The sequence below is a fragment of the Pseudomonas sp. Irchel s3a10 genome, from assembly GCF_900187525.1.
Classification (GTDB): domain Bacteria; phylum Pseudomonadota; class Gammaproteobacteria; order Pseudomonadales; family Pseudomonadaceae; genus Aquipseudomonas; species Aquipseudomonas koreensis_G.
The window spans coordinates 342,152-457,494 of sequence record NZ_FYDR01000002.1; the positions used below are offsets into that span (position 1 = coordinate 342,152).

At 60.1% G+C, this 115,343-nt stretch carries 90 protein-coding genes, 1 tRNA gene and 1 pseudogene (2 of these 92 running past the window's edge); 46 read left to right on the forward strand and 46 right to left on the reverse strand.

From position 1 onward, the window contains the following. A protein-coding gene (locus CKW11_RS07125) for a LysR family transcriptional regulator (protein ID WP_218235247.1) crosses the window boundary here: on the reverse strand, nt 1–828 show its 5' portion. The gene continues 78 nt to the left of window position 1, outside the view; 828 of the gene's 906 nt are visible here — the first part of the coding sequence; it begins with the start codon at nt 826–828; its stop codon lies beyond the left edge, outside the window. Nucleotides 829–942: 114 nt separating this feature from the next. Here CKW11_RS07125 and CKW11_RS07130 point away from each other — a divergent pair, with 114 nt between their 5' ends. Together CKW11_RS07130 and CKW11_RS07135 are read left to right on the forward strand one after the other, a co-directional pair. Beyond that, nucleotides 943–1,821, forward strand: a complete 879-nt coding sequence (locus CKW11_RS07130) for an MBL fold metallo-hydrolase (protein WP_095136987.1) — start codon at nt 943–945, stop codon at nt 1,819–1,821. Between the two features lie 222 nt (nt 1,822–2,043). Continuing rightward, complete coding sequence (locus tag CKW11_RS07135) at nt 2,044–2,658, forward strand: NAD(P)-dependent oxidoreductase (protein ID WP_095136988.1); 615 nt, start codon at nt 2,044–2,046, stop codon at nt 2,656–2,658. A gap of 124 nt (nt 2,659–2,782) precedes the next feature. Here the strand turns inward: CKW11_RS07135 and CKW11_RS07140 are convergent, their stop codons facing one another. Beyond that, nucleotides 2,783–3,664 (reverse strand): LysR substrate-binding domain-containing protein, encoded by an 882-nt coding sequence (locus tag CKW11_RS07140; RefSeq protein ID WP_095136989.1) that lies wholly within the window; start codon nt 3,662–3,664, stop codon nt 2,783–2,785. A gap of 229 nt (nt 3,665–3,893) precedes the next feature. On the opposite strand from CKW11_RS07140, the gene CKW11_RS07145 reads away from it, so the two are divergent. Together CKW11_RS07145 and CKW11_RS07150 are read left to right on the forward strand one after the other, a co-directional pair. After that, nucleotides 3,894–5,531: a 5-guanidino-2-oxopentanoate decarboxylase gene (locus CKW11_RS07145; protein ID WP_095136990.1), complete on the forward strand. Its 1,638-nt coding sequence runs from the start codon at nt 3,894–3,896 to the stop codon at nt 5,529–5,531. Continuing rightward, the gene (locus tag CKW11_RS07150) at nt 5,528–6,979 is read left to right on the forward strand and encodes an aldehyde dehydrogenase family protein (RefSeq protein ID WP_095136991.1); all 1,452 of its coding nucleotides are present in this window, start codon (nt 5,528–5,530) and stop codon (nt 6,977–6,979) included. Before CKW11_RS07145 ends, CKW11_RS07150 begins: the two co-directional genes overlap by 4 nt. A gap of 163 nt (nt 6,980–7,142) precedes the next feature. Here the strand turns inward: CKW11_RS07150 and CKW11_RS07155 are convergent, their stop codons facing one another. Next, on the reverse strand, nt 7,143–8,072 hold the full coding sequence (locus CKW11_RS07155; protein ID WP_095136992.1) for an AraC family transcriptional regulator: 930 nt from the start codon (nt 8,070–8,072) through the stop codon (nt 7,143–7,145). Nucleotides 8,073–8,501: 429 nt separating this feature from the next. Between CKW11_RS07155 and CKW11_RS07160 the strand changes: the two genes are divergently transcribed. Together CKW11_RS07160 and CKW11_RS07165 are read left to right on the forward strand one after the other, a co-directional pair. Further along, entirely contained in the window at nt 8,502–8,855 is a 354-nt protein-coding gene (locus CKW11_RS07160; RefSeq protein WP_095136993.1) for an antibiotic biosynthesis monooxygenase family protein, read from the forward strand. Nucleotides 8,856–8,898: 43 nt separating this feature from the next. Further along, a complete protein-coding gene (locus CKW11_RS07165) occupies nt 8,899–9,141 on the forward strand; it encodes a hypothetical protein (RefSeq protein ID WP_047296118.1) in 243 nt (80 codons plus the stop codon). A gap of 6 nt (nt 9,142–9,147) precedes the next feature. On the opposite strand, the gene CKW11_RS07170 is transcribed toward CKW11_RS07165, so the two are convergent. The 9 genes from CKW11_RS07170 to CKW11_RS07210 form a co-directional block, all read right to left on the reverse strand. Next, nucleotides 9,148–9,777 carry a flavin reductase family protein gene (locus tag CKW11_RS07170; protein ID WP_095136994.1) on the reverse strand — a complete coding sequence of 210 codons (630 nt, stop codon included), beginning with the start codon at nt 9,775–9,777 and terminating at the stop codon, nt 9,148–9,150. Between the two features lie 253 nt (nt 9,778–10,030). Continuing rightward, on the reverse strand, nt 10,031–10,306 hold the full coding sequence (locus CKW11_RS07175; protein WP_095136995.1) for a hypothetical protein: 276 nt from the start codon (nt 10,304–10,306) through the stop codon (nt 10,031–10,033). A 416-nt stretch (nt 10,307–10,722) separates the two neighbouring features. Beyond that, nucleotides 10,723–12,042, reverse strand: a complete 1,320-nt coding sequence (locus CKW11_RS07180; protein WP_007965880.1) for an MFS transporter — start codon at nt 12,040–12,042, stop codon at nt 10,723–10,725. Between the two features lie 321 nt (nt 12,043–12,363). Further along, a complete protein-coding gene (locus tag CKW11_RS07185; RefSeq protein ID WP_095136996.1) occupies nt 12,364–13,695 on the reverse strand; it encodes a sigma-54 dependent transcriptional regulator in 1,332 nt (443 codons plus the stop codon). Beyond that, nucleotides 13,695–15,455, reverse strand: a complete 1,761-nt coding sequence (locus CKW11_RS07190) for an ATP-binding protein (RefSeq protein WP_095136997.1) — start codon at nt 15,453–15,455, stop codon at nt 13,695–13,697. Before CKW11_RS07190 ends, CKW11_RS07185 begins: the two co-directional genes overlap by 1 nt. Nucleotides 15,456–15,538: 83 nt before the next feature. Next, entirely contained in the window at nt 15,539–18,208 is a 2,670-nt protein-coding gene (locus CKW11_RS07195) for an RHS repeat-associated core domain-containing protein (RefSeq protein ID WP_095136998.1), read from the reverse strand. Between the two features lie 26 nt (nt 18,209–18,234). After that, the gene (locus CKW11_RS07200; RefSeq protein WP_095136999.1) at nt 18,235–21,012 is read right to left on the reverse strand and encodes an RHS repeat domain-containing protein; all 2,778 of its coding nucleotides are present in this window, start codon (nt 21,010–21,012) and stop codon (nt 18,235–18,237) included. Then, nucleotides 21,012–25,553, reverse strand: coding sequence for a SpvB/TcaC N-terminal domain-containing protein (locus CKW11_RS07205; RefSeq protein ID WP_095137000.1), 4,542 nt, complete (start codon nt 25,551–25,553; stop codon nt 21,012–21,014). The genes CKW11_RS07200 and CKW11_RS07205 overlap by 1 nt, the downstream gene beginning before the upstream one ends. A gap of 206 nt (nt 25,554–25,759) precedes the next feature. Beyond that, nucleotides 25,760–27,283: a fumarate hydratase gene (locus CKW11_RS07210; RefSeq protein ID WP_027612504.1), complete on the reverse strand. Its 1,524-nt coding sequence runs from the start codon at nt 27,281–27,283 to the stop codon at nt 25,760–25,762. Nucleotides 27,284–27,768: 485 nt separating this feature from the next. Between CKW11_RS07210 and CKW11_RS07220 the strand changes: the two genes are divergently transcribed. The 3 genes from CKW11_RS07220 to CKW11_RS07230 all read left to right on the forward strand — a co-directional run bounded on the left by CKW11_RS07220 (nt 27,769) and on the right by CKW11_RS07230 (nt 30,730). Further along, complete coding sequence (locus CKW11_RS07220; protein WP_095137001.1) at nt 27,769–28,875, forward strand: diguanylate cyclase; 1,107 nt, start codon at nt 27,769–27,771, stop codon at nt 28,873–28,875. Beyond that, a complete protein-coding gene (locus CKW11_RS07225) occupies nt 28,868–29,803 on the forward strand; it encodes an iron-sulfur-binding ferredoxin reductase (RefSeq protein WP_095137002.1) in 936 nt (311 codons plus the stop codon). Before CKW11_RS07220 ends, CKW11_RS07225 begins: the two co-directional genes overlap by 8 nt. A gap of 177 nt (nt 29,804–29,980) precedes the next feature. Then, entirely contained in the window at nt 29,981–30,730 is a 750-nt protein-coding gene (locus tag CKW11_RS07230) for an enoyl-CoA hydratase-related protein (RefSeq protein WP_095137003.1), read from the forward strand. Between the two features lie 191 nt (nt 30,731–30,921). Here the strand turns inward: CKW11_RS07230 and CKW11_RS07235 are convergent, their stop codons facing one another. The 3 genes from CKW11_RS07235 to pyk all read right to left on the reverse strand — a co-directional run bounded on the left by CKW11_RS07235 (nt 30,922) and on the right by pyk (nt 35,298). Beyond that, on the reverse strand, nt 30,922–32,292 hold the full coding sequence (locus CKW11_RS07235) for a delta-60 repeat domain-containing protein (protein WP_159974164.1): 1,371 nt from the start codon (nt 32,290–32,292) through the stop codon (nt 30,922–30,924). 60 nt (nt 32,293–32,352) lie between these two features. After that, nucleotides 32,353–33,618: a hypothetical protein gene (locus CKW11_RS07240; RefSeq protein WP_095137005.1), complete on the reverse strand. Its 1,266-nt coding sequence runs from the start codon at nt 33,616–33,618 to the stop codon at nt 32,353–32,355. Between the two features lie 228 nt (nt 33,619–33,846). Continuing rightward, nucleotides 33,847–35,298 carry a pyruvate kinase gene (pyk, locus tag CKW11_RS07245; RefSeq protein ID WP_003227610.1) on the reverse strand — a complete coding sequence of 484 codons (1,452 nt, stop codon included), beginning with the start codon at nt 35,296–35,298 and terminating at the stop codon, nt 33,847–33,849. A gap of 233 nt (nt 35,299–35,531) precedes the next feature. On the opposite strand from pyk, the gene CKW11_RS27710 reads away from it, so the two are divergent. The 3 genes from CKW11_RS27710 to CKW11_RS07255 all read left to right on the forward strand — a co-directional run bounded on the left by CKW11_RS27710 (nt 35,532) and on the right by CKW11_RS07255 (nt 36,933). Further along, nucleotides 35,532–35,882, forward strand: coding sequence for a hypothetical protein (locus CKW11_RS27710; RefSeq protein ID WP_143499949.1), 351 nt, complete (start codon nt 35,532–35,534; stop codon nt 35,880–35,882). Nucleotides 35,883–35,958: 76 nt separating this feature from the next. After that, nucleotides 35,959–36,345 carry a tol-pal system YbgF family protein gene (locus tag CKW11_RS07250; protein WP_095137006.1) on the forward strand — a complete coding sequence of 129 codons (387 nt, stop codon included), beginning with the start codon at nt 35,959–35,961 and terminating at the stop codon, nt 36,343–36,345. Between the two features lie 228 nt (nt 36,346–36,573). Further along, the gene (locus tag CKW11_RS07255) at nt 36,574–36,933 is read left to right on the forward strand and encodes a PilZ domain-containing protein (RefSeq protein ID WP_095137007.1); all 360 of its coding nucleotides are present in this window, start codon (nt 36,574–36,576) and stop codon (nt 36,931–36,933) included. 147 nt (nt 36,934–37,080) lie between these two features. Here CKW11_RS07255 and CKW11_RS07260 read toward each other — a convergent pair whose 3' ends face one another. Further along, nucleotides 37,081–37,455, reverse strand: a complete 375-nt coding sequence (locus tag CKW11_RS07260; protein WP_095137008.1) for a DUF6124 family protein — start codon at nt 37,453–37,455, stop codon at nt 37,081–37,083. 491 nt (nt 37,456–37,946) lie between these two features. Between CKW11_RS07260 and CKW11_RS07265 the strand changes: the two genes are divergently transcribed. Genes CKW11_RS07265 through CKW11_RS07280 form a run of 4 tightly spaced genes read left to right on the forward strand, consistent with a single transcriptional unit; the run spans nt 37,947 to nt 53,547 of the window. Continuing rightward, nucleotides 37,947–41,471: a carboxypeptidase-like regulatory domain-containing protein gene (locus CKW11_RS07265; protein ID WP_143499951.1), complete on the forward strand. Its 3,525-nt coding sequence runs from the start codon at nt 37,947–37,949 to the stop codon at nt 41,469–41,471. Further along, nucleotides 41,468–45,094, forward strand: a complete 3,627-nt coding sequence (locus CKW11_RS07270) for a Tc toxin subunit A (RefSeq protein ID WP_095137010.1) — start codon at nt 41,468–41,470, stop codon at nt 45,092–45,094. The genes CKW11_RS07265 and CKW11_RS07270 overlap by 4 nt, the downstream gene beginning before the upstream one ends. Nucleotides 45,095–45,140: 46 nt before the next feature. Beyond that, complete coding sequence (locus CKW11_RS07275) at nt 45,141–49,217, forward strand: neuraminidase-like domain-containing protein (protein WP_095137387.1); 4,077 nt, start codon at nt 45,141–45,143, stop codon at nt 49,215–49,217. Continuing rightward, nucleotides 49,210–53,547, forward strand: a complete 4,338-nt coding sequence (locus CKW11_RS07280) for a hypothetical protein (RefSeq protein ID WP_143499953.1) — start codon at nt 49,210–49,212, stop codon at nt 53,545–53,547. The genes CKW11_RS07275 and CKW11_RS07280 overlap by 8 nt, the downstream gene beginning before the upstream one ends. Here the strand turns inward: CKW11_RS07280 and CKW11_RS07285 are convergent. From CKW11_RS07285 to CKW11_RS07310, 6 genes are all read right to left on the reverse strand, one after another. Further along, the gene (locus CKW11_RS07285) at nt 53,544–54,875 is read right to left on the reverse strand and encodes a DUF58 domain-containing protein (RefSeq protein WP_095137012.1); all 1,332 of its coding nucleotides are present in this window, start codon (nt 54,873–54,875) and stop codon (nt 53,544–53,546) included. The genes CKW11_RS07280 and CKW11_RS07285 overlap by 4 nt on opposite strands. A 115-nt stretch (nt 54,876–54,990) precedes the next feature. Next, nucleotides 54,991–55,992, reverse strand: a complete 1,002-nt coding sequence (locus CKW11_RS07290) for a MoxR family ATPase (protein WP_095137013.1) — start codon at nt 55,990–55,992, stop codon at nt 54,991–54,993. Then, nucleotides 55,989–57,152 carry a DUF4350 domain-containing protein gene (locus CKW11_RS07295; RefSeq protein WP_095137014.1) on the reverse strand — a complete coding sequence of 388 codons (1,164 nt, stop codon included), beginning with the start codon at nt 57,150–57,152 and terminating at the stop codon, nt 55,989–55,991. Before CKW11_RS07295 ends, CKW11_RS07290 begins: the two co-directional genes overlap by 4 nt. Beyond that, nucleotides 57,149–58,693 carry a DUF4129 domain-containing protein gene (locus CKW11_RS07300; RefSeq protein WP_095137015.1) on the reverse strand — a complete coding sequence of 515 codons (1,545 nt, stop codon included), beginning with the start codon at nt 58,691–58,693 and terminating at the stop codon, nt 57,149–57,151. The genes CKW11_RS07295 and CKW11_RS07300 overlap by 4 nt, the downstream gene beginning before the upstream one ends. Next, nucleotides 58,680–59,657, reverse strand: coding sequence for a stage II sporulation protein M (locus tag CKW11_RS07305; RefSeq protein ID WP_095137016.1), 978 nt, complete (start codon nt 59,655–59,657; stop codon nt 58,680–58,682). The genes CKW11_RS07300 and CKW11_RS07305 overlap by 14 nt, the downstream gene beginning before the upstream one ends. Further along, nucleotides 59,654–60,379 (reverse strand): RDD family protein, encoded by a 726-nt coding sequence (locus CKW11_RS07310; RefSeq protein WP_095137017.1) that lies wholly within the window; start codon nt 60,377–60,379, stop codon nt 59,654–59,656. Before CKW11_RS07310 ends, CKW11_RS07305 begins: the two co-directional genes overlap by 4 nt. 181 nt (nt 60,380–60,560) lie before the next feature. On the opposite strand from CKW11_RS07310, the gene sbcB reads away from it, so the two are divergent. Continuing rightward, the gene (sbcB, locus tag CKW11_RS07315) at nt 60,561–61,991 is read left to right on the forward strand and encodes an exodeoxyribonuclease I (RefSeq protein WP_095137018.1); all 1,431 of its coding nucleotides are present in this window, start codon (nt 60,561–60,563) and stop codon (nt 61,989–61,991) included. Between the two features lie 103 nt (nt 61,992–62,094). Here sbcB and mvaT read toward each other — a convergent pair whose 3' ends face one another. Further along, complete coding sequence (gene mvaT, locus CKW11_RS07320; protein ID WP_003227581.1) at nt 62,095–62,472, reverse strand: histone-like nucleoid-structuring protein MvaT; 378 nt, start codon at nt 62,470–62,472, stop codon at nt 62,095–62,097. Between the two features lie 338 nt (nt 62,473–62,810). Between mvaT and purU the strand changes: the two genes are divergently transcribed. Continuing rightward, the gene (purU, locus tag CKW11_RS07330) at nt 62,811–63,659 is read left to right on the forward strand and encodes a formyltetrahydrofolate deformylase (protein WP_003227580.1); all 849 of its coding nucleotides are present in this window, start codon (nt 62,811–62,813) and stop codon (nt 63,657–63,659) included. Nucleotides 63,660–63,987: 328 nt separating this feature from the next. Here purU and CKW11_RS07335 read toward each other — a convergent pair whose 3' ends face one another. The 5 genes and pseudogenes from CKW11_RS07335 to CKW11_RS29050 all read right to left on the reverse strand — a co-directional run. Beyond that, entirely contained in the window at nt 63,988–64,983 is a 996-nt protein-coding gene (locus CKW11_RS07335) for a lysylphosphatidylglycerol synthase transmembrane domain-containing protein (protein ID WP_095137020.1), read from the reverse strand. Beyond that, a complete protein-coding gene (locus tag CKW11_RS07340) occupies nt 64,980–65,756 on the reverse strand; it encodes a DUF2334 domain-containing protein (RefSeq protein ID WP_095137021.1) in 777 nt (258 codons plus the stop codon). The genes CKW11_RS07335 and CKW11_RS07340 overlap by 4 nt, the downstream gene beginning before the upstream one ends. Continuing rightward, nucleotides 65,749–66,861 carry a glycosyltransferase family 1 protein gene (locus tag CKW11_RS07345; RefSeq protein WP_095137388.1) on the reverse strand — a complete coding sequence of 371 codons (1,113 nt, stop codon included), beginning with the start codon at nt 66,859–66,861 and terminating at the stop codon, nt 65,749–65,751. The genes CKW11_RS07340 and CKW11_RS07345 overlap by 8 nt, the downstream gene beginning before the upstream one ends. A gap of 388 nt (nt 66,862–67,249) precedes the next feature. After that, nucleotides 67,250–68,014, reverse strand: a complete 765-nt coding sequence (locus tag CKW11_RS29045; RefSeq protein WP_371917866.1) for a methyl-accepting chemotaxis protein — start codon at nt 68,012–68,014, stop codon at nt 67,250–67,252. A 93-nt stretch (nt 68,015–68,107) separates the two neighbouring features. Next, nucleotides 68,108–69,139, reverse strand: a pseudogene (locus CKW11_RS29050) (cache domain-containing protein); the annotation flags it as partial. A gap of 186 nt (nt 69,140–69,325) precedes the next feature. On the opposite strand from CKW11_RS29050, the gene CKW11_RS07355 reads away from it, so the two are divergent. Further along, nucleotides 69,326–70,813 carry a helicase HerA-like domain-containing protein gene (locus tag CKW11_RS07355; RefSeq protein WP_095137023.1) on the forward strand — a complete coding sequence of 496 codons (1,488 nt, stop codon included), beginning with the start codon at nt 69,326–69,328 and terminating at the stop codon, nt 70,811–70,813. 127 nt (nt 70,814–70,940) lie between these two features. On the opposite strand, the gene CKW11_RS07360 is transcribed toward CKW11_RS07355, so the two are convergent. Continuing rightward, nucleotides 70,941–71,396 (reverse strand): DUF721 domain-containing protein, encoded by a 456-nt coding sequence (locus tag CKW11_RS07360; RefSeq protein WP_095137024.1) that lies wholly within the window; start codon nt 71,394–71,396, stop codon nt 70,941–70,943. A 307-nt stretch (nt 71,397–71,703) separates the two neighbouring features. Here CKW11_RS07360 and secA point away from each other — a divergent pair, with 307 nt between their 5' ends. The 4 genes from secA (at nt 71,704) to CKW11_RS07380 (ending at nt 77,513) form a co-directional block, all read left to right on the forward strand. Continuing rightward, entirely contained in the window at nt 71,704–74,439 is a 2,736-nt protein-coding gene (gene secA / locus CKW11_RS07365) for a preprotein translocase subunit SecA (protein WP_095137025.1), read from the forward strand. A 122-nt stretch (nt 74,440–74,561) separates the two neighbouring features. After that, nucleotides 74,562–75,779, forward strand: a complete 1,218-nt coding sequence (gene argJ / locus CKW11_RS07370; RefSeq protein WP_095137026.1) for a bifunctional glutamate N-acetyltransferase/amino-acid acetyltransferase ArgJ — start codon at nt 74,562–74,564, stop codon at nt 75,777–75,779. Nucleotides 75,780–75,939: 160 nt separating this feature from the next. Next, nucleotides 75,940–76,572, forward strand: coding sequence for a glutathione S-transferase family protein (locus CKW11_RS07375; RefSeq protein WP_095137027.1), 633 nt, complete (start codon nt 75,940–75,942; stop codon nt 76,570–76,572). Beyond that, entirely contained in the window at nt 76,569–77,513 is a 945-nt protein-coding gene (locus CKW11_RS07380; RefSeq protein WP_095137028.1) for a Nudix family hydrolase, read from the forward strand. The genes CKW11_RS07375 and CKW11_RS07380 overlap by 4 nt, the downstream gene beginning before the upstream one ends. Before the next feature lie 123 nt (nt 77,514–77,636). On the opposite strand, the gene CKW11_RS07385 is transcribed toward CKW11_RS07380, so the two are convergent. The 3 genes from CKW11_RS07385 to CKW11_RS07395 are packed head-to-tail and all read right to left on the reverse strand — an operon-like array spanning nt 77,637 to nt 81,224. Next, nucleotides 77,637–78,221, reverse strand: coding sequence for a cob(I)yrinic acid a,c-diamide adenosyltransferase (locus CKW11_RS07385; protein WP_027612526.1), 585 nt, complete (start codon nt 78,219–78,221; stop codon nt 77,637–77,639). Between the two features lie 3 nt (nt 78,222–78,224). Next, complete coding sequence (locus CKW11_RS07390; RefSeq protein WP_095137029.1) at nt 78,225–80,261, reverse strand: HAMP domain-containing sensor histidine kinase; 2,037 nt, start codon at nt 80,259–80,261, stop codon at nt 78,225–78,227. A gap of 45 nt (nt 80,262–80,306) precedes the next feature. Continuing rightward, nucleotides 80,307–81,224, reverse strand: a complete 918-nt coding sequence (locus CKW11_RS07395) for a putative 2-dehydropantoate 2-reductase (RefSeq protein ID WP_095137030.1) — start codon at nt 81,222–81,224, stop codon at nt 80,307–80,309. A gap of 140 nt (nt 81,225–81,364) precedes the next feature. Here CKW11_RS07395 and CKW11_RS07400 point away from each other — a divergent pair, with 140 nt between their 5' ends. After that, entirely contained in the window at nt 81,365–81,850 is a 486-nt protein-coding gene (locus tag CKW11_RS07400) for a YajQ family cyclic di-GMP-binding protein (RefSeq protein WP_003227548.1), read from the forward strand. A gap of 150 nt (nt 81,851–82,000) precedes the next feature. Beyond that, nucleotides 82,001–82,843, forward strand: coding sequence for a mechanosensitive ion channel family protein (locus CKW11_RS07405; protein ID WP_041068538.1), 843 nt, complete (start codon nt 82,001–82,003; stop codon nt 82,841–82,843). A gap of 119 nt (nt 82,844–82,962) precedes the next feature. Here the strand turns inward: CKW11_RS07405 and CKW11_RS07410 are convergent, their stop codons facing one another. Next, nucleotides 82,963–84,312, reverse strand: a complete 1,350-nt coding sequence (locus CKW11_RS07410) for an OprD family porin (RefSeq protein ID WP_095137031.1) — start codon at nt 84,310–84,312, stop codon at nt 82,963–82,965. Nucleotides 84,313–85,205: 893 nt separating this feature from the next. Here CKW11_RS07410 and CKW11_RS07415 point away from each other — a divergent pair. Both CKW11_RS07415 and CKW11_RS07420 read left to right on the forward strand, forming a co-directional pair. Next, nucleotides 85,206–85,631 (forward strand): HIT domain-containing protein, encoded by a 426-nt coding sequence (locus CKW11_RS07415; RefSeq protein ID WP_095137032.1) that lies wholly within the window; start codon nt 85,206–85,208, stop codon nt 85,629–85,631. A 3-nt stretch (nt 85,632–85,634) separates the two neighbouring features. Continuing rightward, on the forward strand, nt 85,635–85,841 hold the full coding sequence (locus tag CKW11_RS07420) for a SlyX family protein (RefSeq protein WP_007962092.1): 207 nt from the start codon (nt 85,635–85,637) through the stop codon (nt 85,839–85,841). Nucleotides 85,842–85,913: 72 nt separating this feature from the next. On the opposite strand, the gene CKW11_RS28980 is transcribed toward CKW11_RS07420, so the two are convergent. Then, nucleotides 85,914–86,516 carry a cold-shock protein gene (locus CKW11_RS28980; RefSeq protein WP_027612531.1) on the reverse strand — a complete coding sequence of 201 codons (603 nt, stop codon included), beginning with the start codon at nt 86,514–86,516 and terminating at the stop codon, nt 85,914–85,916. 311 nt (nt 86,517–86,827) lie between these two features. On the opposite strand from CKW11_RS28980, the gene CKW11_RS07430 reads away from it, so the two are divergent. The 19 genes from CKW11_RS07430 (at nt 86,828) to nadA (ending at nt 101,893) form a co-directional block, all read left to right on the forward strand. Next, nucleotides 86,828–87,298 (forward strand): Dps family protein, encoded by a 471-nt coding sequence (locus tag CKW11_RS07430; RefSeq protein ID WP_007912745.1) that lies wholly within the window; start codon nt 86,828–86,830, stop codon nt 87,296–87,298. Nucleotides 87,299–87,484: 186 nt separating this feature from the next. After that, entirely contained in the window at nt 87,485–87,820 is a 336-nt protein-coding gene (locus tag CKW11_RS07435; RefSeq protein WP_095137033.1) for a ribbon-helix-helix domain-containing protein, read from the forward strand. Between the two features lie 133 nt (nt 87,821–87,953). Further along, the gene (locus CKW11_RS07440) at nt 87,954–88,175 is read left to right on the forward strand and encodes an FmdB family zinc ribbon protein (RefSeq protein ID WP_003227532.1); all 222 of its coding nucleotides are present in this window, start codon (nt 87,954–87,956) and stop codon (nt 88,173–88,175) included. Nucleotides 88,176–88,275: 100 nt separating this feature from the next. Beyond that, nucleotides 88,276–90,051, forward strand: coding sequence for an aspartate--tRNA ligase (gene aspS / locus CKW11_RS07445; RefSeq protein ID WP_003227530.1), 1,776 nt, complete (start codon nt 88,276–88,278; stop codon nt 90,049–90,051). 129 nt (nt 90,052–90,180) lie between these two features. Continuing rightward, on the forward strand, nt 90,181–90,927 hold the full coding sequence (locus CKW11_RS07450; RefSeq protein WP_003227527.1) for a YebC/PmpR family DNA-binding transcriptional regulator: 747 nt from the start codon (nt 90,181–90,183) through the stop codon (nt 90,925–90,927). A gap of 158 nt (nt 90,928–91,085) precedes the next feature. Beyond that, on the forward strand, nt 91,086–91,613 hold the full coding sequence (gene ruvC / locus CKW11_RS07455; RefSeq protein WP_007951206.1) for a crossover junction endodeoxyribonuclease RuvC: 528 nt from the start codon (nt 91,086–91,088) through the stop codon (nt 91,611–91,613). 114 nt (nt 91,614–91,727) lie between these two features. Continuing rightward, entirely contained in the window at nt 91,728–92,336 is a 609-nt protein-coding gene (gene ruvA / locus CKW11_RS07460) for a Holliday junction branch migration protein RuvA (protein WP_003227522.1), read from the forward strand. Continuing rightward, nucleotides 92,337–93,398 (forward strand): Holliday junction branch migration DNA helicase RuvB, encoded by a 1,062-nt coding sequence (gene ruvB, locus CKW11_RS07465; protein WP_007962024.1) that lies wholly within the window; start codon nt 92,337–92,339, stop codon nt 93,396–93,398. It abuts the gene before it with no gap. A gap of 127 nt (nt 93,399–93,525) precedes the next feature. Further along, entirely contained in the window at nt 93,526–93,993 is a 468-nt protein-coding gene (gene ybgC, locus CKW11_RS07470) for a tol-pal system-associated acyl-CoA thioesterase (protein ID WP_095137034.1), read from the forward strand. Next, the gene (tolQ, locus tag CKW11_RS07475) at nt 93,983–94,678 is read left to right on the forward strand and encodes a protein TolQ (protein WP_007912733.1); all 696 of its coding nucleotides are present in this window, start codon (nt 93,983–93,985) and stop codon (nt 94,676–94,678) included. The genes ybgC and tolQ overlap by 11 nt, the downstream gene beginning before the upstream one ends. Before the next feature lie 23 nt (nt 94,679–94,701). Beyond that, entirely contained in the window at nt 94,702–95,154 is a 453-nt protein-coding gene (gene tolR / locus CKW11_RS07480; RefSeq protein ID WP_161794900.1) for a protein TolR, read from the forward strand. Next, on the forward strand, nt 95,154–96,230 hold the full coding sequence (gene tolA, locus CKW11_RS07485; RefSeq protein WP_041068568.1) for a cell envelope integrity protein TolA: 1,077 nt from the start codon (nt 95,154–95,156) through the stop codon (nt 96,228–96,230). The genes tolR and tolA overlap by 1 nt, the downstream gene beginning before the upstream one ends. Nucleotides 96,231–96,247: 17 nt before the next feature. Then, on the forward strand, nt 96,248–97,528 hold the full coding sequence (gene tolB / locus CKW11_RS07490) for a Tol-Pal system beta propeller repeat protein TolB (protein ID WP_164747834.1): 1,281 nt from the start codon (nt 96,248–96,250) through the stop codon (nt 97,526–97,528). Between the two features lie 52 nt (nt 97,529–97,580). After that, the gene (gene pal, locus CKW11_RS07495; RefSeq protein ID WP_003178634.1) at nt 97,581–98,078 is read left to right on the forward strand and encodes a peptidoglycan-associated lipoprotein Pal; all 498 of its coding nucleotides are present in this window, start codon (nt 97,581–97,583) and stop codon (nt 98,076–98,078) included. A 6-nt stretch (nt 98,079–98,084) separates the two neighbouring features. Further along, nucleotides 98,085–98,918, forward strand: a complete 834-nt coding sequence (gene ybgF, locus CKW11_RS07500; protein WP_095137035.1) for a tol-pal system protein YbgF — start codon at nt 98,085–98,087, stop codon at nt 98,916–98,918. Nucleotides 98,919–99,084: 166 nt separating this feature from the next. Continuing rightward, a complete protein-coding gene (gene queE / locus CKW11_RS07505) occupies nt 99,085–99,732 on the forward strand; it encodes a 7-carboxy-7-deazaguanine synthase QueE (RefSeq protein WP_003227504.1) in 648 nt (215 codons plus the stop codon). A 1-nt stretch (nt 99,733) separates the two neighbouring features. Then, a complete protein-coding gene (gene queC / locus CKW11_RS07510; protein WP_095137036.1) occupies nt 99,734–100,426 on the forward strand; it encodes a 7-cyano-7-deazaguanine synthase QueC in 693 nt (230 codons plus the stop codon). A gap of 62 nt (nt 100,427–100,488) precedes the next feature. Beyond that, a tRNA-Lys gene (locus tag CKW11_RS07515) sits at nt 100,489–100,564 on the forward strand. A 270-nt stretch (nt 100,565–100,834) separates the two neighbouring features. Continuing rightward, entirely contained in the window at nt 100,835–101,893 is a 1,059-nt protein-coding gene (gene nadA / locus CKW11_RS07520) for a quinolinate synthase NadA (protein ID WP_003227499.1), read from the forward strand. A gap of 134 nt (nt 101,894–102,027) precedes the next feature. Here the strand turns inward: nadA and CKW11_RS07525 are convergent, their stop codons facing one another. From CKW11_RS07525 to arcD, 12 genes are all read right to left on the reverse strand, one after another. Beyond that, nucleotides 102,028–102,516, reverse strand: a complete 489-nt coding sequence (locus tag CKW11_RS07525) for an RDD family protein (protein WP_095137037.1) — start codon at nt 102,514–102,516, stop codon at nt 102,028–102,030. A gap of 97 nt (nt 102,517–102,613) precedes the next feature. Beyond that, on the reverse strand, nt 102,614–102,826 hold the full coding sequence (locus CKW11_RS07530; protein WP_003175786.1) for a cold-shock protein: 213 nt from the start codon (nt 102,824–102,826) through the stop codon (nt 102,614–102,616). A 403-nt stretch (nt 102,827–103,229) separates the two neighbouring features. Next, a complete protein-coding gene (gene gcvT, locus CKW11_RS07535) occupies nt 103,230–104,354 on the reverse strand; it encodes a glycine cleavage system aminomethyltransferase GcvT (protein WP_095137038.1) in 1,125 nt (374 codons plus the stop codon). Nucleotides 104,355–104,405: 51 nt separating this feature from the next. Then, nucleotides 104,406–105,782 carry an L-serine ammonia-lyase gene (locus tag CKW11_RS07540; RefSeq protein WP_095137039.1) on the reverse strand — a complete coding sequence of 459 codons (1,377 nt, stop codon included), beginning with the start codon at nt 105,780–105,782 and terminating at the stop codon, nt 104,406–104,408. Nucleotides 105,783–105,981: 199 nt separating this feature from the next. Next, on the reverse strand, nt 105,982–108,834 hold the full coding sequence (gene gcvP, locus CKW11_RS07545) for an aminomethyl-transferring glycine dehydrogenase (protein ID WP_095137040.1): 2,853 nt from the start codon (nt 108,832–108,834) through the stop codon (nt 105,982–105,984). A gap of 11 nt (nt 108,835–108,845) precedes the next feature. Beyond that, nucleotides 108,846–109,229: a glycine cleavage system protein GcvH gene (gcvH, locus tag CKW11_RS07550; RefSeq protein WP_095137041.1), complete on the reverse strand. Its 384-nt coding sequence runs from the start codon at nt 109,227–109,229 to the stop codon at nt 108,846–108,848. Between the two features lie 437 nt (nt 109,230–109,666). After that, nucleotides 109,667–111,175, reverse strand: coding sequence for a sigma-54-dependent transcriptional regulator (locus tag CKW11_RS07555; protein ID WP_095137042.1), 1,509 nt, complete (start codon nt 111,173–111,175; stop codon nt 109,667–109,669). A 210-nt stretch (nt 111,176–111,385) separates the two neighbouring features. Continuing rightward, nucleotides 111,386–111,748, reverse strand: coding sequence for a DUF5064 family protein (locus CKW11_RS07560; protein ID WP_095137043.1), 363 nt, complete (start codon nt 111,746–111,748; stop codon nt 111,386–111,388). Nucleotides 111,749–111,810: 62 nt separating this feature from the next. After that, nucleotides 111,811–112,740 (reverse strand): carbamate kinase, encoded by a 930-nt coding sequence (arcC, locus tag CKW11_RS07565; RefSeq protein ID WP_095137044.1) that lies wholly within the window; start codon nt 112,738–112,740, stop codon nt 111,811–111,813. A gap of 192 nt (nt 112,741–112,932) precedes the next feature. Further along, nucleotides 112,933–113,943 (reverse strand): ornithine carbamoyltransferase, encoded by a 1,011-nt coding sequence (locus CKW11_RS07570; RefSeq protein WP_047296014.1) that lies wholly within the window; start codon nt 113,941–113,943, stop codon nt 112,933–112,935. A gap of 69 nt (nt 113,944–114,012) precedes the next feature. Then, nucleotides 114,013–115,269, reverse strand: a complete 1,257-nt coding sequence (gene arcA, locus CKW11_RS07575; protein ID WP_095137045.1) for an arginine deiminase — start codon at nt 115,267–115,269, stop codon at nt 114,013–114,015. A 31-nt stretch (nt 115,270–115,300) separates the two neighbouring features. After that, a protein-coding gene (gene arcD, locus CKW11_RS07580) for an arginine-ornithine antiporter (protein WP_095137046.1) crosses the window boundary here: on the reverse strand, nt 115,301–115,343 show its end. The gene runs 1,385 nt beyond the window's last position; only the last 43 of its 1,428 coding nucleotides appear in the window; its start codon lies off the right edge, out of view; the stop codon is at nt 115,301–115,303.

Genomic DNA, 115,343 nt, shown 5'->3' on the forward strand with positions numbered 1-115,343 from the left:
CATGTGCTTGCGCGAGGCATACACCGCGTAGATGTTCATCTGTCGTGGCTCGGCATCCGGCAGCAGGCGCACCAGCTCACCGGTATGCACATGCACCCCGGCCTGATAAGTCGGCAGCATCGCCACGCCGGCACCGGCCAGGGTGGCGCGCAACAATGTGCTGGCCTCGTTGGCGCTGATGTTGCCCTGTACCGGCACTGACACCGGTTCGCCATCCTCTTCGAAATGCCACAGGCTCTTGCCGAAATACGAATGCGTCAGGCAGTTGTGCTGGCTCAGGTCTTCGACCCGCTGCGGCGGCGGGTTGTCGCGCAGATAGGCCGGTGCGGCGCAAATCAGCGAGCGGCAGACGGTCAGGCGCCGGGCGATCAGGTTCGGGTCCAGGTCATTGCTGGTGCGGATCGCCAGGTCGATGCGCTCATCCACCAGATTCACCGTGCGGTCGAGCATCTGCATGTCGACGCTGACTCCGGGGTAGCGCTTGACGTACGCCGCCATCGCATCGGCCAGTTGCGCCTGACCGAACGAGGTACTGACGCTGATGCGCAGCAGTCCGCGCGGTGCCTCGTCGGGTTCGCTGACGGCAGCCTGCATGTCGGTCGAGAGTTCGAGCATCTGCCGGCAGCGCGGCAGAATTTCGCTGCCAGCGGCAGTCAGGCTCAACTTGCGCGTGGTGCGGTGCATCAGGCGCGCGCCGACCCAGTCTTCCAGCTCCGCCAGATAACGCGACACCACTGGCCGTGACAGATCCAGATGATCGGCCGCCGCCGACTGGCTGCCCAGATCCACCACGGTGACAAACACCCGCATTGCTTGAAGACGATCCATGATTTGCCCGCTTTCAGAAACAAACTATGTCCAAGCATCGCATTTTTTGTACCGAGTCAGGCAACTAAGCTCTGTCCCATCGCCAAACACGGCATTCGGACCACGGAGCAACAGATGATCGGCTTCACTACCCTCAAGCGCGTTTTGCTGGCCACCGCCACCCTCGGTTTCGCGGCCCACGCCGCTGCCACCAACCTGACACTGGACGTTTACAACCCGGGCACCAACGCGATCTTCCCGGTGACCTCGGTGCTGGTCAGCGGCGAGAAAGACGCGATCCTGGTCGATGCACAATTCGGCAAGTCCCAGGCCGAGCAGGTGGTGGAAAAGATCCGCGCCAGCGGCAAGCACCTGACCACCATTTACATCAGCCACGGTGACCCGGATTACTACTTCGGCCTCGACACCCTGACCCAGGCTTTCCCCGACGCGAAGGTGCTGGCCTCGCAGCCGACCGTGGATCACATCAACAAAACCGTCGCCGGCAAACTCGCCTTCTGGGGCCCGAAAATGGGCGCCGACGTACCGGCCAAAACCATCGTGCCGGGCGTGCTCAAGGGCGATAGCCTGATGCTCGAAGGGCAGAAATTGCAGGTGGTCGGTCTGGACGGCAAACAACCGGATCGCAGCTTCGTGTGGATTCCGTCGCTCAAGGCCGTGGTCGGTGGCGTGGTGGTCGCCGAGAACATTCATGTGTGGATGGCCGATACCCAGACCGCGCAATCCCACGCCGACTGGTTGCAAACCCTGCATTCGATCGAAACCCTGAAGCCGAAAACCGTGGTGCCCGGTCACTATCTGGGCGAGAGCAGCCGTTCGTTGGCCAGCGTGAAATTCACTGCCGATTACATTAAGGCTTTCGACGAAGAAACCGCCAAGGCCAAGGATTCCGCTGCACTGATCGCGGCGATGAAAAAGCGCTACCCGACACTCGGCGAAGAAAGCTCGCTGGAGCTGAGCGCCAAAGTCGCCAAGGGCGAGATGAAGTGGTAACCCGATTTATCTGAAACAGAGGTCGAGACACTTTTGTGGCGAGGGAGCTTGCTCCCGCCCGCTCGCCTGCGCAGCAGGCGTAAAACCTGCAAATGCGTTGTATCTGAAACAGGCGGGGAGTGCTTCGCCCTCCAGCGGGAGCAACTCCCTCGCCACAGGGAATACCGCTTCAAGATTAGATTTATGCCGTCGTTGAAACTCTCAAGCCAACTGGAGAATGTCATGAGCAAGATCGCAATCATTGGTGCCACCGGCCGTGCCGGTAGCCAACTGCTGGAAGAAGCCCTGCGTCGCGGCCATAGCGTCACTGCCATCGCCCGCGATACCTCGAAGATCGGCGCGCGTGCCGGTGTGGTCAGCAAGAATGTCGATGTGCTGAATTCGGCGGCGCTGCAAGCGGCAGTGGCCGGTCACGACGTGGTGATCAGCGCCGCGCACTTCGCCACGGTACCGGCCAGTGCCGTGGTCGGCCCGGTGAAGCAGGCGGGTGTGAAGCGTCTGCTGGTGGTCGGCGGTGCCGGTTCGCTGTTGCTACCGGACGACAGCCGAGTGATCGACAGTGCGGGTTTCCCCGCCGAGTACAAAACCGAGGCCAGTGCTGGCGCGGCGTTTCTCGATGCCTTGCGTTCGGAGCAGGAACTGGACTGGACCTTCCTCTCGCCATCGGCAGAGTTTGTCGAAGGTGAGCGCACCGGCACCTTCCGCGTTGGCAAGGATCATTTGCTGTTCAGTGCTGAAGGTCGCAGCTGGATCACCTTCGCCGATTACGCGATTGCGTTGATCGACGAAGTGGAAACGCCGAAGCATTCGCGCCAGCGGTTTACCGTCGGGTATTAAGCAACGACGCAGACCAAATGTGGGAGCGGGCTTGCTCGCGAAGGCGGTGTGTCAGCGACATTTGAAGTGATGGACACACTGCATTCGCGAGCAAGCCCGCTCCCACAGGAGGGATCTGTGTACTTCAGCGGGTATGCGCCTGCTCCACCAGCCAGATCATCAACTCCTCCAACTGCGGCGACGCTTCCCCGCCCTGCGGCATCACCACGTAATACCCCAGCCCCGTTTTCACCTTCAGATCAAACGGCATCACCAGCCGCCCCGCGCGCAGGTCATCGCCGATCAGTGACCAGTCGCCAATCGCCACCCCCGTCCCATGCGACGCCATCGACATCGCCTGATCCAGCGTCTCGAAATGCTGCCCCATGTTGACGTTGTTCAACTGCAATTCGGCGGCGGTCAGCCACACGGTCCAGTCCTGGGTGTCGCGGGTCGGATGCAGCAGCAGATGCTGTTGCAGGTCGGCCGGTTCGCTCAGCGCCGGTGGGCCTTTCAATAATGCTGGCGAGCAGACCGGTGTCAGTTGCTCATCGAACAGATGCAGGGCAGTCGAGGAGTTGTCCGGCGGATTGCCGTAGATCACCGCCGCATCGAATTGCTCGCGCTGAAAGTCGACGCCATGGGCCAGTGTAGTGGTCAGTTTGACCGGCACGTCCGGGCGTTCCTTTTGCCACTGCAGCAGGCGCGGCACCAGCCAGCGCATCACGCAGCTCGGCGCCTTGAGTTGCAGGGTTTGCCGCTTGAGACCGATCTGCTCGGTCGCTTCGCTGATCAGGCCAAAGATCTTCTCCACCCGTGGCAGCCACTCACGTCCTTCAGCGGTCAGCTCAAGGCCCCGGGCCAGACGAATGAACAACTCATAACCGAGATGATCCTCCAGCCCGGCGATCTGCCGGCTCACTGCGCCCTGGGTGATGTGCAACTGCTCGGCCGCCCGGGTGAAGTTGCAGCACTGCGCAGTGATCAGAAACGTGTGCAGGGCGGGCAGGGGAGGCAGTCGTTTCATGGGGAACCAAGCTATGACGTGAGGACATGGCTAGTATGACTTTTAATCGATTGTTGCCGCTACCTGCCGCCCGTTCAATGAGCCCATTCAAGGGCTCTTTGTAGGAGTGAGCCTGCTCGCGATTGCGATGTGTCAGTCACTGCGATGTTGAATGCACCGAAGTCATCGCGAGCAGGCTCACTCCTACACAAAGGCCTTGTGTCTCAAACGAACAAGAAGGGCAATCGACATGGCGACGTGTGGCGAAGTACTGGTCAAGTTACTTGAGAATTACGGGGTCGGGCAGGTGTTCGGCATTCCCGGGGTGCACACCGTGGAGCTGTATCGCGGGCTGGCCCGTTCGAGCATCAACCACGTCACTCCACGGCATGAACAGGGCGCCGGTTTCATGGCTGACGGCTATGCGCGCACCAGCGGCAAACCGGGGGTGTGCTTCATCATTACCGGCCCGGGCATGACCAACATCACCACCGCGATGGGCCAGGCCTACGCCGACTCGATCCCGATGCTGGTGATCTCCAGCGTGCAGACCCGCAGCCAGTTGGGCGGCGGTCGCGGCAAGCTCCACGAGTTGCCGAATCAGAGTGCGCTGGTCGGTGGCGTCGCGGCGTTCTCCCACACCCTGATGTCGGCGGCGGAATTGCCGGGCGTGCTGGCCCGTGCCTTTGCGCTGTTTCAGGCCGGGCGCCCGCGTCCGGTGCACATCGAGATTCCGCTGGACGTGCTGGTGGAAGAGGCCGATGAACTGCTCGCCAGCATTCCGGTGCATATCGACCGCGCCGGGGCTGCACCGGCTGCCGTACGGCGCATGACTGAGTTGCTGGCCGGCGCTCAGCGTCCGCTGATTCTCGCCGGTGGCGGCGCCATCGATGCCGCTGCCGAACTCACCGAACTGGCCGAGCTGCTCGACGCCCCGATGGCGCTGACCATTAACGCCAAAGGCATGCTGCCCTCCAGCCATCCGCTGCTGATCGGCTCGACACACAGCCTGGTTGCCACTCGCGCACTGGTGGCCGATGCCGACGTGGTGCTGGCGATCGGTACCGAACTGGCGGAGACCGATTACGACGTGACCTTCGCCGGTGGTTTCGAGATCCCCGGCAAGTTGCTGCGTATCGACATCGACGCCGATCAGACCGTGCGCAACTATCCGCCGCACGTGGCGTTGGTTGCCGACTCGCGCAACGCCGCGCAAGCGCTGCTCAGCGCGTTGTCGCAGCAGCCGTTGGCTGAGCGTTGCAACGATTGGGGCCAGGTGCGGGCCGCACGTCTGCGTGATGAGCTGGCCGCGACCTGGGATGCGCCAACCCTGGCCCAGACGCGCTTCCTCGAAATCGTGCTGCACGAGTTGCCGGACGCAGTATTCGTCGGCGACTCCACACAACCGGTGTACACCGGCAACCTCACGTTCAACCCGGAACGACCACGACGCTGGTTCAACTCGTCCACCGGTTACGGCACCCTCGGTTACGCCTTGCCGGCAGCCATTGGCGCGTGGCTGGGCGGTAGCGTCGAGGGCGGTGCTCGTCCGCCGGTGGTGTGCCTGATCGGCGACGGTGGCTTGCAGTTCACCCTGCCGGAACTGGCCAGCGCGGTTGAAGCGCGCACGCCGGTGATCATCCTGCTGTGGAATAACCAGGGCTACGAAGAGATCAAGAAGTACATGGTTAACCGCGCCATCGAACCGGTCGGCGTCGACATCTATACCCCGGATTTCATCGGCGTGGCCAAGGCCCTGGGCTGCGCCGCCGAAGCGATCAGCTCGGTCGAACAATTGCGTGGCGCGCTGCGCGCCGCCACCGATCGTCAGGGCCCGACCCTGATCGAAATCGACCAGACCCAATGGACGCAGGCGGTGGCCCAATGATCAATTCCCCCACCACACTCGATGGCCTGTACATCAACGGTCAATGGTCGGCCGGGCGTGAACACCTGCGGGTGATCAACCCGGCCACCGAAGCGCTGCTGACCACGGTCAATGGCGGCGACGAAAGCGCGGTCGATCTGGCCGTCAGCGCCGCCACTGAAGCATTCAAGCGCTGGTCGAAAACCAGCGGTGCCGAACGCGCTGCGATTCTGCGCAACATCGCCAACGGCGTGCGCGACGGTCGCGATCATCTGATGAAGTTGCAGTCGAGCAACAACGGCAAACCGCAATTCGAAGCGGCGATCGACGTCGATGATGTGATCGCCACGTTCGAGTACTACGCCGAATTGGCCGAAGGTCTCGACGCACAACTCGACAGCAACGTGGCGCTGCCCAGTGACGACTTCAGCGCACGTCTGCGCCGAGAGCCGTGCGGCGTGGTCGGGCTGATCGTGCCGTGGAATTTCCCGATGGTCACCACCGCGTGGAAACTCGCGCCGGCGCTGGCCGCCGGTTGCTGCGTGGTGCTCAAACCGTCGGAAGTCACGCCGCTGCCGGAGCTGGAACTGGCGGCGATCATCGCTGAGTCCGGTCTGCCCAATGGCGTATTCAACCTGGTGTGCGGCACGGGTCTGGCGGTCGGTGCGCCGCTGTCGGCGGATCCGCGCATTGCGAAGATTTCCTTCACTGGCAGCAACGCCGTCGGCGTGCAGGTGATGCAGCGCGCTGCGGAAACGGTGAAGGGCGTGAGCCTGGAACTCGGTGGCAAATCCTCATTGCTGGTGTTCGAGGATGCCGATCTGGAACTGGCGGTGGAACTGGCTTGCGGCGGCGGTTTCTTCAATGCCGGGCAGATGTGCTCGGCCACCAGTCGCGTGCTGGTGGCCGATGAGCTGGCCGACGAGTTTCTTGAGCGTCTGCAAAAGCGCGCGCAAGCGATTCGCGTGGCTGACCCGTTCGACCCGGACGTGGAGATGGGCGCGCTGGTCAATCAGACGCAATACCAGCGCGTGCTCGGTCACATCGACCGTGGTCTGAGCGCTGGCGCCAAGCTGGTGTACGGCGGCAATCGTCCGGCGGATCTGCCGCGCGGCTATTTTTTGCAGCCGACGGTGTTCACCGACGTGCCCCTCGACAGTGCGCTGTGGTGTGAAGAAATTTTTGGCCCGGTGCTCTGCGTGCGCAGCTTCAGCAGCGAAGCCGAGGCGATTGCCTTGGCCAACGACAGCCAGTTCGGGCTGGTCGCCAGTGTGGTGACGCGTAACGCCGAGACTGCCGACCGCGTCGCCAACGCCCTGCAGGCGGGGCTGGTCTGGCTCAACGCGCCGCAAGTGATCTTCCCGCAGACGGCGTGGGGCGGCTACAAGCAGAGCAGCATCGGCCGCGAATTGGGGCCGTGGGGCCTGGCCGCGTTTCAGGAAATCAAGCACGTGATCCGGGCGCTCTGAACGGCATGTCGGCTGTTGCCGATCTGGTCCGGATTTTTTGCTGAGCATTCCGGCCTCTTCGCGAGCAAGCTCGCTCCCACATTGGATGTGTGATCAACACTAATCCCCTGTGGGGGGCGGGCTTGCTCGCGAAAGCGTCAGTCGATACAGCGCAATAGGCGGATCAGACCGACTGCCGCAACCGCGCCAGATCCCTTAACGGCGGCGCCCCAAACAAGCGGCTGTACTCGCGGCTGAACTGCGAAGGGCTTTCGTAACCCACGCGATAGCCCGCCGCCGACGCCTCCAGCCCTTCGGCGAGCATCAGGCGTCGCGCCTCTTGCAGGCGCAATTGCTTCTGATACTGCAGCGGACTCATCGCGGTCATCGCCTTGAAGCGGTGATGCAAGGTCGAGACGCTGAGGTTCACTTCTTTCGCCAGATCATCGATGCGCAGCGGCTGTTCGAAGTTGCCGTTGAGCCATTTGATCGCCTGGCTGATGCGATGGCTCTGGCTGTTGGCAATCGCGATCTCATACAAACGGTGACCCTGCGGACTGCGCAGCAGGCGATAGAGAATCTCCCGGCGAATCAGCGGCGCGAGCATGGCGATGTCTTTCGGCGCGTCCAGCAGTCGCGCCAGACGCAACACCGCGTCGAGCATCGCGCTGTCGATCTTTTCCACATACAGGCCACGCCCGGTCGGCCGGGTCGGCACGCCCATCGGCCCCGCGTCGGCGATCAGTGCGGTGATTTCAGCCGGGTCGATGTCCAGGCGCACGGCGAGAATCGGATTCTCGGGCGAGACATTCACCACCCGCCCGCTGAGCGGCATCGAGACTGAGACCACCAGGTAATTCAGCGGGTCGTAATTGAAGAACTCATCCGCCAGTCGTACCTCTTTGCGGCCCTGGGCCATGATGCACAGCGCCGGTTGCGCGAGTACCGGGGCGAAGTCGTGGGATTGGGTATGGCGCGACATGAACAGCGAGCCGATGGCGGTCTGGTAACTGCCGTCGTCCGTGGTGTTGCGGCGGATGATCGCCGCGAGTTCTGCGCGCTGTTTTTCCATGTCGGCATCGGGCGGAGACTGGAAACGATCGAATGACGTCATGCACGGCATCCTCGGCAAGGAATCTGGAATGGAGCAGAGCATATGTTTGTGCAAGCGCCAGCGGTAGACACATCCTGTCAAATGCTTGCCTGATTCTGCATGGGCTGCTTTTGCGTGCCGGCCATCAGCCCGCGACCGCCACCTTACCCTTTGGGTCGAAGACCCCTGTAGGAGCTGCCGAAGGCTGCGATCTTTTGATTTTAAAAACAAAAGTCAAAGGATCGCAGCCTTCGGCAGCTCCTACACAAAAGCGTTGTGACAGCGGTGTTACAGGTTTCAACTCACCGACGCCGGGCGTTTGTGCAGTCTCGCAGGATTGTGCAACGCAGCGGCAGGAATCGACTAACGGCATCTTGCGCCCGGCCCTTAACCTTTGATCCTGTCGCAGCCCGTCCCCGGCTGCCACGCGACTCCCTGGGAGGGTTGAACATGTCCAAGCAGATTCCCGTCAGTCATATGGCCTTCGTTCGAGCGCGCGCCGGACGCTCCGCCGAACTGGGTGTACGCCTCAGTGCCTTGATCGAACCGTCACGCAACGCCCCCGGTTGCCTGAACTTTGCCCTGCAGCATTCGCAATGCGATCCGGACCTGTGGCTGGTCTCCGGTTTCTGGAGCCATCAACAGGCGATGACCGCGTATTTCAACAGCCCGTCGATGCAGATCTTTGCCGAATTGGTTCAGGATCTGGTGGTCAACAGCCTGGATTTCCACACCTTCAAGGAGGTGTCGGCGGCGCAGGCGCTCGGACAATGCCCGGCACCGATACACAAACTTGCCGGTTGAGGGTTTAATGTCCGGCTTATTCATCTGAGCCAGGATGTGTGCCATGGCACGTAAAGAGTTCGAACACTTCGAAGCAGTCTCCGCAGTCGTCCCCGTCGAGTTGGGCGGCAACAAGGGTTACCACGCGGCAATCGCGGTCAAGGCCCTGGTCGATGGCGGTGCGCCACGCTTCCACAAACTGCTGGGTGATCAGGTGTTCCCCGGCGCCATCGCGGCCGATGACGCGGCGACCCAGGAGCTGGAACGTCTGCAGGGCGTCACTGATGACGCCGAGCTGATCTGGTAACTGTGCTTACTTGCCCGCACCCGGGCGCCACATCTTGAACAAGGCCTCTGGCCCCAACTGGAAATAATCCGCCGGCCCGCCGCCGCGCAGAATCGGTTCTGCCGCGGCGGTGTCGTAGATCCCGTCCTTCAACAGCCACTTGGCGATATGCACAGCGACCACTTCGCCGAGAATCAGCCAGCTCGGCACGGTTTCGCCATCGGCGCGCTGCAACTGAATGATCTGCGTGACCTTGCATTCGAAGGACACCGGGCTTTCGGCCACCCGTGGCACCGCAATCACCTTCGACGCCACGGGCGTCAGCCCCGCCAGTTCAAACTCGTTGACCTCAGGCGCGACCATCGCGCAGCTCTGGTTCATCTGCTCGGCCAGCGGCCGGGTGGCGAGGTTCCAGACGAACTCGCCGGTCTGCTCGATGTTGTTCAGGCTGTCTTTGCGCCCGACGCTGGAAAAACCAATGATCGGCGGAATGTAGTTGAACGCGTTGAAGAAGCTGTAAGGCGCAAGGTTCAGCCGGCCGTGGGCATCCTGCGAAGAAATCCAGCCGATGGGGCGCGGGCCGACGATGGCGTTGAACGGATCGTGGGGCAGGCCGTGGCCGTTGGCGGGTTCGTAGAAGTGGATGTCATCGGACATGGTGAATGAATTCCTGAGGCTGCGTTTCGGATGCAGCCATAGTGCAAGGACGCTCCGCGTATTTCCAGTCACACGCTGATCCCCCTGTAGGAGCTGCCGCAGGCTGCGATCTTTTGATCTGATCTTAAAAACAAAATCAAAAGATCGCAGCCTGCGGCAGCTCCTACAGGGGATTTGGGTGGATTTGAGAATTGTCATGCCCCAGAAATGACTAAGCCCGGCCGAAGCCGGGCTGTGGGGAGACTGCCGATGATCAGCTGATGGCGGCAGCGGTACCGGTTTTATCGAAGCCGTCAGCGGCGATGGCATTGGCAGTACCGGTCTTGTCGAAGCCATCGGCGGCGACGGTTTTGCCGAGGTTGGTTTTATCGAAACCGTCAGCGGCGTAAGTACCCGAGTGGCTGGTTTCGATGGCAGCGCTGGCGCCGTTGATGAAGTCGGCGGATTTGGTTCTGTCCGAGCCATCGGCAGCGAAGGTGTTGGCGGCCAGTACGGACAGGGTCAGGGCGAGGATCAGTTTGGTTTTCATGTTCTTTACTCCAGATTCGTGGGTGGGTGTGTCTTGCATGGGTTTGATGCTACGCCAAATAAATCGATTAAAAAGCGCAAATAAATGCTAAAAGCAATCGATTAAATTGATATTAAGGGCGGCGCGTTGAAATCGCTTTCGTCGTCGGAGCGAGCGTCGCGCAGGTCATCGATCAGGTGATTGCAGAATGAGGGGGCAGCATTAATCAGCGATTAATCGTTGTTACCCGAAGGTGAGGGATTTTTCATACTTGCGGTTGGCAAGTGGGGCTGCCGAGTTGTCCTGATTGATCTGGAACCAGGGTGCGCCCCTCGCGAGCAAGCCCGCTCCCACAGAGGAGTGCATTCCAGTGTGGGAGCGGGCTTGCTCGCGAAGGGGCCCCTACAGCCACCGTTGCAGTGGCTGTGGAAATCCGATCAGTCAGTCACGATCCGCGAGTGTTTCTGCGTGTCTTTCATGGTGATGTACACCAGCAGCGACACCGCGATGCACGCGGTCACGTACCAGTAGTAACCGGTTTCCATGCCGATGCTCTTGAACCACAGCGCGATGTATTCGGCCGTGCCGCCGAAGATCGACACGGTCAGTGCGTACGGCAAGCCGACGCCCAGCGCGCGGATTTCGGTGGGGAACAGCTCGGCTTTCACCACGGCGTTGATCGAGGTGTAGCCGCTGACGATGATCAGTGCCGCCATGATCAGAAAGAACGCGCCCCACCAGGTCTGGATGGTGTGCAGGGTCATCAGGATCGGCACGGTGAAGATCGTCCCGAGCACACCGAAGGCGATCAGGATCGGACGACGACCGATCTTGTCCGACAGACCCCCGATGATCGGTTGCAGGCACATGAACAGGAACAGCGTGGCGGCCGAAATGGTGGTCGAGTCGGAGATGCTCATGCCGACGGTGTTCACCAGGTATTTCTGCATGTAAGTGGTGTAGGTGTAGAACGCCAGCGTACCGCCCATGGTCAGGCCGACCACGGTAAGCAGTTCTTTCGGGTGGCGCATCAAGGTGCGCATCGCGCTTTCCTTGGACTTCTCTTTCTTGGTGAACGACTCGGTTTCTTCCATGCCGCGACGCAGGTACAGCGCAACGATCGCGCACAGTGCGCCGATGGCGAACGGAATACGCCAGCCCCACGCGTACAGCTGTTCAGTGGTCAGCATGTTCTGCAGCACGATCAGCACGCCCAGCGCGATGAGCTGGCCGGAGATCAGGGTCACGTACTGGAAGCTGGAGAAGAAACCGCGACGCTCCCTGGTCGCCATCTCCGACAGGTAGGTGGCCGAGGTGCCGTACTCGCCGCCGACCGACAGGCCTTGCAGCAAGCGGGCGAAGACCAGCAGGATCGGCGCGCCGATGCCGATGGTTTCGTAGTTGGGGCTGAGGGCGATCAGCAAGGAGCCGAAGCACATCAGGTAGACCGAGGCCATCAAGGCTTTCTTGCGACCGACCTTGTCGGCGTAGAGACCCATCAGCCAGCCACCGATCGGACGCATCAGGAAGCCCACGGCGAAGATCGCGGCGGTGTTCATCAGTTGTGCGGTGGTGGAACCGGCGGGGAAGAAGGTCTTGGCGAAGTACAGCGAGAAAGCGGCGTAGACGTACCAGTCGTACCACTCGACCATGTTGCCGACCGAGCCGCTGAAGATCGATTTGATCCGGCTGGCGGTGGTTCTTTCTTTGGCGGGCGCGGCAGCCGACCCAAGGGGCAGGGCGTTGGAGTTATCCATTGAAGGATCCTTCGTTTAATTGTTTTTGTGGAGCGCGTTGGAACGCAGCCTGCCTGGGCTATAGCAGGAGCTGTGCCAACGGGGGGAGGGCCGGTTTAGAGGGGGGCTTAAGATTTAATGAGCGGAAATCCGCTTATGGCTGGATTGTGGTGAGCGGAAAATTGCTCATTCGGGCTGATGGATAAATGCTGCCTGTGCGGGCCTCTTCGCGGGCAAGCCCGCTCCCACAGGGTTTCGTGCTGAACACAGAATGTGTGAACACCACCGACCACTGTGGGAGCGGGCTTGCCCGCGAAGAGGCCCGATCAAACACTGCAAAATTCAGCTGCCCGGAACAAACATCTCCCGGCTCAACCCATGCCGCTGCAGCTTTTCATTGAAGGTTCGGCGCGGCAGTTGCAACTCTTCCAGCACCGCTTTCACATCGCCCTTGTGCCGGGTCAGCGCCGCGCGCAGGCATTGCGCTTCAAAGGCTTCCTGCTGCGCGGCGAGCGATTGGCCCGGATCGATGCCCTGCACCGGTTCATCCAGCCCCAGTACCTGGCGCTCGGCGACGTTCGCCAGTTCGCGCACGTTGCCCGGCCAGTCGTGGCTGAGCAGGTGGCTCAATTGCGCACCGCTCAACGGTGGAAAGGTGCGGCCGAGGCGCTGGGCGGCGCTGAAGGCGAACGATTCGAACAGCAGTGGAATGTCTTCGCGGCGATCGCGCAGCGGCGGCAGGCGCAGTTCGGCGACGTTCAGGCGATACGCCAGGTCTTCGCGAAAACGTCCGGCCCGGGCCTCATCCAGCAGATCAGGTTTGGTCGCGGCAACGATCCGCAGATCGACGCGAATGCTCTGGTTCGAACCCAGCCGTTCCAGCTTCTGTTCCTGCAACACCCGCAGCAGTTTCACTTGCTGGGCCAGCGGCATGCTTTCGATTTCATCGAGAAACAGCGTGCCGCCGTCGGCATATTCCAGCTTGCCGATGCGCTTGCCAGAAGCGCCGGTGAAGGCGCCACTTTCATGACCGAACAACTCGGCTTCGAACAACTGCTCGGGAATCGCCGCACAGTTCAGCGCCACGAAAGGCTTGTCGGCGCGCGGACCGAAATCATGCAGACAGCGCGCGATTAGTTCCTTGCCGCTGCCGGTTTCGCCACGGATCAACACGTTGACCGGTAGCGCCGCCAGATCCAGCACCTGCCGACGCAAAGTCTGCATGCCACGGGACACGCCGAGCAGCGTGGCATCGAGTCTGGCGCGGTGGTCGGCTTGCTCGTGCAAGGCGCGGTTTTCCAATACCAGGCGACGCTTGTCGAGCGCGCGGCGCAGGCTGCCGAGCAGGGTTTCCGGGCTGAACGGTTTTTCCAGAAAATCGTAGGCGCCGTCACGCATGGCTTCGACCGCCATCGGCACATCGCCGTGACCGGTCAGCAGTATCACCGGCAAATCGCTGTCACGGCGCTGCACTTCGGCCAACAACTGCAGACCACTGAGCCCGGGCATGCGCACATCGCTGAGGATCACCCCGGGGAAGTGTGCGGGCAGTGCCGCCAGGCAATCTTCGGCGCGGCTGAACAACTGCACCTCGAACCCCGACAGGCTCAGCCATTGCTCGACAGCGCTGCGAATGCTGCTTTCGTCATCGACCACCATCACCGAGTTGAGCATCAGATGTGTGCCTCCAGATCGATCGGCAGGGTCATGCTGAACACCGCGCCCGCCTCGCCATTTTCCACGCTCAGGCGCCCGCCGGATTCATGCACGATGGCAAAGGATACCGCCAGCCCGAGGCCAAGTCCGTCACCCACCGGTTTGGTGGTGAAGAACGGGTCGAACACCTGATTCAAGTGCTGTTCGGCAATCCCGCCGCCATTGTCGATCACGCTCAGGCGCCACAGTTGTTCGTCCACCTCCAGGCGAATTTCCAGGCGCTTGCACGATTTGCCCTGCATCGCATCGAGGGCGTTGCGCAGCAGGTTGATCAGCACCTGTTCGAGACGGATCGCATCGCCTCGCACCCAGGCCGGACGCGTCAGGTGCAGCACCAGACTGACCTGTTCGTCGCGCAGGCGCGCATCGAGCAGTTGCAGCGACTGATCGACCACGGTCGCCAGATCCAGTCGTTCGCGCAAGCCGCTGGGGCTCTTGCGGGCGAAGGTTTTCAGATGGCCGGTGAGCGAAGCCATGCGCGTGAGCATGTCGTCCACCGGTTTGAGCGCCTTGTACGCATCATCGACGCGGCCATGTTCGAGCAGCAGGCGCAGCGTCGCCAACTGCATGCGTTGCGCGGTCAGCGGTTGATTGATCTCGTGGGCCAGTGCGGCGGACATCTGCCCCAGCGCCGCGAGCTTGGCCGATTGCACCAGACCGTCCTGCGCGGTGCGCAGATCGCGGGTGCGTTCTTCGACCAGTTGTTCGAGTTCTTCGCGGTTGCGCTGACGGACTTTCGACAGGCGCCAGCGCTGATTGAGGAACAGCAGCAAAAACACCAGCGCCAGCCATACACCTGCGGCGGCCAGCCCGGCGTTGCGTAAGTCTTCGAAAGCCACTTGCGGGCGGCGCAACAGGTGCAGGGTCCAGCCTTCGGTGGCCAGCGGCAGCGATTCCCACAAGTAGTCCGCCGTTCCGTCCGGGCCTTCGACCCGGCGCAGGTCGCTGTTGTCGTCGAAGTGACGCAGCGACAAATGCGTCAGCGGGATCAGCGATTGTTTGTCGTACTGGCGCGTGCGCTTGATCTCGTCCATGTCGCGGCTGTCCAGCGGCCGCAACGAGCGATAGCGCCAGCCGGGCTGGTTGGCGATGAAGATGATCCCGCGTGCATCGCTGACCAGCAGCGTGTCGCTGCCCTGGCTCCATTCGCGCTCAAGCTCGGGGAACTCCAGTTTGACTACCATCGCGCCAAGGAACTCGGCGTTGTCGCCGAGCACCGCGCTGGACAGAAAATAGCCGGGGATGCCGCTGGTCACCCCCACCGCATAAAAGCGCCCGCTGCCCTGAGTGCGGGTCTGGCTGAAGTACGGACGAAAACCGTAGTTGTGGCCGACGTAACTGCTCGGCAGGCGCCAGTTGCTGGCGGCCACCGCGAGGCCGCTGTGATCGAGCAGTTCGAGGGTCGAGGACTGCGCCGCGCCGTTGATCTGCTCCAGCTTCAGATTCAGCGCGTTTTGTTGTTCAGCACCCACCGGCCCGGCCAGCGCGCTGCGCAATTGCGGGTCCAGCGCCAGCACGGCGGGCAGGGCGCGATAGCGGTCGATCAGGGTGTGCAGCGAGTTGGCATACAGCGCCAATTGCTGGCTGGCGCGGGTGGCGTCTTCCTCCAGCGCCTGACGTTCGGCGTGGCGGATGGCAAGGGTCGCAGCGATGGCCGCGCCGGCAATGATCAGCAGGGTGTACAACGACAAACGCAGGGTACGGGAAGTCGGCAGCATGCTGGGCTAATGGATAGAGGGACGGGCGGGCACGATAGCATGCGCCGAAGTGGCTCGGCGCACTGTTCGGACGGCCTTTGACGTCACACGTACGTTTCGCCGGCAGAGACCCGCTGAATGTATTTCGTCCGGGGCTTGGGGATGGGTTTAAGCCTTGAATTCTCAGTGACTTTGCTCTGCAGTTGTTGCAGGCGATTGTTCACGTCTGCGCCGATGTCGGGGGCGTCATCCATGACCGCTTGTGCCGTCTCCAGCACCTTGCTGATGGCGTCGAACGGGTCGAGTCCGCTTCTTATGAGTTTGATGACCTCGCGTTGTTTGTCAAGGGCAAGGGTCTCCAACTGGTTGTGGAACAGCGCCAGTGTCCGCTTGTGATATGCGTTGAGGATATTGGTCATGTTTTTGATGCTTTCCACCACCTCCGTGCCGCCATTGAGCAGATCAGTGGTGCTATCAACCACGCGGGTGACGGTATCACCGAGGGTTTGCAGGCCATTCTTGAGTTCCTGGGTGCGCAGCGTTTGCGCGAGTTTCAAGCCTTTCTTGAAAAAGTAATAGCGCAGCAACGGGAAAACGACCATGCCCGCCAGCGTCCCCACACCACTGCCGATGGCATTGCCAACTCCTGGTAGCGCCGTGCCTATAAGTCCACCGATGGCGAGCCCTTTCCCCGCACCGTAAAGAGCCGATTTGATGCCCTGGCGGGACTTGAGAAATTTGCCGAACGTCATGGTTTTGCGCAGGTCTTCGATGTCTGCGCCTTCGGGGATCAAATCGTCGAACTCGCGACTCAGGTTGTGTAATTGATCGGCCGCTGTTTCGGCTTTGTCGAGCAGGCCGACCGCTCGTTTGGCCAGATCGAAAATAACCTTGTAGGTGCCCGTCCGGTCGACATGGATCGCCGGGTTGTTGCCGACAAAAGCGTACAGGTTCAGTCCGTCCACGTCCCGGGCCGGATCAGCACTGATCCAGCGTTGCAGCCATGGCGCGTAATACCGCGCGCCGTAGTAGTACAAACCGCTGGCATCCATTTCCTTGCCCGAGTAACGGATCGTTTTGTAATCCGCTTCCACGGCTGAGCGGGCTGCCCACCAGGCCGTGCCGCCGAAGGCGTAATAATGCTCCAGGCTGATCACGCCGGCGTGGCGGTCCAGTTCCAGCGAGCAGGATCCGAGGTGATCGTCGAGGCTGAAGCGCAGTTGATCGGCTTCGATATCCGCCGGTTGACCGCTGAGCCAATGCAGGCAACGGGCGCCGGGCAGCACGATGACATGCAGTTGCTGGCCGTCGCTGCGGCTGTGGATTTCCAGACCTGGCAGGTAACGTACCTCGCGGCGATCGGTGATCGACGGCGTATGCCTCCGCGTGCATTTGTAAACGCGCTGACCCTGGCTGTAGCGATAGATTTCATCGTCGTCGGGCAGGCCGTTGCTGTGTTGCAGCAGGGTGACGCGGGCCAGTTGATCGTAGCTGTCCCACTCCAGTGGCAGGCCGCCGTGCTGCAGTTTCAGCTGGTTGCCGTGGCGGTCAAAGTAGTCGCCGAACACCGGTTCGGGGTCAGCGGGTTGGCAGCGCAGCCCCCGATTGCTGTCAGGGGCGATTTTCATCTGTTGCGTGAAGTTGTGGCCTTTGCGCACATGCACCAGTTCAACGAGGTTATTTCCCGCGTCGTAGTGATACTGCTCGCTGTAGTTGAAGCGCCGCCCTGGGTCGATGGGTTCGATCGGTTGCGGCAAACCTGGCGACTGTTGCGGGATCTGGCCTTCGAAGCCGCGACTTTCGCTCAGCCGATAGAGCGAGTCGTAGACAAAATGACGATCACCATCGACGCGTTGATTGGCGAAATACACCGTGGCCAGGGTGCGATCCTCGATACGCACGACATTGCCGACCGGGTCATAGGTGTAGTGCAAGTCCTGCAGCGGTTTTTCCTGATCCTTGCAGGCCAGCTGATTCAGCAGGCGACCGTCAGCGGGATCGTACACGCGGCGACTGCGCACACCATTGCCGGCCCGTTGTTCGAGCAGTTGGCCGGAGGCGTTGTACGTGGCAGCGTCGACCACCGGTTGTGCCGCGTCAGCCCCGGCTATCCACAGCGATACCTGACGTAACTGGCCGGCGACATCGTAGCTCGAGCGTTGCCGGTGACCACCGGAGTCGGTGACTTGCACCACATTACCGTGCGCGTCGAAATCCGTACGAGTGATGAAAGCCGCCGTCTCGCCAGACAGCTTACGGGTTTCACTCACTGCCTTGCCCTGCAGGCTGTAGCCGCCGACCACCACTGTGGCGCCCGGGTCGGCGCTTTCGCTCAGTTCACCGCGCAGGTTATGCCCGGGGTCGGCATTGTGGTCGGTATAGGTGTAGCGCTCGACATCGACTTGCGCGTTTTCATCGACGGCAATCAACCGCATCATCGGGTCGTAGCGATAGCGCCATTGCGTGCCGCGCTGGTCGTGGCGTTGCAACACCTCACCGGCCAGACCGGGCAGGTTTACGCGCCAGCCGGAATCGACGCTGTCGATTTTCAGTGGTTTGCCGTCCAGGCGATAGGTCGTGGTCAGACAAGGCACGGGGAGGCGCGGGTCCCATTGTTCGATCAGGCGGCCGTTGGAATCGTGGCGTTGACGGTTGATCTGGCATTCGACTTCGGCGCCCGCCACCGCTCGCAGGTAAGCAACGTTTCTGACCGGCAGCCCTCTGGGATCGTGAGCCGACAGAGCAGGAGTACGCCAATGCACTGAAGGATTCATGCCCGCACCTCCGTGAAACGGATCATTCAGGCTGCCTTTTTCCGGGTTCGGCGCTGCGCCAGCAAGAACTGATTGTCGGTAGTTCCCATCTCTTTGTAGGACGTCATCATGTCTTGAGAGCGCTTGATGTTGGAAAGAGTAAAATTGGTCAACCGGCGCAAGTCTGAGCGAGAGATGGGGGCCAGGGTCTCTGCCGATGTCATATGGTTGATATTCGGCAGTGAGTCGGCCGGGTAGACGATGTCCGTGCCCAGTGCATCGAATGCGTTTTCAGCCCAACCGGCACGTTGTTCTACCGCCGATTTCCAGTCCTCGAGCATTTTGTCTATTTTCCGGATCTTTACCGGGTCAAGGCGGTTTTTGATGTCTTCTGCCTCTATTGCCCGGGCAAACATATTCAGTGCTGCGGGAATGATCGATATCCACGACGCCATGAGCCGGCCCATCATGAAGGAGGGGTTGAGTACCGCATCAAGGCCCGGATGAATCAGCTCATCCTTCACGTCTCGCCAGGAGCTGATTTCCTTGACGGCATCTCTGATGCCCAGCCCATGATCAATCGCTTTGACCGAGATCTGCGAGGTCTGCGGAATCAGTGGACCCATTCCGATGCCAGCGCTGTTGGCTATCGGATCTATCATGGCCGTGGCGGAGTCGCCGCCAATATTGCCGCCGATCACCCCTCCGGTCGTGGTGTAGGGTGTGGTGTCAGGCATATTGGGAATGACCAGGTCAACCAGATTGCCGCCTGCGGCACCGCCCTCATAGCCGACGACCCCTCTCACGACTTCGCCTACCATGTTCAGTGCCAGATTCATTGCCACACCTTCCTCATGGAGAATGTTGTGAATTTGCCCCACAACCTGCGTGGAGTGGCCCTGGACGCTCGAAAGAAATGCTGAATACAGCATGATCACACTTTCCGCTCTGTTGTTTCCGTCAGGATCCACATAGCGCAGCGGATTGTTGCCGACATACGCATACCGGTTCAGCCCATCGACATCTCCCGCCGGATCCGCACTGACCCAGCGTTGCAACCATGGCGCGTAATACCGCGCACCGTAGTAATACAAACCGCTGACATCCATTTCCTTGCCTGAATAACGCAGTGTCTTGTAGTCAACCTCGACCGCCGAGTCGGCGCTCATCCACGCGGTCGCGCCGAACGGGTAATAGCCTTCGTGACTGATCAGGCGTGCCTGCTGATCCAGTTCCATCACGCATGAACCCAGGTGATCATCGAGGGTGTAACGCAACTGGTTGTCGGCAATGCCCGGCGGTTTGCCGCTCAGCCAATGCAGGCAACTGACATGGCCTGCGCCGGCGGCGAGGCTGATGACGTGCAGCTCCTCTCCGTTGTCCTTGCTGCGGATCTCCAATCCCGGCAGGTAGCGCACCTCATGAAAATGCCGGGTAGAACCGCTGTAGGTGTCATGGCGTTTGTACACGCGCGCGCCCTGGCTGTAGTGATAGAACTCGGCGTCATCCAGGCCGTTTTCGCGTTGGACCAGGGTCACCGAGGCCAGTTGATCGCGGGCGTCCCAGCGCAGTGCCTGTCCCGGTTGCAGAGCCATCAAGTTGCCGTGGCGGTCGAATAGCTGATCGAAATCCGGTGCTGGATCACCCTCATTCCAGCGCACACCACGATTGCTTGCAGGGTCGATACGCATCTGGCGGGTCTGACAGGCGCCGTCGCGCACATGGCACAGTTGCGTCAGGTTGCCGCCGTTATCGTAGCGGTAGGTCTGCTGGTAATTGCGCCGGTCGTTGGGGTCGCTCGGCTGCGGTCGGCCGGGGAGGTCGCTGGGGGGCGCGTCGTCGTAACCGCTGGCGCTGATCAGCCGATACAGCGAGTCGTAACGGAACGCACGTGCGCCGTCGACCCGCTGGTTGGCGAAGTGGCTGGGCGTGAACATGTGGTCGAAGATGCGTGTCGGGTTGCCGACCGGATCGTACTCATAGCTGATGTCCTGCAGGGGCGGCTGCACACCCTTTTGCGCCCATTGCCGCTGCAGGCGCCCAGTGGTTGGTTCGTAGTCCCAGTAGCTGGCAATGCCATTGCCGGTTTGTTGTTCGATGATTTGTCCGACGGCGTTGAAGTGCGTGTCGAACAACACGTCTTGCCAGTCGTGGTCGCCGGCCAGCAGCAGTTGCAACTGCTTGAGCTGACCGGCGACGTCGTAGCGCGATTGCTGGCGGTGGCCGCCGGCGTCGGTCTGCTCCAGCATCGCGCCCAACGGGCTGAAAATGCGCTGACTGACAAATACCCGGGCGTCGGCAAAGGTGCGGCTTTCGCGCAGTGGCTGCCCGGCCAGACTGTAGCTGTCCAGGTGCAGGCTGCCGGACGGGTCGACCTGTTCCAGTAATTGACCGCGCTGGTTGTGATCGGGCGGGGCACTGGCATCGGCATAGGTGAAGGTGTCGCTGAGCGGGTCGACGCTGTTGCTGATCGCCACCAGGCGCAGCAGCTCATCGTAGCGGCTGCTCCAGTGCACGCCGCGCGCGTCCCAGCGCTGCAAGGTTTGCCCGGCCAGCCCCGGCAGGCTCAGGCGCCAGCCGGCATCGACGCTGCTGACCTTGAGTGGCTGGCCGTTGAGGTCATGAATGCTGATAACGCTCGGAGCGCTCAGGCGCGGATCGAACTGCGCCACCAGACGCCCGGCAATGTCGTGCTGTTGGCGAGTCACCAAGGCCTCGGCAGCCTCATTGGCCAGCACGCGCAGATAGGCGACCTGACGCAGCGTCAGGCCGCGACTGTCGGTCACGACGAGCGACGGTGTGCGCCGATGAAGATTGGCGCTCATCAGTGCAGCGTCCGTGGTGATGTCGATTCCGGCTCAGCGGATTCATCGGTGTCGTTGAAGTCTTCGCTGGCCTGATACCACGGATGATAGGTCTCGCGGGAAAAATAGCCCTTGGCGTTGATCAGCTTGACCGGACGCCCGAGCGGGTCATAGAACAGTTGATCGAAATAGCCGTACCGCCGCAGGGATTGATCATTGACGTAGCCATGGGTGTCGGCAAAAAACGGCCGGAACTGCCGCACCGCGAGCCCTTTGTTGTTGTACTCGACCCGCGCGCTGACCCGCCAGCGCGGATTGGCATGTTCCTCACGCAGCTGTCCGCGATCGACGATCAGCGCGCCGTCATCACCCACCGCATAGGCGATGCCGGGTTCGACCAATTGCTGCGTTTGCAGCGTGCGGCCAAAACCGTCGACGCAGGTTTTGCTGATATGTATCTGCGCTGCAATCTTGTCGCCGGGGTAGCGGTCAGCGCTGAGGACAACGCTGTGCGGTGGCTCTCTCGGGACACTGGCAATCACTTCGCTCAGGGCTTGATCCGCAGCAGTCAGCGCCCCTCGTTGCCGCAGCCGTTGACGGGCACTGGCGCAGATGTGGCCGCTGGGCAGTACATCGCCGCTGGCAATCCAGGTGGCGAGCAATTCGGCGCTGATGTCCGCAGGTAACGACCCCATCCAGCTGAACAGATCCTTGCGCAGGGTGCTGGCGGCACCTTGCACAGCCCCGACCGGATCTTCAATGGCGGGCCCTGGCAGAAGATTGTCGGGCCGTACGAAATCGCTCAGCGCATGGAAACCGGCGGCAACACCGTTTTCGGTGCCGTGAAAGCTCAGCGCAAGCGGCTGGCCTGCGGCGTCATACATGACCTCTTGGATATTTTCGTTGGCATCGAGGATGCTGGAGGGTAATAGCGTGTGGTAGTCGTACGTGACCGAGGTCGTGCAGCCGTCCGGCAATTCGACACTCCGGACCCTGAGTCGATAATCGTCGTACCGGGTTTTTGTCACGCCGTGGCTGGGCGTTTCGTTGTATTCCTGCACTTTGAAAAAACCGGCGAGGTCGGCGTATCTGGCGAAGTTGTAGGTGCTTGACCACAGGTTTTCTTCTTCGCTGGGCAGCGATGTTTCGAAAAAGAACTTCATCGGCAAATAACCGATTTCGCGCAACGCTGCACGAATGTCAAAGGGCGGTGGCAGCACGTCGTAAGCTTGCAGGGCGGTCTTGTCAATCTGCGCGATTTCCAGGGGGCCGGCCAGCGCTTCGTATTCGGCCTTGCCACTGTCCAGCAAGGACTGATCCAGGGTTTTCAGATAGCGCTGTTCAGACTGTTGCGTCAGCACGCGCAGCGCATTCCATTGAGTTGAATCCAGGTGCGGGGTCAATTGCTCGAAAGACACCTCGCCAGGGTTGAGCCCGTTCGGAAGAGTGCCTTTGGGCAAGACCAGGGCATCGCTGCGCGCCTGCCACGCCAGCCCCAGTTGGCGACGTTGTTCATCGCTATCCAGGTCGATGAATCGCGCCCGACTCTCGCTTATGTAATACGGCTTCTGAGCTTCGTCGTGAGCGTCGATCCACCAGCGCTGTTCATCCTCGTCCTCGAAGGGCGGGGTGTCCGCAGCGGTCCGGCGGCGTGCGTAGCTGACGAGCAGAGAATGGGTGGGCGCGCCGTATGCGCTCCAGCGCAGAATGAGTTCATGCCTGCACAAGGGATCGTCGATGAACTGCTCATATTGGTAGCTGATTTTTTCCAGTGACCGGGGCAGGATAATTGCGTCGGGATAGTAATCACCCTTGGGCCGAACCTCGCGCACCAGGTAGCGATATTCCTCGACAGTGTAAGGTTTTGCCGTCAGTGGAGGATCTTCGGCGTTGTAGATTTCGGTGCGCATGAGCGTGCCGGACATGCCCCGTGCGATTTCGTACGGTAGAGCGCTGTCCGGCTTCGGGGTGAAAGGAATATCGCGCTCCAGCCCCGCGTCATATCGCGTGATCACGGTCGCGCCCAGCGGCACGGCTTCGCGGTCGCTGGCGAAGTAACCGTCCCGGGGCCGGTTCATGTACTGGCCGATGATGTACCAACTGCAGGCACGAATCGGCGCGGTGAAGCTGGTGTCCTCGGTCCCCGACAGGCTCTCGCTGTCGGTTTGTTCCAGGTAACCGAAACCCCGGTATTCACGAGCCAAGGGGTCGTAGTAACCCTCGCGGTAGCTGAAACTCTGGCTCAGGCAATTACCGGTGATTTCGTCCAACTGGAACTGTTGCTTCACTACCTGAACATTGAGCGGCAAATAGCATGACGGTACACCCTCGGGATTGGCGGCAAGCCATTGCTGCTTTTCGTCCAGCCATTCCTGCGCGGAACTGCGATAGACGATGCTGGCGCTGCAGCCCGTGTTGTTGTTGCTCGACCTCATCAGGTAGGGTTTGGCCGCAACAAAATCGTAACGCCAGTGGCACGGTTTCATGTGCGGCACGCTCAGGATCAGGCTGGAACAGCCCAAGCCTTGCAAGTCGGCAAATGTCACCTCGCAGGTTCGTTCGAACTGCACACCCTCAGGCCACGGTACGCGGATCGGAACGGTTGCCAGACTGCTGCCGCCATGATTGAGGTAGATATCGAAGGTTTTGGCATTCAGGTAAATCAGCGCCGGCGCACCGGAACCGCCAAGGTCGGCAATGCGTATTCGCGAGGCGTCAAAGGTGTGGTAGTCGAAGACCGGACCGCTGAGCACGCGACCCTTGCCGAACTTGCCCAAGCCCAGATTCGGCCAGCATTTGATTTCGTCGTGGCGGATGCGACACAGTTCGGTGGTATCGCTGGCAAGCAGATTGCCGAACAGCACCAGCTCGCTGCGGACATCGCTGAACAACGGCAGGCGATCATCGTCGGGGTCATGCAGAACTTCTTCCGCTTGCGCAAAGCCCTCCTCAACATTGCTGCGATAAAAACGCACGGAGCGAGGCCCGATCAAGGCGACCGACATCAGTCCTTCGTTGGCCAGGTCGCCGAACTGTGCGAATGCGCCGAACAGTTCTGTGGGGGTTTGATTGAACTCCTTGAATTCGGACCAGGTTCGATCCGGGTTCATTGAGCGTATCCCCGCAAATCCGGGTTGCGCCGTGAGCCAGTCAAAGCGTCCGCTGCCCGACAGGGTGGTGAGTATCTGCATCACCGGTTTTTTACTGTTGATTACCGGGAGGTTGTCCAGCACCGACCATGGTCCGTAGGCGATGTCATCGGGCCCCGATTTTCCACGAACCGGCTCGCGGTAATACCAGGCCTGGTCATAGCGGCAGAGAAAACCCGGTACGCCCTCGCCATACAGATCAACGCAGTGATAATGCAGGCCCCCATCAATGCCCGGCATGTTCTCCTCGACAAACAAGGGCGTTGGCGTTTGATCGAGTTCCAGTGGCGCGTACTCGAACTGTACGGGGGGGGAGAGTTCCACATCGTCATCGCCACCCGGCCCCCAGGCCTGGTAGTAAGCCGAGGTGAGCAGGCTGTAGCTCCAATCGGCTATGTGCTCGTTGTACTTGAGCAGCAAGCGCCGGACCAGCACCGGGTCGTCACCCGTTTCGGTGGGGAAATAGTGAAACATCAACACTTGTTCGCAGCGTCTGCGTGTGGCGATTTCGAAGCCGTGGCCAAACGCCGAGCTGGCATCGGGGCGAACCGGCCAAGGCTGCGTGCCTGGGACGTCATAGACCGGTTTCACGCTCAACGATGTGCTGCGTTCGCCATAGTCAAACAGCAGATGAAAGTGCCAGTCCAGCTCGCCGGGGTTTTCCAGGGTCCAGCAGTACAGATCCTGACTGGCGCTGAAATTGCCGTAAAGCAACCGGTGCAAATAGCGCTGTGACCGGTAATCGCGGAAGTTGTCCGGATCTTTGTCGTCGCGTTTGTATTGGTAATAGATGTGTTCGCCATGGGCAGTCATGGTTTCACAGAGCAACCACGTCGCCACGCGAAGCGGGTTTTGCGGGTCCGCCACGCGTGAATCAGCGGTTTTGCCGTACATGTGCAAAGAGCCATCGGGGCCAGAGACCAACCAGAAGGTCGGCAGTTTGATTTTCGGATCTGTCGGGTGCAACGGCTCCCAGCGTTCTCTGATACTGAAATCGCTTTCGACCTCGGGCGTGTAGCGCACCACGGTGTGCCGGCCGATGTCCTTGCCGTTGAACGTCGTTTCGATTCGGCTTTTCAACGAACCATCGTCATTGCGCTCCTTGGTACAGATCTGCTGGTCGTGACCGATGATTTCGTCATCGTCGTCGTAGCGCGGCGTGCCTTTGTTGGTTCGACGGCTGATTTGGCCGTGGCCCATGCTCCAGCCCAGACCGAGCGGACCGTTGCCCGACTGGCTGTTGTAAGTCAGTGCCAACTGCGGATCGGCACCGCGGCCGCCGGAAACGGGGATTGGCAATTGAAACGATGCTCCACCCGTGGGCCCCACGTTGTTGAACCCCTGGCCAGTCATCGTGAACGAAGAGTGCGTGGCAATAGAGGGGGTGGGGATATTCAGTTCTTTATCGGCCATCGATCCATCCGTTCCGCACAGGTGAGGGTGGAGTAACGCTACCAAGTAGCGGGCCGCAGATAACCTGTCAGATCTGACAGGTATGCTCGATTTTTTAGATCAAAAAAGATTGCTGCCGGGGGTTTTTATTGCGAAGAGCAAATGAGCAGACAAAAAAAGGCCGGGTCATCTGGCGATGGCCCGGCCTTTTTCAGCAGGCGAAAAGCTTACTGCACTTCTACCGCCAGGCTTTCGGCGATCTTCTGTTGCCAGATCGCCGGGCCGGTGATGTGTACCGACTCACCGTTGCTGTCCACCGCGACGGTGACCGGCATGTCCTTGACCTCGAACTCGTAGATCGCTTCCATGCCCAGCTCGGCGAAGGCCAGCACTTTGGACTTCTTGATGGCCTGGGCCACCAGGTAAGCGGCGCCGCCCACGGCCATCAGGTACACGGCCTTGTTGTCCTTGATCGCTTCGATCGCGGTCGGGCCACGTTCGGACTTGCCGATCATGCCCAGCAGACCGGTCTGCTCAAGGATCTGGCGGGTGAACTTGTCCATCCGCGTGGCGGTGGTCGGGCCAGCCGGGCCAACCACTTCGTCACCGACCGGATCGACCGGGCCGACGTAGTAGATGAAGCGGCCTTTCAGATCCACCGGCAGGGTTTCACCCTTGTTCAGCATCTCGACCATGCGCTTGTGCGCCGCGTCGCGACCGGTGAGCATCTTGCCGTTGAGCAGGACGGTTTCGCCCGGCTTCCAGCTCTGCACTTCTTCCGGCGTCAGGGTGTCGAGGTTGACGCGACGAGCCGACGGGCCGGCTTCCCAGACGATTTCCGGGTAGGCGTCCAGTGATGGCGCTTCCAGCGAGGCCGGGCCAGAACCGTCGAGCACGAAGTGCGCGTGACGGGTGGCGGCGCAGTTCGGGATCATGCACACCGGCAGCGAGGCGGCGTGAGTCGGGTAATCCATGATCTTCACGTCGAGCACGGTGGTCAGGCCACCGAGGCCCTGGGCGCCGATGCCCAGTTGGTTGACCTTCTCGAACAGCTCCAGACGGATCTCTTCGATACGGTTCTGTGGGCCACGGGCTTTCAGCTCATGGATGTCGATGGATTCCATCAACACTTCCTTGGCCATGACCGCGGCTTTCTCGGCGGTGCCGCCGATGCCGATGCCCAGCATGCCCGGTGGGCACCAGCCGGCGCCCATGGTCGGAACGGTCTTGAGCACCCAGTCAACGATCGAGTCGGACGGATTGAGCATGGCCATTTTCGACTTGTTCTCGGAACCGCCGCCCTTGGCCGCCACGTCCACTTCCACGGTGTTGCCCGGGACGATGGAGTAGTGGATGACTGCCGGGGTGTTGTCCTTGGTGTTTTTGCGAGCGCCCGCCGGGTCGGCGAGGATCGAGGCACGCAGGACGTTTTCCGGCAGGTTGTAGGCGCGGCGCACGCCCTCGTTGATCATGTCGTCCAGGCTCATGGTCGCGCCATCCCAACGTACGTCCATGCCCACACGCACGAACACGGTGACGATGCCGGTGTCCTGGCAGATCGGCCGGTGGCCGGTGGCGCACATGCGCGAGTTGATCAGGATCTGCGCGATCGAGTCACGGGCCGCTGGCGATTCTTCGCGCAGGTAGGCTTCGTGCATCGCCTGGATGAAATCCACGGGGTGGTAATAGGAAATGAACTGCAGGGCGTCGGCAACGCTCTGAATCAGGTCGTCTTGCTTGATCACGGTCATGAGTCGCGCTCCTCTAAAAGACGGGAACATTCAATAAGGTGCCTGCGGCTTGGGTGCATCGGTCGGTCGCAAGCACCTTTCAAGGCACGCCGGGGCTGCTGGCGCGACGCTAAAAAGGCGCGGCAGTATACCGCGCCTCTTCCGGGCATACACGCGTCGGCAGTCATTCGTTGGTCGCATACCGAACACTGCTGGCCCCTGTGGCGAGGGAGCTTGCTCCCGCTCGGCTGCGCAGCAGCCGTAAATCGGTATACACGGTGGAACTGAAATATTGAGTTGGCTGGATTTGGGCCTGCTGCGCAGGCCAGCGGGAGCAAGCTCCCTAGCCACAGAAGGCGGCGTCAATCCGACAATCGGGTCATGCATTTGACGTCAATTTTTGGCGCCGAAAATCGGTGGTCATTTATCGACCGCCCCTCTAAAGTGGCATCCGGTCTGTAGAGTAGGACACTCGGTCAGCCTCCTATCGCACGGTGAGTCAACGATTGACCCATAACGCCATTCAACGTCTTTTGCTCAAGCGCTTTGCCCTCGCCGCAGCCACCTATGGATTGGCTTTGCTGCTGCTGTGGCTGGCGTTTTTCACCGGGCATTACCCGCAATCATTGAACAGCGTGGCCATCGGCAGCGCGCTGGTGGTGATCTGCCAGGCCACGTTGTTTACGCTGTTCTGGTCCGGGCGCAACCAGCGCTTTGCCGACCCCAGCCTGACCGAAGCGCAAGTGCTGCTCGGGCTCGGCTGGCAGACCTGGCTGATCGCCCATCTGGATGAAGCACGCGGCGCGTTTCTGGTGTTCTACGTGCTGATCCTGCTGTTCGGCCTGTTTCATTTAACCCGGCGTGCGTTCATTCGTTGCGCGCTGCTGGTGTTCTTCAGTTTCTGTGCGATCACCCTCTGGGACGGCTACCACTTCCGTCTGCAGGATCCGGCACTGGCGGCGTTGCAGGTGTGCATTCTGGCGATGGTGCTGGCGTGGCTGGTGATTTACGCACGCTTCGTCCAGGTTTCACGGCAACGCATGCGCCAGCGCCGGTTTGCCCTGCAGGCGCATCAGGACACCCTGCGCGGGATGATGCGCCAGCTCGAAGATCTGGTGGCCACCGATGAGCTGACCGGCCTGTTCAATCGTCGGCATTTTCTGCGCCTGGCCTCACGGGAGCTGGCGGAGATGGAACCGGGCGTGGTGCATGGTCTGGCGCTGATCGACCTCGACCACTTCAAACGCATCAACGACCTGCACGGCCATGCCGCCGGCGATCAGGTGTTGCAGGCGTTCGCCGGCGTGGCAGGTGCCTGCCTGCGTGACGGCGACGTGCTGGCGCGTTACGGTGGCGAGGAATTCGTGGTGTTGCTGCCTGACTGCGATGCCGAACGCCTGACCGCCTGTTGTGAACGCCTGCGCATTGCTTTCACTGACGTCGAACTGGTGGGCCTGAATGTGCGCAGCCTGAGCCTGTCGGCAGGCATGACCCTGCTGGAACTGGGTGATGATCTGGACGACGCCTTGCAGCGTGCCGATCAGGCGCTGTACCGGGCCAAGCGCGACGGGCGCAATCGCTGTGCAGCGGCATGGGAGAATGTGGATGCCTGAACTTCGCGTCGGTGATCGGCAATGGTCGGTGGCGGCGGGCAGCAATTTGCTCGACGCGCTGAATCAGCACGGCGTCGCGGTGCCTTACAGCTGCCGCGCCGGCAGTTGCCATGCCTGTCTGGTGCAGTGTGTTCAGGGTTCGCCCGTCGACAGTCGCCCGGATGCCTTGAGCGCCGAACAGCGCCAGCAAGGCTGGCGGCTGGCCTGTCAGTGTCAGGTCACGGAAGACCTGCAGGTGCACACGTTCGACCCGGTCACCGACGGGCGCCCGGCGGTGGTCGAGGCGCTGGACTGGCTCAGTGACAACGTCCTGCGTTTGCGCCTCGCTCCGCAACGACCGCTGCGCTACAGCGCCGGGCAGCATCTGGTGTTGTGGATCAATCAGATCGCCCGGCCGTATTCGCTGGCGAGCCTGCCGCAGGAAGACCGTTTTCTCGAATTCCACCTCGACTGCCGCCAGCCCGGCGAATTCAGCGATGCGGCGCGGCGCCTGCAGATCGGCGACCCGATCCGCCTCGGCGAACTGCGTGGCGGAGCGTTGCATTACGACCCGGACTGGCACACCCGACCGCTGTGGCTGCTGGCGGCCGGCACCGGGCTGGGCCCGTTGTTCGGCGTGCTGCGCGAAGCTTTGCGCCAGGATCACCAAGGCGCCATCCGCGTCATTCACCTGGCCCATGACGAACGCGAGCACTATCTGGCCAAACCCCTGGCGGCGCTTGCTGCGCAGCGCGAAAACCTCAGCGTCGAGCTGTGGACGGCGGCCGAGTCAGCCGCCGCTTTGGCGCAACTGCGCCTTGTTTCCCGGCAAGCCCTGGCCTTAGTCTGCGGCTCGACTGCCAGCGTCGATGCGTTTGCCAAGCGTCTGTACCTGGCCGGACTGCCGCGCAATCAACTGCTGGCCGATGTGTTTTTGTCCCGCAGTTAAGCGCTGACTTTCATCAGTTCGAAGATTCCTGTGGCACGGCCGAACTCCTGTGGTGAGGGGATTTATCCCCGATGGGCTGCGTAGCGGCCCCAAAAAATTGTGAGCGCTGCGCACTCAATCGGGGATGAATCCCCTCGCCACAGAGAACCTCTTAAACCAGCCATGTTGAGACACGCCATGACCGAAGCCATCCTGCTGGAACGCGAACGCGGTTTGCTCACCCTGTGGCTCAACCGTCCGGACAAGAAAAACGCCCTGACCCGCGCGATGTACAGTCGCCTTGCCGAGGCCCTGAAGCAGGCCGACAACGATCCTGAAATCAACGCCGTGCTGATCACCGGCGGTGCCGAGTGCTTCACCGCCGGCAACGACATCGCCGACTTCATCCAGCAACCGCCGAGCGATCTCGACAGCCCGGTGTTCCACTTCATGCTCAACCTGCTCGAATGCCGCAAACCGGTGATCGCCGCCGTGGCCGGCGCGGCGGTGGGCATCGGTACCACGTTGTTGCTGCATTGCGATCTGGTCTACGTCAGCCGCGATGCGCGGTTGCGCATGCCATTCGTCAACCTCGGGCTGTGCCCGGAGTTCGGCTCCAGCCTGATCCTGCCGCGTTTGCTCGGGCATGCGAAAGCGGCGGAGCTGTTGCTGCTCGGCGAAGGATTCAGCGGTGAGCAGGCGGCGCAGTGGGGCATTGCCACCGAAGCATTGGGTAGCGGCGCTGCGGCGCTAGGCAAGGCGCGGGAGATGGCGTTGCGTTTCGATGAGCTGCCGGTCGAAGCGGTGCGCATCAGCAAGCAATTGATGAGGGCGCCGGATCGCGAATTGATCCGTAAGGTGATCGAGGAGGAGGGCGCACTGTTTACCCAGCGCTTGCGCTCGCCGGAGGCGTTGGCGGCGCTGACCGGGTTTATCAAGCGGCACTGAGATCTTCGCTGATCTGGACGGCCTCATCGCTGGCCAGCCAGCACCCACAGTTTTTGTGGTGGATGCAAAATCTGTGATCGCCGCGAGCCTTGTGGGAGCTGGCTTGTCAGCGATGAGGGCAGTATAGACGCCGCATCTTATAGCTCAGAATGCAAAAAGACCCGGCATTCACATGCCGGGGCTTTGATGAGTCAAGACATTAATCCGCGTGCAATAGGACGTCTGCCTAAATCACCATCATCGGGGAATGACGACATTATGATTTTTTCATGAGCAATAACTGAGCTGTAGTAGGAAGGAACTATTGTTTGTCTGTATTCAAACCAGCCCCCATTGCCATATTCTTCATCGTGAGCGCCGTTGGCTAAAAAACGAGTAACCGCATAATGGTTCAGTTCGCCTTTTCTTGTAATTCCTGTAACCAGAAACTTTCCACTAGAAAGAAAGTCCGCTTTGGAGAAGTAAGTGTCTTTTGAATTGAGCCGGAAAAAAACGGGTTCTCCGCCGTTGAATTGGATATTGGTGTGGCCATTTTCTTCGAGGCTGATTAATAAACCCTCATGGCTGGTCGAGCCTCTTTCAACTTTCGCACCCAGACAGAGGATGCGATTGTTGGTTTGATTTGTCGTGCTTGAAAGAGTGAAGTAGCTGTTTGTATTACTGGATTTTATTAACTTGAATCCGTCCGTCTGAAAGTCAGTGATCAGTTGTCCATTTTTGTCGTGTTTCACCAGAACGATGGCTTCAGGGATGCCCATGTACTCGTGGCTGACGATGCCGGCGCTAATGTAGTCGCCTGTGCTGGTGACCGTAAGGCTTCTAAGCAGAGTAAAATTAAATTTGTCATGAGCGACTTTGATAAAGCCAGTTTTATTAAATTTTGTGTCAAGTTTTCCATCTTGGGTAACTCGGATTATAAAGCTGCAGCCTTTAAAGAAAGAGCCAGACTCATGGAGTAACAAAAGACGTCCATCGGCAAGCATCATTGAGTTGGAAGTGGAAGGTGTAGTTGTATTCGATTTGGGATGTTTGAGTAGTCTCGAGTCGGCGATTTTCTGACGTTTTTCATTGTAAGCGTCTTTGTTTGATGAAGCCTCACTTACGTCAGGGGTATAGAAAATGAACGCTCCTTTTTCGCCAAATGTCTCATCAATTGTGCCGTTCAAATTAAGACGGATTATGGCTTTGTCGTATCTCGGACCTTCGTTGTAGTAACCCATTTCTCCGCTCACCAGGATTTTTCCTTCTGAGAAAGCAATTTGCTCAGCGGGAAAGTCGACTCGATGAGTGCCAATAGTTTCGCTATAGAAAAAACCGTTGTTGCCGAAGTTCTCGTCGATAGCGCCACGCTGATCAAGACGGGTGACCGTGTAGAACGCGCCATGGTCGCCGTACGCCTCGCCAGCGACGTAAATCATGTCATCAGGCCCTACCGCGACCACGGTTGAATGGTATTTCGGATAGTCAGGAAGCGGTGAAGTCAGATACTTAAATCCGTCTTTACCAAATTCAGGATCAAGCTTGCCGGACATAAGTGAGGAACTCGACTGTTGGGAAGTCATGGCCATTTCCTTGAGATGAGGAGCAACAATGTTTACCGGAATTACTCAGGGCATCGCCCTTCAGTTAGGCAAGTACCGCAAGATCATTGGATATCCAAGCTCCTCGTCTCTCAACACAAAGGGAATGGCGCTCACGAGGATTTTTTCATCGGACTGCAAGGCAATGCTGGCCATATACGTTCCTTTTCCATCGGTTGGCAGAGTTTGTTTGACGTAACCCTCTCCATTACCAAAGTTGGCATCCAGTGTCCCGTTGCTGTTAAAGCGGGCCACGACAAGCTGGTGAGTCATGGGCGTGAAAGTGCCTGTCGACCCCACGACGACAGACCGGCCGTCCTCTTGAAATGCACCGGCCTCCCACTGTGTTTCCTTGGCCAGGGCCGTCAGCAACGGTCGACCCTGATTGAATTGAATGTTCGGTTCACCATTGGGCTCGGAGCTGATCAGCAACGCTTTGATATCTGAAGATGTTCCCGCTTCACCAACCCCAAGAATCCGTCCATTGTGCTGTCGCACAAGTTGTTTGAATTCTGATGCACGTATATCGAACACCACGAAACCATTTTTCATCCAGCCAAACGATTCATCGGGCTTACCATTATCATGTAAGCAGGCAAGCATGGCATGATGACTTGATGCGGCGAGCGTCAAGCCTCCAACCACATATTTCTCTTGCGTATCGTCAACCAGCAAGCTCTGCAACAGACTCGTTGGATTATGAGGGTTTTTGATATGGATGAAGCCTGTAAGGGAGAAAGTTGTGTCCGGAGCTCCCTGCGGCGTCAGGCGTATGATCCATCCATAGTAATGAATAGTGAGAATCTTGCCGTCACGCAAGATCACCATACCCGTCTGGTCAGCGGCGGAGTTTTTCAGAACTTCAATTGGTTGCGTGGATAGCGAACCGAGTTCCAGACAAACCTGGCCATCTTCGCCAAAGGTTTTATCCAGTGATCCATTTGCTTCCAATCGGTAAAAATACGAAAAGTTGGTAGAAATAGACGATTTGGATTCGGCGTTAACGATAATCCTGCCATCTTGCAAAGCAAACGAGGAAAGGCCGGAAAACTCGGGAAGCGGGTGTTGGAATAAACCGTTCTCGCCATAATCAAGATCAGGATCGCCATTTAGATCCAGGCGGCCCAGGGTGAAGTAGCTGGAATTGCCTTTGGAGGAATGCCCGCCGAAATAGATCCAGGAATCCTTTACCAGCAGTTGTTTGATATGGATAGTTCCGTAGTCCGGATTTCCGTTGACTATCGTCACAATTCCTTTGTCGCCGAAATTGGTATCGAGCATCCCGCCGTAAGTTTTTTGACTCGTCATTTTTTCGACCTCGTGCAATTGCAGAAAAAGCAGGTCGTCAGTTCATTGCACGATAGAAAAGCGTAAAACTCTGAAGATTAATGATCGGACGAGTTTCGATTAAAAGCTTCCATCGTCAGTGGCACAACTGTCAGGTCTGACAGTTGTAGATTCGCCCAACAGGTGTTAACGGGTAATAAAAAAGCCCCGGCATTCGCATGCCGGGGCTTTTGGTTTTCAGCGAATCACTCAGACCTGTGGATCACCAACGTGCAGGATCTTCATGCCGTTGGTGCCACCGGTGGTGTGGTAGCTGTCGCCCTTGGTCAGGATGACCCAGTCGCCTTTTTCCACAACGCCACGCTTGACCAGTTCGTCGATCGCTTTCTGGCTGACTTCGTTCGGGGCCAGCGATGCCGGGTCGAACGGCACGGTGTACACGCCACGGAACATCGCTGCGCGAGCCTGGGCTTCGCGGTGCGGGGTGAACGCGTAGATCGGCACCGAGGAGCGGATGCGCGACATGATCAGCGGGGTGTAGCCACTCTCGGTCAGAGCGATGATCGCTTTCACGCCCGGGAAGTGGTTGGCGGTGTACATGGTTGCCAGGGCGATGCTTTCGTCGCAGCGCTCGAATTCCTTGCCGATACGGTGGCTGGAAGTCTTGCTTGTCGGATGCTTTTCAGCGCCGACGCAGATACGTGCCATCGCCTGAACGGCTTCCAGCGGGTACAGGCCGGCAGCGGATTCGGCCGAGAGCATCACGGCGTCGGTGTAGTCGAGCACGGCGTTGGCCACGTCGGACACTTCGGCGCGGGTCGGCATCGGGTTCTGGATCATCGACTCCATCATCTGGGTCGCAACGATCACCGCTTTGTTGTGGCGGCGTGCATGCAGAATGATCTTCTTCTGAATGCCCACCAGCTCGGCGTCGCCGATTTCCACACCGAGGTCGCCACGGGCAACCATCACTGCGTCGGAAGCCTTGATCAGACCGTCGAGGGTTTCGTCGTCGGCCACGGCTTCGGCGCGTTCGATCTTCGCCACCAGCCAGGCAGTGCCGCCGGCTTCGTCGCGCAGTTGACGGGCGTAGTTCATGTCAGCCGCGTCACGCGGGAAGGACACCGCGAGGTAGTCGACTTCCATTTCGGCGGCGAGCTTGATGTCGGCCTTGTCTTTTTCAGTCAGGGCCGGAGCAGTCAGGCCGCCACCGCGACGGTTGATGCCTTTGTGGTCGGACAGCGGGCCGCCGATGGTCACCACGCAGTGCAGCTCGGTAGCGGTGGCGGTTTCGACGCGCATCACTACGCGGCCGTCGTCGAGCAGCAGCTCATCGCCCACGCCGCAGTCTTTCACCAGATCCGGGTAGTCGATGCCGACCACTTGCTGGTTGCCTTCGGTCAGCGGATGGCTGGTGGAGAAGGTGAACTTGTCACCGATCTTCAGCTCGATGCGCTTGTTGGCGAATTTGGCGATACGGATTTTCGGGCCTTGCAGGTCACCCAACAGGGCGACGAAACGGCCGTGCTTGGCCGCCAGGTCACGCACCAGCTTCGCGCGAGCCTTGTGCTCGTCGGGGGTGCCGTGGGAGAAGTTCAGACGGGCGACGTCCAGACCAGCCAGAATCAGCTGTTCGAGAACTTCCGGCGAGTTACTGGCCGGGCCAAGGGTAGCGACGATTTTGGTACGACGGACGGACATGCAAAGACTCCTGAGTTCAAGCGCTAGCAGAGGCTACTATGCTCTTGGGGTGTAGTCATTGTTCGTTTGCACTACTTATTGTTTTCTTTATTGAACGTGGTTTTTTTCAACGACTGTGACCGGCAACCGCTACCGCTGGTCGGTACTGGTATTTCTTACAGGTGGCACGCGGTTTTTCGATCGCTATACAGATTGAATCCCGCCAATGGTGGCGGGGCTGCGAGGCTAACGACATGACAGCTGAAAAAGAAACACGCCAGGCGCTGGAACCGCCAGTGATTGAAAGCCCAAAAGATGGCGACACGCCAGGTGTCCGTTTTCGAGTGGAGGGAACAGGAACACCCGGAAATTCCGCGGTCGCCTACAGCACCAGGGATCCCTTGAATCCGCTGTTTGGCCAATTGATCAGTAGCAACGGAAGATGGAATACGTTCCTGGATCTGAGCAAATTCGGTTTTTATGTCGTTGAAAGAAGCGCGGACGGCGCGGTTTCGCCAAGGTCACCAGTAGTGACCATCCATCTGGAGTCAACCCCATCTACACCGAAGGGCGATGCCAACCCGCCCGAGGACGCCCCGCACTGATACCACGCTGACGAGAGCGGCATTGAAGATTTTTCGCGCAAGGTCGATACAGAGCTCAAGACAGGAGAACCTCCCCATGCGATTGTTGCCCATTGCCGCCCTTGCCCTCAGCGTCCTCGCCGTCACGGGCTGCACCCGTTGGTCGATGAACCATCATTTGAACAACGCCTACAGCGCCTACGACCGGGGCAATTGCGAGCAGGTGATGCTCGAACTGTCCAAGGTCGAACGTGCCAGCCGGGCCCGGCCGTATGTGTGGCCGGAAGTGTCGATGATGCGCGGCCAGTGCCTGGAACGGCAAAAAATGTACATCGACGCGGCGCAGACCTACCAGTTCATCATCGCCTCGTACCCCAACAGCGAATACGCCTTCCGCGCGCGCGCCCGCCTGGAAACCCTGCAGAGCCTGGGACATTACCCGACTCGCAGTGCAGCGGCAGTACCAAGTCCGCAACGTTTCTGATGCTGGTTGTCATACAAACGCTGGCCGACTGTACAAGCTGAGCTATAGTCCAGTGATCCGGTTCAGAGCCTGATTTTGGGCCGGGGCAACACCTGCGACTGGTAGAGGTTGAGGTGATGGCGTATTGGCGACCGTCACACCGGAAGCGGGGAGAGCGCGTCTGCAGGGCAGGCACGTTCCGAAGCAAAGGTGCGGCTCTGTGATGGAGCCTTGCATGGCGTACTGCGCATGTTTACCGATCGTCGAATTGAACGGCACCAGTTGCCGTACTTCCTGCGGGTGTACAACAGCGTCACCGACAAACCCATCGGTTTTCTGGGCAACGTGTCCGAGGACGGGCTGATGCTCATCAGCCAGTTGCCGATGATGATCGGTGTCGATTTCAGTCTGCGTCTCAAACTGCCATTCAGCGACGGCTGCCAACAGGTCATCGACCTCACGGCGTGCTGCCTGTGGTGCCACGAAGACGCGACGCCCCTGCATTACGACGCCGGGTTCAGCCTGCAGCGTCCGCCCCCGGAATATGCGCAACTGGTCGAGGCGCTGCGTCAGTACTTCAGCTTCCAGCCATTGCCGGCCTCGGCCTGACTTCGGCGACGCTCGCCTAATTGCTATCGCGGGCAAGCCCGCTCCCACAGTGTCCGGGGTTGATCAAAGAATGTGTGCACACCACAAATCCCTGTGGGAGCGGGCTTGCCCGCGAAGGCATCAGCCCAGACAACGCTTCTCCAAAGGCTAACCCACAGCAATCGCCCGCTCACTGTCCAGCGTCTTCTCCGCCAGCAACAATCCCATCTCGCTCAACTGATAAATCGCCATCGCCAGATGCCGTGGTTTGTCTTCCAGGCTGTCCGCCAGATCCAGCAACAGAATGCTCACCGACGAAAAGGTTTCGTAGGTCTGGATGGCGATCGCTTCGGGGTTGATGTCAGGCGCGACCCGGAACATCTGCATGCCACGATCCACTGAATTGCGCGAGGGCGGTTCGGGTTTGAGGTAGTGGTCGAGGGCGCGCTCGGCGGCTTCGTGGAGCTTTCGTGAATCGGCGGATTCGTAGGGCGAGGTATCGGCAGGATTTGTTTCGGGCGGATTAGGGGTTGCTTTGAACATGGTGATTTTCCCTTAAGTGATGCCAGCACGATCTCGCGACTAAACGAGAGGGTGGCGGCTGAACGCAGGTTAGTCGACCGGGGGAAAGCGTCACCAAAAACCGGCGCGCCCGAAGGCGCCCTGCGAACAGCCACCATCGAGTGCGGGGATAGGGAATACCCGACTTGATGACGCTTATGCACATTGGTGAACCCCCGGGCGACTAAACCCGACCACTGATTGGCAGCGGCACGGACCACGTTACGGGGCATCGGCAAAGCGCACAAGCCGGCGGATTCTGGCGGATCTGTAGGCAAAGGCGCAAGGCGTTGTAGTTTGCTGCGCGTGTCGAAGTAGGGCGTGGAAAGACTTAGCTGTTCTAGTAATCAAGCAATGTTTTTTTAGATGAATTGGATCTTTTGGACTGTCAGTTCTGACAGTGGTCGCGTGCAATGAGCACACGTATGTTGATCCCACAACGTGAGCGACCCATTGCCCGGAGCATTGCCGACATGAACGAAACCGTCGAGGACGACGAGAAAGGACGAGCCTGGCTTGATACCGAAAAGGTTCAGACCACTGTCGCTCAGGTCACGAAACTGGCAGACGGATCACTCAAGGAACTGGGCGACGGAGCGCAGTTTTCCGAGGTGTTCTGGGCGGATGCGGTCGAAACATCGCTTTACCAGACACACCCCAGAGTGCCTCAGCTGCAAACTCAAATGGTGTGCCGGTACAAGTTCGAATCAGGCCGCATCTATGTGAAGACCTTGCGCTACCACATGACCACACGGGGCGCCAATAAAGATAGGGCAAACATAGATTTGGGCCTGCAGGCCGGTACATGGGTACGCAAGAACTCACCTGACAGCATGCTGCAAGATAACCGGTGGCACGATTATGTGGAATATGTCGACTCCCCGCTCGGTCCTCCTGATTTTGGCGTGTCGCTGGCAATCCGGGTTAACTACGACGGAGAAAACAACGATGTTGAACCCCACGAAGGGTGGGGCCTTGATATCTACCCAGCACAGAAACCGATTATCGAGGTTCCCACTTCCGGAACCTCGATCGATGTCGAGAAGCCGTTCACTGTATCCGGTAGCAACGGGCTTGTCCCCGGCACAATTCATTTGAGGTGGCAGTTCAACAATGCTGAAATTCCAGTGGGTACTGCTCCTGTCCAGAACAACGGGGGGTGGAATACCTCCATCGTGTTGCCGCCCGGCGTTTTGGATTTCTACGCCGTACAAATCATTGGCAACCAGAACTCCGGTAAGTCCAATACCGTTACCCTCAAAAGGTACGTGGCACCACGTATCGACTCTCCGGCAAACACTGCGGTACTCAAGTCGGCCAGCGGATTGCTGATCAAAGGCCGAGGCACGCCAGGCAATGTCATCGATGTGATGACCCCGGGGGGCGCCGTGTTACACGCCACGACAACCGTCAAGCCTGACGAAACGTGGGAAGCATCATTCAACCATTCCAACTACCCTGACGGCGGTCGCGTCGATATCACGGCTGGCCACAGAGACATGAATGATTGGACCGCTGCGCAATTCTTCACCTTGCTTCTGCAGCCGACAATCACGACGCCATCCGAATCAGCGGTGACCGATCCGAGAGGTCCGATAGAAGGGGGGAGGGCTGTTCCAGGTGCGACCGTCGAAGTCCTCAAGGATTTCGAACATTCATTCAAGGTCGGCCAGGGCATTGCTGATGCCAACGGAGGATGGAGGGTTACAACGTTCACCCGCGACATGCCGCCGGGCCGCTTTACGGTTGTGGCGCGCCAAACGGTACCTGGCGGCACTTCGGATGTGAGTGTGGCCCGTTCGTTCAAAGTCCGCCCCCCAACACCGAGCACAATCAACTTCACCTACCCGTCCCTCACCTCCATCGAGTTTTCCGGCGCAGGTTTTACCGGCGCCACGGTCGAGATCACGATTGTCCGAGGTCCGACTGGAGCTACGCCGCCACCTGCCGTTGTCGTGACCGCAGGCAGTTGGAGAACGACTTCACAGTACTGGCCCATCGGCGACTACGATCTGAAGATCGTGCAGAAAGTTGACGACAATGCTGGTGGCTGGATTCCCTCGCAGGAATACCATTTCAAGGCCTCATCAAAGCTTCCACCGCCCTCTGCTGTGAGATACACCAACGACCTCTACACTCCGACATTCATCGGCGAAGGTATTGCAGGGGCATCTGTCGAGGTCACCGACAAGGCGACCGGCGCTGCGCTCGCTCCATCGACGCAGGTCACGAATCAGGGCTGGTTGACCCGTGCCTTCGAGGCGTGGGCACCGGGTTCGACCCGCACCGTGCGTGTGGTGCAGAGGCTCGGTGCGGCGGTGTCGGACGCTGTTGAGCTGGTCATCAATATCGACCGTTTCCCACCGCCGACCGAGCTGGCTTTTACCGTTGTCGACTACAAGCCGCGTATCACTGGCAGAGGGATAGCCGGCGCCACAGTGCAAGTGACGGACAAGCAGAGCGGCGCCGCCATTGCACCACCCGCGCCCGTGACGGGCCAGGGCTGGACGGCAGAGGCATCGACACCCTGGCAGCCGAATACCAGCAGAATCGTCCTGGTGGTGCAGTCCAGAGACGCTTTCGCCTCCGATCCGGTGGAAATGACCATCTCTGTGCCGCTGCTGGCACCCATCATCACTGCCGTCGAAGACGATGGACTCTCGCCGAAAATCTCCGGCACCTGCTGGCCCGGCGCGACACTGAGCCTGAAGTACAGCGACAGTGCGACCGAGCACAAACCTGATGGAAGCAGTGGCACATGGACCTTCAAGCGCGACGCCGGGTTTGCTCCGGACGAGCAGCACACCGTGACGGTGATCCAGACCGTCGCCGGGCACCCGTCGCCGCCAGCATCGCAAACGTTCTCGGTCAGCCCGGAGAAACCGGTCATCACCGCGCCGGATGAAAACGCAGACACCCACTACGACATGAACGTGCGCGGCATCAACGGCTATAACGGTGCCACATTGCAACTGCGGGACGCGCAATTCGGGCGGAATCTGGGTGAGCCGAAACGGCTGACCGCTCATGGCGACTGGTTCATCGAACTGAAAAAACTCGAGTTCCGCAAATACCAGATCGATGCCGTGCAAACCATCGCGGGCAGACCCTCTCTGCCCAGTGCTGTGCGCAGTTTTTTTGTCGTGCTGGTGCCGCCGGTCATCACGGTGCCGCAGGAGCATCAATCGCTGGCGCGCACCTCAACGCTTCGTGGCACCGGCGAACCCCTTGGCCACGTGACGATCTGGCGTGAAAGTCCGAGCGAAATCCTGCTCGATAAAATCTCGATAGGCGCCAAGGGCGATTGGTTTGCCGACGTAACGTTGCCGGTCGGCAACTACAAGGTGAAGGCCCGGCAATTCTTCGACAGCCATGAGTCGAAGGAAAGCCTTGTGCGCAGTTTCAAGGTGGTGCCCGCCGCGCCGGTTATCGAAAGCCCCGGGCGAGGTGTGCACGTCGGTCGTCGGGTTGTTGTGTCCGGCTTCGGCTACCCCGGTGACACAGTGCTGGTGACGCTGACGGGCAGCAAGGGTTCGGTACGCGCAAGCGCTCCGGTGCTCGAGGATCGTACTTGGTCGCTGACGCTTGAAACGGGGCAGTCCGTCGGCACTGCGCAACTGGTGGCGGTGTCCTCGTGCGATGGTTTCGAGTCTGCCCCCTCGGCTGCACATCCAGTAGAGCTGGGCACTTACCTGCCCGCTATCGATGAGCCGACGCCGGGAAGCTGGAAAGAAAATCCGCTTCGCTTCCTCGGTAAAGGCCGCACGGGCGTGGGGCGCGTGGTGACCTGGTACGACCCTGATCAAGTCTTGAGCGAAGACATTGCCGTCACCGATCAAGGCTGGCGCGGCGAGGCATCGCACGCCTTGCGTCCAGGCGGCCACTGGTGCCGATTCCAACAGACCGTCACCGACGCTGCGGATGGCTCGACCAAGTCCGACTGGGTTGAAAGCGAGCGTTTCGAGGTGATTTCGATTCCACCGGGAGCAAGACCATGACCGAGCCTGTGATCCGTCCAGTGCAGCAGTTGCTGAGACAAGTGTTCAGCGATGAACAGCGCGAAACCTATACCGAATTTTGCAATTACCTCGAAAATGGCGGTTCGATTTTTCCGCTGGTTGAGCAAGGCGTTCAGGGGCTGGTCAGCCATTACCGGATGAACCCCGACGACGCGCGGGCCTTTTTACGAAGGGCCAACAGTCTGGCGGTGTTTGTCCGGCGCCAGTTCATCGAACATTCGTTGCGCGCTCCGCAGGCCCGGGTCACGCGCCCCGACAGCGGTCTGTTGTCGATGGTCGCGGGGCCGAGCTACGAGAGTTTATTCTCGACCAATTTCGATGGGTTGTGCCCACCGCAGGCCCTGGAGTCAATCGCATCTCCGGTGGCTTACCTGATCGAGTTGTTGCGCTGGATCGAGGAGAAAATCCACGCCATTGGCGGCGAGGAAAAACTCGATTTGCATGAGCGCCGTCGGGATCTGAAAAAGCTGCTGGTCGACTTCAATGCCGTGCATCAGGCAGTGTCGGCGCTGGACATCATCGTCCCGGTGCTCGAAGCGTTTATCGAGGAAAACGATAGCGCTCCGGATCTCGAAGAGGCACTGATCCAGACCCGTTACCCCAATGGCCTGCCGTACTACCAGCATTGGGTCACGCTTGATTTTGTCGCCCGTGAACATGGCCTGTCGGTGGGTAATATCGCCCACATGGTGGATCTGGCCTATCCCTATTTCCTGCAGCCTGAGGCATGGGACAACGATGCCGGGCGCGCCTTTACCCATGCGTCGCGGCTGGGGCCTTATCAGCGTGAATTGCTGACAGAGGCTCCGATAAAAACTGGCGATACCGACGCAAGGGACGAATATTACCAATGCAACTTTGGAGCACCTGGGACCGATTGGCTAAATCTCAATCAGGTGAAATTCTTTGGCGAGCGGACGGGGCTGGACACCCGGGATATCGAGGCGTTGCTGTCGATTCGCGAATTCGCCCCGACGCGTTCGGCCAATGTAACCGTGTATGACAGCGTGCAACCGGGTGCTGACGAGAGCCAGCGATCCGGCTCGGTCTATCTAAACGCCGCGACCATTCCGGCGCTCGACATTGATTACAGGGAAGACAGCGAAGCCTTTCTGCATCGTTTGACACAAGACCCGACCATCATTGACCGCTACGAACGAATGAATCGCAAGTTGCGCCTGGATCGATGGCTGGAGCTGCCCAGCGAGCAGGTGGATGCGTTGTTGACGGCGGCGATCAGGGCAGAGGCCCGTCATGCGACACCGGCAAATCCGTGGTGGATTTCTACCCATCAGGTGCATGCGCTGGGCCTGTTTCAGTCGCTGCGTGAACGCTATGGCTGTTCGGCAGAGGATTTCGCGGCATTTATCGATGAAATCTCGATTTACGGGCGTGCCAATGCCCTGTCACTGTTCGATCGCACCTTCAACGGCCAGGGCAATTATCGCCAGCCCCTGGTGCTGGACGGCGCAACGTTTGCGACGCTGCCGGCGCAGGGTGTCGCGGAGCTGACAATCAGCCAGTTGTGCAGCGGATTGGGCATCGATCTGCAGACTTATGCCTACCTGGCAGTAGCGATCGAACGGGCGCACGGGTTCAGCGGCACGCTGAGGCGCACCACGGCAGTCATATCGAGTTTCTACCGGTTGGTGAAGTTGCCACGGTTGCTGGGGATCACCCCGGTCGAAGGCGTGCTGATGCTGACGCTGTTGGGCGGCGAGAGCTGGGTCGACGGGCTGGCAGGTTTGCCGCGGGTGCACGCACGGCTCAATAGCGAAACCACACCGGACGTGCTCAATCTGATGTATGCCCTGCACTCCTGCGTGTCCTGGTGCAAGGATCGCGAACTCCCCGTGCTGTGGATGCTGCAGCAAGTGGCACCGCTGCAGGCCCTGGCGGTTGCCACACAGGCTGAGCAGCAGTTGTTCGAGCAGATCCGCAACCTGCTGCCTGCCGCGCTGTTCAACAATGCCGGGCTGTCGATGGCTGGCGTTCCCTCGCTGGAGGGGCTGGACTGGCTGCGGTTGTTGACCGAACTGGTCGACCCGACAGGTCTGGTCATCGACCTGCAATTACCCGAGACCGACTACCTGAGCCTTGCCCGGCTAAAGTTCGACCAGGCAATCAGGGAGGGGCTGGGCGAAAACGACGCCAGTGTGCGGGGCATTCTCGTCGAGCGAATGCTCGGCGTGCTGTTGAAGGCGCGGGAGGCGCAGGTCTCGGTCGCCCGGGAGTGTCTGGCGGTGTACACCGGCCTTGATACCGAACGCGGGTTGCTGATGCTGACCTGGGCGCAGTCCACGGTTTATCAGTTGTTGTCGCAGGTCAGCGCGCGTGCCGATGCAACTGAGGCACTCAGTCCCGCTGCACGCACCGCAGAGCAACCCGACCCGCTGCTGAGCTTGCTGGCGGATGTGCGACGTCGCAGTGCTGTGGCGAGCAAGCTGGAACTGTCTGCGGTGTTGCTCGAAGACTTTCTGCAATACGGCCACGAGGCCTGGATGGCTCAGGACGATCGGTACCTGCTGTCGATCCGCACCCTGTATTACCTGACCGCACTGGGACGGGCCTTCGAGTTGAGCGAGCAACCGGCCGGCAAACTGCTCGACTACCTGCGTCAGGTCAACGCATTGCCCACGCCCCTGACAGGCCATGCGCTGCGGCTGGCACAGGAAGCGGCAGCGTTGCGGCTGGCGGCGTTTTTCGACTGGAGCGTGCAAGAAGTGCGTGAGTGCGTCAGTCGCATCGACCCTGCGCTGAAGATCCTCAAGACTTTGCCCCAGCTCGATTTGCTGATGCGCATCCGCGTGTTGGCCCGGCACAGCGGCATGGACGCCCTGACGATTTTTCTCGTGGGAAATCTGCCGGAGGACGTAGACAAGGACGCTTATCGAATTGCCGCAGAGCGCGCGCTGCTGAGCCTTTCAGATAACCGCGAATCGGTGGTTGCCTTTGCCGATGAGGTGGCGCAACCACTGGTCACCATGACCTGTGTTGTGGACAAGACCGAGGTGGTGGCCGGTAAACCCGGCGAGAAAGTCCTGTTGACCGTGACGTTGACGGACGCCGATGACAAGCCACTGAGTGGCGTCAATGTGTACTGGCAAGTGAGCCTCGGCACGATTGTGGCCAAGCCCACTGAAGTCAATGGAACGGTGACGGTCGAGTATCTGCCGGGCGAGGTCATGGGGCAGGAAACGCCACTGTTCTGGCTTGACCTGATCGACGCGCAACAGGCTCCGACTATCAATATCTCCGATGACGCCGTGACGCTGTCCTTCCCCGCACCATTAACTGCCCAGGTGCCGCAGCAGCCGATTCCGGCGGGGCAGGAAGTCGAGCTGTACGCCACGCTGCGCGACGCCTATCAAAACCCCGGGCGCAACCGTCTGGTGCGCTGGTCCGCCGAACCTGCGAGCGGCAGTAGCGGCTCGGTGGTGATTCGCCCCGGGCAGAATTACGCCGACTTCGAGGGTGTTACACGGGTTTACGTGTCGAGTTCCTCCGGCGGCAAGTTCATTTTCAGCGCGCATTGCGATGCCAGCGAAAGAGAAACAGTTTTTGACCCTATCACCTTCACCGAAGCACTGACTCACCAATGACCGTGTTGGTTGACGCAGCGTTCACCTCAGGATGCAGGACAAGACCATGACTCAACGCAATCTGGCTCCATTGTTGGAAAAACGCCGCGCAGCACTGGTCGATTACTGCATCGGTCAGGCTGCCAGGACCCGCTACGCCTTCGTGAAAACGCCGCAGGATCTGTTCGAGCTGTTGCGCATGGACCCGCTGGATAACTATCCGGTGCAAAGTTCGTGGGTCGCCGAGGCGACCAGTTGTGCGCAGCAATTCATTCATGCGGCGTATCGCAAGCTTGAGCCGGGCTATAAAAACAAGGCTTTTCCGGCGCAGGACCTGAAACTCTGGGAGCTGTACAGCAATTACCCCGACTGGGCGGCGCTGGCGTTGATCGCGGTCTATCCGGAAAACTTCATCAACCCCTTCGTGCGGCAGCGCAAGACCCGCCTGTTCAAGGCACTGGAAAATGACTTGAATCAGGCGCGGCTGACCGGCGATTCGGTGCAGCGTGCCGCGCAGCAATACCTCAAGGCATTCGAGCAGACCTGCAACCTGGATGTCATCAGCGCCTGTCTGGATGGCGACTTGGCAAGCGATGCCACTTACTATTTCGTCGGCCGGCAGCGGGTGCAGCCGTTTCAGTATTTCTGGCGCAAGGCCGACATCGAGCTCACCGCTTCCGGCAATCCGGTCAACCCGGCGGCATGGAGTGAATGGCAACCTGTCGACATTCCGGTGGGAAACAGGGTTCTGGATATGCGGCCGCTGTTTTGGGGCGGGCGCTTGTGTCTGGTGTGGGCTGAGTGGCGCGATCCGGTGGGTATCAAGGGGAGCGAGGGCTACTTGGCCCCCAGACTGGATATCAACCTGGCGTTCATGAGCCAGAACGCAGAATGGTCGGCACCGCTGAGCTTGTATAGCGCTGATCAGGACACCAACAACAGCGACAGGAGCCTTGATTCCCGGCTGATTGCAACAACGTTTTCCGATGCAATTCACCCCAAGGGTCGCCTGGCCGTATTGCTTATCAGCCCGGCGGGTCTGAGGGTGAGCACCACCCGTGATGTGTTCTTTCGTCCGTTGCGTGAAGACGACGGCAGCTGGCTTGAATATCTGGCCAGTCATCGCTTCACCGATGTCCTGACCTTGCAGCATGCACTGACGCCGAAAAATCAGCCGGTGGTCGAGATCAAGAGTGAGACCTCGGGGGATCTGACGGCTTATTACGGGCTGCAGGCGGTGTTTTCGGAGGTAGGAACAGACGACTTTCTGTGGGTTAGAGGCCTGTGCCGGGCGCGGTCTCCGGTTGGAGGCGCGGAGGTCGATTTTACCTTGAAGCTGAACAATCCGGACGGGAATGACCCGACAGAAACCAAAGGCCAGCAGCCCGTCGCGGGTGGTTGGGCTACTGAGTGGATGAAACTGCAACGCGCGAAAGGCGGATTTACCGGGCTGCCCGAATTTACCTTGAGCGGCACAGGCCAAGGCAGCAAGACCTTTACAGTTTCACTCACCAAGATCACCCGTTTCGTACCGCCGACTCTGGAAAAGAACGCGTTGGATGCGGCGCAGTTCATCGGTTTCAGGCAGCCCGGAATGTTGCAGCGCGCGCGCTTGAACTCGCTGTTCGGCCCGGTGCTGGTGCAGTTGAGCAATATTTCCGTGGATGCCGTACTGGACTGGGAGACCCAGTTCCTGGCGGAGCCGCCTCCCGCCGCGGGGCCGATCGCCGAACCGAACGGGGCGTTCGACGGGGCCAACGGTCTGTATTTCTGGGAGCTGTTTTTCCATCTGCCGCATCTGGTGGCGGCCCGTCTGCGGGCCGAGGATCGCTACCAGGAAGCGCAAAGCTGGTCCCATTACGTGTTCGATCCGCAAGATTCGCGAGACCCGGAAAAACCAGGGAATGCGCCGCCGAGGCCTGAATACTGGCGTTGCCGGCCTTTGGCCGCTGTGGGGAATGTGGGCGTCGAAGCCATGCTGCCGACTGATCCGGACGCGATTGCCTATGCCGCACCCCAGCACTACCAGATTCTGGTGTTCACCGAGTACGTGAAGAACCTGGTGGCGTGGGGCGACTGGTACTACCGCCAGCTCACCCGCGATGCGCTGGTGGCGGCAAAACTGTGTTACGTGCAGGCGCAGTTTCTGATGGGCAAGCCGCCTTCCGCCCGGGCAGTAACCCGTTGGCAAGCGCAGACGGTAGAAGCCTTGCTGAACCAGAGCACGAGCCGCCCGGCGCTTGAGCAGTTCGAGCAGGAGCTGCAGTTTTCCCTGGCTGACATTCCTCCAGCCGCCGAAGCGTCACCGTTGATGGGCCTGCTGGCGAACGAGTCGTTCAAACTGCCGATCAATGAGCAGTTGCTTGAGCTGTTCGACTTGCCGGGGCAGCGCCTGAGCAACTTGCGCAACAACCTGACCCTTGACGGTAAACCACTGGACGTTCCGCTGTTCAGCCCGCCCACCGATCCCAATCAATTGTTGCGCGATCTGGCCGCTGGCGGGGTGGGCATGCCACGGCCGATGGGCGGACGTCTGGTGGTGGGGGCCTTTCGCTGGCGCGTCAGCTACGAGGCGGCGTTGCGCGCCGTGCAGACACTGCAGGATTACGGCAGCCAGGTATTGCGTCTGCTGGAACAGCGCGACCGGGCGGAACAGGAAGAACTGCAGCAAGAGCACCTCAAGGAGCTGGGCGAATACGCCCGCGCGGTTCAAGAGCAATCCATTGCCCAGCTTGAAGCCAGCCTCACGGCCCTCGGCCAGAGTCAGGCCATGGCCCAGCAGCGGGCTGACCGATTCAATACCTGGTACGAAGAAAACATCAGCGATGCCGAATACCAGGTCATGGAAAAGCTGCAGGCGGTCAAATGGATGAATGCCGGGACGCACCCGATCAAGGCCGCTGGTGCGATATTGGGCACGCCGCCGACCATTTACGGCATGGCCGTCGGTGGACATCGTTTGGAAAAAATTTCGGATGCCGTGGTCTTTGGTCTGGAAGTCGGCGCGATGCTGTTGCAGATCGACGCGGATAAACAAGCCATCACCGAAAGCTACCGCCTGCGCCGCAGAGAGTGGGAGTTGCAACGAGATCAGGCACTGGCCGAGGTCGGGGCGATCGCCGAGCAGATCACTGCGCAGACATTTGCCCTCGATGCCGCCAGAACGAGTCTGGAGCAAACCCTGCGGGCCAACGGTCAGGCACTGGCGCTCTACAACTACCTGAAGAAACGCGCGACCAACGCAGAATTGTTCGGCTGGCTGCTGGGCCAGCTCAAGGCCTTGCACTATCAGGCTTACGATGCGGTGGTCAGTCTGTGCCTGAGTGCCCGGTCGTCGTTGAGTGCTGAAACCGGCGATTACGAAACCGCTGAGGCCTTGCCGCAGGTCTGGCTGGACAACCGTCATGGACTGACTGCCGGCGAACACTTGCGCGAGTACCTGCTGCGCATGGATCGCCTGTACCTGCAAAGCCATGAGCGCCGTCTGGAGCGGGTCAAGACCATTTCGTTGCGACAGCTGTTCGATGACCAGGTTGATCCGCAGGCGGGATTCTCCGACTGGCCCAAGGCGCTGGCCGAGTTGATCAAAAAGGGCGTGCTGGAGTTCCAGCTGACGCAGTTGTCATTCGATCGCGATCACCCGGGCGAGTATTGCCGGCTGCTCAATCTGGTCGAGGTCGACCTGCCCGTACTGCTCGGACCTTATCAGGATGTACAGGCGACGCTGCTGCAGGTCGGCAGCATGACCGCTACCCAGGCCTCGGCGCGCTCGGTCGAGTACCTGCATCAGCCGGCGGGCAAGGTGGCGCCGGTCGAGGTGCTGTTCAATCTGCGCAGTGGCCAGCAGATCGGTTTATCCGTGGGGATCGCCGACACCGGCATGAACGCCGGCAAACCGGATGAAGGCTTGCTCAACCCGTTCGAGAACACCGGTGCGATCTCGCGCTGGCAGTTGCACTTTCCCTGGCCCCAGAGCGAGCGGCAGGCGCCCATGCTCAAATCACTCACCGACATCATTCTGCGCGTCCGATACACGGCCAAGGCCGGTGAGCCGACGTTTACCCTCGCCGTCAAAGACCTGGTCACCCGGGCGATCACGTCCCGCCAGTCAGGCAATATCAAAGGAGCAGGCCATCATGGTTGAACCCGTCATTCAGGCTAATGACAGTCTGGTGCTCAATGGTGATTTCCGTGAGGCCTTGAGCCATTGGGAAAAGGGGCCGGTTAACAGCCGCTGGGTTACGGTCGTGGGCGAGCCGTACGAAGGCACACAGATCAGGATGCTTTCAGTAGCAAACCTTGCCTCTGCCTTTCAGGACATGACCGTACCTGTAACGCCGAGCGCCGGAGCCAGGTATGTGCTGAGTTTCCTGTATGAAACGCGGCATACCGAAGCGGGCCGCATGATATTCACTGATGAAAGTGGAGCCACCCTTGGAGAAATCCCGTTGCCGCCCGGCAGCCCTCGTAACCTTGAAGAGGACCAGGCACGGATCACTCAAGGGTTGCCGCTGGAATTCAAACCGCTCGAGTACAACGCCGAGCTCGATCTGCCGTTGCAGCGCCAGGGCAAGATTCGCGTCACAGTGGTCGCTCCGGAAAATGCTGATCCCGAGGACTATAACTCTCTGGTTTTGATCACTCGGATTCGCCTGGACTTGGAACTTGAGCCCGCGCGAATGCAGACGGTGAAGGTGGACGCGGAGCAATTGTCATCCGGCAAGCTGGTTCACCTCTGCCTGGGCGCGGACGGGAGCTTTCAGCACCAGCTTGCGTTCGTACCCGACCCCGACAGCCCCTGGCTGCACACCAAAGCTGCATTGGTGAGCGATGACAATCCACAAGGCGCGGTTATCGCAACGCCTGACTGGGGCGTCGATCAACCGCTGGATTTGCCGTGGAACCTGCAGTGCCCGCTGATCGGTGATCAGGATCCTTACCTGTTCACGGTGCAGCTGGTGAACCAGTACACCGCCGAGCCGTATTCGATGCAAGTCTCGCTGGGGCATCACCGGCTGGTGTTCCGTGAGGTGCTGGAGGCCGCGTATTTCCCGGTGCTGGAGTTGACGCAATCGGTGCGTCTGGGGGTGCGAGTGGCCTCCTGGTACACCGGTCAGTTTCTGGCCGGGCGCACGGTGACCTGGACCACCGAAGGGCTGGGGGTGCTGAGCACGACACCGACCGACGCTGAGGGCTGGGCGTATTTCGATTACTTGCCCAATGCTGCAGGCGACATGGTTATCCAGGCCTCGGTAGCGAGCCTTTACTACGCCAGCGGGGTCGAGACCACGACACTGGACGTTCGTGTGCTGGCGAGCGATCCATGGAAGGACGTTCTGGCGGTGGTAGACAGCAACGCCTTGCCCTGGGCGCAGAAGACCGGCTATCCCAACCGTGGCTCGACCTATCAACTGAGCGTGCGGGTGCCTGAAGTGTTACGTGGTTCCACGATGGCACTGCATTGGGATGGCGACAGCGCCGCACAGTTGGGCGTGCAACTGCGCCCGGAGCTGGAAGCCTCGATACCTGTAGGTACAACAGACCTGAACTGGGAGTTGATCTGCCAGGACAAACTCGACGGTCGCTTCCACTTGCAATTGCTGTGTTCGAAGCTGCTGTTGCCCTCCAGCAGAAAACCGATGTCACTGGCGCGCAATCTGGTGCGCATTGGCGACGTTCAGGAGGCCAACAAATTTCCCGTGGTGGACGAAGGCGAAAGTGTTCTGTTGCGGGTGCAGGTGGTGCATGTGGTCACCGGCGGCAACGGCGATCCGGTCAACAATGCACGGGTGGACTGGCAGACTCCCGAAGGCACGATTGCCACCCGATCGGGGATCGGTGGCTGGGCCAGCGTGTTGTATCAACCGAGCCGCGACGGTGAGCTGGTGGTGACCGCCCGCGTGCGGGCGCATGACGAAGCGGTGCCGGTGGAGCGATCGTTTGCGGTCAAGGCACTGCAGAGCAATCCCTGGAAAAACAAAATCAACATCCTGTTTGACGGCAATGAGGTTGACCTGACCGAATTGGGCCTGCTGTGCTGGCGCGGTGAGCCGCACACCTTGCGGATAGAAATCACGCCCGGCAGTACGCTGGATGGAGAGATGGTCACGCTGCAATGGCGTGGCGAGCCGCCGGGGAACGGCTTGATCGTCTCGGATATCGACAAGCCGTTGAGGCTTGGGCCATTGGGGCTGGAATGGCGCTTCAGTTCACAGATCGCGTCGAGTACCAGCAGCCTGTTCAGTCTGGCCTTGAAGACCCCGGGGCTTACCGCGCCCCGGGAGTTGTTCGGTCGGCTGATCTCCACAGAGCTTATGGATGAACTGACGTTGATGCTGGACCAGGTGACTGCGACAAACGCCAGTCAGAGAATGTTTCCCTGCATCGGGGCCACGCACACCTTGCGCTACCTGCCCAATGCCTTGAGCCCGCTGGTGGGCCTGCAGGGGATGTTGATGTGGCTGGGAACCCCGGCCGAAGAGCTGGACGCGAGCGTCGAACCTCCGCTCGATAGTGCCCGGCCACTTGATGACGGGGGGATCGGATGGGCACTGGACTTCAGCGCGAGCGAGACCGCTGGCGACTTTGCACTTGGGCTTTCTTTGCCTGCATTGAACCTGTCCATGACCGCCAACCCGATGCAGCTCGGCCACAACAAGTTGCGAATCGAAGGCTGGCGTGAGTCTGCGGTCGATGCCGTCCTTGGCAAGGATAAAGCCTGGAGCTGGGTCCGGGTGGTCTCGGCTTTTACCAGCCAGGCGGTAGCGCAGGTGGCGGTGCAGTGGACGAGCGCAACCGGCTCCGACATCGTCGCCAGCGATGACCTCGGTTGGTCGGGTTTTGGCCTGCTACCGGGCACGGTTGGTCAGCAGGAGGTGGTGGCCAATGTGCACAGCCCGTTCGATGGCTACGAAGAGCAGCGTGCCCTGACCTTCACGGCGCTTGCCCGTGATCCTTGGGAAGCGGTGCGGGTGCGTTTCGATGGGCATGATGAACATCCATGGGGCAGTCACACGTACTTTCCGCGACGCAATGGCTCACATGCCATCGAAGTACTGCTTCCGGATGGCAGCCCGTTGTTCGACCAGGAACTGACCTTGGGCTTGACCGGCACCGGCCCTGCGGAACTGGGGCTGAGTTTCGAACCTGCGCTCGGCGCATCGCGCCGGCCCTCGGCAATCGGTTTGCGTTATTTCCTGCGTTGCGCCGATCTGAAGGACGGTGGCTTCGCACTGCGTCTGGGAGCGGAGCGCCTCGCCAGCCTGTCACCGGCCAATGCGATGTCGCTGGGGGCGGGGGCACAGGTGTGGAAACTCCTCACCAGTAGTAGCGTTCAGCAAGTGGTGGAATGGGAGCAGGAACTGGTCGAGCAGGTAAAAGTGGTGTCGTCCGTTTCCGGTCAAGGTATCGCCGGGGTATTGGTGACCTGGCGCAACGAGGATCTGGGGACGGTCACCAGTCTGACCGACTTTTATGGTGTCGCCACTGTGCGCTTCAAACCGCAGACGCCGGGCGCGGCGGTATTGACGGCTACGGTGGGAGAGGCGGTTTATTCGGAGTCCATCTCGATCTCGTATTCGCTGAGTGTCCCCCGCGAAATTGTCGACGTCGTGGTGGTGCCTGCGCAGGGATACCCCACTGAGGAAGTCGAGGCGATGGCTTCAGTGATTTCGGCATTGACCGGCCTGCCTCTCGCAGGCATTGAAGTCATGTGGAATCTGCCGGGAACAACGATTGCCAGTGCTCAGAGCGACGCCCAAGGCAGAGCGCGGACAACATTTAAATTGCCATCGCGTAGTGGTGTTCTGGAGGCCATGGTGCGTGGTGGTTTGGGCGGCTGGGATTCTGCTCAGTCGTGGGTCGAAGTCATGGAAGATGAGCCGGTACTGGTGGAGTTGCACTCGGATGCATTGAGCGTCTATCAGGGAGAAACATTACCAATATGGGCCCTTGTCAAAGGTCGACATTCCGGGGGGCCGTTTGAGCAAGCATCCGTTTCCTGGAGCCTTGGTTCACAGATCATTGCACCTTCCGTGACGCAGGCGGATGGCAAAGCGTATCTGATGGCCGAACCCATGGTAATCGGTGACATAACGCTTACGGCCAGCATCCTGGCGGAAGTCGAAAGCAGCCTGAATCTGAACATCAAAGTGTTGGATCCTGCTACGCATCCTGACCATGCCACGATCAGGGATTTGCGCGAATTGAAAAGTCCGATTGACGCGGGCTCGGTTGCGCAGTTCAGAGGCACCGTGGTTTCAAGTGTTTCCGGCCAGCCAGTGCCCGGGCGAGAATTTTATTTCAGCATGAACGGCGAAACCTTCAAGCTAAGCTACACAAGAGCCAACGGAGAGATCATCGCGGAGTACTGGGCTCGTGAGCCGGGTGTGGTCAGCTTTAAAGTGGAAGTTCGAAACCCCGTTGGTCAACCTGAAAAGGCCTCTGCATCTGTTCTGGTAATCCGGCAACCCTAAATAACCCCTGCGCGCTTCCAGTCCAGGTAACGATTGACCAGCCTTATGCTCAATTCGTCGGGGCGCACATCCAGCACCTGAACTGCATGAGCATTCAACCGCTCATGCAGCTCGGCCCGGGCATTGAAGTAATCTACCGTGCCGCAATAGGCCAGTGCTTCGGGCAGTGTTTGTACCGGGGCATTGCGCACGCGGTCGAGGGTTTCCTCGCGCAGGCTGACCACCAGCACTTGATGCTGCTGGCTCAGACGTTTGACGCTGGCGAGAAGGTCTTCGGTGTCCTCGTCACGCAGGTTGGTCAGCAGCACGATCAGCGCCCGGCGCTTCTGCCGGGCCAACAGCTGGCTGGTCGCGGTTGAATAGTCGGCAGGACGCTGACTGCTGTCCAGATCATAAACGGCGTTGAGCAGGACCTTGAGCTGACTGGCACCCTTGATCGGCGCGAGAAAACGCGGTTGCGCGACAGCGAATGTGCTCAGCCCTACGGCATCGCCCTGACGCAGCGCGACATGGCTCAGCAGCAGACACGCATTCAGCGCATGGTCGAAATGCGACAGCTCGCCATCCTGGCTGCGCATTTGCCGCCCGCAATCGAGCATGAACATGATCTGTTGGTCACGCTCGTCCTGATACTCGCGGGCAATCGGCGTGCGCTGGCGGGCGGTGGCTTTCCAGTCGATCTGGCGCAGGCTGTCGCCTTCGCGAAATTCGCGCAACTGATGAAATTCCTGACCCTGCCCGCGACGCTGGCGCTGGCGCACACCGAGCTGGCTGAGCCAGTTGTCCACTGCCAGCAACTGCCCACCGTAGAGCTTTGCGAAGTCCGGGTACACGCGGATCTCGCCGCTCACGGCGAGCAGGCGTTTGCCTGTCCACAAACCGAGCGGGCTGGGCAGGTTGATTTCGCACTGTTCGAAGCGGAAGTGACCGCGCTTGAGCGGGCGCAGGCGATAACCGACCGCGCTGAATTGCCCGGGTTGCAGTTCAATCGCCAGCGGCAGGTTTTCGAAACTCAGGCCCTGTGGCACATGGTCGAAAATCTTCACCGCGACCGGCTCATTGAAGTCATGGCTGAGCTGCAGCCGCACCTCGCTCCAACGGCCGAGTGCCAGGCTGCCGGGCATCTGCCGCTGGATGCGCGGCGAGGGCAGCTTGTTCAGGCGTAGCGCATCGATGATCGCCAGCACCAGCAGGGCCAGGAGCAAGCCCCAGTTGATCGACAACAGCGTGGCGGGCACGTCGATATCGAGGGCTTGCAGCGTGCCCGTGAGGATACCGATGAGGCACAGGGCGGCGAGCCAGATCAATAACAGACGTGAGGGTTTCATGGCGCTGCACCGGTTTGTCTGCTGAAAAGATCGCAGCCTGCGGCAGCTCCTACATAGAGCGCGATCCCCTGTAGGAGCTGCCGAAGGCTGCGATCTTTCGATCTTTTCTGGATCCTCACAAGCGTGGCGCCGGCACTTGGTCGAGCAGTTGCTGCAGCACCTGATCGACCTGCAGACCTTCGATGTCCAGCTCCGGCGCCACCCGCACCCGATGACGCAGCACTGATAGCGCGCAGCCCTTGATGTCATCGGGGATCACGAACTCGCCGCCGCGCAGCAACGCGCGCGCGCGGGCGCATCGCACCAGCGCAATCGAGGCACGCGGCCCGGCGCCGAGGCTCAGACCGGGCCAGGAACGGGTGCTGCGCGCCAGCCGCACCGCGTAATCGAGCACCTGATCGTCGATCGGCAGGTCGCTGGCGATGCGTTGCAGGGCTTGCACGTCCCTGGCTTGCAGGACAGTACGCAACGGCTGCACATCAAGCATGTCGGCGCGGGTCGAGCGGCTGACCTGACGCACCATGTTCAACTCCTGCTCGGCCTCCGGGTAATCCATGCGCACCTTGAGCATGAAACGGTCGAGTTCGGCTTCCGGCAGTGGATAAGTGCCTTCCTGCTCGATCGGGTTCTGGGTGGCGAGCACCATGAACGGCTGGGCGATCGGCAGCGCCCGGCCTTCGAGGGTGACCTGGCGCTCCTGCATCGCTTCGAGCAACGCCGCCTGGGTTTTTGCCGGGGCACGGTTGATCTCGTCGGCCAGCAGCAGGTTGGTGAACAGCGGCCCCTTGCGCAGCTTGAACTGCTCGGTGTGCAGGTCGTACACCGCGTGGCCGGTGACGTCGCTGGGCATCAGGTCCGGGGTGAACTGGATGCGCGCGAACTCGCCGCCGAAGCAGCGCGCCAGCGCCCGTACCAGCAAGGTCTTGCCCAGCCCCGGAACGCCCTCAAGCAGCACGTGACCGCCGGCGATCAGCGCGGTCAGCACATCGTCGATCACGCTGTTCTGGCCGATCAGGGCCTTCTGCAATTCGCCGCGCAGCGCTTGCGCCAACTGGCTGGCACGCTGGCGTTGCTGGGCGGCGTGGCTGGCGCTGCCGGGCTCGATCTGTTCACTCATAGCGTGTTCCTCAAGGTTTGCAGGTGGGCCACCTGGCGACTGAAATCGGCGCTGCTCATGCGCTGTTTCGGCACTGGGCTCAGCGCCTGACTGATGGCGCGGGTCGGCTGGCGGGTCAGGCGCGACAGCACCAGCCATTGCTCGGCCACATTCAACTGGTCGAAGCCGGGATGGCGTTGTCGGGCACGGCGCAGCACGTCCTGTTGCAGGGATTGCAACAGCGTGTGCTGACCGTTGTGGCGCAGGATGAAATCGGCGCTGGCGCGCAGGTGTTCCTGCAACTGCCGGCGGCCATTCGGGGCGGGTGCCTGCAGTGGCCCATGGCGCATAGCTACGTGCCACAGGCCGAGGCCGATCAGCGCCAGCAGGGCAACGATGGCTTGCGGGAAGTAACGCCAGAGCAAGGTCAGCAGACCATCGTGCGCCGTGTTGAAAATCAGCGTGACGTCGGTGTCGGCGCTCAGGTACCAGAGCAGCCAGGCGTTGTCGTGCTTGCTGATGGCCGGGGTCTTCCACAGTTCGGCATCGGTGACCACGGTGATCGAGCCGAGGCCGTACGGCAGTTGCATCATGTGCGTGGCCTTGGCGCTGTTGGCCCAGGCCTGGGCGAGATTCTTCGGGTCTTCCAGATGGAACGCGGTGTCGAAACCGGCGTAGGCCGGGGCGTCCTCGTCTTCCAGGTAGAGCTTGGTCAGATTCGGGTACGGATCATCGGTCAGTTCTGCCGGCGGCTCCTTGAGGTCCTTGCTCAGGGACTGCTGCAACTGCACTCGATCCAGCAACAGATCATCGCTTTGTCTGGCCTGCTTGTCCCACAGCGCTTCGGCCACGAACACCAGGCGCCCACCGGCGCGGGCCCAGTTCAACACCTGATCGACCTCACGCGGGGTCATGCGCGAACGTTCGCCGAATAACAGCAGGGTGTGCCGACGCGGATCGATCTCCGGCAGCACCGCCAGCGTTTCGGCCTGGCCGACATTCAGGCCGCGTTCACGCAAAAACATCTCTGCCGCCAGATAAGGATTGGCCTGCGCCAGGGGCGAAGGACCGTGATCGATCACTTCCTGATAGGGCCGGGCCTTGAGGTACAGATAAACGCTCAACGCCGCGAGCAGGGCGACGATCAGCCCGCCGAGCAGCCATGCGTTGCGCCGGTTCAAGCGCGCGCTCCATGGTCGAACAGGGCGCGCCAGCCGTCACACAGTTCCTGTTGCAGATGCGCCGCCGGCACGCGATGCCCGTAGGCCATGTTCTGCCAGTGCTGTGTCAGGGTGCGACTGAACGCCAGCAGTTCCGGGCGCTGCAATTGCTCGACCCGCAGCAGTACCTGATGCTCGGTGTCGGCAGGTTTCAAAGTCAGGTCGAAGTCGTGCAGCAGACGGCTGAGCAACCCGCGATAGAGCAGGCCCAGCGCGGCGCGCGGCTGGGTGTGCCAGAGTTGTTCGGCACTGGCGGCGATGTCGTCGGGCAGGGTTTGCGGGCTCAGGTCCAGGCCAAACGCTTGCTGCGGTAGCGGTGGCCTGACCCGGGCGGGCAACTTCGGGCGGCGACTGACGAAGGTGCTCAGGAATTCGCGATAGCGCCAGATCAGCCAGCCGACTGCGGCGATCAACGCTCCCCACAACAACACTTCAATCAGGCCGGCCAGCGCATTGAAGCGCTGACTGTCCAGCCAGCCGAGCAGGGTTTTCAGCCATTGCGGTGCCTCGCCGGGTTTGCCCTCGGACGGGGCTGGCGGGTCGTCGCCAAAGCGATAGCGGGTCACGCTTTCCTTGTTCTTGAACGGCGGTTGTTCGAGCAGCGTCTTGATGCTGTCATGCGCAGCCTGACTGGTCAGCGGCTGATTCAGCAGGCGGGGTGCTTCCGGGGTGTTTGCCGGCGCATCCGCCCACGCCGGTGGCACCGCTGGCAGCAACAGACAGATAACCAGCAGCAGGCCCAGAGCGCTGCTGTTCAGGCGCTGGCGCAAACGGCGGAACACCAGTTCGATGTCCCACGCTTCCAGTGCCGTGCGCCGGTTCAGGTACAGGCTGAAACCGCAGGCGACATAAATCGGTTCCCAGACCACCAGCACCAACGCGTAGAAGGCGTTGGTCAGGTGCTCCAGCCAACGCCAATGGTGATCGGCATCGAGGATCAGTGATTGCCAGTCCCAATCGGTTTCAATCTGCTGTGGCAGGAGCATGTAGAACAGCACCATCAGGCCGATCCACAGCGCGGTCTCCAGATGCATGCCGATGATCGTCAGCCATTGCGCGGCGCCGGCATTGCGTTGCAGCAACACCTGCAAGCGTTGCTGGCGGGCCGTGCCGTCGAGGCCTTCGAGTTGCAGCACCGGCAGCAGGAAGCTGCGACTCAGGCTCAGCCGGCGCCAGGTCAGGCTGGCCAGCAGTTGCGGCTTGAGCAGCCGTGGAAATTCGCTCAGGGCCTGTTGCAGCGTCGGTGTTTCGCCGAACAGGGCCTTGGACAGGATGTACAGCGGCAGGCGTTCGTACGCCGGTTTCAGCCACCAGAAAATGAATACCGCCAGCGACGGCGAATCCCACAGCAACAACGTCAGTACGGCGAACAGCGGCAGGGTGACGATGGCCCAACTGGTCATCAACAGGCGCCGGTGCTGCTGACTCATGAGCACGCCCAGGTCCATGGCTTCCCAACTGCTGCGCGGGCGGATCGCCACGGTGGCATCACTCAGGCGCATGGCGTGTCCTTCCGGCGAACAACAGATAGGCCGCCACTGCGAGCCACAGCGCGGCACCAACCGCATATTTGATCGGCGGTGTGACCCCGGTCTTCGACGACCAGTACGCTTCGATGAACGCCGCGATCAGCAGGAACAGCATGACCCCGCAGACCAGCAGCACGCTTATGCGCGCCGCCTCCACCAGCGCTTCACCACGGGTAAGCCGCCCCGGTGCAATCACCGCCCAGCCGAGTTTCAGCCCTGCCGCACCCGCCAGGGCAATGGCCGTCAGCTCGAAGGCGCCGTGGCCGATCACGAACGACCAGAACGTCTGGCCAAAACCGATCTCGGTCAGGTGCCCGGCCAATGCGCCGATGACCAGCCCGTTGTAGAACAGGAAAAACGCACTGCCCACGCCCAACAGCAAACCGCTGGCGAAGGTCTGGAAGGCGATGCCGATGTTGTGCATCACGTAATAGCCGAACATCACCCAGTCTTCGCTGGACGCCCGTTCGGCCGAGCGCCCGAGGTGCCCGGCCACGGAGTCGTACATGCTTTGCATGTCGCGCACCTGGTCGGCGGGGATCAGGTTGTAGACCAGTTCGGGAAAGGCATACACCAGCAAGGCAAAGCCGATCAGGCTGCCGAAAAACACCAGGCCGGCGGCCAGCACGAACGGCCATTCGGCGCGCACCAGTCGGGGGAAGTCAGCGAGGATGAACCCCAGCAGATTGGCGCCGAAGCGACTGCGGTGCCGATAGAGTTGCTGGTGCCCGCGCAACACCAGTTGTTGCAGCGAGTCGATCAGAAAACTGCTGTAGCCACGCTCCTGTGCCAGCGCCAGATGCTGGCACAGGCGTCGATAAGCCTTGGGGAAAGCGGCCACCTGCGAGGTGTCCTTGCCATGTTCGAGGCGTTCGAGGGCCAGGGTGAAACGCTCCCATTCGGCCTTGTGGCGAGCTTCGAAAAGACTCTGCTTCATGTCGGCCCCAACAAACCGCGGGCAATGCCGTTGAGTTCACTGACCGCTTTGGGTGCCGAAATGCGCAGCGGTTGGGCGAGCAGGGCGGCCAGCTCGTTGACCCGCGCCGGCGACAATTCAGCCTGACGTTCAGCAAAGGCAAGCAGCGCGCGTTGTTCGCCGAGGTTGAGCGGAACCGGTGAACTTCGCGGCAGGGCGTCGGGCAGTTGCGGGCGCGCGAGTGGGCGTTCGCTGTAGACCACCAGGGTGCCGGCGGCGATATCGCCGAGGCGTTTGAAGGTGGGATGTTGCAGGCAACTGATGGCGCCAAAGCAATAACCGAACGGCAGCAGATCGACAAAACGCAGCAGGTTGCGCAGCAGCGAGGCCGACCAGCCGATCGGTGTGCCGTCATCGTGAATCACCCGCAGGCCCATCCATTGCTTGCCCGGCGAGCGGCCCTGATGCAGCACTTCGAACAGCACCATGTACCACCAGCTGACGGCAAACAGCAGCAACGAGCCCAGGCCCATACCGAGCTGACCTAGAAACGCCAGCACCAGAAACAGCACGCCGAGGATGGCCCCGCGAATGCCCAGGTCGATGCCGAAGGCGAGGCTGCGCACCATCAGACCGGCCGGGCGCAGCGGCAGGTCGATGCCCTCAGGGGTTTCCACTTGATAGCGGGTATCGAGTGGCGGGGTCAGCGGTGCTTTCCGTGGCAGTGCTGTGTTCTCGAGCATGGGCTACCTGATGGGGCCGGATCGGGATGCGAAGTCCGTCCGATGCTAGCAGCCTCTTGGGGGAAAACGACATAACTATGTATTGCACCGCGTGTGGCGCACGCGGGTTGAATGACACAGCGCTGGCCGCGATGGCGGTTCAACGCCTAGACTTTGCCGATCTTCAGTTCAGGAACCGCCCGTGACTTCAATCTTCTGGTACGACTACGAGACCACCGGCATCAATCCGCGCAACGACCGCCCGCTGCAGGTCGCCGGGATTCGCACCGACCATGACCTCAATGAAATCGACGAACCGGTCAACCTATACTGCCAGCCCAGCGAAGACATCCTGCCGCATCCGGCAGCGTGCGCCATTACCGGGATCACCCCGAGCTGTCTCGCCGAGCAGGGCTTGAGTGAAGCCGACTTTGTGACCCGCGTACACGCGCAATTGGCGGCGCCCGGCACTTGCGGTGCGGGTTACAACACCCTGCGTTTCGACGACGAGATGACCCGCTACAGCCTGTACCGCAACTTCTTTGACCCCTATGCCCGTGAATGGCAGGGCGGCAACAGTCGCTGGGACCTGATCGATGTGGTGCGCGCCGCGTATGCGTTGCGCCCGGATGGCCTGGTCTGGCCAACCGATGACGAAGGCAAGGTGACCCTCAAGCTCGAACGCCTGACGGTCGCCAACAACATCGACCACGGGCATGCCCACGAAGCGCTCTCGGACGTGCGCGCAACCATCGCGCTGGCGCGGTTGATCCGCCAGAAACAGCCGAAGTTGTACGACTGGCTGTTTCAACTGCGCAGCAAACAGAAGGTCATGGATCAGATTCGTCTGTTGCAGCCGCTGGTGCATATCTCCGGGCGCTTTTCGGCGGCGCGGCACTATGTCGGTGTGGTGCTGCCATTGGCCTGGCATCCGCGCAATCGCAATGCACTGATCGTCTGTGACCTGCACCTCGATCCGCAAGGCCTGCTGGATCTGGACGCTGAAACCCTGCGCCAGCGCCTGTACACCCGCCGCGATGACCTTGCCGAGGGTGAACTGCCGGTGCCGCTGAAACTGATTCACATCAATCGCTGCCCGGTGGTGGCGCCGTTGTCGGTGTTGCGGGCCGACGATCAGCAGCGCCTTGGGTTGGACATGGCGCTCTACCAGGCACGTGCACTGCGGCTAAGTGACGCACAACAAGTTTGGAAAGATAAAGTTACGGCAATTTATGCCAGCGAAGACTTCACCCCGAGTGAAGACCCGGAACAGCAGTTGTACGATGGATTTATCGGTGATCGCGATCGGCGTCTATGCGAGCAAGTGAGGACAGCAGATCCGGCGCAATTAGCGCAAGAGCACTGGCCGTTCGATGACGAACGTCTGCCGGAATTACTCTTTCGATATCGCGCACGCAACTTTCCCGATACGTTGAATTCCGAGGAGCAAGAACGCTGGAGAATATTCTGCCAGCAGCGTTTGTCCGAGCCGCAAATGGGGGCGCCTAATACCCTGCAATCTTTTGCCGAAGCCGCGCAGCAATGGGCGCTTAGTGCTACGCCGATACAGAATCAAGTGCTCAATGAGTGGCAGAATTATGTCCAGGCATTGCGCAAACGTTTGAATCTTTGAAATCGAACATAGTGTGCCCATGAAATGTCGGGCATAAAAAAACGCCAGCGCAGGCTGGCGTTTTTCATGGGCCGCAGAAGCAGTCTGCGACCGGCGTTGTGGCTTAGCCCAGCAGGGTAGCCCAGCCTTCAACCACGTCACCGCCCCACTTGGCTTTCCACTCTTTCAGAGTCTTGTGGTTGCCACCTTTGGTTTCGATGACTTCACCGTTGTGCGGGTTTTTGTATTGTTTAACTTTGCGCGCGCGCTTGGTGCCGGTAGTTTTTACTGCGGCGCCACGGGTGCCTTTGGTTTTCGATTCCGGATCCAGCAGGGCGATGATGTCGCGCAGGGATTTGGAGTATTCGCCCATCAGGGTGCGCAGTTTGCCTTCGAATTCCAGCTCGGCTTGCAATTTGTCGTCTTGCGACAGGTTTTTCAAACGGGCCTGCAGCTCTTTGATGGCTTCTTCGGTGGCGCGATATTCGTTGATCAAGGACATGGTAACTACCTTATGCGGATGTGTTGAATGGCAGGGGGACAGTGCCGCAATAATAGTCAGGCTGTTTCATCAAGTAAACATTTAAGCGGATTTTTTATTTGAATTAGTTACGTCAAATAACCGGTAAATTGAATGGTCATTTAAATAATGTGATGCAGTCATCACGATTATTCACAATTATCGGGTCGAACAGCATCACTGGTGCGTCATCGCTGCGGCTTGCGCCACGCTCAACTGCCGTGAACCGCATCTTCTGCGGTGCGTGCTCATCAATACTGCAGTTTTCGCGCACAATCGCTAGAATGGCCGCCTTTGCGAAGTTCTGGAGTTTCCCCCTCATGCGCACCTTTCGGTTGGTGATTTCTTGCCCTGACCGCGTTGGCATCGTTGCCAAAGTCAGTAACTTTCTGGCATCCCACAACGGCTGGATCACCGAAGCGAGCCACCACTCGGATAATCAGAACGGCTGGTTCTTCATGCGTCACGAGATCCGCGCCGATTCGCTGCCGTTCGGTATTGAAGTGCTGCGCGAGAAGTTTGCGCCGATCGCCGAAGAGTTCTCGATGGACTGGCGTATTACCGACACCGAGCAGAAGAAACGCGTGGTGCTGATGGCCAGCCGCGAGTCTCACTGCCTGGCCGACTTGCTGCACCGCTGGCACAGCGACGAGCTCGATTGCGAAATCTCCTGTGTGATTTCCAACCATAACGACCTGCGCAGCATGGTCGAGTGGCACGGCATTCCTTATTACCACGTCCCGGTCAACCCGCAGGACAAGGAGCCGGCCTTCGCCGAAGTCTCGCGTCTGGTCAAACAGCACGATGCCGAAGTGGTGGTACTGGCGCGCTACATGCAGATCCTGCCGCCGGCGCTGTGCCGCGAATACGCGCACAAGGTGATCAACATTCACCACAGCTTCCTGCCATCGTTCGTAGGTGCCAAGCCGTATCACCAGGCGTCGCTGCGCGGCGTGAAGCTGATCGGCGCGACCTGCCACTACGTGACCGAAGAGCTGGACGCCGGTCCGATCATCGAGCAGGACGTGGTACGCGTCAGCCACAGCGACAGCATCGAAGACATGGTGCGTTTCGGTCGTGACGTCGAGAAGATGGTGTTGGCCCGTGGCCTGCGTTATCACCTCGAAGACCGCGTGCTGGTGCACGGCAACAAGACCGTGGTGTTCTGATCGAACCCACGCGTACTTGAATAAAGAAGGGCCTGGGCGTTCAATCGTCCCAGGCCCTTTTTTCGTTTCCGCCCTTGAGGAACTGCCCGTGAGCGACCCATTGGATAAAGCCACTTCAAAAGCGCCTGCCACTCTGGGGGAGGGCTGTCTGAGCCGCTACGATCCGGATGACCTAAGCCCGGAGGATGGCACCGAGTTTCCCGGGGCTGCCGAGCTATGGGAACAGGTGAAACCCGAGCCGGAGGGAGAGGCCTGAAAAGATCGCAGCCTGCGGCAGCTCCTACATTGAAATGCGATCCCCTGTAGGAGCTGCCGCAGGCTGCGATCTTTAGGCTTGTCGAATCTTCAGCAGCTTCTTGAGCAATGGCCGCCCGAGCATCAATAGAAACACCGGCCCGCCCACCACCAGATAGAAATAGAACGTCACCACCCGCCAGATCAGGATCGCCGCCGCTGCAGTGGATTTGCCGACCATCGGCGCCAGCAGCGCCGCCGAGGTCAGCTCTGCGGCGCCCGCGCCACCGGGCAGCAGGCTCATTTGACCAGCCCCCAGCGACAGCATCTGCACCAGAAAACTCCAGGCCCACTGCAGGTCCGCGCCCAGTCCGCGCAGGGCCAGATACAACACGCTGTAGCGCAGCAGCCAGTGCATGCAGGTCAGGGCGAACACCTTGACCAGGGTTTGCCACGGCAACTTGAGTGTGTCGATAAACGCGTCGAGAAAATGCAGCAGCTTGCGTGCCCAGCGCCGACGCGTGGCCGGTTGCACGTTGAGGCGGGCGAGCAGGCGTCCGCTCAGAAGGATCAGGCGACGGTGGTAGCGCGCCAGCAGCACGCAACTGAACAGCCCACCGAACAGCGACACGGCGCTGACCATCAGCAACCACTCCAGGCGGTCACTGAGATGCTGAAACAACGCGTAAATCAGGATGCCGCTCAGGGCGCAGAGAAAGAACAGCAGATCACTCAGCTGATCCATGGCAAACACCGCGCTGCCCCGGGCCGGGCGCACGCCGCAGCGCGCCAGCAAGGCCATGATCGTCAGCGGCCCGCCACTGCCGCCGGGGGTGGCGCAATAGGCAAACTCGGCGGCCATGACCACGCCGAGGCTTTTCAGCGGCGTGACCCGTTCGCGCTGATCACCCAGCAGCAGGCGCAAACGCAGGGTGTTGATGCCCCAGCAGAGCAGGATCATGCCGAACATGATCAGCAGCCAGTGCAGCGGAAAATTCTGCAGCCGCGCACCGATCTCGCCGCCGCCGAGCAGCACGGGAATCAGCACGGCGGCGAGCAGGCCGATCAACAGCACAATGCCGCGACTCATGCAGCGCGCTCCATTCGCTTGCGTTGCCGGATGAGCCAGTCGATTTTGTTCATGGGCGTGCGTCCTTCTGCCAGCAGCCGTTCAAGGGTTTGCAGCCAGTAATCACGCGCGAAGGCGTGGCGCATGTCTACCGGGTGCAAGCCTAGACGAATCACCGCGGCGTCGCGCCACTGCTGTTCGCGTTGCTCGCTGACGATTTTTGACAGGCCCCGCCGCCAGGCACTGCGCGCACTCCAGACCAGGCCCGGGGCGTTGACGGCGGTGAAATCCGGTAATTGATAAAGATGTTGCGGGTCGCTGGTGTAGCTCAATGGCGTTTCGCGAAGGGCCTGACGCGTGCCCTCGCTCATCAGCCATGCCGGGGCGACGAAGCCGTGCAACGGCCAGTCATTGCGCCGGAACAGTTCGATGCCGTCGCGCAGGCGAGCCAGCGCAGCTTCGCAGGACAGGCGATAAAACTCCCCTTCGTGGGTGTAGATTCGGCGCATGAACCAGTCGCGGGGCGTGGCTGGCGCTGGCTCGCGGTCCTCATGGTAATAGCCGTGCAAGGCCATTTCATCGCCACGGGCCAGCCGCTCGCCGAGCATTCGGCAGAACGCGGGATGCTCCTCGAGTGCGTCGTGGCCATGGAAATCCGGAACGACCAACCAGGTCATCGGCACGTCACCCATTGCGTCTACCGCCTCGACAAACGGCCGATAATCCGCCCACGTCGACGGCGCCACGTCGTGTAGCACCAGCAGCACTGCGCGGTCATTCAAGGAATCAGCCATTGGCCACCCTTGGCAGCGAGTGACCGAGCACCGCGTGGTAATGGCCGAGCAGGCTGTCGACCACGCAGTCCCAGGAATAACGCCGTTCGACATGTTGCCGCGCCTGTTGGCCGAGTTTCACGCAGCCGCGACTGAACAGCTCGCGCACGGCATTGGCCATGGCTTGCGGGTTGTTCGGTGCGCAGAGCAAGCCGCAGTCGTCGGCGACGATCTCTTCAAACGCCCCGGCCGCCACCGCGACCACCGGAATCCCGCAGGCCATGGCTTCGAGGATCACCAGACCGAAGGTTTCCTGATCGCCGGCATGGATCAGGGCATCAGCGCTGGCCATCAACCGGGCGACGGTGGGCGCCGGGCAGAAGGAGTCGATCACGCTGACATTGTCCGGAACCACGGCCGGCATCGACGAGCCAACCAGCAGCAGGTGGTAGCGTGGGCCGAGGCGCTGCATGCATTTGAGCAGCACCGGCAGGTTCTTCTCTTTGGAACCGCGCCCGGCAAAGATCAGCAGCCGGGTGTCTTCGGCAATCCCCAGTTCGGCGCGCAGGCCGTTATCGCGGGCGTCAGGGTGAAAGGTTTGCAAGTCCACCCCCAATGGCTGCACGAAGACATTGCGCACTCCCAGACCGGTGAGCTTGTCCGCCATGACTTGGCTGGGCGCCAGCACTCGATCGAAGTTGCCATAGAGCTTGGTGACGTACGCCTCGACATTCGGCGTGACCCAATGGCCCATGCGATTGCTCGCCAGCAATGGCAGGTCCGAGTGATAAAAGCCGATCACCGGCACATCCAGTTGCCGTCGAGCGTCGAGCGCCGCCCAGGCTGTCAGGTACGGATCGCCGACTTCGATCAGATCCGGCTGCAAACCCTGCAGGACATTGCGCCACGGCGCGAGGCGCAACGGAAAGCGATAGCCTTTGCCGAAGGGCAGGGCGGGGGCGGGCACGGTGTAGATACCGTCGTTTTCACCGAAATGTGCGCCGGGGATCAGCAGGCTGTGACGAATGCCCGATTTGACGCCCAACCGGCGATGCTTGGCGTCCAGATAGGTACGTACGCCGCCGCTGGCCGGGGCGTAGAACATGGTGATGTCGGCGATATGCACAGTGATCAACCCTCCGCTGCGTTGCACTCCCTTGGTTGACCTTTATCCAGAATAGATGTTCGGTCGGGATTGCGCGGTGGGAGTGTCAGGGAGGTGTTGTTTTGTTTGACAGGACGCCTTCGCGAGCAAGCCCGCTCCCACAGGGATCTGCAGATGACACAGAGCCAATGTGGGAGAACAGGGGGGATGTCGGCGATATGCGCGGTGGGAGTGTCAGGGAGGTGTTGTGGTGTTTGACAGGACGCCTTCGCGAGCAAGCCCGCTCCCACAGGGATCTGCAAACGACACAGATCCCATGTGGGAGCAGGCTTGCTCTCACAAGGATATGCAAACAACACAGATCCAATGTGGGAGCGGGCTTGCTCGCGAAGAGGCCAGTGGCTGCGCCTTAAATCCTGAAGCTGCCGACCAGTTGCTTCAGACGCGCAGCCTGCTGCTCCAGATCCGAACACGCGCGCAAGGTCGCTTGCAGGTTCTCGACGCCTTCCTGGTTCAGCGTATTGATCTCGGTGATGTCGACGTTGATCGACTCGACCACCGCCGTCTGTTCCTCGGTCGCGGTCGCCACCGACTGGTTCATCCCGTCGATCTCGCCGATGCGCTGGGTCACGCTGTTGAGGCGTTCGCCGGCGAGGTTGGCGATTTCCACGCTGTCCTGGCTGTGGCGCTGGCTGTCGCTCATGGTGCTCACCGATTCACGGGCGCCGACCTGCAGCTCCTCGATCATGGTCTGCACCTGCTGCGCCGATTCCTGGGTGCGGTGCGCCAGGTTGCGCACTTCGTCGGCGACCACGGCAAAACCGCGTCCGGCTTCACCGGCACGCGCCGCTTCGATAGCGGCATTGAGCGCCAGCAGGTTGGTCTGCTGGGAGATGCTGGTGATCACTTCGAGGATCTGCCCGATGTTCACGGTTTTGCTGTTCAGCGACTCGATGTTGGTGCTGGAGGCGCTGAGCATGCTCGACAGTTGATTCATCGCCTTGATGCTGCGATCCACCACTTGCTGGCCGTCTTCGGCGAGGCCGCGGGCGTCACTGGCCTGGTTCGAGGCTTGCGCGGCGTTGCGGGCGATTTCCTGAGCGGCGGCGCCCAGTTGATTGATCGCGGCGGCGACGCTGCTGGTGCGCGAGGCTTGCTGGTCGGAGTTGTACATCGACGAGTTGGACGCCGCGACCACGCGCAGCGCAACCTCGTTGACCTGGCCGGTGGCCGACGACACTTCGCGGATCGAGCCGTGAATACGCTCGACGAAACGGTTGAATGCGGTACCCAGCACGCCGAATTCATCGTTATTGACGATGGTCAGGCGTTTGGTCAGGTCGCCTTCGCCATCGGCGATGTCTTCCATGGCGCGAGTCATGACGTGCAGTGGCTGGATCAGCAGGCGAATCAGCATGCCCAGCAGCGCGATGATGATCACCACCGCAATCACCGTGGCAATCACCGCCGAGGTGCGGAACTCACTGAGCATCGAGAAGGCTTTGTCCTTGTCCACCGACAGCCCGATGTACCAGTTGACCGACGGCAGGCCTTTGATCGGCGCGAAGCTGACGATGCGGGTCTTGCCATCGACGGTGATTTCACTGAAGTCGCTGCTGATGCGTGGGGTGTCCTGCGGATAGGCTTCTTTCAGTGACTTCATCACCAGTGCCTTGTCCGGGTGCACGAGGATTTTTCCGTCGGCGCTGACCAGGAAGGCATAGCCCATGCCGGAGAAGTCTCGCGCAGTCAGGGTGTCGACCAGGGTTTGCAGGCTCAGGTCGCCGCCCACCACGCCGACGCTCTGACCGGCCTTTTTCGAGGCGGTGGCAATGGAAATGATCAACTGCCCGGTGGCGGCGTCGATGTACGGTTCGGTCAGGGTCGATGCGCTGCTGCTCTCGGCACCTTTGTACCAAGGGCGCACTCGTGGGTCGAAACCGTCCGGCATCTTCACGTCCGGGCGGATGGTGAAGTGGCCGGTGGCATCGCCCAGGTAAGTGGCCATGAACGTCGAGGTCAGAGACTTCTGTTCCAGCAGGCTGGCGACGTTGGCCGGTTCCGGGTTGATGGCGATGTTCTGCGCGGCGTTCTCGACCAGCAGAATGCGCCCGTTGAGCCAGGTCTGGATGTTGTCGGCGGTGACTTCGCCCATCTCGTTGAGATAGTTGTTCAGGTCATCGCGGATCGCGTTGCGTTGCAGCCAGTCGTTGTACAGCGTGAACGAGGCGAAAGCGGCGATGACGATGAGGGCGGCGGCAAGCAAAATTTTATGGCTGAAGCGCAGGTTTTTGTTCATGGCTTGGGGTTCCGCTAAGGTCTTAATGTCCTGGGCGTGCTTTTATAAAGACGCGCAATATGGGCAAGGGTGAAACAAACTGATATTTCCGACTCTCCTTAGGGAAATGTCCGACCGACTTTTCAGTCAGGTTCTCGCCCTTAGCTATCGGCCACAACGGATTAAAGATTAACCATAGGTGACAAAATGCCTGACACATCGCAACTCGTTATTGGCGCCGATCTGGCGGGGCAACCGATTGCTCAGGCCATGCGCCTGGCTAACCGCCACGGGCTGATCGCCGGTGCGACCGGGACCGGCAAGACGGTGACTTTGCAACGCCTTGCCGAAGCGTTCAGTGACGCCGGGGTCGCGGTGTTCGCCGCCGACATCAAGGGCGACCTGTGCGGCCTCGGTGCCGCCGGCAATCCGCAGGGCAAAGTCGCCGAGCGCATCGCCGGGATGTCCTGGCTCGATCACAAGCCGCAGGCTTATCCGGTGACGCTGTGGGACATTCACGGGGAATCCGGTCATCCGTTGCGCACTACCTTGAGTGAAATGGGCCCGCTGCTGATCGGCAGTCTGCTGGAACTGACCGACAGCCAGCAGTCGGCGCTGTATGCGGCGTTTAAAGTGGCGGATCGCGAAGGTCTGTTGCTGCTGGACTTGAAAGACCTCAAGGCGCTGCTCAATCACCTCAAGGACAACCCGCAACTGTTGGGCGAAGACGCGGCGCTGATGACCACCGGTTCCAGTCAGGCACTGTTGCGCCGGCTGGCGACCCTGGAACAGCAGGGCGCTGAAGCCTTGTTCGGCGAACCGGCGCTGCAACTCGAAGACATTCTGCAACCGTCCGCCGATGGCCGTGGGCGTATTCATTTGCTCGATGCCAGCCGTCTGGTACACGAGGCGCCAAAGGTCTACGCGACGTTCCTGCTGTGGCTGCTGGCCGAGTTGTTCGAGCAGTTGCCGGAGCGCGGCGATGCCGAAAAACCGCTGCTGGCGCTGTTCTTCGATGAAGCGCATTTGCTCTTCGGCGATACGCCCAAGGCGCTGCAGGAGCGTCTGGAGCAGGTGGTGCGGCTGATTCGCTCGAAAGGTGTGGGGGTGTATTTCGTCACCCAGTCGCCGGGGGATTTGCCGGATAACGTGCTGGCACAACTTGGCCTGCGCATCCAGCACGGCTTGCGTGCGTTCACCGCCAAGGAACAGAAGTCCCTGCGGGCGGTGGCCGATGGTTTCCGGCCAAATCCGGCGTTCGACACCTTATCGGTGCTGACTGAGCTGGGTATCGGCGAAGCACTGGTCGGGACGTTGCAGGAAAAAGGCACGCCGGAGACGGTCCAGCGGGTGCTGGTGGCGCCGCCACAGTCGCGGATCGGGCCGTTGAGCGAAACCGAACGCACGATGCTGATCGCCGGGTCGCCGTTCAAGGGCCGTTATGACAAACCGATCGATCGTGAGTCGGCGTATGAAATCCTGATGGGCCGCAAGGATCTGGCGCCGGAGGCGGATGCGCCAGCGGGTAAGACGGCAGCCGAAGAGCCAAGCCTGGCTGATCGTGCCGGAGAGTTCCTGGGCACGGCGGCGGGGCAGGCGCTGAAGTCGGCGATGCGCCAGGCGGCCAACAATCTGGGCAAGCAACTGGTGCGCGGTTTGATGGGCTCGTTACTCGGCGGCAGCAAACGGCGTTGATCCAAACTGTGGGAGCGGGCTTGCTCGCGAAAGCGGTCTGCCAGTTAACAATAATGTTGACTGAAAGGACGCCTTCGCGAGCAAGCCCGCTCCCACATTGGATAAGCGTCAGTTTTCTGGATTGAGATCAGGATTTGTCTTTGGCGTGCGCCGCCAGACGCTCAAGCGCCGCGCGCAGGCCTGGATCGCTGATCCCGTCTGCCGTGGACTGGATGGTTGCCGCTGCATTACTCGACAGGTCCATCGTGTGCCCGACAGCCCCAGGCTGGACGATCGGTGGTCGCACAGTGAATTTGATTCGCGTCAGGTTGGCGAACTCTTCGAACAGCTGCAGTTGCCGTTGCAGGCGTTTTTGCTGGTAGCGCAGGCGTGTGGCCCAATGGCCGTCGGTGACCACCAGTGACAGTTCGCCTTCACGCCACTTGGCGACATGGCAATGCGCGCGGGCAGCGGGTTGCAACTGGCTTTCGAGCAGGCGTTGCAGATGAGCGAGGCGTTGGGCATGACCGAGAATGGCTTTGAGCGGCTTGGCTTCGCGTAGCAGAACGGCGGGCGCTCTGGCTGTAAGGGGGCGAAATGCCATGATCGAACACCTGAAGTAACAGAAGCGCCATGGTAGCAGAAAGCAACGGAACCACTCGCCCATTGCTTTTGTCCCTGCTTTGCTCATTAAATCAACGACTAACTTCTTTCCCGTATGGGTTGAAGTTGAGCAAAACGCCCCTATTTTAAGTGAGCCCCGTCAAAGCGCAGTGCCAGCATCGTGGAATATCGCCACTTTCCTCACCACCGTTTCCGGGTAGAATGCTCGTTCGCATGCGGCCATGAGGGCTGCACGGGCGACTCACGGGGCCGCCCTCCATCCCTTTAGTGTGGAAGATCCTGCCGATATGTTTGCGCCTTTGTTAAAGAAACTTTTTGGAAGCAAGAACGAGCGTGAAGTCAAACGCATGCTCAAGACGGTGCAGCTCGTCAATGCCTTCGAAGAGCAAATGGTGGCCCTTTCGGACGATCAATTGCGTGCCAAGACCAACGAGTTCAAGGCCCGTATCGCCAAAGGGGAATCCCTCGACAAGCTGTTGCCTGAAGCCTTCGCGGTCGCCCGTGAAGCGGGCAAGCGCGTCATGGGCATGCGCCACTTCGACGTTCAGTTGATCGGCGGCATGACCTTGCATGAAGGCATGATTGCCGAAATGCGTACCGGTGAGGGTAAAACCCTCGTGGCAACCCTGGGTGTTTACCTCAACGCGCTGTCCGGCAAGGGCGTGCACGTTGTAACCGTGAACGACTACCTGGCCCGCCGTGACGCCAACTGGATGCGTCCGCTGTATGAATTCCTCGGCCTGACCGTCGGCGTCGTGACGCCGTTCCAGCCGCCGGAAGAGAAGCGCGCCGCCTATGCTGCCGACATCACCTACGGTACCAACAACGAATTCGGTTTCGACTACCTGCGCGACAACATGGCGTTCAGCATGGAAGAAAAATTCCAGCGCGAACTCAATTTTGCCGTGATCGACGAAGTCGACTCCATCCTCATCGACGAAGCCCGTACCCCGCTGATCATTTCCGGTCAGGCCGAGGACAGTTCCAAGCTGTACATGGAGATCAACAAACTGATCCCGCAGCTGGAACTGCACGTCGAAGAAGTCGAAGGCCAGGTCACCAAGGCCGGTCACTACACCATCGACGAGAAGACCCGTCAGGTCGAACTCAACGAAGCCGGTCACCAGTACATCGAAGAAATGCTCACCGGCGTCGGCCTGCTGGCCGAAGGCGAGAGCCTGTACTCGGCGCATAACCTGGGCCTGCTGACCCACGTCTATTCGGGTCTGCGTGCGCACAAACTGTTCCACCGCAACGTCGAATACATCGTGCAGGACGGTCAGGTCGTACTGGTCGACGAACACACCGGTCGTACCATGCCGGGTCGTCGTCTGTCCGAAGGCCTGCATCAGGCCATCGAAGCCAAGGAAGGTCTGAACATCCAGGCCGAGAGCCAGACTCTGGCTTCGACCACGTTCCAGAACTACTTCCGTCTGTACACCAAGCTGTCCGGCATGACCGGTACTGCTGACACCGAAGCGTTCGAATTCCACCAGATCTATGGCCTGCAGGTCATGGTCATTCCGCCGAACAAACCGTTGGCGCGCAAGGACTACAACGACCTGGTGTTCCTGACCGCCGAAGAGAAATACGCGGCGATCATCAACGACATCAAGGAAGGCATGGCCCAAGGCCGTCCGATCCTGGTGGGCACCGCGACCATCGAAACTTCCGAGCACGTGTCCAACCTGCTCAACAAGGAAGGCATCGAGCACAAGGTGCTGAACGCCAAGTTCCACGAAAAAGAAGCCGAGATCATCGCGCAAGCCGGTCGTCCGGGCGCCCTGACCATCGCTACCAACATGGCCGGTCGTGGTACCGACATCCTGTTGGGCGGTAACTGGGAAGTGGAAGTTGCGGCGCTGGAAAACCCGAGCCCCGAGCAGATCGCCCAGATCAAGGCCGACTGGCAGAAGCGTCACCAGCAAGTGCTGGAGTCCGGCGGTCTGCAGGTGATTGCCTCCGAGCGTCACGAATCCCGTCGTATCGACAACCAGTTGCGTGGCCGTGCCGGTCGTCAGGGCGATGCCGGTTCCAGCCGCTTCTACCTGTCGCTGGAAGACAGCCTGATGCGCATCTTCGCCTCTGACCGGGTGAAGAACTTCATGAAAGCCCTGGGCATGCAGCCGGGCGAAGCGATCGAGCACCGCATGGTGACCAACGCGATCGAGAAGGCGCAGCGCAAGGTGGAAGGTCGTAACTTCGACATCCGTAAACAACTGCTCGAGTTCGACGACGTCAACAACGAACAGCGTAAAGTGATCTATCACATGCGTAACACGTTGCTGGCCGCCGACAACATCGGTGAAACCATCGCCGATTTCCGTCAGGACGTGCTCAACGCCACCGTCAGCGCGCACATTCCGCCGCAATCGCTGCCAGAGCAGTGGGATGTTGCCGGTCTGGAAGCGTCCATTGCCAGCGACTTCGGGGTGAAACTGCCGATCCAGCAATGGCTCGACGAAGACGATCACCTGTACGAAGAGACCCTGCGCGAGAAGCTGATGGTCGAGCTGATGGTGGCGTACAACGAGAAAGAAGATCAGGCCGGTGCCGAAGCACTGCGCTCGTTCGAGAAGCAGATCGTTCTGCGCGTGCTGGACGACCTGTGGAAAGACCACCTGTCGACCATGGATCACCTGCGTCACGGTATCCACCTGCGTGGCTACGCCCAGAAGAACCCGAAGCAGGAATACAAGCGCGAGTCGTTCACACTGTTCTCCGAGCTGCTGGATTCGATCAAGCGCGACTCGATCCGTGTGCTGTCGCACGTTCAGGTGCGCCGCGAAGATCCGGAAGCCGAAGAGCAACGCCTGCGTGAGGAAGCCGAAGCACTGGCCGCGCGCATGCAGTTCGAACACGCCGAGGCCCCTGGTCTGGAGCAGCCGGAAGTGCTGGGTGAAGAGGTCGATGTAGCCCTCGCCACCGCGCCGGTTCGCAACGAGCAGAAGCTGGGTCGCAACGAACTGTGCTACTGCGGTTCGGGCAAGAAATTCAAGCATTGCCACGGGCAGATCCAGTAACTCCCGTTTCAATCGCTGAAATACCCGCGCCGCGACCGGCTCCTGCCGTCGCGGCGTTTTGCCATTTACACCACCGCCATCCCTGTGAGCGGTGCTGACATCATTGAGTAAGGAGCGCATTCATGGCTGTTGGTCTTGGTCCTTTGCCAACGTTGCACCCGGTTGCCGGTTTTGAACTCGGTATCGCCTCGGCCGGCATCAAGCGCCCCGGGCGCAAGGATGTGGTAGTGATGCGCTGTGCCGAAGGTTCGACCGTGGCCGGTGTGTTCACGTTGAACGCCTTTTGCGCCGCGCCGGTGATCCTGGCGAAAAAACGCGTGCACAACGACGTGCGTTACCTGCTGACCAACACCGGCAACGCCAACGCCGGTACCGGTGAGCCAGGCTTGGCGGCTGCCGAGCGCACCACCGCCAAACTGGCCGAGCTGACCGGTGTCGATGCCAGCCAGATCCTGCCGTACTCCACCGGCGTGATCGGTGAGCCGCTGCCGGTCGAGAAAATCGAAGGCGCGCTGCAAGCCGCACTGGATGATCTGTCGGAAAACAATTGGGAAGCCGCCGCCACCGGCATCATGACCACCGACACCCTGCCCAAGGGTGCCAGCCGCCAGTTCCAGCATGACGGCGTGACCATCACCGTCACCGGTATCAGCAAGGGCGCGGGCATGATCCGCCCGAACATGGCGACCATGCTCGGCTACATCGCCACCGACGCCAAAGTCTCCCGCGACGTGCTGCACAACCTGATGCTCGACGGTGCGAACAAGTCGTTCAACCGCATCACCATCGACGGCGACACCTCGACCAACGACTGCTGCATGCTGATTGCCACCGGCAAGGCTGCGCTGCCGGAAATCACCCGTGCCGAAGGCGAGCTGTTCAACAAGCTGAAACAGGCGGTGTTCGAAGTGTGCATGGACGTGGCCCAGGCCATCGTGCGTGACGGCGAAGGCGCGACCAAGTTCGTGACTGTTGAAGTCAACGGCGGCGGCAATCATCAGGAATGCCTCGACGTCGGTTACACCGTGGCCCACTCGCCGCTGATCAAGACCGCGCTGTTCGCCTCCGACCCGAACTGGGGCCGTATTCTGGCGGCTGTCGGCCGTGCCGGCGTGCCGGATCTGGATGTGAGCAAGATCGACGTGTTCCTCGGCGACGTGTGCATCGCCAGCCGTGGCGCGCGCGCAGCGACCTACACTGAGGCACAGGGTTCGGCGGTGATGCAGCAGGAAGAGATCACCATCCGCATCGAACTGGGTCGCGGCGACTGCAGCGAAACCATCTGGACCACCGACCTGTCGCATGAGTACGTGAAGATCAACGCCGAATACCGCACCTGATTTAATCTGAGACCGAGTCGCCGCCATCGCGAGCAGGCTCACTCCTACAGTAGATTAGTGAACGACACGGATCCCCTGTAGGAGTGAGCCTGCTCGCGATGGCGACTAATCAGGCACCAAGAATTCCAGCCTGATCCTCCTGACGAAAAGGCGCCACACCATGTCCCTGCACCTGATCATCGGCGACAAACTGCTTTCCTCCTGGTCCCTGCGCGCTGCCCTGGCGCTGGAGCTGACCGGCGCACCCTACAGCGAAGAACTGATCAAACTCGGCAAGCCCGACACCCGCGAGAAGCTGCTCAAGCATTCGCCGACCGCCAAGGTGCCGCTGTTGCAAACTTCTCGCGGCACCATCGCCGACTCTCTGGCGATCGCCGAATACCTGGCCGAACAGTTCCCGTCCGAACAGCTCTGGCCAGCCGACCTGTTCGCCCGTGCCCAGGCGCGATCGGCCTGCGCGCAGATGCACAGTGGCTTCTTCGCCATGCGCAATCACATGCCGTTCAACCTGAGCCACGACGCACCGCTCAGCCCGGTGCCGCCGGAAGTGAAGGTCGATATCGAACGCATGCTCGCGCTGTGGGCTGAATGCCGTGCTGCCGCCACGGAGCCTGGGCCGTATCTGTTTGGCCGGGTGAGCCTGGCCGATGCGTTCTTCGCCCCGATTGCCGTGCGCCTGCGTACCTACCAGGTGCCGCTGTCGGCGATTGATCAAGCCTATGTTGAAACCGTCTACCAATGGCCGGCCTTCAAGGCGTGGCAAAAGGCTGGACTGGAGGAGTTGAATCCGTGAAACGCGTACACGTCGCGGCTGCCGTCATTCGGGACGACAGCGGCAAAATCCTGATCGCCCGCCGTGCCGATACCCAGCATCAGGGCGGCCTGTGGGAATTTCCCGGCGGCAAGGTCGAGGCTGACGAATCGGTCGAAAGCGCCCTGGCTCGCGAGCTTCAGGAAGAGCTGGGCATTGTTGTTGGCGCCGCGCGTCCGCTGATCAAGGTTCGCCACGATTACCCGGACAAGCAGGTGTTGCTGGATGTCTGGGAAGTGTCGAGCTTCAGCGGTGAACCGCATGGCGCCGAAGGCCAGCCATTGGCCTGGGTGACCGCCAAGGATCTGCTGAGCTACGAGTTTCCGGCCGCCAATCAGCCGATCGTTGCCGCCGCGCGCCTGCCTGGCGAATACCTGATCACCCCGGAAGATCTGGAAGCCCCGGCCTTGCTGCGCGGCATTCAGAAGGCGATTGCCGGCGGGATCAAACTGATCCAGCTGCGCGCGCCGAACGGTTATGACCCCAAATACCGCGATCTGGCGGTGGATGCAGCCGGTCTGTGTGCCGGCAAGGCGCAGTTGATGATCAAGGGGCCGTTCGAATGGCTCGGCGATTTCCCGTCGGCCGGCTGGCATATCACTGCCGCACAACTGCGCAAATACGCCGAAGCAGGGCGGCCGTTGCCGGCCGAGCGCTGGTTGGCGGCTTCGTGCCACAACGCCGAAGAGCTGGAATTGGCCGAGCAGATGGGGGTGGATTTCGTCACCCTGTCGCCGGTTCAACCAACCTTGACCCACCCGGATGCGCAGCCATTGGGCTGGGAGCAGGCTTCGACGTTGATCGAGGGCTTCAGCAAGCCGGTGTTCTTGCTCGGCGGGGTCGGCCCGGCGGAGCGCGAGAAAGCGTGGGGCGTTGGGGCTCAGGGTGTGGCAGGGATTCGCGCATTCTGGCCAGAAGCTTGATTATGTTGTGAGGCTGATGGCCTCTTCGCGAGCAAGCCCGCTCCCACATTTGACTGCATTCCAACTGGATGAATGCAATCAACTGTGGGAGCGGGCTTGCTCGCGAAGGCGTCCTTACAGGCGCTATATATCTGAAGGCTTCGCCGCCGGTTGCCACAAGATCTCTGCAATTCCCTGCCGCCGCGCAATCAACCTTGCGGCCACAAACAACAGATCCGACAGCCGATTGATATACGCCAACCCAACCCCGGCCAACGGCTCGATTGCATTCAAGTGCTGACAACGGCGCTCGGCACTGCGCGCCAGACTGCGGCACACATGGGCCTGGGCAATCAGCATCGAACCGCCCGGCAGAATGAAATTCTCCAGCGGCCCCAATTCCTCGTTCCATACATCAATCGCCGCTTCCAGACGCTCGATTTCTGCCGTGTTCAGCGCCTGATACTCCGGCATCGCCAGCTCACCGCCAAGATCAAACAGACGATGCTGACAAGGCGCGAGCACGTCGATCAGTTCATTCAATCCCGGGAATGCCTCACGTTCGGCGATCAACCCGGCCAGCAGCACACCGACCTGACTGTTCAGCGTATCGACTTCGCCAATCGCTTCGATGCGCGGGTGATCCTTGGGCACGCGGCGGCCATCGCCCAGGCCGGTTTCGCCTGTGTCACCGGTGCGGGTGTAGATCTTCGACAAGCGAAAGCCCATGGGTTACCTCGGTAGTTGATTGGTTTCGGCGGCGATGGCCGCCGGTTGGGTCAGTGGCAGGCGCAAGGTGAAGCAGGTGCCCTGGCCCGGCGCGGATTGCACTTCCATCTGCCCTTTGTGGTTGTTGGTGATGATGAAGTACGACACCGACAGCCCCAGCCCTGTGCCTTGGCCGATTTCCTTGGTGGTGAAGAACGGCTCGAAAGTACGTTTGCGCACGTTCTCGCTCATGCCGATGCCGTTGTCTTCGACCTGAATCTCGGCCCATGGCGGATTGAGCTTGGTGCGCAGGATGATCCGCCCCGGCTCGCTGTCATCTTCGCGCTGATGAATGGCTTGTGCGGCGTTTTTCAGCAGGTTGAGCAGCACTTGTTCCAGTTCGTTGGCGGTGCCCGGCACCGGGCCGAGCGCCGGGTCGAACTGGCGGATGATCGCCTGGCCCTTGAAGTCGAAACCGATTGCCAGATCGAAGTCGTTACCGGCAATTTCCACCGCCTGATCAATCAGCGCCGGCAGATCGCAGGGGGCCATTTGCCTAGTGCTGCGGCGGCTGAAACTGAGCATGTGCGTGACGATTTTTGCCGCCCGCGCGCCGGCCTGCTGGATGCCGTCGAGCAGTTTCGGCACTTCGCGGCTTTGCAGGTAACGGTTGACCGTGTCCAGTTCGATGCCGAGCTGTTCAGCGGTTTCGAGGTTCTTCGGCAGATCTGCCGACAGCCGCCGCCGAATGTTCTGCACGTTGTGCAAAATCGCGCCGAGCGGGTTGTTGATCTCATGGGCCATGCCGGCGGCGAGGCCACCCACCGAGAGCATCTTCTCCGACTGCACCATCATTTCTTCCAGCGACAGGCGCTGAGTGATGTCGTCGATGCGGATCACCACACCGCGCCCGGCACCGCCCATCAGCGGGTAGAACGTCAGGGCGTAATGCTTGGGTTCGTCATCCTTGAACCAGGTCACCCGCTCGATCTTCGCCACCGTGTGCTCTTCCACGGTCTGCTTGAGTTGTGGCAGAAACGGCTTGAGCGGTTCGAAGGCGAGGAAGATCGGCTGGTTCAACGCTTCATCCAGGCGCGTTCCGGAAAGGGCGCTGGCCTCCTGGTTCCACTGGGTCACGTAGAGCTGTTCATCGAGGGCGATCAGCGCCGAGGGCATGGAGTCGATGATGCTGTTGAGGTAGTTCTGGAAGCCGGTGAGCTTCTTCTCGATCTTGCTCCGCACCTGGACTTCCAGCTCCAGCTTGCGGTTGGTGTGACGGGTTTCTTCGGCCAGCCCTTGGGCCTGATCGTAGGCGGCTTGTGAGTCATCGCGGGCACGCTTGAGCTGCTGTTCGCGGGCTTCGATGCGCGAGAGCATGGTGTTGAACGCCTCGGCGAGGCTGCCGATTTCATCGTGGTTGCCGCGTGAGGCGCGCAGGGCATAGTTCTCTTCACGGGTGACCTGACGCGACAGCTCTTCCAGTTCATGGATCGGCCGCGTGATCAGGCGTTTGATCTGTCGCGCAATCACCAGCCACAGCAGCACACTGAAAATCAGGATGCCGAGACTGGCAGTCAGGGTGCCGGTGTAGAACGCCATCGGCAGTTCGCTGCTGGCGACCAGCAGCAAGTGCCCAGGCGCGGTGCCGGGGCGGGGCAGGGTGATCAACTGGTTGCTGCGAAACTCGGTGAGTTGCCAGGCTTCGACGTGTCGATAACGTTCCGGCAGATTGAGCTTGTCGCCACGCTGCACCTGAGCGAGACGGTCACCCTTGCCGTCATACAGCGCTGCTGCGCGCAGCGGCGAATAACTGTCGAGCTCCTTGAGCAGGCGTTCGGCGCTTTGTGGCGACTCGAGGGCTTGCGCGACCAGGCTCGGGTTGGAGATCAGCCGGCCGATGGTCTGCAGGGCTTGCGGCGCCATGCTTTCCTGGGAGATGTAATAGGCGGCGCTGATAAAGGTCAGGTTGGCGACCAATAGCACAGTGGTCAATAACACCAGCAGGGCGGCCAGCAGTTTCTGGCCGACCGGCAGGTTTTCAAGGCGCTGGCGCAATGGCATCAGGTTTATCGCAGCAAAGGAACAAGTGGCCAGCGTAGCCGCTGCTCAGTCGCTGGGCAATCCAAGGCTGTGCAGATGGCCGACCAGACGCTGCTGCAATTGAGTGAGGTGCGGCAGGTTGAGTTGATGACGGGTGGCGACTTTGCAGGCGTGGCCCAGCAGGTAGCTGATTTCGGTACGGCGGCGGTTGGCCACGTCCTGATACATCGACGAGTAATTGGCTGCTGTGGCGTGGATCACCCGTTCGACTTCCTGCTGCAGATTGAGCGCGGCTGCCGGTTGACCGCAACGCTCCAGCAATTCGACAAGTTCCGCGCACAGCGTGGCGACTTCGCATTGATGCTGCTCAAGCCCGCCGTTACGGCAATCGTGGAGCACGGTCAGCGGATTGATCGCGCAATTGAGTGCCAGCTTGCGCCACAGCCGGGTGAGGATGTCGGTGCTCCATTCGTGGGGAATGTTCGCCGCTTGCAGGTCGTCCAGCCAGATCGGCGCCACCGGATGGCCGGCATCGCCCAGCCAGGTGAAACCGTGGCCGGCAAACACCACGCGCCAGTCGCCGTCGCGGAACGCGCCTTCGGTGCTGGAGGCGCTGATGCAGCGTGCCTGCGGAACGCGTGCCGCCACCGCGTCCTGACTGCCGAGGCCGTTCTGCAGGAGGATCAGCTCGGCATCTGCGCTCAGGCGCGGGGCGAGGCGGGCGACGGCGCTTTCGGCGTCATAGGCCTTGCAGGCGACCAGCAGGCGGCGGATCGGCTCCGGGTCGTCGGCCGTTTGCGCGGGGACGGCATAGGTAGTGGCTGCGCCGTGTTCGACCAGTGTCAGACCGCCGGCCGCCTGATAGCTGCGCAAGCGCTCGGCATCACGCACGATCAGCCGCACCGGCAGACCGGCCCGAGCCAGGCGCGTGGCCCACAGGGTGCCGAGGCTGCCGGCGCCGAGAATGTGCCAGGGGGTGGACATCAGTTTTTCACTCGGTAAGGTACTGGCATGCAAGGCTCGCCGTATCGGTGGGAAAAGACCCGTTATAATGAGCCGGATTTTAACCGCAAGCCAAGCGCGCTCCCTCCTGATCGAGCGCGCCTTTTTATTGGAGAGATTACATGCCGTCGTTCGACGTGGTATCCGAACTGGACAAACACGAGCTGACCAACGCGGTCGAGAACGCCGTGAAGGAGCTCGATCGTCGTTATGACCTGAAAGGCAAAGGCAGCTTCGAGTTCAAGGAAAAGGATCTGACCGTCAATCTGACCGCTGAAGCCGGGTTCCAGCTGGAAGCGATGATCGAGATCCTGAAGCTGGCCCTGACCAAGCGCAAGATCGATGTGCAGTGCCTTGAAGTCAAAGACGCTTACGCCTCGGGCAAGCTGATGAAGCAGGACGCGATCCTCAAGGAAGGCATCGACAAGGAGCTGGCGAAGAAAATCGTCGCGCACATCAAGGACGCCAAGCTCAAGGTGCAGGCCGCCATTCAGGGCGAGCAGGTACGTGTGACCGGCAAGAAGCGCGATGACCTGCAGGAAGCCATTGCGGCCCTGCGCGCCAAGGAATTCGGCATGCCACTGCAGTTCAACAACTTCCGCGACTAAGTCCGGTCAGATGGCTGTGGGAGCGGGCTTGCTCGCGAAAGCGCTGTGTCAGGCAACTCATTGTTGAATGACACAGCGCTTTCGCGAGCAAGCCCGCTCCCACTTTTTATATGTGTACAGCCCGGGTAGCCGGAAATCAGGAGATGGAAGATGGATTTGAATGCTGAGGTAGACAACCTGGTCAAGGCGTCCCAGGCGTGGATTCCGATGATCATGGAATACGGCAGCCGCGTGCTGCTGGCGGTGATTACCCTGGCGATCGGCTGGTGGTTGATCAACAAGGTCACGCAAAAACTCGGCGGTCTGCTGGCCCTGCGCAATGCCGACCTGGCGCTGCAAGGTTTTATCAGCAGCCTGGCGAACATCATCCTCAAGGTGCTGCTGATCGTCAGCGTCGCTTCGATGATCGGTGTGGAAACCACCTCGTTCGTAGCTGCGATCGGTGCGGCTGGTCTGGCGATCGGCCTGGCATTGCAGGGTAGCCTGGCGAACTTCGCCGGCGGCGTGCTGATTCTGCTGTTCCGTCCATTCCGCATCGGTGACTGGATCGAAGCGCAAGGCGTGGCGGGAACTGTCGACAGCATCCAGATTTTCCACACCGTGCTGCGTACCGGTGACAACAAGACCATCATCGTCCCGAACGGCAATCTGTCGAACGGCATCATCACCAACACCAACCGTCAGCCAACCCGCAAAGTGGTGTTTGACGTGGGTGTGGATTACGAAGCGGACCTGCAGAAAGCCCGTCAGGTGCTGCTGGATCTGGCCAAGGATGAGCGCGTGTTGCAGGACCCTGCACCACAAGCGGTCATTTCGACGTTGGGTGACAGTTCGATCACTGTTTCTCTGCGTGTCTGGGTTAAAACTGCAGACTACTGGGACGTGATGTTCATGTTTAACGAACAGTCGCGTGATCGTTTAAAGACTGCCGGTATTGATATTCCGTTTCCGCAGCGGGTGATTCGAGTGGTTCAGGAAACAGCTACACAATGATAGGTTGCTAATTAAATGCCTGACTTGTTGGTCAGGCATTTATTACAAGTGACAGGCAATAAAAAAGGCCCATCCGAAGATGGGCCTTTTTGTTGTTGGAGCAAACTAAACGTAGTCGATTACAAGATCGACAGCGGGTAGTCGACGATCAGGCGGAACTCGTTGACATCGCCTTCAGCCTGGTCGGTGTTGCCACGGTGGAATGCTTGACGAACACGGAAGGACAGGTCTTTGGCTGGGCCGGACTGAACTACGTACTTGGCTTCCAGGTTGGTTTCGTGATGCTTGCCATCTTCGCCGTAACCGTACGAACGGTAAGGGCTGTCAGCAGCCATTTTATCGCCGTCGATGTCCCAGCCTTTCACGTAACGGGCCATGAAGCTCAGGCCTGGAACGCCGTACTCGGCCATTTTCAGGTCATAACGAATCTGTGCAGATTTTTCGTTCGGACCGTTGAAGTCGGAGTACTGGATGGAGTTGGCCAGGAAGATCGAGTCGCCACCACGGTTGTTGTCACCCACGCCGACGTAGTCGAACGGCGTATCACCATTGACCTTCTGGAAGGCCAGAGTCACGGTGTGTGCTTTCAGGAACGAGAGCGCAGTCGCCAGGGAGAACGTGGTGTTGCTGATGTCGCCGGCTTTGGAATCGCCAGTGTCAGTGGTGCGATAGATGTTGAAATCGGTGTTGAGCGAAGTGTCACCACTGATCGGGGTGGTGAGGTTCACGTTGCTGTAGTACTGATTCCAGATGTCCTTGAACTTCGAACCGTACAGCGAGACGCTCAGGTTGTCGGTGATGCCGTATTTACCACCGGCGAAGTCCATGGTTTTGCCAGTGACAGGGTCATCGGAGGTACTGGAGTACTGCGAGTGCAGTTCACCGCTGCTGTTCATCTCGTCCTGGCTGGAGGCCGAGTAGAAGTGGCCTGCTTCCAGATCCAGATTCTGGATTTCGCTGCTCTGCAGTTGGAAACCGGTAGCAGTCTGAGGAATCAGACGGGAGCCGCCGACGGCGAAGACTGGAGCGGTGCTTGGCTGGAACTCACCGAATTTCAGCTCGGTCTTGGAGATGCGGGCCTTGATCGCTGCGCCTGCTTTACCAAGGGAGTCGTGTGCGTGGCCTTGGGAGTCCAGGCTGGTGTTGCCCGAACCAGTGGTGCCGTCGCCGCCATCCAGTTTGATGCCCAGGTAACCGAATGCATCAACACCCACACCCACGGTGCCTTGGGTGTAACCGGAGCTGAAGTTGCTCAGGAAACCCTGGGTCCAGTCTTTCTGGTCATTGGAGGTGGTGTTCTTCTTGTCGCGGTTGAAGTAATAGTTGCGCAGCAACACATCAAACTTCGCGTCTTCAACAAAACCTTTCGCTTCGGCTTGGTCACTAACGAAAGGTGCGGCCGTAGCCACTTGAGTACTGGCGGCTGCAGCAACTGCCAGTGCGATCATGCTCCACTTCATCACGCGCATCGTGATTTGCTCCTTTGGTTTTAGAAGAGTACTGCCGTCCCACCTGTTTTATTATCTGGGCGGCTCTTTCTTTTTGTGTCGGCGCAAACTTATATCACGCCGACAATGTTGGCGATACTTGCACATACAACCTTTCGTGTTCTTTACGACGACGTCGCAAACAGCTGGGTTGATGTCGCAAATTCACGTTACCCATGCAGCCGGGCTGACAACTTTATCGCTGTTTCTGGGCCTTTTTGCATCGGTAAAAAAGAGTCCCTGGCAAAACACTTGAATCTCCATTGGGGCAACCCTGCCACCGTGTTTGGTTGGTCTCAAGCTGCCACTTCCGGTGGTGCGCTTATAGACCATGTGTGTCTCAATGCAACAAGCGTGCACAAAGTGCAGGGTTGCTACGTTTATTTTTCTGAACACCTGTCTGTAGCCGTAAAAACCGCATAAAAGCGGGGGTTCAAGCCCTTTTGTATCAGGGGCTTGACGCACACCTTTGCATCGTGTTGTCACGTTCGCGCAGGGGCGTGACAACCAAAAACGTTACCGGTTCACCCCGCCAGTGAGTATTTGGCGGATGCCCGACGCACTGAGCGTAGACGCACTGTGTGGTTTTGGTGCAAAAAATTTACAGGCTGTACCGGATTCATACAGCTGCGGTGCTTCTGCTGTCAGGTGATTCAGGCTGTTCGGGTATTTGCTCGTGTTCGAAGCCGGCCCTGGCACCGCAATGGTGCGCAATCGTTTTAAATGTCTCTTGTCAGGGCCGTGGTGGCCTGACCCGGTACTGCATCGTGAAGCCTGATGCATTCGCAGGTATGCTGCCTGCCTGTCGCTTGGTGCGTTACCCGTCGGGGATGGGCGCTAAGCTGAATTGTGTAGATCAGCCGGGAGTGCACGCAGTGTTTGCTTTAGATTCAAGACTTCAACAGGACACCCTGCCCATCGGTGACTTCCCGCTCTGCAGGCTGCTGCTGTCCAACGATGCCAATTACCCGTGGTTCATCCTGGTACCGCGCCGCGACGATATCAGCGAGTTGTTTCAATTGGATGTCGCCGACCAGCAGCAGTTGTGGCAGGAAACCACGGCGCTGGCCGAGTTGCTCAAGGATCTGTTCGACGCTGACAAAATGAACGTCGCGACGCTGGGCAACGTTGTCAGCCAGTTGCATATGCATGTGATCGTGCGCAAGCGTGACGACGCGGCATGGCCGGCGCCGGTCTGGGGCAAACACCCGGCCAAACCCTACAGCGCCGAGCAGGTAGCGGCCATTCGTGAGCGGCTGCGTGTGGTGCTGACCGAACACTTCACGTTTCTGGAGGGTTGAACCATGAACCTTGAAGAACGCGTTACCGATCTGGAAAGCCGTCTGGCTTTTCAGGATGACACCATTCAGGCGCTGAACGACGAGTTGGTGGCGCAGCAGCGGGTGATCGAGCGCCTGCAGTTGCAAATGGCAGCGCTGCTCAAGCGTCAGGAAGAGATGGTCGGGCAGTTCGATTCGTTCGAGGAAGAGGCGCCACCACCGCATTACTGATGCCAACACGTTTATGCAGGCGTAAAAAAACCGCGAGCAGTCTGGCTGCTCGCGGTTTTTTATTGCCTTGGATCAGCGACGCGGCAGGGCGGCGATCACGTCCTCGGCTTGCAGGCCTTTGTCCCGGTTCATCACCGAGAACTCCACGCGCTGGCCTTCGACCAGTACGCGGTGGCCTTCGCCACGGATTGCACGAAAGTGCACGAAAATATCATCGCCGGAATCCCGGGAGATGAAGCCGAAGCCTTTGGACGTGTTGAACCACTTGACGGTACCGGTATCGCGGTTGCTCATGTCATAGGTAGTCGGTGCGGCGGCCGGTGAAGACTTGTAGAAGCTGATGGCCAGATGCAGGACCACAGCAACCAGGGCAATCACCAGGCTGAACAGCACAGCCGGTTGACCGGCGATGACAGGCATCGGTGCGATCAGGGTCAGGGTTTGCAGGACGACAGTCAGCACGAGAAGAGCGCTGACCAGATTTTGCAGATGCTGGCGCGGGCCTTTGTTCCAGTAAGGAATCACTGGAGCGATGACCAGGTTCAGCAGGCCGAAAAAGGCCAGGTAAAGTGCATCGGGTTGTTGCAGGTAAGGAACGGCTTCGGATTTCAAGCTAGGTATGAACGACAGCAGCAAGGCCGCTGCGCCCATTAGCAGGTGGACGATTTTCAACATTTTGATTGGCTCACGTTATGACGGCTCACAAGGAAGAGCTGAAGGCGCACGGTTCGCTTCGGAAACAATAAAGAGGCGTTGGACACGTGCCCGGCATCAGCCTATGCGCGACACCCCCGAAAAATGGGGCGTAGCGACACACTGCCTATTTAACAGCAAAGCCTGCAGCTACTCAAATTACCCCGGCCAGCGGCACGTGCCCGGTCGATTTGTCGCATGGCGAGTGAAGATTGCCGGCTGCGAGGTGGCGGCTGCCTTGCTAGAGTGGGTCTGCACCTGTTGGATGAATTCAATCGCCTTAGGGGGTAAACATGGCAATCGATATCGGTATCAGTGAAGAAGACCGCAAGTCCATCGTCGAGGGGCTGTCGCGGCTGCTGTCGGACACCTACGTGCTGTACCTGAAAACCCATAACTTCCACTGGAACGTCACCGGTCCGATGTTCAGGACCCTGCATCTGATGTTCGAAGAACAATACAACGAGCTGGCGCTGGCGGTGGATCTGATCGCCGAGCGTATCCGTGCTCTGGGTTTTCCTGCGCCGGGTGCCTATGCGACTTACGCGCGTCTCTCCTCTATTAAAGAAGAAGTCGGGGTGCCAAGTGCCGAGGACATGATCAAGCAGTTGGTCGACGGCCAGGAAGCGGTCACTCGCACCGCTCGCGGCATCTTCCCGCTGTTGGACAAGGTCAGTGACGAGCCGACGGCCGACTTGTTGACCCAGCGTATGCAAGTGCATGAGAAGACTGCGTGGATGCTGCGCGCGTTGCTCGAGGCCTGATAATGCGGTGCGCGGACTTCCGCAGGTGTGGATGTCCGCGTGCTGTTGCAAATCTTACTGAACATGTCGGCTTATCCTACGTTGCTGGGCAACTAGTCATCTGGCGCTGACTTTGCGTCTGCGTTTTTATGAAGGCACAGGATGTTGTCTTTATAAAAGCAGCGATGACAAAGGAGTGTCAGCGATATGGTAGAGGGAGACAGGCGATGCGAGCATCTCGGTTCGCAACGGGAAATGAAGGTCGATCCGTTCGTCAGCGATTTCGATTTTGAGCTGATCCGGCCGCTGGCCAGGTCAGTGCGTTTGAACGGCTTTGCCACTTGCTTGAGGCTTGAGCAGGTTTACTGGAACATTCTTGGTGACATGGCCGGGCACAACGGCTGTTCGGTCAGCACGCTGCTGTCACATGTGGACCGCGAAGTGCACCTGCGCCACGGCGGGGTGAAAAACTTCAGTGGTCTGGTAAGGGTGGTGTGCGTGATGAATGGCCTGCGCGATACCCCGGCGGTCGTCATGCCCTGAACGGGCAATACTTGAAATGACGTGGCGGGCTGTGCAGTCTTACGGCTGCACAGCCCGCATTTAATGGATATAATCCCGCTCTTTCGCCGCAAAGCCCTGCGCGCGGTGGCAATCTGATCGCCGAGACACCCCCATGCCGATGTACGATTATCAATGTGCTTCCTGTGGTCATCAGTTGGAAGCCATTCAAAAGATCAGCGAGGCACCGCTGGTCGACTGCCCTGCCTGTCAGGCGCCAGAGCTCAAGAAACAGCTGTCCATGCCGGGTTTTCGCCTCAGCGGCAGCGGTTGGTACGAAACCGATTTCAAGACCGGAGCCAAGAAGAATCTGGCCGGTGGCGACAAATCTGACTAGGGTTCAAACCCAGGTCGAACGACACGCGTGAGATTCCGCAGTGCTTGAGTGCGACGGGATCTCCACCGAATTTCGAATTACGAGAAGCGAAACCACTACCATGATGCGCAGCCATTATTGCGGCCAATTGAACGAAAGCCTGGAAGGCCAGGAAATTACCCTTTGCGGATGGGTTCACCGTCGTCGCGACCACGGCGGGGTGATTTTCCTCGATATCCGTGATCGTGATGGTCTGGCGCAGGTGGTGTTCGATCCGGATCGCGCCGAGAGCTTCGCCGCCGCCGATCGCGTGCGCAGCGAATACGTGGTGAAGATCACCGGCAAGGTGCGTCTGCGTCCGGCCGGTGCGACCAACGCCAACATGGCGTCGGGCATGATCGAAGTGCTGGGCTACGAGCTGGAAGTGCTGAACGAGTCGGAAACCCCGCCGTTCCCGCTCAACGAATACTCCGACGTCGGCGAAGAAACCCGCCTGCGCTATCGCTTCCTGGACCTGCGTCGTCCGGAAATGGCCGAGAAGCTGCGTCTGCGTTCGCGCATGACCACCAGCATCCGTCGTTTCCTCGACGAGAACGGCTTCCTCGACGTGGAAACGCCGATTCTGACCCGTGCGACCCCGGAAGGCGCCCGCGACTACCTGGTGCCGAGCCGTACTCACGCCGGTTCGTTCTTCGCGCTGCCGCAATCGCCTCAGCTGTTCAAGCAACTGCTGATGGTTGCCGGTTTCGACCGTTACTACCAGATCGCCAAATGCTTCCGCGACGAAGACCTGCGTGCCGACCGTCAGCCTGAGTTCACTCAGATCGACATCGAGACCAGCTTCCTCGACGAAAAAGACATCATGGGCCTGACCGAAGGCATGATCCGCAACCTGTTCAAGGAAGTGCTGGATCTGGAATTCGGTGAATTCCCGCACATGACTTTCGAAGAAGCCATGCGTCGTTACGGTTCCGACAAGCCGGACCTGCGTAACCCGCTGGAACTGGTCGACGTTGCCGATCAACTCAAAGAAGTCGAATTCAAGGTGTTCAGCGGCCCGGCCAACGATCCGAAATGCCGTATCGCTGCACTGCGCGTTCCAGGCGGGGCGAGCATGCCGCGCAAGCAGATCGACGACTACACCAAGTTCGTCGGCATCTACGGTGCCAAGGGCCTGGCGTACATCAAGGTCAACGAGCGCGCTGCCGGTGTTGAAGGTCTGCAATCGCCGATCGTGAAAAACATCCCTGAAGCCAACCTGAACGTGATCCTCGATCGCGTCGGCGCGGTTGACGGCGACATCGTGTTCTTCGGTGCCGACAAGGCCAAGATCGTCAGCGAAGCCCTGGGCGCGCTGCGTATCAAGCTCGGCCACGACCTCGACCTGCTGACCTGCAAGTGGGCGCCAATGTGGGTCGTCGACTTCCCGATGTTCGAAGAGAACGACGACGGCAGCTTCTCGGCGCTGCACCACCCGTTCACCGCACCGAAGTGCTCCCCAGAAGAGCTGGAAGCCAATCCGGCCGGCGCTCTGTCCCGCGCCTACGACATGGTGCTGAACGGTACCGAGCTGGGTGGCGGTTCGATCCGTATCCACCGCAAGGAAATGCAGCAAGCGGTGTTCCGCCTGCTGGGTATCAATGAAGCGGAACAGGAAGAGAAGTTCGGCTTCCTGCTCGACGCGCTGAAGTACGGTGCACCGCCGCACGGTGGCTTGGCCTTCGGTCTGGACCGTCTGGTGATGCTGATGACCGGCGCCCAGTCGATCCGTGAAGTGATTGCCTTCCCGAAAACCCAGAGTGCTGCGGACGTCATGACGCAAGCGCCGGGTGTGGTGGATGCCAAGGCACTGCGCGAGCTGCACATTCGTTTGCGCGAAACGCCAAAGGCTGAGTAAGACGGGCCTGAAGGCGCATCTTCGGATGCGCCTTTTTTCTTTCTATAGAGAGCAGGTCGAGATTTTTTTGTTTGCTGGCCACTGCGTGAGCGGGGCGGGCAACGTTTCAAAGAGAATTCGGAGCGAGTTATGGCAGGTCATTCCAAGTGGGCGAACATCAAGCACCGCAAAGAACGTCAGGATGCCAAGAGAGGCAAGATCTTCACCAAGTGGATCCGTGAACTGACCGTTGCGGCCCGTCAGGGCGGCGGTGATCCGGGTTCCAATCCGCGTCTGCGTCTGGCCCTGGACAAGGCCCTCGGCGCGAACATGAGCCGCGACATCATCGACCGCGCCGTGGCCCGTGGTGCCGGTGCGACCGAAGCGGACAACGTTGAAGAGCTGACCTATGAGGGTTACGGCCCGGGCGGCGTGGCGGTGATGGTCGAGTGCATGACCGACAATCGCAACCGTACCGCAGCGGCCGTACGCCATGCGTTCAGCAAGTGCGGCGGCAACCTTGGCACCGACGGTTCGGTCGCCTATTTGTTCGAGCGCAAAGGGCAGATCAGCTTCGCCCCGGGCGTTGACGAAGACGCCCTGACCGAAGCGGCGCTGGAAGCCGATGCCGACGACGTGGTCAGCCATGAAGACGGCTCGATCGACGTGTTCACCTCGTTCACCAGCTTCTATGCGGTGCGTAACGCGCTGGAAGCAGCGGGTTTCAAGGGCGACGATGCGGAAATCGTCATGCAGCCGACCACCAGCGCCGAGCTGGATCTGGAAGGCGCGGAGAAGGTGCTCAAGCTGATCGACATGCTCGAGGATCTGGATGACGTGCAGAACGTCTACTCCAACGCGGACATTCCGGAAGACGTGGCCGCTCAGCTCGGTTAAGAGCGACTAGGCTTCAATGTGGGAGCGGGCTTGCTCGCGAAGGCGGAGTATCAGCAAGCATCAATGCTGAATGACATACCGCTTTCGCGAGCAAGCCCGCTCCCACATTGGTTATTCGCTGTTCTGAATTTCTTGTTTTTACCGACTCCGCAGGCGTTATGACTTTAATTCTGGGTATCGACCCCGGCTCGCGCATCACCGGTTACGGGATTGTTCGCGATACCGGACGCGGCGGCTGCATTTATGTCGCCTCGGGCTGCATCCGTACCGGCGCCGGTGAGCTGCATGAGCGGCTGCAGATCGTTTATCGCGGCGTGCGTGAAATCATTCAGACCTATGGCCCGGTGACCATGGGCATCGAAAAAGTGTTCATGGCGAAAAACGCCGACTCGGCGCTCAAGCTCGGGCAGGCTCGCGGCGCGGCGATTGTGGCTGGTGCCGAGGAAAGCCTGGAGATTGCCGAATACACCGCCACCCAGGTCAAGCAAGCCGTGGTCGGCACCGGCGCCGCCAATAAAGAACAGGTGCAGATGATGGTCATGCACATGCTCAAGCTGACCAGCAAACCGCAGATCGATGCCTCGGATGCCCTGGCCATTGCCATTTGTCACGCGCACACCCGTTCCAGTCTGCTGCCGCATGGCTTGGGTACCGCACGCAGTCGTGGCGGGCGCCTGCGTCTCTGATAGCATCAGCAATCATTTTTGCGGAATGCGGATTTCGCGCCTGGGTCGTCGGCCCGATTCCCGCCTTCCATCTGTCGCCAGCCCACGGCTGGCCAACGCTCAAGGATCTGAAACGTGATTGGACGCTTGCGCGGCACCCTGGCTGAGAAACAGCCGCCGCACCTGATTCTGGATGTAAACGGCCTCGGGTATGAGCTGGAAGTGCCCATGACCACCCTTTATCGCTTGCCGTCGGTCGGTGAACCGCTGACGCTGCACACCCATTTGGTCGTACGCGAAGACGCGCAGTTACTCTATGGCTTCGCCGGCAAGCGTGAGCGAGACTTTTTTCGTGAGTTGATCCGTCTCAATGGTGTCGGGCCGAAACTGGCCTTGGCCTTGATGTCGAGCCTGGAAGTCGATGAACTGATTCGATGCGTGCAATCCCAGGACACCTCGGCGCTGACCAAGGTCCCGGGGGTCGGCAAGAAAACCGCTGAGCGCCTGCTGGTTGAACTGAAGGATCGCTTCAAGGCCTGGGAAACCTCGCCGGCCATGTTCGCCCTGGTGCCGAACCAGCCGGACGGCCCGGCGCCGGTCAACACCGCTGAAAACGATGCGGTCAGTGCGCTGATTTCCCTGGGCTACAAGCCGCAGGAAGCGAGCAAGGCGATTACCGCCATCAAGGACAAGAATTTGAGCAGTGAAGACCTGATCCGCCGCGCCCTGAAGGGAATGATTTAAGTGATTGAAGCTGATCGTCTGATCGCCGCCGCGCACAGCCCGCGCGAGCGCGAAGAAGTCCAGGATCGGGCCATTCGCCCGGTCAGTCTGGCCGACTATATTGGCCAGCCGACCGTGCGCGAGCAGATGGAACTGTTCATCCAGGCGGCGCGTGGCCGCAGTGAATCCCTCGACCACACGCTGATCTTCGGCCCGCCGGGTCTGGGTAAAACGACGCTGGCCAATATCATTGCCCAGGAAATGGGTGTGTCGATCAAGAGCACGTCGGGCCCGGTGCTTGAGCGTCCGGGAGATCTGGCGGCACTGCTGACCAATCTTGAGCCGCACGACGTGTTGTTCATCGACGAAATCCATCGCCTGTCGCCCATCGTTGAAGAAGTGCTGTATCCGGCGATGGAAGATTTCCAGCTCGACATCATGATCGGCGAAGGGCCGGCGGCGCGCTCGATCAAGCTTGATCTGCCACCGTTCACCCTCGTTGGCGCCACGACCCGTGCCGGCATGCTGACCAACCCGTTGCGTGACCGCTTCGGTATCGTCCAGCGTCTTGAGTTCTACAGCACGGCGGATCTGGCGACGATTGTCAGTCGATCGGCGGCGATTCTCGGTCTGCCGCTGGATCCGGAGGGCTCTTTCGAAATCGCTCGTCGCGCTCGCGGTACACCGCGGATCGCCAACCGCCTGCTGCGGCGGGTGCGCGATTTTGCCGAAGTCCGCGCCAAGGGCCATATCACCAAGTCGGTGGCCGATCTGGCGTTGAACCTGCTGGACGTCGACGAACACGGGTTCGATCATCAGGACCGGCGCTTGCTGCTGACCATGATCGAGAAGTTCGATGGCGGCCCGGTGGGTATCGACAGTCTGGCGGCGGCGATCAGTGAAGAGCGCCACACCATCGAAGATGTGCTGGAGCCGTACCTGATTCAACAGGGTTACATCATGCGTACGCCACGGGGCAGGGTGGTGACGCGGCATGCGTACCTGCATTTCGGTTTAAACATTCCGTCACGAATGGGTGAAATGCCTGTGGCAGACGAGTTTCTCGATGCCGTGGACGATTGATACACATTTTTTGGCGATTTATTCAGCGTTTGTACTGTCACAGGACGGTACTTTTGCGGTAAAGCCTTAAACACTGAAAAAACAGTTGCCTGGCCGGATTGGCAACCCGAGGAGTAAGCACTAGAGTATGCGCGCGCAAAACGGGCTTGGGCCGTTCGCACATCGTTGTCGCGTTTATTACGAGGACACCGATGCGGGCGGCATCGTGTATTACGTTAATTACCTCAAGTTTATGGAACGGGCTCGAACCGAGCGGCTCCGGACGCTGGGCTTTGCCCAGTCGGAACTGGCCGGGGAGGACCTGTTGTTTGTCGTGCATTCCAGCGAAGCGCGTTACCACGCGCCGGCGCGACTGGACGACGAACTGCTGGTAAGCGCTGATGTAATCGAATTGAACCGTGCCAGCCTGCGCTTCAAACAGCAGGTCAGGCGGGCCACGGATAATGTGCTGCTCTGTGAAGGGCAGTTTCTGGTGGCCTGCGTGCGCACCGACAGTTTGAAACCCCGGGCCATGCCCGAATCCTTGCGTGCGGCCTTTGCCGACGCGGGCGGCACGGGTACACACTCAAAGCAGGAGATAAAGCGTGGAAGCTAACGTCGTCGACCATTCCTCCATGTGGAGCCTGGTCAGCAATGCCAGCATCGTGGTGCAGTTGGTAATGTTGACCCTGGTGGCCGCATCGGTGACCTCATGGATCATGATCTTTCAGCGCAGCAATCTGCTGCGCGCCGGTCGACGCGCCCTGGAGAGCTTCGAAGAGCGCTTCTGGTCGGGTATCGATCTGTCCAAGCTGTACCGTCAGGCCGGCAGCAACCCGGATCCGGATTCGGGCGTGGAGCAGATCTTCCGTGCCGGTTTCAAGGAGTTCTCCCGTCTGCGTCAGCAGCCAGGTGTTGACCCGGAAGCGGTGATGGAAGGTGTGGCCCGCGCCATGCGCGTTGCCATCTCCCGTGAGGAAGAGAAGCTGGAGCAGAGCCTGCCGTTTCTCGCTACCGTTGGTTCGGTCAGCCCGTACATCGGTCTGTTCGGTACCGTGTGGGGCATCATGAACTCCTTCCGCGGTCTGGCCAGCGCCCAGCAGGCGACCCTGGCCACCGTGGCCCCGGGTATCGCTGAAGCCCTGATCGCCACCGCGATCGGCCTGTTCGCCGCGATCCCGGCCGTTATCGCTTACAACCGTTTCTCTGCCCGCAGCGAAACCTTGCTGAGCCGCTACTACACCTTCGCCGATGAGTTCCAGGCGATCCTGCACCGCAAAGTGCACACCAGCGAAGAATAAGCAGGTATTTCCCGATGGCTTTAATCGCTCGAGCCCGAAACAAGCGCAAGCCGGTCGCCGAGATGAACGTGGTGCCATACATCGACGTGATGCTGGTGCTGCTGGTTATCTTCATGGTGACCGCGCCGATGCTCAATCAGGGCGTGAAAGTGGATCTGCCCAAGGTTTCCAGCGAAGCCTTGCCGCAGGACAACAACACTCAGGTGCTGACCATTTCGATCAAGGCTGACAAGACCTACTACTGGAACCTTGGCAGCGAAGTCGATACTGAAAAGCAGCAGGACAGGGCAATGACGCTGCCGCAGATGACTGACGCGGTGACCAAGATCATTCGCGCCGGCACCGAAGGCGGCAAGCGTACCCAGGTCTTTATCCGTGGCGACAAGTCGGTCGACTACGGCGCCGTCATGGGTGCCATGGGCGGGTTGCAGAAAGCCGGGGTCGGTAATGTTGGTTTGATTACCGAGGCCCCCTGATGCAGCAACAGCGAGAGCCGTCCGCCTCGGAAAGCTACTTCTGGCCCAGTGTTCTGGCGATTGTCCTGCACGTGCTGGTGTTCGGCATGCTGTTCGTCAGTTTCGCCTTCACACCCGAGTTGCCGCCGGCCAAGCCGATTGTCCAGGCGACCCTGTACCAGCTGAAATCGAAAAGTCAGGCAACCACCCAGACCAATCAGAAGATTGCGGGTGAGGCGAAGAAATCCGCCGCGCGCCAGACCGAAGTCGAGCAGATGGAACAGAAAAAGGTCGAGCAGGAAGCGGTGAAGGCTGCGGAACAAAAGAAAGAAGAAGCGGCTCAAAAGGCCGAGGAAGCCAAGAAGGCCGACGAGGCGAAGAAAGCGGACGAGGCGAAAAAGGCTGATGAAGCCAAGAAAGCCGACGATGCGAAGAAAGCCGAGGCCAAGAAGGCAGAAGAGAAACAATTGGCTGATATAGCCAAGAAGAAAGCCGAAGAAGAAGCCAAGAAGGCGGCTGAAGAAGAGGCCAAGAAAGCGGCCGCTGAAGAAGCCAAGAAGAAGATCGTCGAAGACGCGAAGAAGAAAGCCGCCGAAGACGCCAAGAAAAAAGCTGAAGCTGAAGAGGCGAAGAAGAAAGTCGCCGACGAAGCGAAGAAGAAAGCTGCTGCCGATGCTGCGAAGAAAAAATCGCAGGAAGCGGCACGTAAATCCGCCGAAGAGAAAAAGGCTCAGGCCCTGGCAGATTTGCTTTCCGATACGCCGCAGCGTCAGCAGGCCTTGGCCGATGAGCAGGGTGACGAAGTCGCGGGCAGTTTCGATGACCTGATTCGTGCGCGAGCAGCGGAAGGTTGGGCACGTCCTCCTTCAGCACGCAAAGGCATGACGGTCGTGCTGCAAATCGGCATGTTGCCGGACGGTACGGTGACTTCGGTCAGCGTGGCCAAGTCCAGTGGCGATGGTCCGTTCGATGCGTCGGCAGTCGCGGCAGTGAAGAATATTGGACGTTTGACAGAAATGCAGGGAATGAAGCCGAGCGATTTCGCTCCGTATCGTTCATTCAAGATGACATTCACACCTGAGGATCTAGCCTTGTGAGAAACCTTCTTCGAGGAATGCTGGTCGTGATCTGCTGCATGGCAGGGATCGCGATGGCTGATGAAAAGAACATTCTGGTCACAAGCGGCAGCGATCGGGCCACCCCGATCGCCGTCGTACCGTTCGGCATGCAGGGCGGTGCCGTGCTGCCGGACGACATGGCTGAAATCATTGGTAACGATTTGCGGAACTCGGGCTACTACTCGCCGATTCCAAAGCAAAACATGATCAGCCAGCCAAGCCAGCCGAGCGAAATCATCTTCCGTGACTGGAAGGCGGTGGGTGCTCAATACATGATGGTCGGCAGCATTGCTCCAGCAGGCGGTCGTCTGCAGGTGCAATGGGCACTGTTCAACGTGGCCACCGAGCAGAAAGTGGCTGACGGCAGTGTTTCCGGTACTACCGAGCAGCTGCGTGACATGGCGCACTTCATCTCTGACCAGTCGTTCGAAAAACTCACCGGTATCAAAGGTGCGTTTTCGACCCGTCTGCTGTACGTGACAGCCGAGCGTTTCTCCGAGAAGAACACTCGCTACACCCTGCAGCGTTCGGACTACGACGGTGCCCGTGCCGTGACTCTGCTGCAATCGCGCGAGCCGATCCTGTCGCCGCGTTTCGCACCGGATGGCAAGCGCATCGCCTACGTGTCGTTCGAGCAGAAGCGTCCACGGATCTTCATGCAGAACATCGACACCGGTCGCCGTGAGCAGATCACCAACTTCGAAGGCCTGAACGGCGCGCCAGCCTGGTCGCCGGATGGCAATCGCCTGGCTTTCGTACTGTCGAAAGACGGCAACCCGGACATCTATGTGATGAACCTGGGTTCGCGTCAGATCACTCGTGTGACGGCAGGTCCTGGCATCAACACCGAACCGTACTGGGGCAAGGATGGCTCGACCATCTACTTCACCTCGGACCGTGGCGGCAAGCCGCAGATCTACAAAACCAGCGCCAGCGGCGGTGGTGCCGAGCGTGTGACCTTCATTGGCAACTACAACGCCAACCCGAAGCTTTCGGCTGATGAAAAGACGCTGGTGATGATCCATCGCCAGGATGGTTTCACCAATTTCAAGGTGGCGGCCCAGGATTTGCAGCGAGGTAGTGTAAAGATCCTCACTGATAGCACTCTGGACGAGTCACCTACTGTTGCGCCCAACGGCACCATGGTAATCTACGCCACCCGCCAGCAGGGCCGGGGAGTCTTGATGCTCGTGTCCATTAATGGACGCGTGAGGCTCCCGCTTCCTACCGCACAAGGCGAAGTCAGAGAACCGTCCTGGTCCCCTTACCTGAACTGACGCGGCGCTTTACGTTTTACTTAACACACTGGGGTTCATTAGGAGTTTCACGATGGAAATGCTGAAGTTTGGTAAATTTGCTGCGCTGGCTCTGGCCATGGCTGTAGCTGTAGGTTGCTCGTCCAAAGGCGGCGACAACGCCGGTGAAGGCGCTGTTGATCCAAACGCTGGTTACGGCGCAAACACTGGTGCCGTTGACGGTTCCCTGAGCGAAGAAGCTGCTCTGCGCGCAATCACCACCTTCTACTTCGAATACGACAGCTCGGACCTGAAGCCAGAAGCCATGCGCGCTCTGGACGTTCACGCCAAAGACCTGAAAGCAAACGGCGCTCGCGTTGTTCTGGAAGGCAACACCGACGAACGTGGTACTCGTGAGTACAACATGGCACTGGGCGAGCGTCGTGCGAAAGCCGTTCAGCGCTACCTGGTACTGCAAGGTGTTTCCCCAGCTCAGCTGGAACTGGTTTCCTACGGCGAAGAGCGTCCAGTTGCTACCGGCAACGACGAGCAGTCCTGGGCTCAAAACCGTCGCGTCGAACTGCGTAAGTAATTCGATATGCGAACGTGCCGTCGTGCTGTAACTGTTCTGGCTCTCAGTCTCGCGCCGCTTGCGGCGTGGGCTGCGGTTCCTGTGGTCGATGACAACTCCGGTTATAACAATAGCGGGAGCAGTTATCCGCCTGCGGGTTACGGTACGAACGGCGCCTATGCCGGGGGAGCGGCTTCGGCCCCTGCCTCGGCACAGGGCATGCTGTTCAACCAACTGCAACAGATGCAGGATCAGATTTCCCGCCAGCAAGGCGTGATCGAAGAACTGCAGAATCAGGTTGCGCGCATGAAACAGGAATCCCTGGAGCGATACCAGGATCTTGATCGGCGCATAGGATCCGGCGTTGCACCTGCCGCGACTCCTGAGAATTCTTCTGCCGGTGGCGATGCAAGTGCTGCTGCCGGTGCTGCCGCTGGCGCCGGGGCTGCTGCCCAGGCACCTGCTGCAAGTAGCGAACCGGGTGATCCGGCCAAGGAAAAGCTGTATTACGATGCGGCTTTCGACCTGATCAAAGCCAAGGATTTCGACAAGGCCAGCCAGGCTTTTGCGGCATTCCTGCGCAAATACCCGAACAGCCAGTACGCGGGCAATGCCCAATACTGGTTGGGCGAAGTGAACCTGGCCAAGGGCGATCTGCAGGGTGCAGGTCAGGCTTTTGCCAAGGTGTCGCAGCTCTATCCCAAGCACGCCAAAGTGCCGGATTCGCTGTACAAGCTGGCTGATGTAGAGCGCCGCCTCGGTCACACCGACAAGGTCAAAGGCATTCTGCAACAGGTGGTTTCCCAATACCCGGGGACCTCCGCTGCTCAGTTGGCCCAACGCGATCTGCAACGCATGTAAGTGTGTTTGACCCGTTTGGAAGAAACCCGCGCTTGTCGCGGGTTTTTTCGTTAGAATTCACGCCCTTTTTCTGAAACACGCTTCTGGTGATCTACGCGTTGGCGGGGTTGCCGGAAGTGCCTGACGGAGGCGGACAGCCTGTTTAGCTGTTACGCCCGTGGCGACTATGCAAGACACATTGAGAATTACCGAAGTTTTCTACTCGTTGCAGGGGGAAACGCGGACTGCCGGGCTGCCCACGGTTTTTGTGCGCCTGACCGGTTGCCCATTGCGTTGCCAATACTGCGACAGCGCCTACGCGTTCAGCGGCGGTACGATCCGCACCCTCGACGACATCCTTGAGCAAGTGGCCGGATATCGTCCGCGCTATGTGTGTGTCACCGGCGGTGAGCCGCTGGCACAGCCCAATGCCATCCCTTTACTCAAGCAGTTGTGTGATGCCGGTTACGAAGTGTCACTGGAGACCAGTGGAGCGCTCGATATCTCGGCGGTAGATTCGCGCGTCAGTCGCGTAGTCGACTTGAAGACGCCGGACTCCAAAGAGGCGCACCGCAACCGCTACGAAAACATCGAACTGTTGACGCCCAACGATCAGGTGAAGTTTGTCATCTGCTCGCGGGACGACTATGACTGGGCGGTCTCGAAGCTGATCCAGTACGGTCTTGATCGACGTGCGGGTGAAGTGCTGTTTTCCCCAAGTCATCATGACCTCAATGCCAGGGATCTGGCGGACTGGGTGGTGGCAGACAACCTGCCGGTGCGGTTGCAATTGCAGCTGCATAAATATCTATGGAATGACGAGCCGGGGCGCTGATATGACTGAACAACTGAACACCAACGAAAAGCGTGCAGTGATTTTGCTGTCGGGCGGTCTGGATTCGGCCACGGTCGTGGCGATGGCCCGGGCTGAAGGTTACGCCTGCTACACCATGAGTTTCGATTACGGTCAGCGCTCCCATGCAGAGCTGCATGCCGCCGCGCGCGTCGCCCGCGATCTGGGTGTGGTCGAGCACAAAGTGATCGGCCTGAACCTGAATGGCATGGGCGGTTCGGCGTTGACCGATACCAGCATCGATATCCCGGAAGAGCTGGGCGAGGGCATCCCGGTGACCTACGTGCCGGCACGCAACACCGTGTTTCTGTCGCTGGCACTGGGCTGGGCGGAAGTGCTCGGCGCCCGTGACATCTTTATCGGCGTCAACGCGGTGGACTATTCCGGTTACCCGGATTGCCGTCCGGAGTTCATCGAGTCGTTCGAACGCATGGCCAACCTGGCGACCAAGGCGGGCGTGGAAGGCACCGGTTTCCGCATCCAGGCGCCGCTGCAGAACCTGAGCAAGGCGCAGATCGTCCAGGCGGGCGTGAAGCTGGGCGTGGATTACGGCCTGACCGTTTCCTGCTATCAGGCCGACGATGAAGGCCGCGCGTGCGGCAAATGCGACAGCTGCCGCCTGCGTGCAGAAGGCTTTGCGGCCGCTGGTGTGGACGACCCAACACCTTATTTTTGATTTTTTTCAAAAAGGTGTTGAATAGTCCTTAAAAATCAGTATTATACGCGCCACCACACAGCGGGTCGTTAGCTCAGTTGGTAGAGCAGTTGGCTTTTAACCAATTGGTCGTAGGTTCGAATCCCACACGACCCACCATATTTGGCGGTTTAGAAAATCCGGAAGGCCCACGAAAGTGAGGATTTCCGGGTTTTTTTTTGCCTGCGATTCAGGCACCGCTCCTTTCATCGTTGCCTGCGCTGACGCAGGTCAGAATCATCTTTTGTATCAACGGGATATTCTGTAGCCTTGCGCAGCTTCAACGCTGTCCGTGCCTGATAATACTCACTTTCCCGGCGGTACCCTCAGTGGTCCGGAGCCGGGTGTATACTCGACTTTCGCGCGAAAGCGCCTGCAGGTCTTGCGAACATGACGCAGATTTCCGAACGCCTTCTGGTTCAAGCCCACCTCGATGCCAAACAGCCCAAACCGCTGACTGCCGAGGAAGAGGCCTACTACCGTTCCGCCATTGCCGCCGAGCTCAAGGCTCAGGACGCGGTGCTGGTTGCCCACTTCTATTGCGATCCGGTGATTCAGGCCCTGGCCGAAGAAACCGGCGGCTGTGTGTCCGACTCCCTCGAAATGGCGCGCTTCGGCAACGCTCACCCGGCCAAGACCGTGGTGGTCGCCGGCGTAAAGTTCATGGGCGAGACCGCGAAGATCCTCAACCCGGAAAAACGCGTGCTGATGCCGACCCTGGATGCGACCTGCTCGCTGGACCTCGGTTGCCCGGTGGACGAGTTCTCGGCGTTCTGCGATCAGCACCCGGAGCGCACGGTGGTGGTGTACGCCAACACCTCGGCAGCGGTCAAAGCCCGCGCTGACTGGGTGGTGACGTCGAGCTGCGCGCTGGAGATCGTCGAAAGCCTGATGGACAACGGCGAGACCATCATCTGGGGCCCGGATAAGCACCTGGGCACCTACATCCAGCGCAAGACCGGCGCCGATATGCTGCTGTGGGACGGTGCCTGCATCGTTCACGAAGAGTTCAAATCCAAGCAGCTCGAAGACATGAAAGCGCTGTACCCGGACGCCGCGATTCTGGTGCACCCGGAGTCGCCGACCTCGGTGATCGAACTGGCAGACGCCGTCGGTTCCACCAGTCAGTTGATCGCTGCTGCGCAAAGCCTGCCGAACAAGACCCTGATCGTCGCCACCGACCGTGGCATCTTCTACAAGATGCAGCAGCTGTGCCCGGACAAGGTCTTCATCGAGGCGCCAACCGCCGGTAACGGCGCGGCGTGCCGCAGTTGCGCACATTGCCCGTGGATGGCCATGAACACCCTTGAGCGCACGCTCAAGAGTCTTAAGGAAGGGACGAACGAGATCTTTGTTGATCCGGCGCTGATTCCGCAGGCGATTCGCCCATTGAAGCGCATGCTGGATTTCACCCAGGCGGCGCGGATGAAGCTGGCGGGTAACGCCTAAGTTCCAAAGGCATGACACAAAACTGTAGGAGTGAGCCTGCTCGCGATAGCGGTGTATCAGTCGACTTAAACATTGACTGACACCCAGCTATCGCGAGCAGGCTCACTCCTACAGTGGTTTTCGGTGTCTGGAAATTATTTGGTCTTCTTCGGAATCCGCACCACGCGGGTATCGGAATAGATGTCGTGCCAGGTGCGCTTCTGCTTGTCGTACAGCGACCAGAGGAATCCTAGCCCTGCGCACAGCCATGAAGCGATCGATACCATGAAGCGCAGCAGCGCCTGCCACAGGCTGATCGCGCTGCCGTCGGCGTTCTGCACGCGAATCCCCCATACCTGCATGCCCAGTGTCTGTCCGCCGTGGGTCCAGAACTTGGCGAAGAACGCGAACAGCACCAGCAGCAGCACCGTGGAGTACAGCGGATCGCCATCCATTTTCCCGGCATCGGTCAGCACGCGCAGGCGTTCTTCACCGATGATCGCTGCCTGGATCAACTTGTAGATGAACCCGGTGACGATCAGCAGGGCGGTGCACAACAGGAAGTCATAGAACATCGCCGCCAGACGCCGGCCGAGGCCAACAGCAGGAAAGTCGCCCTGGGGAGTGAGCAGGTTTTTCGACATGGCAGCCTCTGGACGCAAAATGAAATGCCATTTTACGGATTGGCGCGCACAAAAAAGCCCCTGATATCAATATCAGGGGCTTTTTCGTTACAGAAGATTAGGCTTCTGCTTGTACTTCATCAGCCTGCATGCCTTTCTGGCCTTGCACAGCAACGAAGGTCACTTTCTGGCCTTCTTTCAGGCTCTTGAAGCCGTTGCCCTGAATAGCGCGGAAATGCACGAACAGATCCGGACCGCTTTCTGGAGTGATAAAACCAAAACCTTTCTCGTCGTTAAACCACTTGACGGTACCGCTCTGACGTTGGGACATTTCTTATTTCCTTTGACGCATAAATTGATGACAGCCTCTTTCTCATGAAAGAGTACTGGGGCTGGTTGCAGGAGAGTAAGAAGACGTCGAGCGGGATGTAGCTAACTTGTAGGCTACTGCCCAGGTCACGATTCCAAGCTGACCCATGCAAACACAGTGGACAAACTCTACGCCAACTACGGGAGAAAAAACAAGCCCCGCGAAGGCCCCGGTTTTCCTGCCCCTGCTGGCAGTTAGTCAGTCTGCTAGTGCGGATTGGATGAATAGCTTGTTCAAAAGTTTTCGAACGTTATAAGCAAAGTTCATAATCGAATCAGATGTTAGAAAATGCACTTTTTTGTGGCGATTGCGTTACACATTAGTGCACGCATAACGCAATCGCGTTACTTATAGAAACAGTCAATCAACCGCGATAGTAGCGTTGTGGAACAAATGGCATTTTGCTTACAAGCATTTGCACCTTTTTCCCACGAACGATGGCCCAGACTGGCGTATCCAGGGTGACATAAGCGCTGTCGAGGTAACCCATCGCCAACGGGCCGCCCAGGGTCGGACCGAAGCCGCCGCTGCACACGCTGCCGATGATTTCGCCGGCTTCGTTGACGATTTCTGCGCCTTCACGCACTGGCGTACGTTCCTGCGGCAGCAGGCCGACGCGTTTGCGCGCGACGCCGTTCTGCTGCTGAGCGAAAACTGTCTCTGCCCCAGGGAAACCACCGGCCCGCGCGCCGCCGGCACGGCGTGGCTTGGAGATCGCCCACAACAGGCTGGCTTCGATCGGCGTGGTCTCGCTGTTCATGTCGTGGCCATACAGGCACAGGCCGGCTTCCAGGCGCAACGAGTCGCGGGCGCCGAGGCCGATGGCCTGGACTTCCGGTTCGGCCAGAAGGGCGCGGGCGAGTTTTTCCGCATCGGCGGCGGGCACCGAGATTTCGAAACCGTCTTCACCGGTGTAACCCGAACGGCTGACGAAACAATCCACGCCTAGCAGTTGTACGCGGTTGAACTGCATGAACGTCATCTTCGCCACCTCTGGGGCAAGACGCGCCAGCACGGTGACCGCAGCCGGACCCTGCAACGCCAGCAGCGCGCGCGCTTCGAACAGCTCCGTAATGGTGCATTGATCGCCGATGTGCTGTTGCAGATGCGCCAGATCCTGATCCTTGCACGCGGCGTTGACCACCAGGAGCAGTTCGTCGTCACCGAGGTTGGCGACCATCAGGTCGTCGAGGATGCCGCCGTTGTCGTTGGTGAACATCGCGTAGCGCTGCACGCCCACCGGCAGGTCGATGATGTCCACCGGCACCAGGGTTTCCAGGGCCTTGGCGGCATTGGTGCCGGTCAGGCGGATCTGGCCCATGTGCGAGACATCGAATAGCCCGGCCTGCTCACGGGTGTGCTGGTGTTCCTTCATCACGCCCAGCGGGTATTGCACCGGCATGTCGTAGCCGGCGAACGGCACCATGCGGGCGCCGAGTTCGATATGCAGAGCGTGCAGCGGGGTTTTCGACAGTTGTTCGGTGGACATGCGGAACTCCTTGATTCACACCAACCCTCTCCCGCAGGGAAAGGGGGCTAATTAGCATTCGATAATGTTGACTGCCAGACCGCCACGGGCGGTCTCTTTGTATTTGCTTTTCATGTCGGCGCCGGTCTGGCGCATGGTGCGGATGACCTTGTCGAGGGAGACGAAGTGTTGTCCGTCGCCACGCATGGCCATGCGCACCGCGTTGATCGCTTTCACCGAGCCCATGGCGTTGCGCTCGATGCACGGCACCTGCACCAGCCCGCCAATCGGGTCGCAGGTCAGGCCGAGGTTGTGTTCCATGCCGATTTCCGCCGCGTTCTCGACTTGCTGCACGCTGCCGCCTAGGACCTCACACAGCGCGCCGGCGGCCATCGAGCAAGCCACGCCGACCTCGCCCTGACAGCCGACTTCGGCGCCGGAGATCGAGGCGTTTTCCTTGTACAGAATGCCGATCGCGGCGGCGGTCAACAGAAAGCGCACCACGCCGTCATCATTCGCACCCGGGATAAACCGCATGTAGTAATGCAAAACCGCCGGGATGATGCCCGCCGCACCGTTGGTGGGGGCGGTGACCACGCGGCCGCCGTTGGCGTTTTCTTCGTTGACGGCGAGGGCGTACAGGTTGACCCAGTCGAGCACCGACAGCGGATCGCGCAGCGCTGATTCCGGGTTCTTGCACAGTTGTCGATGCAGCGCTGCCGCTCGGCGTTTGACCTTCAGCCCGCCCGGCAGAATGCCTTCGTTGCGGCATCCGGCGGCGACGCAGTCCTGCATCACTTGCCAGATTTTCAGCAGACCGGCGCGGGTTTCCGCCTCCGGGCGCCAGGCGCTTTCATTGGTCAGCATCACCTGGCTGATCGAAAGACCGTAGGTGGTGCAGTGACTGAGCAAGTCCTTGGCACTTTTGAACGGGAAGGTCAGTGGTGTGGCGTCTTCGACGATGCGGTCGGCACCGGCCGCATCTTCATCAACAACAAAACCACCACCGACCGAGTAGTACTCGCGGCTACGGATCTGAATACCGGCAGCATCAAAGGCACGAAAGATCATGCCGTTGGGGTGGTAGGCCAACGGTTTGCGGATCATCGCCAGGTGTTCTTTCTCGTTGAACGCAATGCTGTGTTCACCGAGCAGGTTCAGCCGGCCACTGCCGCGAATATCCTGCAGGCGCGCGGCGACGGTTTCGGTGTCGACGGTGTCCGGGTGTTCACCTTCAAGGCCGAGCAGCACGGCCTTGTCGCTGCCGTGACCCTTGCCGGTGGCGCCGAGCGAGCCGTACAGCTCGACTTTGATGGTGCTGGTTGCCGACAGCAGGTCGTCCCGGCGCAGGCCTTCGGCGAAGCGCGCAGCGGCACGCATCGGGCCGACGGTGTGTGAGCTGGAAGGGCCGATGCCAATCTTGAACAGGTCGAACACGCTTAACGACATGAGTGGTTCTCCGGTTTCTTGTTATAGGAATTGGCGGATTTTGCGGCTGACCGCATTCCCTTGTAGGAGTGAGCCTGCTCGCGATAGCGGTGTGTCAGATAACAATCATGTCGACTGATACACCGCTATCGCGAGCAGGCTCACTCCTACAGGGGATCTGCGGTGTGTGCGGGATCAGCAAAACTGATCCCGCACTGGTTTAAGCGTAGCTTTCGATCGACGGGCAGGCGCAGACCAGGTTGCGGTCGCCGAAGACGTTGTCGACGCGACCGACCGGTGGCCAGTATTTGCCTTCGATCAACGACGCCACCGGATACACCGCCTGCTCGCGGCTGTACGGGTGGGTCCACTCGCCGACCAGCTCCGCCGCGGTGTGCGGGGCGTTTTTCAGCGGGTTGTCGTCCTTGTCCAGCGTGCCGTTTTCCACCGCGCGGATTTCTTCGCGGATGCGGATCATGGCGTCGCAGAAGCGGTCCAGCTCTTCCTTGGATTCACTTTCGGTCGGCTCGATCATCAGCGTGCCGGCGACCGGGAACGACATGGTCGGGGCGTGGAAGCCGAAGTCGATCAGACGCTTGGCGACGTCATCGACGCTGATGCCGCTGCTGTCTTTCAGTGGACGCAGGTCGAGGATGCATTCGTGCGCCACCAGGCCGTTGCTGCCGGTGTACAACACTGGATAGTGTTCTTCCAGGCGACGGGAAATGTAGTTGGCATTGAGGATCGCCAGTTGCGAAGCGCGTTTCAGACCGGCGCCACCCATCATGCGAATGTACATCCAGGTGATCGGCAGAATGCTCGCGCTGCCGAACGGCGCTGCGCAGACCGCACCTTCCTTGCGTTGCATCTGACCGTGGCCCGGCAGGAACGGGGTCAGGTGCGACTTGACGCCGATCGGGCCGACGCCCGGGCCACCACCGCCGTGCGGGATGCAGAAGGTTTTGTGCAGGTTCAGGTGCGACACGTCGCCGCCGAATTTGCCTGGTGCGCAGAGGCCGACCATCGCGTTCATGTTGGCGCCGTCAATGTACACCTGGCCGCCGTTGTCGTGAATGATCCCGCAGATTTCGCGGATGCCTTCTTCGAACACGCCGTGGGTCGACGGGTAGGTGATCATCAGCGCCGCGAGGTGTTCGCGGTGCTCGATGGCTTTGGCGCGCAGGTCTTCGATGTCGACGTTTCCGCGGGCATCGCACGCGGTCACCACCACGCGCATGCCGGCCATGTTGGCGGTGGCCGGGTTGGTACCGTGGGCGGACGAAGGGATCAGGCAGATGTCGCGGCGCTCGTCGCCACGGCTCTGGTGGTAAGCGCGGATCGCCAAGAGGCCTGCGTATTCGCCTTGCGAACCGGCGTTCGGTTGCAGCGAAATCGAGTCGTAACCGGTGGCGGCGCAGAGCATCGCTTCCAGTTCGTCGGTCAGTTGCTGATAACCGGCGCTTTGTGCGGCCGGGGCGAATGGGTGCAGGGCGCCGAATTCGGCCCAGGTCACCGGGATCATTTCGCTGGCGGCGTTGAGTTTCATGGTGCACGAGCCCAGCGGGATCATGGTGCGATCCAGTGCCAGGTCCTTGTCCGCCAGTTTGCGCAGGTAGCGCATCAGCTCGGTTTCCGAGTGATAACGGTTGAACACCGGGTGGCTGAGAATCGGCGACTGACGGACCAGCGCCGCCGGGATGGTGCTTTGCACCGAAGCGGCCAGCGCAGCGAAGTCCGGCAGGGCCTTGCCGTCGGCGAACAGGCCCCACAGGGTTTCGATGTCAGCCTGAGTGGTGGTTTCGTCCACCGACAGGCCCAGACGCTCGGCATCGATTACGCGCAGGTTGATCTGCTGTGCATGCGCCTTGTCGTGCAGCGCGGCGGTGTGTGCGCCGGTGGCTACGGTCAGGGTGTCGAAGAAGCTGCTCTGCTCGACTTTAGCGCCCAGTGCGCTCAGGCCCTTGGCCAGAATCGCGGTCAGGTGGTGCACGCGGTTGGCGATCCTGGTCAGGCCTTTCGGGCCGTGGTACACGGCGTACATGCTGGCGATGTTGGCCAGCAGCACCTGCGCGGTGCAGATGTTCGAGGTGGCCTTCTCGCGGCGGATGTGTTGCTCGCGGGTCTGCATCGCCAGGCGCAGGGCCGGCTTGCCGAAACGGTCAACCGAAACACCGACCAGACGGCCCGGCATGTCGCGCTTGAACGCATCCTTGGTGGAGAAGTAAGCCGCGTGCGGGCCACCGAAGCCCAGCGGTACGCCGAAGCGTTGTGCGGAACCGATGGCGACGTCGGCGCCGAACTCGCCCGGGGCGGTCAGCAAAGTCAGGGCCAGCAGATCGGCAGCCACGGCCACGAGCGCGTTGGCGGCGTGGAAGCGCTCGGTCAGTTCGCGGTAGTCGAACACATCACCATTGCTCGCCGGGTATTGCAGCAGCGCGCCGAAGAACGGCGTGACGTCGCTCAGCTCACGCTCATCGCCAACCACCACTTCGATGCCCAGCGGCTCGGCACGGGTGCGCAGCACGTCGAGGGTTTGCGGATGGCTGTGGATCGAGGCGAAGAACTGGTGGCTGCCCTTGTTCTTGCTCAGGCGTTTGCAGAAGGTCATGGCTTCGGCAGCGGCGGTGGCTTCGTCGAGCAACGAGGCGTTGGCGATCGGCAGGCCGGTGAGGTCGCTGATCAGGGTCTGGAAGTTCAGCAACGCTTCGAGACGGCCCTGGGAAATTTCCGGCTGGTACGGGGTGTAAGCGGTGTACCAGGCCGGGTTTTCCAGCAGGTTGCGCAGAATCGGCGACGGCGTGTGGCAGTTGTAGTAGCCCTGGCCGATGTAAGTCTTGAACAGTTGGTTTTTGCCGGCGATCGATTTGATCATCGCCAGGGCATCGGCTTCGCTCAGGCCGTCGTCCAGGCCGAGCACGCTGGTGCCCTTGATGCTTTCCGGGATGACGCTGGCGCTCAGCGCTTCGAGCGAGTCGAAGCCGAGGCTGTTGAGCATGGCTTGCTCGTCAGCGGCGCGCGGGCCGATGTGACGGGCGATGAATTCGTTGGCAGTGCCGAGGTTTACTTGGGTCATGTCGTTACTCCTCAGGCTTCGGCTTGGGCTTTGATCAGGCGGTCGTAGGCGTCTTGATCCAGCAGTTTCGCTACAGCCGAGGCGTCGCTTGGCTGGAAGCGGAAGAACCAGCCTTCGCCCAGCGGATCTTCGTTGACCAGTTCCGGTGCGTCTTGCAGCGCCGGGTTGACTTCCAGTACATCGCCATCGAGGGGCATGTATACACCGCTGGCGGCTTTCACCGATTCCACGGTGGCGGCTTCGGCGCCTTTTTCGTAAGCCTGCAGCTCAGGCAGTTGCACGAACACCACGTCGCCCAAAGCGTTCTGCGCGAAAGCGGTGATGCCGACAGTAACGCTGCCGTCAGCTTCGGTGCGCAGCCATTCGTGATCTTCAGTAAAACGCAACTCGCTCATGGAAACTCCTAAGGGGGGCCAGACTCGTCTGGTGGACGCGGTGGAAGGCTTGGGCATGAAAGCCCTGATTTTATGAGCGGTTACTTAGCAAGAACGCGGCCAGATTGTATTTTTCTATACAAATCAGATGGTTATGTATTTATGGTTGTGGTGGGAATGAGGCCTCTGTAGCGAAATCGCTACAGCTTGGGGCGGGGAGAAAAGCTGAAGCGGATCAAAGCCTTGCACAGCGGTGATCGGAGGAGAGTGTAGCGAAATCGTTCCGCTGTAGCGCTTTCAGTACAGATGGAGGTCGGTTTTGAACGGATTTCAAATCCGTCACAGATCATTGTAGGAGTGAGCCTGCTCGCGATAGCAGTGTGTCAGACGCCGCAAATGTTGAATGTCAGACCGCATTCGCGAGCAAGCCCGCTCCCACACTTTTGACCGCGTGCGGCTTACGGTTTGTTGGGAATGCCGTATTTGCGCAGGCGATGGGCGATTGCCGTGTGCGAGGTTTGCAGGCGGCTGGCCAGTTGGCGGGTCGAGGGGTAGCTGACGTAGAGTTTTTCCAGCAGCGATTTTTCGAAGGACTCGACGGCCTGTTCGAGGCTGTCGACGTCGCTGTCGGTCTGCCGCGCCACCGAGGTGCCGGCGATGTCGAGATCACCGATATCGACCAGGCTGCTTTCGCAGATCGCCGCGGCGCGGAAGATCACGTTCTGCAGTTGCCGCACATTGCCCGGCCAGCGGTTGCCGAGCAGCGCTGGATAAGTCCCCGGTGCCAGGCGACACACCGGGCGCTGGATCTGCGCACAGGCCTGCTGCATGAAGTAGCGCGCCAGCAGCAGAATGTCCTGGCCACGCTCACGCAGCGGCGGCACTTCGACGTTGAGCACGTTGAGGCGGTAGAACAGGTCTTCGCGGAACAGGCCTTCGCTGACCATTTTTTCCAGGTCGCGGTGGGTCGCGCTGAGGATCCGCACGTTGACTTTCACCTCGCGATCACCGCCGACCCGACGGAAGCTGCCGTCATTCAGAAAGCGCAATAACTTGGCCTGCAAGTACGGCGACATCTCGCCGATCTCGTCGAGAAACACCGTGCCCTGGTTGGCCAGTTCCATCAGTCCGGGTTTGCCGCCACGCGCCGCGCCGGTGAAGGCGCCGGGGGCGTAGCCGAACAGTTCGCTCTCGGCGAGGTTTTCCGGCAGCGCCGCGCAGTTAAGCGCGAGGAACGGCGCACTGTGCCGGGCGCTGATCGCATGGCAGGCGCGGGCCACCAGTTCTTTACCGGTGCCGGTTTCGCCCTGAATCAGCAGCGGTGCGTCGAGGGCTGCGACTCGTTGTGCGCGGGCCTTCAGTGTGCGGATTGCGGGGGATTCGCCGAGCAGTGCATCGAAACCTTCGGCATGGTCATGGTGCAACGCCGAGAGCTGTTCGCCGATACGGTTTGGCTGATACAGGGTCAGCAGCGCACCGGCGTCGGTGATCGGCGTGGCGTCCAGCAGCAGGGTCTGGCCATTGACGGTGATTTCCCGCAGCGGCAGGCGGAAGCCTTGTTCGAGCAGGGTTTCCAGCAGGCCGGGATCGTTGAACAGTTCCGAGACACTTTCCCCCGCCGGTTCGCGGCCGTACAGGGCGATCAGTGCCGGGTTGGCCAGCAGCACCTTGCCGGCGCTATCGAGGGCCAGTACCGGATCGGTCATCGCCGCGAGCAGTGCATCAAGCTGCAGATGCCGCCGCTGGCCGGGGAGGATATCGACCACCACCACGGCCTCCACGCCGCGCACCCGGAACAATGCATCTTTGAGCTCTTCGAGCACTTGCGGGCTCAAGGTCGGGGCATCGATGTAGACGTTGGGAGGGATCATCTCCACCGCATCCAGATTGAGATTGCGCCCACCGAGGATAGCCAGGACTTCCTGGGTGATGCCGACGCGGTCGATGAAGCTGACGTGGATACGCATGGGGGCGGTTCAGTGTTCTGGAATGCGGAGGGGGGCAAGTATGCCTTGGGGCGGGGCAATGGTGAAACCGGACACAGGATTTCAGGCCAACACGGATCCCTTGTAGGAGTGAGCCTGCTCGCGATAGCGGTGTTTCAGAAACAACGATGTTGACTGATACACCGCTATCGCGAGCAGGCTCACTCCTACAGGGAATGTGCAAAATCCAGGTTATTCGAAGTGCTCGAGATTTACCGGGTCGCCGGACTTCATATCAAGTTGCTTGCGGATGTCTTCAAACATCATGTCGTAATGCTTGTGAACCGAGCCGATCTGGCTGTGGGTCTTGGGAATGCCGTACTTCTCGGCGATTTTCGTCACATTGTTGGCAAAGTTGTAGGCCTCCTCTTTGGGCAGGAAGAAGGTCTCTTTCATGTCCTTGCCCTGAAGGTTGCCGTGCATCGTGAACTGTATGCCTTTGCCTTTCTGCGGATCGGTGAACACTTCATAGTCGAGGTGCACGTTGTAACTGACGTCCTCCGGAGTCAGCGCGTGCCGCTCAATGTGCAAATGACCGGGTTCAAACTGGGCCATGGGTTTCTCCTTTCAAGGCATGGGAGAAGGGCAGCCCCCTGGGCCTGCCCTTGAGTTTCTAGTTATCGATAGCTGATGCCCGGTTTCGCCGTGCTGACGCGTGTACCGGCAGTGCCCTGCACGATCGCTTCGATGTCCGCCAGCGAGCCGATCACCGCGACCTTGCCAGTATGGCGCGCGAATTCGCAGGCTGCCTGCACCTTCGGTCCCATGGAGCCGGCGGCAAAACCCAGACGTTCCAGCTCATCCGGGTGCGCCTCGGCAATGGCTTTCTGCGTCGGTTTGCCGTAGTCGATGAACGCCGCATTGACGTCGGTGGCGATCACCAGCAAATCCGCCTCCAGTTGTTCAGCGAGCAGCGACGAGCACAGATCCTTGTCGATCACCGCCTCGATGCCCTTGAGGTTACGGTGCTCGTCGTACATGGTCGGAATCCCGCCGCCGCCAGCGCAAATCACGATGCTGCCCTTGTCCAGCAACCACTTGATCGGGCGGATTTCGAAGATGCGTTTTGGTCGTGGGCTGGCGACTACACGGCGGAATTTGTCGCCGTCCGGGGCAATCGCCCAGCCTTTTTCGGCGGCGAGTTTTTCCGCTTCGGCTTTCTCGTAGACCGGGCCGATCGGTTTGGTCGGGTTCTGGAAGGCCGGGTCCTTGGCGTCGACTTCGACCTGGGTCAGCAGGGTGGCGAACGGCACCTCGAAGTCCAGCAGGTTGCCCAGTTCCTGTTCGATGATGTAGCCGATCATGCCTTCGGTTTCGGCACCGAGCACGTCCAGCGGATAAGGGGTGACGGAGGTGTAGGCCGCCGCTTGCAGCGACAGCAGGCCGACTTGCGGGCCATTGCCGTGGGCGATGACCAGTTGATTGCCGGGATGGATCTTGGCGATTTGCTCGGTGGCGATGCGGATGTTGGCGCGCTGGTTGTCAGCGGTCATCGGCTCGCCACGACGGAGCAGGGCGTTACCGCCCAGAGCTACGACGATACGCATGATGCATGTCCTTCTAAAACATAGGAATGGCAAACGACTCGGTCGCACTGCCGGAACCGGGGGCCTTGGTGGGAGGGGGCTTGCTCCCGAAGGCGGCGGATCAGTCGACATCTCTGTTGAATGACACACCGCTTTCGCGAGCAAGCCCGCTCCCACATTGGGATTCGGTTCCTTCAGTGGGAGCTATTTCAGTTACAGATCAGCCAGGGTCGAAACCAGGATCGCCTTGATCGTGTGCATGCGGTTTTCCGCTTGCTCGAAGGCGATGCAGGCGGGCGACTCGAACACGTCGTCGGTCACTTCGATGCCGTTGGCCAGATGCGGATACTGTTCGGCGATCTGTTTGCCGACCTTGGTATCGCTGTTGTGGAACGCCGGCAGGCAGTGCATGAACTTGGTGCGTGGGTTGCCGGTGGCTTTCATCAGCTCGGCGTTGACTTGATACGGCAGCAGTTGCTGGATACGTTCGGCCCACGCTTCCACCGGCTCGCCCATCGACACCCAGACGTCGGTGTGGATGAAGTCGACGCCTTTGACCGCGGCTTTCGGGTCTTCGGTCAGGGTGATGCGGGCGCCGGATTCTTCCGCGTATTTCTTGCAGCGATCAACCAGATCGTCATGCGGCCACAGGGCTTTCGGCGCGCAGATGCGCACGTCCATGCCGAGCTTGGCGCCGACCAGCAGCAGCGAGTTGCCCATGTTGTTGCGCGCATCGCCGAGGTAGGCGTAGCTGATTTCGTGGATCGGCTTGTCGGCGTGTTCACGCATGGTCAGCACGTCGGCGATCATTTGCGTCGGGTGATACTCATCAGTCAGACCGTTGAACACCGGCACCCCGGCGAACTTCGCCAGCTCTTCGACGATTTCCTGTTTGAAGCCACGGTACTCGATGGCGTCGTACATGCGACCCAGCACGCGGGCCGTGTCTTTCATGCTTTCCTTGTGGCCGATCTGCGACGAGTTCGGGTCAATGTAGGTGACGTTGGCGCCTTGGTCGTAGGCCGCCACTTCGAACGCGCAGCGGGTACGGGTCGAAGTTTTTTCGAAGATCAGGGCGATGTTGTTGCCCTTCAGGTGTTGCTGCTCGGTGCCGGTGTACTTGGCGCGTTTCAGATCGCGGGACAGGTCGAGCAGGTAACGCAGCTCACGTGGGGTGTGGTGTTCCAGGCTGAGCAGGTTACGGTTGTGGATGTTGAACGCCATGATGATTCTCCTTGGATTCGGTAATCGGCCCGGCCGCTACAGGGTGAGTGCGGCCGGGGAGATGGTCGTTTAGTAATCGATTGGGTCGCGGATGATCGGGCAGGTCATGCAGTGGCCGCCGCCGCGACCACGACCGAGTTCGCCGGCGCTGATGGTGATCACCTCGACGCCTGCCTTGCGCAGCAGGGTGTTGGTGTAGGTGTTGCGGTCGTAGCCGATGACCACGCCCGGTTCCACGGCCACCACGTTGTTGCCGTCGTCCCATTGCTCGCGCTCGGCAGCGAAGCTGTTGCCGCCGGTTTCCACCACGCGCAGTTTCGGCAGGTTTAGCGCAGCGGCGACGGTGTCGAGGAAGCTGCCTTCTTCGCGGCGGATGTCAATGCCGCCCTGTTTGCTTTCGTCAGGGCGCAGGGTGAAAGCGACGATCTGGTTGACCACTTCCGGGAAGATCGTCACCAGGTCGCGATCGCAGAAACTGAACACGGTGTCCAGGTGCATCGCGGCGCGGGACTTCGGCAGGCCGGCGACGATGACTTTTTCCACGGCTTTGTTCTTGAACAGGTTCAGCGCGAGTTGGCCGATGGCCTGACGGGATGAGCGTTCGCCCATGCCGATCAACACCACGCCGTTGCCGATCGGCATCACGTCGCCGCCTTCGAGGGTCGAGCTGCCGTGATCCTTGTCCGGGTCGCCGTACCAGATTTCGAAATCGGCGTTGGTGAACTGCGGGTGGAATTTGTAGATGGCAGTGGTCAGCAGGGTTTCCTGACGTCGCGCCGGCCAGTACATCGGGTTCAGTGTCACGCCGCCATAGATCCAGCAGGTGGTGTCGCGGGTGAACTGGGTGTTCGGCAGCGGCGGCAGGATGAAGCTGGAGTGGCCGAGGAAGTCGCGGAACATCTGGATGGTCTTGCCACCGAAGCTGTCCGGCAGATCGTCGGCGGATACGCCGCCAATCAGGTATTCGGCGATGTGCCGTGGCTCAAGGCTTTTCAGCCAGGATTTGACTTCGCTGATCAGGCCCAGGCCCACCGAGTCGGCGGTGACCTTGCGATCGAGGATCCAGTCCAGCGCTTCCGGGATGGCGACGATGTCGGTCAGCAGGTTGTGCATTTCCAGCACGTCGATCCCGCGTTCACGCATTTTGGTCACGAAGTCGAAGTGGTCGCGCTTGGCCTGGGCGACCCACAGTACATCGTCGAACAGCAGTTCATCGCAGTTGTTCGGGGTCAGCCGCTGGTGGGCCAGACCTGGGGAGCAAACCATGACTTTGCGCAGTTTGCCGGCTTCGGAATGGACGCCGTACTTAACTTTTTCCGTGGTCATTGCAGTGATCCTCCAGATTACAAATCAAGGGTTACAAGGTCAGGAAGCCGTCGTAGAGGCCGTAGGCTGCCACC

Bases quoted from the DNA above. Each gene is read 5' to 3' on its own strand.
- CKW11_RS07130 (WP_095136987.1), top strand. From the start codon at position 943: ATGATCGGCTTCACTACCCTCAAGCGCGTTTTGCTGGCCACCGCCACC.
- CKW11_RS07135 (WP_095136988.1), top strand. From the start codon at position 2,044: ATGAGCAAGATCGCAATCATTGGTGCCACCGGCCGTGCCGGTAGCCAA.
- CKW11_RS07140 (WP_095136989.1), bottom strand. From the start codon at position 3,664: ATGAAACGACTGCCTCCCCTGCCCGCCCTGCACACGTTTCTGATCACT.
- CKW11_RS07145 (WP_095136990.1), top strand. From the start codon at position 3,894: ATGGCGACGTGTGGCGAAGTACTGGTCAAGTTACTTGAGAATTACGGG.
- CKW11_RS07150 (WP_095136991.1), top strand. From the start codon at position 5,528: ATGATCAATTCCCCCACCACACTCGATGGCCTGTACATCAACGGTCAA.
- CKW11_RS07155 (WP_095136992.1), bottom strand. From the start codon at position 8,072: ATGACGTCATTCGATCGTTTCCAGTCTCCGCCCGATGCCGACATGGAA.
- CKW11_RS07160 (WP_095136993.1), top strand. From the start codon at position 8,502: ATGTCCAAGCAGATTCCCGTCAGTCATATGGCCTTCGTTCGAGCGCGC.
- CKW11_RS07165 (WP_047296118.1), top strand. From the start codon at position 8,899: ATGGCACGTAAAGAGTTCGAACACTTCGAAGCAGTCTCCGCAGTCGTC.
- CKW11_RS07170 (WP_095136994.1), bottom strand. From the start codon at position 9,777: ATGTCCGATGACATCCACTTCTACGAACCCGCCAACGGCCACGGCCTG.
- CKW11_RS07175 (WP_095136995.1), bottom strand. From the start codon at position 10,306: ATGAAAACCAAACTGATCCTCGCCCTGACCCTGTCCGTACTGGCCGCC.
- CKW11_RS07180 (WP_007965880.1), bottom strand. From the start codon at position 12,042: ATGGATAACTCCAACGCCCTGCCCCTTGGGTCGGCTGCCGCGCCCGCC.
- CKW11_RS07185 (WP_095136996.1), bottom strand. From the start codon at position 13,695: ATGCTCAACTCGGTGATGGTGGTCGATGACGAAAGCAGCATTCGCAGC.
- CKW11_RS07190 (WP_095136997.1), bottom strand. From the start codon at position 15,455: ATGCTGCCGACTTCCCGTACCCTGCGTTTGTCGTTGTACACCCTGCTG.
- CKW11_RS07195 (WP_095136998.1), bottom strand. From the start codon at position 18,208: ATGAATCCTTCAGTGCATTGGCGTACTCCTGCTCTGTCGGCTCACGAT.
- CKW11_RS07200 (WP_095136999.1), bottom strand. From the start codon at position 21,012: ATGAGCGCCAATCTTCATCGGCGCACACCGTCGCTCGTCGTGACCGAC.
- CKW11_RS07205 (WP_095137000.1), bottom strand. From the start codon at position 25,553: ATGGCCGATAAAGAACTGAATATCCCCACCCCCTCTATTGCCACGCAC.
- CKW11_RS07210 (WP_027612504.1), bottom strand. From the start codon at position 27,283: ATGACCGTGATCAAGCAAGACGACCTGATTCAGAGCGTTGCCGACGCC.
- CKW11_RS07225 (WP_095137002.1), top strand. From the start codon at position 28,868: ATGCCTGAACTTCGCGTCGGTGATCGGCAATGGTCGGTGGCGGCGGGC.
- CKW11_RS07230 (WP_095137003.1), top strand. From the start codon at position 29,981: ATGACCGAAGCCATCCTGCTGGAACGCGAACGCGGTTTGCTCACCCTG.
- CKW11_RS07235 (WP_159974164.1), bottom strand. From the start codon at position 32,292: ATGACTTCCCAACAGTCGAGTTCCTCACTTATGTCCGGCAAGCTTGAT.
- CKW11_RS07240 (WP_095137005.1), bottom strand. From the start codon at position 33,618: ATGACGAGTCAAAAAACTTACGGCGGGATGCTCGATACCAATTTCGGC.
- pyk (WP_003227610.1), bottom strand. From the start codon at position 35,298: ATGTCCGTCCGTCGTACCAAAATCGTCGCTACCCTTGGCCCGGCCAGT.
- CKW11_RS27710 (WP_143499949.1), top strand. From the start codon at position 35,532: ATGACAGCTGAAAAAGAAACACGCCAGGCGCTGGAACCGCCAGTGATT.
- CKW11_RS07250 (WP_095137006.1), top strand. From the start codon at position 35,959: ATGCGATTGTTGCCCATTGCCGCCCTTGCCCTCAGCGTCCTCGCCGTC.
- CKW11_RS07255 (WP_095137007.1), top strand. From the start codon at position 36,574: ATGTTTACCGATCGTCGAATTGAACGGCACCAGTTGCCGTACTTCCTG.
- CKW11_RS07260 (WP_095137008.1), bottom strand. From the start codon at position 37,455: ATGTTCAAAGCAACCCCTAATCCGCCCGAAACAAATCCTGCCGATACC.
- CKW11_RS07265 (WP_143499951.1), top strand. From the start codon at position 37,947: ATGAACGAAACCGTCGAGGACGACGAGAAAGGACGAGCCTGGCTTGAT.
- CKW11_RS07270 (WP_095137010.1), top strand. From the start codon at position 41,468: ATGACCGAGCCTGTGATCCGTCCAGTGCAGCAGTTGCTGAGACAAGTG.
- CKW11_RS07275 (WP_095137387.1), top strand. From the start codon at position 45,141: ATGACTCAACGCAATCTGGCTCCATTGTTGGAAAAACGCCGCGCAGCA.
- CKW11_RS07280 (WP_143499953.1), top strand. From the start codon at position 49,210: ATGGTTGAACCCGTCATTCAGGCTAATGACAGTCTGGTGCTCAATGGT.
- CKW11_RS07285 (WP_095137012.1), bottom strand. From the start codon at position 54,875: ATGAAACCCTCACGTCTGTTATTGATCTGGCTCGCCGCCCTGTGCCTC.
- CKW11_RS07290 (WP_095137013.1), bottom strand. From the start codon at position 55,992: ATGAGTGAACAGATCGAGCCCGGCAGCGCCAGCCACGCCGCCCAGCAA.
- CKW11_RS07300 (WP_095137015.1), bottom strand. From the start codon at position 58,693: ATGCGCCTGAGTGATGCCACCGTGGCGATCCGCCCGCGCAGCAGTTGG.
- CKW11_RS07305 (WP_095137016.1), bottom strand. From the start codon at position 59,657: ATGAAGCAGAGTCTTTTCGAAGCTCGCCACAAGGCCGAATGGGAGCGT.
- CKW11_RS07310 (WP_095137017.1), bottom strand. From the start codon at position 60,379: ATGCTCGAGAACACAGCACTGCCACGGAAAGCACCGCTGACCCCGCCA.
- mvaT (WP_003227581.1), bottom strand. From the start codon at position 62,472: ATGTCCTTGATCAACGAATATCGCGCCACCGAAGAAGCCATCAAAGAG.
- purU (WP_003227580.1), top strand. From the start codon at position 62,811: ATGCGCACCTTTCGGTTGGTGATTTCTTGCCCTGACCGCGTTGGCATC.
- CKW11_RS07335 (WP_095137020.1), bottom strand. From the start codon at position 64,983: ATGAGTCGCGGCATTGTGCTGTTGATCGGCCTGCTCGCCGCCGTGCTG.
- CKW11_RS07340 (WP_095137021.1), bottom strand. From the start codon at position 65,756: ATGGCTGATTCCTTGAATGACCGCGCAGTGCTGCTGGTGCTACACGAC.
- CKW11_RS29045 (WP_371917866.1), bottom strand. From the start codon at position 68,014: ATGTACAACTCCGACCAGCAAGCCTCGCGCACCAGCAGCGTCGCCGCC.
- CKW11_RS07355 (WP_095137023.1), top strand. From the start codon at position 69,326: ATGCCTGACACATCGCAACTCGTTATTGGCGCCGATCTGGCGGGGCAA.
- CKW11_RS07360 (WP_095137024.1), bottom strand. From the start codon at position 71,396: ATGGCATTTCGCCCCCTTACAGCCAGAGCGCCCGCCGTTCTGCTACGC.
- secA (WP_095137025.1), top strand. From the start codon at position 71,704: ATGTTTGCGCCTTTGTTAAAGAAACTTTTTGGAAGCAAGAACGAGCGT.
- argJ (WP_095137026.1), top strand. From the start codon at position 74,562: ATGGCTGTTGGTCTTGGTCCTTTGCCAACGTTGCACCCGGTTGCCGGT.
- CKW11_RS07375 (WP_095137027.1), top strand. From the start codon at position 75,940: ATGTCCCTGCACCTGATCATCGGCGACAAACTGCTTTCCTCCTGGTCC.
- CKW11_RS07385 (WP_027612526.1), bottom strand. From the start codon at position 78,221: ATGGGCTTTCGCTTGTCGAAGATCTACACCCGCACCGGTGACACAGGC.
- CKW11_RS07390 (WP_095137029.1), bottom strand. From the start codon at position 80,261: ATGCCATTGCGCCAGCGCCTTGAAAACCTGCCGGTCGGCCAGAAACTG.
- CKW11_RS07395 (WP_095137030.1), bottom strand. From the start codon at position 81,224: ATGTCCACCCCCTGGCACATTCTCGGCGCCGGCAGCCTCGGCACCCTG.
- CKW11_RS07400 (WP_003227548.1), top strand. From the start codon at position 81,365: ATGCCGTCGTTCGACGTGGTATCCGAACTGGACAAACACGAGCTGACC.
- CKW11_RS07405 (WP_041068538.1), top strand. From the start codon at position 82,001: ATGGATTTGAATGCTGAGGTAGACAACCTGGTCAAGGCGTCCCAGGCG.
- CKW11_RS07410 (WP_095137031.1), bottom strand. From the start codon at position 84,312: ATGCGCGTGATGAAGTGGAGCATGATCGCACTGGCAGTTGCTGCAGCC.
- CKW11_RS07420 (WP_007962092.1), top strand. From the start codon at position 85,635: ATGAACCTTGAAGAACGCGTTACCGATCTGGAAAGCCGTCTGGCTTTT.
- CKW11_RS28980 (WP_027612531.1), bottom strand. From the start codon at position 86,516: ATGTTGAAAATCGTCCACCTGCTAATGGGCGCAGCGGCCTTGCTGCTG.
- CKW11_RS07430 (WP_007912745.1), top strand. From the start codon at position 86,828: ATGGCAATCGATATCGGTATCAGTGAAGAAGACCGCAAGTCCATCGTC.
- CKW11_RS07435 (WP_095137033.1), top strand. From the start codon at position 87,485: ATGGTAGAGGGAGACAGGCGATGCGAGCATCTCGGTTCGCAACGGGAA.
- CKW11_RS07440 (WP_003227532.1), top strand. From the start codon at position 87,954: ATGCCGATGTACGATTATCAATGTGCTTCCTGTGGTCATCAGTTGGAA.
- aspS (WP_003227530.1), top strand. From the start codon at position 88,276: ATGATGCGCAGCCATTATTGCGGCCAATTGAACGAAAGCCTGGAAGGC.
- CKW11_RS07450 (WP_003227527.1), top strand. From the start codon at position 90,181: ATGGCAGGTCATTCCAAGTGGGCGAACATCAAGCACCGCAAAGAACGT.
- ruvC (WP_007951206.1), top strand. From the start codon at position 91,086: ATGACTTTAATTCTGGGTATCGACCCCGGCTCGCGCATCACCGGTTAC.
- ybgC (WP_095137034.1), top strand. From the start codon at position 93,526: ATGCGCGCGCAAAACGGGCTTGGGCCGTTCGCACATCGTTGTCGCGTT.
- tolA (WP_041068568.1), top strand. From the start codon at position 95,154: ATGCAGCAACAGCGAGAGCCGTCCGCCTCGGAAAGCTACTTCTGGCCC.
- tolB (WP_164747834.1), top strand. From the start codon at position 96,248: ATGCTGGTCGTGATCTGCTGCATGGCAGGGATCGCGATGGCTGATGAA.
- pal (WP_003178634.1), top strand. From the start codon at position 97,581: ATGGAAATGCTGAAGTTTGGTAAATTTGCTGCGCTGGCTCTGGCCATG.
- ybgF (WP_095137035.1), top strand. From the start codon at position 98,085: ATGCGAACGTGCCGTCGTGCTGTAACTGTTCTGGCTCTCAGTCTCGCG.
- queE (WP_003227504.1), top strand. From the start codon at position 99,085: ATGCAAGACACATTGAGAATTACCGAAGTTTTCTACTCGTTGCAGGGG.
- queC (WP_095137036.1), top strand. From the start codon at position 99,734: ATGACTGAACAACTGAACACCAACGAAAAGCGTGCAGTGATTTTGCTG.
- nadA (WP_003227499.1), top strand. From the start codon at position 100,835: ATGACGCAGATTTCCGAACGCCTTCTGGTTCAAGCCCACCTCGATGCC.
- CKW11_RS07525 (WP_095137037.1), bottom strand. From the start codon at position 102,516: ATGTCGAAAAACCTGCTCACTCCCCAGGGCGACTTTCCTGCTGTTGGC.
- CKW11_RS07530 (WP_003175786.1), bottom strand. From the start codon at position 102,826: ATGTCCCAACGTCAGAGCGGTACCGTCAAGTGGTTTAACGACGAGAAA.
- gcvT (WP_095137038.1), bottom strand. From the start codon at position 104,354: ATGTCCACCGAACAACTGTCGAAAACCCCGCTGCACGCTCTGCATATC.
- CKW11_RS07540 (WP_095137039.1), bottom strand. From the start codon at position 105,782: ATGTCGTTAAGCGTGTTCGACCTGTTCAAGATTGGCATCGGCCCTTCC.
- gcvP (WP_095137040.1), bottom strand. From the start codon at position 108,834: ATGACCCAAGTAAACCTCGGCACTGCCAACGAATTCATCGCCCGTCAC.
- gcvH (WP_095137041.1), bottom strand. From the start codon at position 109,229: ATGAGCGAGTTGCGTTTTACTGAAGATCACGAATGGCTGCGCACCGAA.
- CKW11_RS07555 (WP_095137042.1), bottom strand. From the start codon at position 111,175: ATGCGTATCCACGTCAGCTTCATCGACCGCGTCGGCATCACCCAGGAA.
- CKW11_RS07560 (WP_095137043.1), bottom strand. From the start codon at position 111,748: ATGGCCCAGTTTGAACCCGGTCATTTGCACATTGAGCGGCACGCGCTG.
- arcC (WP_095137044.1), bottom strand. From the start codon at position 112,740: ATGCGTATCGTCGTAGCTCTGGGCGGTAACGCCCTGCTCCGTCGTGGC.
- CKW11_RS07570 (WP_047296014.1), bottom strand. From the start codon at position 113,943: ATGGCGTTCAACATCCACAACCGTAACCTGCTCAGCCTGGAACACCAC.
- arcA (WP_095137045.1), bottom strand. From the start codon at position 115,269: ATGACCACGGAAAAAGTTAAGTACGGCGTCCATTCCGAAGCCGGCAAA.